Genomic DNA, 114,074 nt, shown 5'->3' on the forward strand with positions numbered 1-114,074 from the left:
TGATCGACTCGGTGCCCGGGTTCTACACGAGGGGCAAGTTCATGGTCATACCTCTGACCGTGCTGATCCGGCCCGCGGTGAACACGTTGCTGATCAAGGGCGATGCCTCGCTCGCCGAGCTGGCGCGCCTGGTGCCGTCGGCCACCACGGAGTCGCAGGAGGGGGCGTTGGCCACCATCCAGGACGATCCGCTCACCAGCGCGGTCCGCTCGACGCTGGTCGTGGTGACGGTCGCGCTGGGGCTGTACGCGCTGGTCGCCGTGATCCTTTCGCTGGTCATCGGGGCGGCGGGGCGGGCCGACGCGATCGCGTTCCTGCGCACGCTGGGGCTCTCCGACCGGCAGGCGCAGCGGCTGACCGTGCTGGAGGTCCTGCCCATGATCCTGGTCACCGCGCTGGCCGGGCTCGGGCTGGGGCTCGGCCTGCCGGCCGCGCTCGGGCCCGGCGTGGACCTGTCGTCGTACGCCGGGGACCTGCCCGTCGGCGACTACTCGCTCGACCTGCTCACGCCGAGCGCGCTGGCGGGCGGGCTCACCGTCGCCGCCGTGCTCGGCGCGTACGCGCACACCGCCATCGGCCGCCGCCGCAACCTCGGCGCGGCCCTGCGAGTGGGAGATCTGTGATGAACCCGACCCTGTCCGAGCTGGAAGCCAAGGCCGCGCGGAAGAAGGCCGCGTTCGGCGGTGACGCGCACATCGTGTGCGACAACCTCGTACGCATCTACAAGACCGAGGGCGTCGAGGTCGTCGCGTTGCAGGGGCTGGACCTGGTGATCGACAAGGGCGAGCTGGTGGCCATCGTCGGCGCGTCCGGGTCGGGCAAGTCGACGCTGCTCAACGTGCTGTCCGGGCTGGACGTGCCCACGGCGGGGGTGGCCAGGGTGGCGGGCATGGACCTGCTGTCGATGAGCCCCAAGGACCGGCTGCGGTATCGGCGGTCGGTGGTCGGGTTCATCTGGCAGCAGACGGCGCGGAACCTGCTTCCCTACCTGACCGCCCGCGAGAACGTCGAGTTGCCCATGAAGCTGGCGGGCACCGCGCGGAAGGGGCGGGCGGACGAGCTGCTGGAGCTGCTGGGGGTCGGCGCCTGCGCCCAGCTCAAGATCGCCGAAATGTCGGGCGGTGAGCAGCAGCGCGTCGCCATCGGCGTCGCGCTGGCCAACTCCCCGCAGCTGATCCTGGCCGACGAACCGACGGGCGAGCTGGACAGTGAGACGTCGGAGCTGGTGTTCGACGCTCTGCGCAAGGCCAACAGGGAGCTGGGGGTGACCGTGGTCATCGTGACGCACGATCCGATGGTGTCGGAGCAGGTGGACCGGACGGTGGGCATTCGCGACGGGCGTACCAGCAGCGAGACGCTGCGGCGCGAAGACTCCGAGGGGCAGCTCATCGCCGAGGAGTACGCCGTGCTCGACCGGGTGGGGCGGCTGCAGCTCCCCCGCGACTTCATGAACGCCCTCCATCTGGAGCGCCGGGTGCGCCTGGAGCTCGAATCCGACCACATCGGCGTGTGGCCCGCCCGCGAGGAGCCGTCGAATGACTGATTCGCCCCTGCTCGTGGTGGAAGGCCTGCGCAAGGTTTACCGGACCGGGCCCAAGGAGGTCGTCGCGCTGCGCGAGGTGTCGTTCTCGGTGTTCCCGGGAGAACTGGTCGCCGTCAGGGGACGGTCCGGGTCGGGCAAGACCACGCTGCTCAACCAGATCGGCGGCCTGGACCGGCCGGACGCGGGGCGGGTGGTCGTGTCCGGGCACGAGGTCACGGCGATGTCCGAGGAGGCTCTGCTGGAGCTGCGCAGGGACGTGGTCGGGTTCGTGTTCCAGTCGTTCGGGCTGATCCCCGTGCTGTCGGCGGCCGAGAACGTGGGGGTGCCGATGCGGCTGGTGCGGACGCCGGTGGAGGAACGCGAGGCGCGGATCCGCATGCTGCTGGCCCTGGTGGGGCTGGAGCAGCATGCCAACCAGCGGCCGTACGAGCTGTCCGGCGGGCAGCGGCAGCGGGTGGCGATCGCCAGGTCGCTGGCGAACCGGCCGCGGCTGCTCGTCGCCGACGAGCCGACCGGGCAACTGGACTCGCAGACCGGACGGCAGATCATGGAGCTGCTGCGGGCCCTCGTACGGAGTGAGGGGGTCACGGCCCTGGTCGCCACCCACGACCCGAGCCTGATCACGCTGGCGGACCGAGTGCTGGAGATCAGCGACGGCGTGGTGCGCGAGGCGGCCCTGACGTGAGGACGCCGGCCAGGTTGGCGGCCGCGACCAGCACGCCGCCGGTCACCATCAGCGCCGTCACCCCGGTCACGCCCGCCAGCGGCGCCGCCACCGCCAGGCCGAACGGCCGCGAGGCGAACGAGATGAGCTGATCGAACGACCGCACCCGGCCCAGCGCGCCCTCGGGGATCTCCTCGGCCACGATCGTCTCCCACAGGGGGCTGAGCAGCCCCAGCCCGAACATCGCCACGAAGTACGCCCCCGCCACCACCGCGGCAGGCGCCGGGATGGCCAGCGCCATCATGGGCAGCAAATAGCACGCGGCGCCGGCCTGCATCACGGCCAGCGGCCTGCGGATCGGCAGCCTGGGGGCGGCGAACACGCCCGCGAGCAGGCCCACTGTCCCGCTCTGCACGATGATCACCCAGGTCGCCTCGCCGCCCAGCTCGTTGACGGCCGTCAGCGGCCCCAGCGTGAGGAACAGCCCGGCCATGAAGTGCCAGACGCCATGGCCGAGCACGCAGGCCAGGAACCACGGCCGCGTCCTCACCTCACGCCACCCTTCACCCAGCTCCCTGCGAAAGGACCCGCTGCGTTGGGGGTGCGGCCGCTCGTGCTCGCCGCATTCGGTGTGCTGCCCTTCGCACACGCCACACTCTGTGTCCGGCCGCTCGTGCGCGGTGGGCGCGGTGGGCGCGGTGGCGAGCGCGATGCTCGGCCGCTTTGACGTGCGGATCCCTCCGAGGGTCAGTGCCGAGCAGGCGAACAACGCGGCCGTGAGCGCCGCCGCCCACCCCGGGTCGGCGGCCAGCGTGACCGTGCCGGCGAGCGCCGGGGCGATCACCGCGGACAGACTCGTCGCAACGCCGATGCGCGCGTTCATTCGCAGCCGCTCCTCACCCGGCACCACGGCCACCACCAACCTGGGCACGGCGGGGCTGCCGAACGCGATGGCCACCCCCGCAACGGCCGACAGCACCGCCAGATCGAGGACCCGGTGCAGCCCGAGCAGCAGTTCGGCGGCCATCGCGGCCTGCGACAGGCACCGGATCAGATCGGCGGACAACGCGACCCGCTCGGGCCTGAGCCGGTCGGCCAGCACACCCCCAACGGGCAAGAGCAACAGAAGCGGGACCATCTCGGCGGCCAGCACGATGCCGAGCGCCTCACCCGACCCCGTTGCGCGGAGTACGGCCAAGGTCAGGGTCGTGGGAATCAGGGCAGTGGCAAGCGCGGACAGGCAACGGCCGATCAGCAACCGGTTCTTCATGGAGCGCGACAGTATTTCGCCAGCGTATGTTTCGTCAACAAAATACTTGCTAGCGTATGATCCGTGAAATGGAGGACTCGGTCGATCGCCATCTGGCCCGCTGGCGCGGCAAGGCGCCCTTCGACGAGCGGGTGGAGGGGATCGTCACGCGCATGCAGTCCCTGGTGAAGCACCTGACGCAGGCGAAGGAGGCGGCGCTGGCGCAGGTGGGAATGCAGGACTTCGAGTTCCAGACCCTGCACCGGCTGGCGGCGCACGACGGGATGGCGACGCCGTCGGAGTTGGCGGCCGAGCTGCTGCTCTCGCCTGCCGGGATGACCGGGCGGCTGGACACGCTGGAGAAGTCGGGACTGGTGCGGCGGGTGCGCAGCACGGAGGACCGGCGGCGGGTGGACATCGAGCTCACGCCGAAAGGACGCGATCTGTGGATGGACGCGATGGACATCCTGGCGGTGCTGGAGAAATCCATGGTGAGCGCCCTCGGCCCCGAGGACCAAAAGTTCCTGGACGACATCCTGAAGCGTCTCCTGCTGCAGGTGGAATCACACCGCTGACCCGCTCCCCGGTCAAGCGGTACGGCCGCCGATCACCTGAGGTACGGCCGGCTACGCCCGGGGACACCCTTCGGTTCCCCGCCCCGCATGAGGGGGGTGGGTGCGCACCGCGATGCTGGATCGACGCGACTTTGCCTCAAGGCCTCCGGCTGACCTGAGAAAAGACGGCGATGCCGCTGAGCATCGGCTGGCCGCGAAGACCGGGGCGAGACCCAGGACGGAGCCCGCCTCCGGCCGGGGCGCATCCCCCGACAGAGCCCCCTCCAGCCAGAGCGCATCCCCGCGATCGAGCCGCCTACCGCCCGGTCCGGCTGGCCACGATGACCTGCACCGTGTGCTCCAGTGCGTATGCCGGGTCCGCTCCCCCGCCCTTGACCTGCTCGTCCGCGCCGGCCACGGCCTGGATCGCCCGCGACAGCCCTTCCGGTCCCCACCCGTTCAGCTGCCGTTTCACCCGGTCGACCTTCCACGGCGGCATGCCGAGATGGCTCGCCAGTTGCCCGCCTCGCAGGTTGCGCGGCGCGCTGCCGACCTTGGCCAGCGACCGCAATCCGCCCGCCAGCGCGCTCACCAGCAGCACGGGAGCGACCCCGGTGCCGAGCGCCCACCGCAGCTGCTCCAAGGCCTCGGCCAGCCGCCCTTCGATCGCCGAGTCGGCGACGTTGAACCCGGTGACCTCGGCTCGCCCCTTGTGGTAGCGAGCCACGGCCGCCGCGCTGATCGTCTTGTCCTCGGTGTCGAACGCCAGTTGGCTGCACGCCGCCGCCAGCTCCCGCAGATCGTTGCCGACCGCGTCGAGCAGTGCCTGGGCGGCGTCGCTGGAGATGCCGCGCCCGGCCCGCCTGAACTCCCCCTTGATGAACTCCAGCCGCTCTCCCGCCTTGGTGACCTTGTTGATCGTGAGCACCTTGGCTCCGGCCTTCTTCACCCCGTCGACCAGCGCCTTGCCCTTCACCCCGCCCGGGTGCGCCAGCACGAGCACGGTGTCGTCCAACGGCTGCTTGGCATAGGCCACGACCTCGGCGATCACATCTTTCGCCAGGTCCTGCGCCGACCGGATCACCACCACGGACCGATCGTTGAAGAGGGACGGCGACGTCAGCTGCGTCAGCTCGCCGGTCGTCACCTTGCCGCCCACGAGGTCGTGCACCTCGGCACTCGGATCCGTGGCCCGCGCCGCCGCGATGATCCCGCTCACCGCCCGCTCGGCCAGCAACTCCTCATCGCCGAAGACCAAGGTCACAGGTGCTGGATCGGTTCCCGCCATGTCTGGCAGCATGCCATGGGCCACCGACAACCTGGTACTCGACGGCAACGGCACCCATCGATCCACGGCTACGGCCCGCGCGGTACCACCGCCAATCCCCCATCGCGCTCCACAACGGCAAGATCACCCGACTGGTCGGTGCGATAGGTCGTGGCGCCGATCCGCCGCAGGAGGGCGAGCGTGGACGGAGCCGGATGGCCGTAGTCGTTGCCGGCGCCCACACTGATCAACGCGGCACGTGCGCCCAGAGACGACAGGAACGCCGGCGACTGCCTGTTCGAGCCGTGGTGCGGGACTTTGAGCACGTCAGCGCGTACACCGGCCTGGTGCGACAAAGCGTCCTGAGCCTCGGTCTCCAGATCGCCGCCGAGCAGGATCGAGCCGAGCCGCCAGCGCACGTGGAGGACCACGCTGGAATTGTTGATCACGCTGCCCTCGCCCTGCCCGGCCGTCTCCCCGCTCTCGGGGTCGGGAGCGAGCACGGTGAGCTCTGAGGGCCCGAACCGCCAGCGACTCCCCGGCGCCGCCGTCCATTCGGGCACCCGACGCCGCGCCAGGGTCGCGGAGACACCCGCGGCGGCTCGCGCGCCGGCCCGCTGCGGGCTGACGACCACCGCGCCGACACGCCGATCCCTGAGCACCCCTGCGAGGCCGTCGACGTGGTCGGCATGCGGGTGGGTGAGAACGAGCAGCGGTACGTCCTCGACGCCGAGCCTGCGCAGGCACCGGTCCATGACGATCGGATCGGGTCCCGCGTCGACGACGACGCCGCGCCCTTGCCCTGCCGCGATGACGAGCCCGTCCCCCTGCCCGACGTCGCACATCACCATCAGCCAGCCTTTGGGCGGCCAGGGTCCGGCGATGGGACGCACCACCAGCACCGCCACCAGGGCGGCGCCCGCTGCCGTCAACGCGACGGTCCGCCAGGCGCGGCGTCTCAGGACCGGGATCGCGACGGCCACCGCGAGCCCGAGCAGACCGAGCCCCAGGAGGCCACTGGGCCACGGCAGCGTGGCGAACGGCAGCTCCGCGGCCCAGCGGGCGACCATGATGATCCAGCCGACCGCGTAGCCGGCCGGGACGACGAGAAGGCTGGCGGCGTCGGGCCACAGGGGAGCCACCAGGGCGGCGCCGAATCCGAGCAAGGTCGCTGGGGCCACCGCCGGTGCCACGAGCAGGTTGGCGAGCACTGCCACGGGCGTCAGCTGTCCTGACATCAGCACCAGCACGGGCGTCACGGCCACCTGGGCCGCCGCCGGCACAGCCACCGCCTCGGCGATCCAGCGCGGGAACCGGCACGGCCCTCCAGAGCCGCCCGGCCGTGGCGTCATATCCCGTCCCTTGGCGTTCGCCGGAGGCTCGGGATCGCTCTCCGGGGGAGACAGCTTGTCGCGCCAGCGTGGGGCGAGGATGAGGATGCCTGCGGTGGCCGCGGCCGAGAGGGCGAAACCGTAGGAACGAGCCAACTCGGGCGCGAACAGCATCAGCAGCAGGACCGTCGCCGACAGCGCCGCCAGGCCGTCTCGGGCGCGTCCCGTGCCGAGGGCGATGGCGGCTACCAGGCCCATGAGGAGGGCTCTCAGGACGCTCGGAGACGGGCGGGCGACCACAGCGAACGCGAGCATCGCGAGGGCGGCGAAACCCGCCCTCGCCGGCAGGGAGAGGCCGACCAGGCGAGAGATCGCGAGAGCCGCGCCTGCGACGATGGCCAAATTGGCCCCGCTCACCGCATGCAGGTGGTTCATGCCGGCCGCCCTGAGGTCGGATGCCACCTGGGGATCCATGCGCGAGACGTCACCCACGACCAGGCCCGGGAGGAGACCTCGCTGGTCAGGGGGAAGGGTGTCGGCGGCGGCTCGCAGGCCCGATCGGAGACTGCCCGCGGCCGTCTGGAGCCAGGACGGGGGTGTCAGGACCCGCGGCCTGCCCTGGACCAGCAGAACGGCCGCGACCATGTCGCCGGGGGTTGGTTTCGCCAGGCGGCCGGTGACCTGGAGGTGCTGGCTGGGGAGGAGACCGCTCCAGTCCGATCCGCTGGCGAAGACGGTGATGGGCACATTGACCGCTTGTCTGCTTCCAGCGGTTTGGATGATCTTCAGAGTGGCTGGGATCACGTAGCTGTCTTGGGCGAAGTGTCCACCTCGGGGTGCCCTGCGTTTGGGATCGTCTGTGAGGGCGATCTGGGCGGTGATAGCAGTGCCCTTCGCCGCCAGTTCGGCCGCCGGTCCCGTGGTGATCGCCTGGACCCGGAAGGCGACCGACGCCGAAGCTGCTGCTGCGCAGATGAACGTGGCTATGGCCACGTTGCGCCATGCGGCCCCCCGGGTCGGCAAGCGCGTACGCCGTCCACGTGGTCCTTTGGTTGATCGCGTGCACCAGGCCACAGCGGAGGCGCCCAGAACCGCGGAAATGGCGACGATCATGCCCCAGGAAGCAGGGCAGCCGAGGAGGGTCAGTGCGCTGGCCCAGGCGGCCAAGGCGGGCAGCGTCAAAGGCCAAGCGTGCTTGCGTTGATCCCCAAGGGGTTCCGACTGCGCTCGCTGGCCACCGTTCGGATCAGCATGCGGACGCTGACCGCCGTTCGGATCAGCATGCGGACGCTGACCGCCGTTCGGATCAGCATGCGGACGCTGACCGCCGTTCGGATCAGCATGCGGACGCTGACCGCCGTTCGGATCAGCATGCGGACGCTGACCGCCGTTCGGATCAGCATGCGCCGGACCGGCATCCGGGTCTGCGGTTGGTATGTGCGCCACGTCAGACTCGGACCTTTGTCTTGATCTCGTCGAACTTTCGCGGGCCGATGCCGCTCACCTCTCGCAACTGGTCCACGCTGCTGAAGCCGCCGTGGCTGTCGCGGAACTCCGTGATGCGTGCGGCCAGGACTTCCCCCACACCCGGGAGTTGTTCGAGTTGCTCGGTCGTGGCGGCGTTCAGGTCGAGCACGGCGGCGGCCGGGTCCGTGACGGCAAGGCCGGGAGCTCCCGGACCCGCAGTGGCGCCCACGACGATCTGCTCGCCGTCGATCAGGCGTCTGGCGAGGTTGAGTGAGCCCGTAGAGGCGCCGCGTGCCACCCCTCCGGCCGCACTGACCGCATCGGCGACTCGGGCGCCTGCAGGGAGAAGGTAGACACCTGGTTTGCGGATCTTGCCTGCGACGTGGATGGTCACCTTGGCGGTGGCGGAGGGAGTCGGCGGCGAGATCGGGGTGGGCGGTGGCAATGGCTCCGGCGTGGGCTGGGATCGCCAGACGAAGAAGGCGGCGACGGCTATCGCCAGGGCACCCACCGCCAGGAGCACGCGAAGTCCCGGCTTACCGGGGTCGAGAGCGGGGGCTTGGGAGGCCAGGGCTGACCGAAATGCCGGGAAGGAAGGCGGTATGGGAACGGGTCCGCCGTTACGGGGACGCGGCATCGGCGCAGGCTCACCAGCGCGCGGAGGCCGCCCCGGCGCAGGCTCGCTGACGCGGGGAACCTGCGCAGGCGCCGGCGGGCTCTCGTCGTGGCGTTTCCGAGGCGTGGGAGTGGAGTCGGGCTCAGCCCCATCGTTCAGCCGACCGGGCTCTCCCCTACCGTGCTTCGGGCCGGGCTCTCCCCTGCCGTTCCTCAAGCCCTCACCGCGGTCGTTTCTCAGGCCCAGCTCATCGCGTAGGCCCGACTCATCGCGGTCGTTCCTCAGGACCAGCTCGCCGCGGTCGTTCATCGCCGTGAATCGGTTGGAGATGGCCGCTCGCCACGGGAGGTTGCGGTGAGGGCGGCCGGCAGAGCCGATGATGGACCGTAGCCGGGACTCGGCTATGGTCCGTTCCGCCGTCGGATCAGGGGTTCGCACGCCGAGAACATAGGCCCCTCGCGGCCGCCCTGAAGGCCCCGAGCGGCGTTCTGGGGACAGGACGGGCACAGATGCCAAGGCTGTGGACAGAGGGGCCGAGAGGCAACTTGAGGCGCTGGGAGCGGGCAGCCCGGCGCCGCCGACGGCATCCGCTGGGGCGGCCGCCACTCACCGACGCGGGCTGACCGTCACCGCCGCAGCCGGAAGAGCAGCAGTTGCGCTGTCAATCAAGTGACATGAGCGGCGATGGTCCGCGCGCACTCCATCGACTCGGCATGCGTCGTGTCCACCTCCAGGTCATAGAACACGCCCTGGTGGACCACATCCGCCTGCAACACGGCCATCCCCGTGACCCGATCGCCTCGTGCGACCTCGCGACCTGCGGCTACCGCGCTCTCGCACCTGACGCCCACCCACAGCACGTTCAGTCCGCCAAGAGGCTTCTGCCACCGCTGCTGGGACGCCGCTCCACCGAGGAATACGTCATCGATGATGATTCGAGCGCCCGCACGCGCCATCGCGGCGACCCCCTCCATCCACGCGGTGTCCAGCTTCCGGAACTCCGGCCCTACGATCACTTCGCCGTCGGCGGCGAACTGGATTCCGGCGTCCGAGGTCTGCATCGACGAGGGCATCAACTCGATCAGGGTGTCAACACCCACGGCCAGCCAAGGCTCCGGCAAGATCGCCTGCAGACACCGGGCGATCCCGGACTTCCCCGAACTGGACCCACCATTGAGAACGATCACCTGAGTCATCACCGCACCACGGTAGAGGCAGCTCAGCGATGATCGAAACCGATTTTCGCCGGTCGCGACACTGCTCGCGGCAACCCGGCGATCCTTGTCGGCACAGCACTAGAGGTCGCAAGGGGTGACGGTAAGGCCGAGCATGCCCGGTCCCACGTGGGCCCCGATCACCGGGCCGACCTCCACCACTCGCGACTCCACCAGCCCGGCTATCCGCTTCGGCAGTCGTTCCGCCAGCGCCTCGGCCCGGGCGCGGGCCGCCAGGTGCTGCACCGCCACCTCCACCGGCCGCTCCCCCGCCGCCCGCACCGCCAGGTCCTCCAGCCGCGCGATGGCGCGGGCCGACGTACGGACCTTTTCGAGCAGCGAGATCTGGCCGTCCACGATGTGCAGCAACGGCTTGATCATGAGGGCCGAGCCGAACAGGGAGGCCGCGGCGCCGATGCGACCGCCGCGGCGGAGGTATTCCAGGGTGTCGACGTAGAAGAACGTCCGGGTGGCCTCGGCGCAGCGCCGGGCGGCCAGGGTCACCGCCTCCAGAGAGGCTCCGCTCGCGGCGATACGCGCGGCCGCCAGCACCGGGTAGCCGATACCCATCGCGATCGAGCGACTGTCGATCACTTCCACAGGTACGGGGGCGTCGCGTGCCGCCGCGCGAGCGGATTCGATGGTGCCCGACATTTCGGCGGACAGGTGGATCGAGACCACCCCCGTGGCGCCCGCTGCGGCCAAGGAGGAGTAGCAGGAGGCGAAGCCGGCCGGGGCTGGGCGGGAGGTCGTGACAGAGGCGAGGTCACCTGCTAAAAAGCCCTCGTTGCCCGACGCCCGGCCGCCGTGTGGAACCCCGGTGCTCGATCCGCCGCCATAAGAGCCCTCGTCGTACGAGGTCCCGTCCACGATCACCTGCAACGGTACGACCGTCACACCCGGAACGGCAGGCAGGTAAGCGGTTGAATCCGTGACAACGGCGACCGAGGGTGGCATAACCCGAGATTAACTACTGAACGGGTGTCCCACCCACCCAGACGCGGCGCGGCTTGAGGCCGAAGGACCAGGCGAACGCGCCCTCGTGGTCGGCGTCCCACTGCACGATGTCGGCCAGCCGGCCGGGCGCCAGGACGCCCCGGTCGGGAGCGCCGAGGACGGTGGCACCGCCGAGCGTGGCCGCGCGCAGCGCGTCGTTGACGCTCATCCCGAACGCCGACACCGCCATGGCGATCACCAGCGACATCGAGGTGATGCCGCAGAAGCCGGGGTTGTGGTCGCTGCCGAGGGCGATCTGCACACCATGCTTGATCATCTGGCGCACCGGCGGCAGGTGGCCGCGCTGGAGCGCCGTGGCCGGGCAGACGATCGCGGGCACGCCGTAGCGGGACATGATCGCGATGTCCTCGTCCGACATGTGGTGCAGGCCGTCCGCGGAGGCGCAGCCGAGCTCGGCGGCCAGCTGGACGGCGCCGCGGCGGCTGTAGAGGCCGGCGTGGATGCGCGGCAGCAGGCCGACGTTGCGGCCCGAGGCCAGGACCCAGCGGGACTCTTCGGTGGTGAAGTGGCCCTCGTCGCAGTAGACGTCCACGCTGTCGGCGCCGGCCGCGGCCGCGTCGGCGCACCAAGCGCCCACGGCCTCGACGTATTCGCGCTGGCGGCCGAAGTATTCGGGAGGCACCACGTGCGCCGCGAGGAACGTGACGTGCACGCGCGGCATCATCGGCTCCTTCTCCAGCTCCCGCAGGAGCCGCACGTCGGCGAGCTCGCCGTCGCGCGTGAGGTGGTAGCCGGTCTTGGCCTCGACCGTGGTGGTGCCGTTGAGCAGCCAGCCGCGCAGTCGCTCGCGCACGCCGTTGCACAACGTCCACGGGTCGGTGCCGCGGGTCACGGTGACGGTCGAACCCACGCCGCCGCCCGCCGCGGTGATCGAGGCAGCGCTGGAGCCGCCGGTGCGGATGGCGAGCTCGGCGTAGCGGTTGCCGGCGTAGACCGGGTGCGTGTGGGCGTCGATGAGGCCGGGGGTGACCAGCGCGCCGCCGAGGTTTTCGACGTGGTCGACGTCGACGATGTCGTCGACGACTCCGGGCACGCTCTGCGGCAGGTCGGGCGCGCGCCCGACCCATGCGATGCGGTCGTTGTGCACGAGGATGGCGGCGTTGCTGAGGACTTCGTTGCCGGTCCAGAGGCGCCCGATGTTGGTCAGGAGTCGAACGGTCACCGCATCACCGCCTTGCGCGAGCCCCCGCGCGAGCGCAGTGCCCAGCGCACGGCCTGTGCCGCGCCCACCGACGCTCCGGGTCCGGACGACATGGGGGGTCTCCTGATCTCATCCCGCATAATGTTGTGCGGCGACCGTATCGCCGGGGTCATGATCCGGCGATTTCAGTTCAGTTACGTTATTTCACATGTCGGGCTGGTGTACAGGGTTATTCGGAAGAAAGACCACTGATCCCATCGGTCACTCAGCCCCGCTTCGTTCCCACGGCCCCCGCCGACGACATCGGCACCAGCAGTCATCATCCGAAACCTTGAACAAAACTTAAAGACCAGACCAACGTTAGGTCTGGTTAATCCTAGCAACCTCGCCGTTCAGGGGCCACTGTCGCTTTTGGGCAGCCCTGCGCGCTTTGCGGCAAGAGCTGCCCAACCGTGTCGTGACGTGCCGCCGACTGCCCGCCTGTGCCGGGAGAGGCCCACGTGCGTGGTGCCACTCCCTGTTCGAGCGTTTCGTCGGCGACGCGGCCCAACCGTACCGCAGCGCGGCAGGTGCCCCAGCAGGAATCGCCAAAAGGCCTATCACGCCACAAGCGCAATCGCCTCACAGCGAAGAGGCCCAGATCCCAGCGGCTAGGAGACGCGCTCCACCGGCTTGCCCACGCGCTCCAGCTCCTGCGACAGGCTGGGCAGCACGCGAGCGTGCAGGATCGTGCCGTCTCCGACGTGGTCCACGGAGAGCACTTCGCCCTCCTTGTGGGCCCGCGAGATCAGGTCGCTCCGATCGTACGGAACCAGCAGGTGGATCTCGTGATCCAGCCTGGGCAGCTCCTGCTCGATGAGCGCCAGCAGCTCGGGGATGCCCTTGCCGGTCCGCGCCGAGACCACGATGCTGTCGCGCTCGCGCCTGATGATGCGGTCGACCACCTCTTGGTCGGCCGCGTCGGCCTTGTTGATCACGACGATCTCGCGTACGTCGGAGGCGCCCTCGATGTCGGCGAACACCTCGCGTACCGCGGCCAGTTGCCCCTCGGGATCGGGGTGGGAGCCGTCGACCACGTGCAGGATCAGGTCGGCGTCGGCGACCTCCTCCAGCGTGGAGCGGAACGCCTCGACCAGCTGGTGCGGCAGGTGGCGGACGAAGCCGACGGTGTCGGCGATCGTGAACAGCCTGCCTTCCGGCGTGCGCGCGCGGCGCACGGTCGGGTCCAGGGTGGCGAACAGCGCGTCCTCGACCAGCACGCCCGCACCGGTGATGCGGTTGAGCAGCGAGGACTTGCCGGCGTTGGTGTAGCCGGCGATGGCCACGGCCGGGACCTCGCGCCGCTGGCGCTGGTAGCGCATGGTCTCACGCGAGGTGGACATGCCGCTGATCTGGCGGCGCAGCTTGGACATCCGCTCGCGGATGCGGCGGCGGTCCAGCTCGATCTTGGTCTCACCGGGGCCACGGCCGCCGATGCCGACGCCGCCCGCGGCGCGACCGCCGACCTGCCTGGACAGGTTGCCACCCCAGCCGCGCAGGCGGGGCAGCAGGTATTGCAGCTGAGCCAGCTCGACCTGGGCCTTGCCCTCGCGGCTCTTGGCGTGCTGGGCGAAGATGTCGAGGATCAGCGCCGTGCGGTCGATCACCTTGACCTTGACCGTCTCCTCGAGCTGGCGGAGCTGACCGGGGGTCAGCTCGCCGTCGCAGATCACGGTGTCGGCGCCGCTGGATTCGACCACGTCGCGCAGTTCGAGCGCCTTGCCCGAGCCGATGTAAGTGGCCGGGTCGGGTTTCTGGCGACGCTGGATCAGCCCGTCGAGCACCTCGGACCCGGCGGTCTCGGCCAGGAGCTTGAGCTCGAGCAGGGAGTTTTCCGCATCCTCCACGGTGCCGGAGGTCCAGACGCCGACCAGGACGACCCGCTCGAGCCGCAGCTGCCGGTATTCGACCTCGGAGACATCCTGGAGTTCGGTGGAGAGGCCCGCCACGCGGCGCAGCGCCTGGCGCTCCTCGAGGTCCATATCGCCGGTCTCGAACTCGTCGAGCGCGGTGTATTCGTGCATTCGTGTCATCTCTATGAGGGAACGTCTGGACACCTCGGTGTCTTCCCACGATGGTGGCATGACATCCCGGGCGCAATCACCTGGTTATCCAGGCTGCACGCTGACGTCGCCGGAACCCGAGGCCAGCGAGATCTTGTACGGCGAGGAGCCGTCGGTCTTGACCTTGACGTTCGCGTCGCCGGATCCCGTGTCGGTCGACACGTCATAGGCCCCGTCGGGAACCTGGAGCACGACGTCTCCCGAGCCGACCTCGATCTTCGCGCTGACGGGCGCGGTGGTGTACTTGAGCTCGATGTTCCCCGACCCGGCCTCGCCCACGACCTTCTTGCCCGCGAGGTCGGAGGCGTCCACGTCGCCGGAGCCGACGAACACGTCGATGTCGCCGGTCAGCCCCCTGAGCGTGAGGTTGCCGGAGCCGCTGTCGAGGTCGACGGCCAGCCCCTTGGGGATCTCCACCTTGTAGTCGACGCCGCAGCTGCCGAAGTTCGACGGGCAGTCGTACGTCACGAATAACACGCCGCCCTCGACCTTGTGCTCGGTCTTGGGCTTGTCGTCGCCGCGCCAGCGGAGGGTCTCCACGACGCGGATGGCGGTGCCGTCGGTCTCCGTGATCACGGCGTCGCCCGATTGGCTGTCCAGCTGCAGCTTGGTGACCTTGTCCGTCACCTGGTAGGACGTCGTGTCCTGGTTGGTGGGGGCGGCGATGCTCGCGAGCCCGCATCCCGTCAGCAGCACCGCGGAAGCCAGCAGCCCGCCCGCGATCGCGATCGTCTTCATACCCGCAATCCTCGCGTGGCACGGCACATCCGGCATCGGGGATGCCCCGGAAGGCTCCCCGGGTTAACCCCAGCCTTTGACCCGGGTACACCATGGGAGTAGCTTCGTTTCCACAATCCAGAACTTGTTTTCCATAAGACGGAAAGAGGTCCCATGGAGATCACCGGCCCGATGCTCGACCGGTTCGATGAGATCCTCACGCCGGAGGCGCTCGATTTCGTTGCGGCTCTCCAGCGGGAGTTCGGCCCCACGCGGCTGCAGCTGCTGAAGGCCCGGCAGGCGCGGCAGGCGGAGCTGTCCGCAGGCGGCACGCTCGACTTCCTGCCCGAGACCAAGGAGATCAGGGAGGGCGACTGGCGCGTCGCTCCCCCGGCGCCCGGCCTGGAGGACCGCCGTGTCGAGATCACCGGTCCGGTCGACAAGAAGATGACCATCAACGCGCTCAACTCCCGCGCCAAGGTCTGGCTGGCCGACTTCGAGGACGCCAACTCCCCGCTGTGGGAAAACTGCGTCGCCGGCCACCTCAACCTGCGCGACGCGCTCGACCGCACGATCGACTTCGAGACCGGCGGCAAGACGTACGCGCTCAAGCCCGACGCCGAGCTGGCCACGGTCGTGGTGCGGCCGCGCGGGTGGCACCTGGACGAGAAGCACGCGCAGGTCGACGGGCAGCCGGTGTCGGGGTCGCTGTTCGATTTCGGGCTCTACTTCTTCCACTGCGCCCAGCGCCAGCTCGACAAGGGCAAGGGACCTTACTTCTACCTTCCGAAGATCGAGTCTCACCTGGAGGCGCGGCTCTGGAACGACGTGTTCACCAGGGCACAGGAGCTGCTCGGCCTCCCGCACGGCACGATCCGGGCGACCGTGCTCATCGAGACCTACCCGGCGGCGTTCGAGATGGAGGAGATCCTCTACGAACTGCGCGACCACTCGGCCGGGCTCAACGCGGGCCGCTGGGACTACCTGTTCAGCGTGATCAAGAAGTTCCGCACCAGGGGCCGGGAATTCCTGCTGCCCGAGCGGAACGCGGTGACGATGACCGCCCCGTTCATGCGCGCGTACACCGAGCTGCTGGTGCGCACCTGCCACAAGCGCGGCGCGCACGCCATCGGCGGGATGGCGGCGTTCATCCCTTCGCGCCGGGACCCCGAGGTCAATGCCGTGGCGCTGGAGAAGGTGCGGGCGGACAAGACGCGCGAGTCGGGCGACGGGTTCGACGGTTCGTGGGTGGCGCACCCGGACCTGGTGCCGGTGTGCCGCGAGGTGTTCGACGGGGTGCTGGGCTCCCGGCCCAACCAGCTCGACCGGCTGCGCGAGGACGTCAGTGTGTCGGCCGCCGACCTGCTGGCCGTCTCGGAGACGCCCGGCGAGATCACCGAGGCCGGGCTGCGCAACAACGTGGACGTGGCGCTGCGTTACCTGGCCGCCTGGATGGGCGGGCTTGGTGCGGTGGCGATCCACAACCTCATGGAGGACGCCGCCACGGCCGAGATCTCGCGTTCGCAGATCTGGCAGTGGATCCACAACGACATCACGCTCGCCGACACGGGCGCGCAGGTGACGAAGGAGCTGGTGGAGCGGATCATCTCGGAGGAGCTCGCCAAGATCGCCGCGGAGCCGGGCCACGACGAGGACCTGTACGCCCAGGCAACCGCGCTGTTCAAGGAAGTGGCCCTGGACGATGATTTCGCCGAGTTCCTGACGCTTCCCGCGTACGCGAGGATGCCATAGGAGAAAGAGGAAGGTGATCGGGTGATCGACACTTTGGCGGCGGCGCTGCGCACACTGCTGCCCCACGACTCGGTGATCACCGATCCGGTACGCCTGCGCACCTACGAGTGCGACGGCCTCACCTACCACCGGGCGACCCCCGGCGTGGTCGTGCTGCCGGACACGGCCGAACAGGTCGCCCGCGTGGTGCGCCTGTGCAACGACTTCGGCGTGCCCTTCGTGGCCAGGGGGTCGGGCACGGGCCTGTCGGGCGGCGCGCTCCCCCGCGAGGACGGCGTGCTCATCGTCACCTCCCGGATGCGCGCGATCCTGGAGATCGACCTGGCCAACCGCCGGGCGGTCGTGGAGCCGGGCGTCACGAACCTGGCCATCACCGAGGCCGTGCGCGACCGGGGCTACTACTTCGCTCCCGACCCCTCCAGCCAGCAGATCTGCTCGATCGGCGGCAATGTGGCGGAGAACTCCGGCGGCGCCCACTGCCTGAAATACGGCTTCACCGTCAACCACGTCGAGGCCTGCGAGATCGTCACCCCGGACGGCGACCTGATCGTGCTCGACCGCATGGATCCGGGCTACGACCTGCTGGGGGCGTTCGTCGGCTCGGAGGGCACGCTGGGCATCGCCACCAAGATCACGGTGCGCCTGTGCCGCGCGCCCGAGTCCGTGATGACGGTGCTGGCCGCGTTCGAGAGCATCGAGCAGGGCGGGCAGGCGGTGTCGGCGATCATCGGCGCGGGCATCGTCCCGGCCGCCATCGAGATGATGGACGCGCTGGCCATCGAGGCGGCCGAGGCGGCGGTGGCCTGCTCCTACCCCGAGGGTGCCGGGGCCGTGTTGATCGTCGAGCTGGACGGGCCGGAGGCGGAGGTCGAGCGGCAGTTCGCGCAGCTCAGGGAGATCTGCTCCGGGGCGTTCGAACTGCGCGTGGCGGCCGACGCGGCCGAGCGGGCGGCGATCTGGAAGGGCCGCAAGTCGGCGTTCGCGGCCGTGGGGCGCATCAGCCCCGCGTACATCGTGCAGGACGGCGTGGTGCCGCGCACGGCCCTGCCCAGCGTGCTGGCCGCCATCGACCGGCTCTCCAGCGAACACGGGATCAGGGTGGCCAACGTCTTCCACGCCGGGGACGGCAACCTGCACCCGCTGGTGCTGTTCGACGACGCGGAGCCGGGGGCGGGCGAGCGGGCCGAGGTGGTCTCGGGGGCGATCCTGGACCTGTGCATCGAGCACGGCGGTTCGATCACGGGCGAGCACGGGGTCGGAGTGGACAAGTCGCGATATATGCCGAAGATGTTCAGCGCGGACGATCTGGACACGATGCAGCTCGTGCGGTGTGCGTTCGATCCCCAGGGCCTGTCGAACCCGGGCAAGGTGTTCCCCACGCCGCGCCTGTGCGGCGAGGTTCCGGGGGTTCGCAAAGGCGTGCATCCGCTGGTCGAGTCGGGGAAGGCGGAGCAGTTCTGATGCTCGCGGACAGCGGGGTGACGGTCCGGCAGGCGGACGCGGACGACGCCGTCAGCGGCGTGCGCCCCCGCTGGGTGGCGCTGCCGGAGACGGTGGAGGAGGTCGCGGCCGTGCTGCGGGCCTGCGCCGAGCAGGACCTGGCGGTGGTGCCCGCGGGCGGCGGCACGAAGCTGCACTGGGGCCTGCCGCCGGAGCGGTGCGACGTGCTGCTCGACATGTGCTGCCTGAACGAGATCCTGGAGCACGCCGCCGGTGACCTCGTGGTGCGCACGCAGGCCGGGGTGACCATGGACGCGCTGGCCGCCGTGCTCGCGGACAAGGGGCAGGAGCTGGCGCTCGACGTGCCGTTCGCCGAGGGCACGACGGTCGGCGGCACGCTGGCCGCCGCGCTGCCCGGGCCCCGTTCCTTCCGCTACGGCACCGCCCGTGACCTGCTCATCGGCATCACCGTCGTGCTGCCCGACGGCACGATCGCCAAGTCGGGCGGCAAAGTGGTGAAGAACGTCGCCGGCTACGACCTCGGCAAGCTCTTCACCGGCTCGTACGGCACGCTCGGCGTCATCGCGGAGGCCACGTTCCGCCTGCATCCGCTGCCCGTGGCACGCCGCTGGATCACGGCGGAGCTCGATCGCGCCGAGCTGCCGCCGATCGCCGCCGCGCTGGCCGCCTCGCAGGCGGAGCCGAGCGCGGTCGACGTGGACTGGCCGGACCGGGGCGGGCCGTTGAGCCTGGCCGTGCTGGTCGAGGGCGCGGCGGCCGAGGCGCGGGCCGAGACGCTGCGCGCGCTGATCGGCAAGGGCACCGTGAGCGACGCGCGGCCGTCGTGGTGGGGGCTGATCCTGCGTGACGAGGTGCTGATCGAGGTGCGGTTCCCGGCCACCGGCACGGAGGCCGTCCTGGACGCCGTGGCCGAGACCGGGCTGTCGCTGCGGGGCTCGCCCGTGTCCGGGCGGGTGCTGCTGGAGTCCTGGGACGCGCGCGGCGAGCCCGAGCTGGCCGCGACCGTGTCCGGGCTGCGCGAGCGGGTCGAGGCGGCCGGCGGGCGGGTGAACGTGCTCGCCGCCCCGTACGACGGCCTCGACCGGTGGGGGCAGGTGAGCGCCCTGCCGCTGATGCGGCGGGTCAAAGAACGGTTCGATCCCGGGCGCAGGATGTCTCCCGGCCGGTTCGTGGGAGGGATCTGAGGTGAACCCCGAGGCTTCGTGGGAGGGGTCAGGCATGGACCCTGAGCTGATCAACGACTGCGTGCACTGCGGATTCTGCCTGCCGACGTGCCCTACTTATCTGTTGTGGGGCGAGGAGATGGACTCGCCGCGCGGGCGGATCCACCTGATGAGCCAGCACGTCGAGGGCACCCCGATCACACCGGAAATGGCAGGACATTTCGATGCCTGTCTGGGGTGCATGGCCTGCGTGACGGCCTGCCCGTCCGGGGTCAAGTACGACCGGCTGATCGAGCTGACCAGGGTGGAGGTGGAGCGGAAGCACGTACGCGAGCCGCAGGAGCGGGCCGTGCGCGGCCTCGTGTTCAGCCTGTTCCCCTACCCGCGCAGGCTGCGGCTGCTGCGGCCGACGATGTGGCTGGCCGAGCGGATGGCGCCGTTCCTCACCCGGGTGCATCCGGGCCTCGGCGCCATGGCCGCGCTCGCGCCCCGCGTGGAGCGCCGGCAGCGGCTGCCGCGCGTGGTCAGGGCCAGAGGTGAGCGCCGGGCCGTGGTCGGCATGCTCACCGGGTGCGTGCAAGGCGAGTTCTTCCCGCAGGTCAACGCGGCGACCGCGCGGGTCCTCGCGCTGGAGGGCTGCGACGTGGTCATCCCGCCGGGGCAGGGCTGCTGCGGGGCGCTCAGCGTCCATTCCGGGCGCGACGACCAGGCCAAGAGGCTGGCCCGGCGCACCGTGCGGACGTTCGAACGGGCGGGCGTGGACACCGTCGTGGTGAACGCGGCCGGCTGCGGCTCATCCATGAAGGAGTACGGCGTGCTGCTCGGCACCGAACCGGCGTTCAGGGTGCTGGACCTGTCGGAGTTCCTGTGCGAGCTGGGGCCCGCGGCCAAGCGGCACCCGCTGCCGCTCACCATCGCCTACCACGACGCCTGCCACCTGGCCCACGCCCAGGGCGTCCGCGCGCAGCCCCGCGAACTGCTGAGCGGCATCCCGATGCTGGAACTGCGCGAGATCCCGGAGTCGGCGATCTGCTGCGGCTCGGCGGGCACGTACAACATCTTCCAGCCGCAGGCCGCCCACGACCTCGGCGACAGGAAGGCCAAGGCGGTCGGCTCGACCGGCGCCGAGTTGCTGGTCTCCGCCAACCCCGGCTGCACCATGCAGATCGCCACCGCCATGCGCAGGGCCGGTGCGCAGATCAGGGTGGCGCATACCGCCGAAGTGCTGGACGCCTCGCTGCGCGGGGTGTCCCTGTGAGTGTGCAGTCGGTCGAGCGGGCGCTCGACGTGCTGGAAGCGCTGGCCGGACACGGCGGAGAGGCCGGCCTGTCGGAGATCGCCGCCAGGACCGGGCTGCCGTACGGCACCATCCACCGGCTGCTGCAGACCCTGCTCGCCCGCGGCTACGTGCGGCAGGAATCCGACAGAAGGTACGCCCTGGGCGCAGGCCTCGTGCGGCTCGGCGGCATCGCGGAGAGCATGGTCGGCGTGTGGGCGCAGCCGTATCTGACGAAGATGGTCGAGCTGTCCGGCGAGACCGCGAACCTGGCCGTGCTCGAAGGCGACTTCGTCGTGTACGTGGCGCAGGTGCCCTCGCCGCGCAGGCTGCGGATGTTCGCCGAGGTCGGCAGGCGGGTGCTGCCGCACAGCACGGCCGTGGGCAAGGTGCTGCTGGCCGACCGGCCGGCCACCGACGCGGTGGCGGTGTTCGAGCGGACCGGCATGCCGCGCCGCACCCCCAACACCATCACCGATGTGACGGACATGCTCGCCGAGCTCGACCTGGTCAAAGCGCGCGGGTACGCCATGGACCTCGGTGAGGAGGAGCTGGGCGTGCACTGCCTGGCCGTGCCCGTGTGGGACGGCGGCCGGGTGGTGGCCGCGATGTCGGTGTCGGGGCCGGCCGAGCGGATCGAGTCACTGGACCGCGACGAGTTGGCGGAGGGCCTGCGCAAGATCGCGCTCGACTTCGGCAACGAGCTCAGCCCGCCGCGATGATAGGAGCGCGATGGTCGCGGCATGAGATGGGCCGTTAACGTGAGGGCATGTGTAGAAGCATCAAGACCCTGCGACCTCCGTACGCCGAGAGTGTGACCGAGGAGGACGTGCGGGCGGCCGCGTTGCAGTACGTCAGGAAGATCTCCGGCTTCCGCGCGCCCGCCGCGCACAACGCCGAGGCGTTCGACCGGGCCGTCGAGGCGATCACCCAGGCCTCGGAGGAGTTGCTGGCGGCGCTCCAAGTTCGCGGGAGTCGTTGACAGGCCCTCTTGGCGGGAGAAGTCTTCCCGGGTATAAACCCCAGCGATCCCAGGGAGCTCCCATGATCAGCGGGCTGTACGAGGGACAGGACGGCGACTCGCGGCTGGTGCTCCGGGTCGACGTGGACGGGACCAGGCCGACCGGGCGGGTGAGCGGCGACCTGTTCGCCGTGGCCGGCGCGACGACCTCCTACGCGGGCTCGTTCGTGGTCGACGCGCCCACCGTGCGGGCCGAGGGCGATGAGGTGCGGATCCAGGGGCGCGGGGTCTTCTCGTTCGACACTCCGGTCAAGGACGTCAGTGTCACGATCACCGACGGGTCGGGGACGGCCGTGCTGGCGGGGCGTACCTTTCAGGTCTCGTTCGCCTCGCCGTACTTCCGCCGGGTGCTGCTGGAGCAGGACTCGGTGACGGGGTCCGTGCCGTTCGTGTCGTACCACACGGGCGCGCTGCCGGGGCCGGGCGGCACGCCGGCCAGGGAGTTGAGCGTGACGGCCGCGTACGCGGAGGCGGGCATCGAGCTGACGGTGGCCGAGCCGGGGGTGATCCCGGTGGACGGGTCGGGGGCGGATCTGGCGTGGGACGACGCCGAGCTGCACCACGCGATGACGCAGCAGTTCAGCATGTTCGGCGACGCGCCGGCCTGGCGGCTGTGGCTGCTGGTGGCCAGCAAGCACGTGGGCGGCTACCGGGGCATCATGTTCGACTACAACGACGCCCACCAGCGGCAGGGGTCGGCGGTCTTCTACGACGCGATCAAGGGCGACACCCCGCAGGCGCAGCGCGCGCAGTTACGGACGTACGTGCACGAGTTAGGGCACGCCTTCAACCTGCTGCATTCCTGGCAGAAGAACCTCGCCACCCCACCTCAGCCCCTCGGCCCTGACGGCGGCTTCGGGGATCTGTCGTGGATGAACTACGTCCAGAACTTCAGGCCGGGCGGCGAACATGGCTACTGGGCGGCCTTCCCGTTCCAGTTCACCGATCCCGAGCTTGTGCACCTGCGCCACGGCTTCTTCCGTGACGTGGCCATGGGCGCGAACGCGTTCGGCACCGGGGCGGCCGAGATCGACCCGTTCGAGCAACCGGTCGAGGACCATTCCGGGCTGCGGCTGGAGCTGCGCGCCAAGGAGTCGTTCGAGCTGGGCGAGCCCGTCGTGGTCGAGCTGAAGCTGTCCTGCGCCGGCGAGCCGCACACCACGCACGGCCACCTGCATCCCGACACGGAGTTCACGCAGGTGTCGATCACGCAGCCGGGCGGCAGGACGGTCCTGTACCGGCCGATGATGCGGCACTGCGTGGACGACTCGCCGGAGATCCGGCTTGATGACGGCAATCCGGCCATGTACCGCAGCGCGTACATCGGGCACGGCCGCGACGGTCATTACTTCCAGCAGCCCGGCGAATACCACGTCCGCGCCCAGTACATCGCCGCCGACGGCTCTCGCATCGTCTCCCCCGCCTGCCTGGTCCGGGTCCGCTACCCGGTCTCCTTCGATGACCACCGGGTGGCCGAGCTGATGCTGGGTGAGGAGCAGGGCAAGCTGTTCTCGCTGCTGGGCTCCGACGCCCCGGCGCTCCGGTCCGGGAACCTGGCGCTGGACGAGATGATCGACAGGTACGGCGGCCACCCGCTGGCCGTCTACGCGCGCCTGGTCAAAGGGCTCAACGCCGAGCGCGAGTTCAAGGCGCTGACCCCGGGCAAGCGGCTCAGCGTGCGGCCGGCGGACCCCAAGCAGGGCATCGAGCACCTGACGAGGGTCGCCCGGGACGCCGCGATCGACAACATCACGCTGAACATGGTGATGCGCCGCCTGGCCAGGGCGCAGGCCCGGCAGGGAGACCTGCAGAAGGCGAACGCCGTCATGGACCAGATGGTCACCCTCTTCCAGACCAAAGGGGTGAACCCCATCGTCATGGGGCAGATCCGGCGACAGGCCGAGCTGACGAAGGCGGCTCTCAGCGCCGAAGACTGATTGCGGCGGCGACCCCGCCGGGGCGGATCGCCGTTCCGTGCGTCAACAGGGGTTTTCTTCGAAGGTGTAGGTGCCGGTGTGTCTACCCCATGTGGTCGTCGCGCCGTCGCAGTCCTCGTACTCGCCGCCGACGACGGTCAGGTTGGATACAGGACACCCGCTTATCACATAGAGTATCGTATACCCGTAAGGCACAGCTCTTCGAGCATGAAGGCGAGAACGTTATGTCCGCTCCGGAGTCTGACATCACGGCGCCCAAATCAGTAACCCTGCGTCGTCGGCTTATTGCCGAGGTGGAGGAACTCAGCGGTCCTCGCGGCTTCTCGGCAGCCACTGACGAGGCCCTGTCCTTCTGGGTCGCGCGCAAGAGGCTGCGTGGCGCGATCGACCGTTACGAGGATGACACCAGTGAGATCACCGAGGTGGAGATGGAAGCCATCGTCGCCAAAGTGGGCGGTTTGTGAGCCGCGCACGGCGGCGACAGCACATCGCCCCCTCGGCGGGCGAAAGCGCCGTCCACACTCTCGACGGTCCCGCTGTCGTGCTCGACGCTCAGGGCTTCTCACTGTTGGCGGAAGAGGATCACCATCCTCGCAAGCGTGAACTGCTGGCTCTGCTGAAGGTGTATGAGCGCGCAGGCTTCATCGCCGGAATCAGCGTGGTCACGGTGGCAGAAGAACGGCGGACCGGGGCGGCTGGACAGCGTCTGGACTGGTGGCGCTCACAGTTGGTGCGCGTGCCCGTATCCGAGTCGACATCGCTGCTGGCCCGCCAATTGCTGGAGGAGACGGGGCTGGATGGACACCGTGGCGTTGTGGACGCCCTGGTGGTGGCCACAGCCGCGAGCAGTCCAGATGTGGCTCGCGTGATCTCCAGTGATGCCGGGCACATCCCGAAGCTATGCGCCGCAGCGACGGCCTTCCGACGCATCCCTGTGGAGTTCAAGCAGGTGTAGGTCCGGAGCTTGCCTCTGTTGTGCGCACCAGCCGGCCTGCGCTTCCATTGATTCGCAGGCAGCCTCAGCAGCTCGACAGAACGGTCTCCATGGCGGCCTTCTCGGCCGCCGTCACCCAGACGTCATACTTCGCCTTCACGTCGATCTGGCGCGCGATATAGGCACATCTGTACGCCTTGCGCGGCGGCAGCCAGGTGGCGGCGTCGGAGTCGCTCTTCTGGCCGTTCAGCGGCCCGTCCACGGCCAGCAGGTTGAGCGGGTCGTTGGCGAACTCCTTGCGCTTGGTCGCCGACCACTGCCGCGCGCCCTTCTGCCAGGCGTCCGACAGCGGGATCAGGTGGTCGATCTGGACGTCCATGCTGGTGTCCTGGCCGCGCTTGAAGCTGATCGTCTTGCCGCTGTACGGGTCGTTCAGCGTGCCGCTCAGGACGATGCAGTCGTGGGTGCCCGCCTTGAACCTCTCGTCCTCGAGGTCGCGCTTGAGTATGTCGTTGCGGGTGTCGCAGCCGTTGCGGTCCACGTCGGCCCAGGCGGGGCCGAACTCGTCGCGGTCGAAGCCGGTCTTCGGGGCGCGGCCCTTGACGGCGAGCTTGGCCAGCTTCTTCTCGGCGTCCGAAATGGAGGCCGAGTCGGGCTTGGTGGTCTTGGCGTCCGTGGACTGCGTCTCCAGGCCGCCACAGCCGGTCAACACCGCCATCGTCGCCAGACCGGCTATGAACGTACGAGCCCGCACGCTAACCCCCAGACTTCGGTTTTCGCAAAGTCTAGGTCAACTTCCCTTAAATGGGCTTTTAGCACCTCCAGGGCGTCCAGCAGCAGTCATAAAGCCCTACCTGTGGTGGACCGCTGGACGCGCCCGCCCATAACCTGATTGCGGATCATGACATAACAGGAGAGGCGGCATGGCGCAGCGGCGCTTACTGGAAGGGCTTGGGGTCACCGTCGCCGAGGAGACGGCCTATCGCGCGCTGCTCAGGCACGGGCCCGCGACGCTGAGCCGGCTCGCCACCGAGACCGGCGCGTCCGCCGCCGCCATCCGCCGCATGCTGCCCCGGCTCGAGGACCTCGGGCTGATCTCCCGCGTGGCGGGCAGGCCGCTGCGGGTGGTCGCCACGCCGCCGAACGTCGCCATCGACATCCTCGTCGCGCGCCGCCAGGAGGAGCTCACACACAGCCGGGCGGCCGCCGCGCTGCTGGCCACCGAGGTCGCCGAGCGCAGCGGGCCGCACCCGGAGGAAGTGCTGGAGGTGGTGACCGGGCGCGACGCCGTGGCCCGCCGCTATCTCCAGCTCGAACGGGGCGCCACGCGAGAGATGCTGGTGCTGGTGCATCCGCCGTACGCGGTGGACATCAGCGACGACTCCGAGAACCGGCAGCGCGCGGCCCGCCAGGGAGCGCCCGTCACCCGCGGGATCTACAGCCAGCAGGCGTTCGAGCACCCCGGCATGCTGGCCCACACGCGCCGCGCCATCACCGAGGGCGAGCAGGCCAGGCTCGGCCAGGTGCCGGTCAAGCTGGCCATCGCCGACGCCCGCACCGCCATGCTGCCCCTGGTCTCGGACGAGAACAGGGCCGTGGAGAGCGCCCTGGTGGTGCACCCGTCCGCCCTGCTCGACGCCCTGGTGGGCCTGTTCGAGACGCTGTGGCGGGCCGCCGTACCGCTGCGCCTGTCCGAGGATGACCTGGAGCCGGAGGCGTGGCCGCAGCCCTCGGACGCGGAGGTGCTGGCTTTGCTGGCGGCGGGAATGAAGGACGACGCCATCGCCCGGCAGCTCGGGTTGAGCCCACGTACGGTGCAGCGCCGCGTCCAGGTGCTGTGCGAACGCCTGGGCGCCAGAACCCGCTTCCACGCCGGCTTCCTCGCCGCCCAGCACAACCTGCTGTCCAAGTGATCATTGGCGGCGGGGGCCGGCTTCTCTCGCGAAGGGCGGGGGATCAGTCGTCGTCGCGGTCGTCGTCGCGGTCGCCGTCGCGGTCGCCGTCGTCATCCTTGTCGGCCCGCTTCGTGTCGTGATCGGTGACCTTGCCGCTGGTCGCGTCGACATCCACCTCGTGCCACTCCGAGCCCTTGGCCAGCTCGATCTCCCACACGTCCGGCCGCGTACCGCGCCGGTCGTAGTCGAGCTCCCTGACCCAGGCTCCCGGCACCTGCTTGTGCGCGACCTCCATGGCCTTCTCCGCCGTGACCTTCGGCGCGGCCGCGGAGGTGGTGGCGGCGTAGGCGACGCCCCCGCCCGTGGCCAGCGTGACGATCCCGGCTCCGACAACGATGAACTTCTTGGTGATCTGCATGACTCCACGAAATCGCGATCTCCGATAACCGCGCGCTAAGCCGCGGTTAAGAGCATCTCTACGAGCGCTCCGCCCTCGGAAGGCGCGGAAACGATCAGGTGGCCGCCCGAGGACTCGGCCGTCCGCCGGGCGATGTCGAGGCCGAGCCCGGTCGAGCCGCCGGCGCTGTTGCCGCGCTCCAGCAGTGCCGGGTCGAACCCCGGCCCAGCGTCCTGGACCGCCAGTAGCGCCCCCGAGGGATGCGGCGCGAGCCGTACGGACATCGCAGCCCCTTCGGGGGTGTGCGCGAAGACGTTGCCCAGCAGGGCGTCCACGCAGGCCGCAAGCTCCTGGGCGCCCACCGCGACCGGCAAAGGGCCGGCCGGCAGGGAGATCGAGACCTCCCGGCCCTGGTCCTCGGCCAGCACCGACCAGAACCGCACCCGCTCCCGCACCACCGCCGTCGCGTCGCACGACTCGCGCCCCGCCGTACGCTGTCGCGCCTCCTTGATGACCGCGCTCACCGCTCGCTCCAAAGCGTCCACGCGGGCCTGCACGCGCGCCGCCTCCTCGGGGTCCCGCAGCGACTCGGCGTCCAGTCTGAGGCCTGTCAGCGGGGTACGCAGCCGGTGCGACAGGTCGGCCACCGACTCCCGTTCCGCCGCCAGCAGTTCGTCGATCCGCCCGGCCAGGTGGTTGAGCGCGAGCGCCACAGAGCGCACCTCGGGCGGCCCGCCTGGCTCCGCCCGCGCGGACAGGTCTCCCCCGGCCAGCCGGTGTGAGACGCGCGCCAGGCCGTCCACCGGCCTGGTCACCGCCAACGCCAGCCGGTCGGCCAGCACGATCCCCAGCACCACCAGCGCGAGGCCGAGCACGGCGAGCGCCGCCCACGCCTCGCGCACGCCCTTCATCAGCTCGGCGTCCGGCACGAACACCCTGATCACGGCCGTGCCCTCCGGCGACTGCGCCGAGACCAGCACCTCCCTGCCCCCGCCGGCGGCGGCGGTGACGCTGCGTCCCGTCGCGGCCAGGCGTACGGCGTCGGAGCGCGGGGCTGCCGCGCCCATCGTGCTCCCATCGGGCAGGAACACCGTCACCGGACGCGAGATCTGCTCCACCGCCAGCCCCAGGTCCGGGGTGCCGACGGCGACCGCCACGGACTCGGCGGCGGCGGTGGCCCGGCTCATCGCGCCGTTCTCGGCCACGGCCCGGATCAGCAGTCCCATCGGCACCAGCAGCGCGATCAGCACGAGCGACGTCGTCGCCGCCACGAGCAGCGCGAGCCACCGCCTCATGACGGCTCGACCAGCTTGACCCCGACACCCCTGACCGTGTGCAGGTAGCGGGGCGCCGAGGCCGTCTCGCCGAGCTTCCTGCGCAGCCATGACAGGTGCACGTCCACGGTCTTGTCCGCGCCTCCGTACGGGAGCTGCCACACCTCCGTCAGCAGCTCCCGCTTGGTCACCACCTCGCCGGGCCGCGCGGCCAGATAGTGCAGCACGTCGAACTCGCGCGGCGTCAGATCCAGCGCCGCGCCGTCCAGCGTGGCGGTCCGCGCCCGCGGATCCACCCGCAGCGCCCCCACCGCCAGCGGCTCAGGAGCCGAGCCGCCAGAACGCCGCAGCACGGCCCGCACCCGCGCGTCGAGCTGCGCCGCGCTGTACGGCTTCACCACGTAGTCGTCGGCCCCCGCGTCCAGCACGGGCACCATCTCGGCGTCCCCGTCGCGCGCGGTCGCCACGATGACCGGCACCCGGCTGACCGCGCGCAGCATCCGCAGCAGCTCCACCCCGTCGAGGTCGGGCAGCCCGAGGTCGAGCACGATCAGTTCAGGGCGGTCCTGTACGGCCAGGCGCAGCCCGTCCAGCGCCGTCGGCGAGGAGGAGACGGCGTGGCCGAGCTCCCGCAGCCCGCGGCTGAGCGCCGTGCGAATCGCCACGTCGTCCTCGATGAGCAGGATGTCAGCCATAGATACGAACGTAGACGGTCGATGACCATGACAAAGGCCGCCTTAGCGTTGCGTTAACCCGGCCTTAGCACGACATGGGGGAAGCTGGACGGCGATGAAGCTAAGACTCGTGCTGGCCTGGGCCGCCACGGCCGTCGCCGCCACCGGCGCCTCCCTGGCGGTGCTCGGCCTGCTGGGCACCGGGATCACCGGCACCTCCAGCCACGTGCTGAGCGAGGCCGAGGTCCGCGCGGCCCTGACCACCGCCGGTCCGCGCGCCGCCGTCACGCCGGGCACCGCGCCCGCCCAGACGTCGCAGGGCAAGCTGATCCGCAGCGCGGGCGGCACCGTGATCGCCTCCTGCGCCGGCGACCAGGTGACGTTGCGCTCGTGGAGCCCCGCCCAGGGCTATTCCACGGACGGCGTCGAGCCAGGCCCGGCACGCGAGGCCACGGTCGAGTTCGAGCCGGACGAGGGCGAGGACGTCGAGCTGACTATCACCTGCACGGGCGGTCAGCCTGGGGCACACACCCGGTAAGGCGTTTCAACCCCTCCTGTGAGGGAGATCATCGAGGCGACACCTCCCACTGCGCAGGAAGGAACACCATGATCCGCCGCGCCTTGTTAGCCACCCTCCTCGCCGCCGCCACCGTCACCACCGTCACCGCAGGCCCTGCCCAGGCCCGCGCCTGCCCGCTCGACTACCACTGCGTCACCACCTACTACGCCGACTCGACCTACACGAGCGTCGTCGGCCAGAAGGTCGCGGGCTGCGCCGGCGATGAGTACACGTGGGGCCGGCGCACCTACCACCCCGAGTACGTCGAGACCCCCTGCTGACGGCCGTCCTCATGTGATCAGGATCCCGCCGTCCACCGGCAGCGTCACCCCGGTGATGTACGAGGCCGCGTCGCCGGCCAGGAAGACGGCGGCGGCCACCAGCTCGGCCGGGTCACCGGGCCGCCCCATGACCACCCGGGTCTCCAGCATCCGCTCCAGGTAGCCGGGTTGGTACTGCTCGGTCATCTCCGATGCGAAGAAGCCTGGCTCCAGGCAGTTGACCCGGATTCCGCGCCGTCCGGTCCACTGCTGGGCCAGGTCTCGCGTGAGCCCGATCACCGCGGCCTTGGACGCGCTGTAGGCGGCCTGCGGCAGGCCGGCCGTGGTCTCGCCGAGGATGCTGCCGATGTTCACGATCGACGAGCCGGGCCGCATCACCCGCGCGCACGCCTGCGCCATCCAGTAGGTGCCGTGCAGGTTGACGTCGATGACCTGCCGGAACTCCTGGGGCGTCTCGCGTAGCGCGGGCACGGCGGTGGCGATCCCGGCGTTGTTGATCAGTACGTCGACCGCACCCATGGTTTCGACGGCGGCGGCGACGAGCGCGTCGCAGTCCTCGGGCCGGGTCACGTCCGCACGCACCGCCAGGCACCGGCGGCCGGTCTCCTCGACCAGCCGCCGCGTCTCCGCCAGCCGGTCCTCACGCCGGGCGCCGATCACGACGTCGGCGCCCGCTTCGGCCAGGCCGCGGGCGAAGGCCACGCCCAGCCCGGAGGAGGCGCCGGTGACGATGGCGACCTTGCCGTCCAGGCGGAAGCGCTCCAGCACTCTAGAGCCCGTATTCCTTGACGATGCGCTCGTGCCGCTCGACCTCGACGTCGATCTCGCGGGCCAGGTCGAGCCAGGCCAGCGGGTGCACCCAGCGCTCGGTGGCGTCGTCGAGCAGGGCGTCGACCTCGGAGGGCGACACGTCCGGCGGCACCGCGACCCAGCCGAACACGCCCGGCAGCGGCTCGCCGCTGGTCGGGTGGGTGATGGCGTAGTTCTCGTCGCTGTAGACCCACATCGGCCAGCCGCGCTCGGCCATGACCTCGGTGAACTCCGCCCAGTCCTCCTCGCTCGGCGCGGCGCCGTCGAAGAAGTAGCTGGTGTAGCCGCCGGGCCGCAGGATGCGCACCGCGGCGAAGGGCGGCACGAAGTTCTGCTGCTCCTCGGGGTCCTCAGGGACGGGCTCGAGCAGCTGCGGGTCGAACACCACCAGGTCGCCGGCGTTGTAGTCCATGCCGCGCGGCTGCGGCAGGGCCAGCCGGGCGGTGGCGGGACCGGTGCGGATCGACAGGACCTGGCGCTGGCCGCCGTCGGGCGCGGGGAGGATGACCCTGATGAGGCCCATCTCCTCCTCGATCGGGCCTTCCTTGGACTTGATCGGCATGCCGATCTTGGCCGCGCCCTTGCGTACGGTGTCCCAGTCCTCGGCCGAGGTGGCCATGACGATCATGCGCCAGACGTCCTCGTCGGAGAGCTCGTCGAGCATTTCGGCCAGCGCCTGGGCGGCCTTCTCGTTCTGGTCGAGCTGCTGGGCGGCGCCGGAGAGCAGACGGCGGGCCTCGATCCCGGCCCCGGCGGCGACGGCGTGCTCGGCGGCGTCGAGCGCCTCCGGCCACCGCTCCCGCGCGCTGTGCAGGCGGGCGAGCGCGACCTGCTGCGCGGCGTGCGGCAGCAGTGCGGCCATCTGCTCCAGCCGCTCGTCCTGGCGGGCCTCGATGAGGAGCGTGGTCAGGTAGGCCACGTCGTCGGAGTCGGCCTCGCCGATCTGCCCGGAGTCGACCAGCAGCTTCCAGTAGATGTCGGCGCCGGTGGCGGGGTAGCCGAGGAAGCCGAGCGTGGTGGTGTGGCGGCGGGTGGCCTCGATGTCCTCGCCGGACAGCGGCGCCAGCCAGCCGACCCACTTCTCCGGGTCGGCGTTGAAGCCGTCGGCGGCGTCGAACTGGCCGACCCGCTCCTCGATCGGCCCTGGGACCTCGGGCTCGGTGGTGGCGTCGGCGGCGGCGCGCAGAGCGGCGATGCGCTCGGTCAAGCCCTCGGTGTCGCGCAGCTCGGCGGCGCCGGACTCGGCCAGGTCGGCCAGCAGCCTGGCCTGCCACACACCCTGTCTGGCGACGGCCAGGTCGCCCGCGATCAGGGCGAGCTCGACGCGGGCGCGGTAGCCGCCCATCATGCCGAAGTAGTCCATCCACTGGCGCAGCACGCGGCCGAGCTGCCAGGTGTTGGTGATCTGCGAGGAGCCGGCCAGCAGGCTGACCGCCTGCGACCACTCCACGAACACGCGCGGGTGCTCGCCGACCACGTCGAGGTCGGGCAGCGCGTCGACGGCCTCGGCGATGCGGCCGAGCGTGGCCAGGATCAGCGCCCGGCGCACGCCGTCGCGGTGCTCCTTGGCCACCGGGTCGTCGGGCTTGAACCCGGAGGCCGCCTGCAGCGCGTTGAGCGCGTCCTCGGCGCGACCGGCCGCCAGCAGCGCGCGGGCGCTTTCGGCGCCGAGCTCCCAGCTCGCCTCGTGCCCGGCCACGCGCAGCCGCTCGGCGGCGGACTCGGCGTAGGTCACGGCCTCGCCCGGCTGGCCGGCGTCGATGAGCGCGGCGACGTATTGCGTCACGAGCCCCGCGAAGGCGGGCTTCTCGGGGCTCATGCCCTCGAGGTGAGCCCCCAGCGTCTCCAGCCGCTCGCTCGCGTAGCCCGGCCCGTCGGTGTTGGCCCACGCGATGACCAGTGCCTCGACCGCGGCCGGGGCGGCCGGGCAGTCACGCACGTCTTCGCGCTGGGCGAACGCCAGCACCTGCTGCGCGTCCTCGACGGCGACCGCGCCCTGGGCCCGATCGCCGACGCGGCCGATCAGATGCCAGTAGCGGGCGTAGAACTCGAGCCAGGGCAGCTCCAGGGCCTCAGCCTGCTGCGCGATGGCCGGGGCCATGACGTCGAGCTGCGGGTATCGGCCCTCGTAGGCCTGTGCGGGGAGGTCTCCCAGCGCCATGGCGAGGCCAACGTTGCCCGCCTCAGAAAGCTGCTGCTGGGTTTCGCCGACCCAGGCCCAGATGTCCACGTCCATGGGCAGTCAGTCTGCCAGGTCAACGAGCGTGCCCAAAACGCAGAAGCTCGATGAGCTCGTCCGATTCGCCGTCGTCGAGGACCGAAAACACCGCTGCCATCAGGTCGTCGGTCATCTCCTCGACCGCGGCCCTGCGCGCGACGATCTCGGGCCCCGGCGTGGCGTACGGCTCCGGCCAGGTGAAGAACTTGGCGATCATTTCACCGGCCGCGTGCCCGAACGGGGTCGCGTCGTGGGCGGCGGCGAGCGTGGCCTCCAGCGGGTGCAGCCCGGCCGCGATCACGGCGTTGGCGTGCAGGCCGCCGCGCAGCTCGCGGACGACGTGCATGAGCTGGGTGGCGCGCGCGGGCGGGTCGTCGGCCAGCGGCACGGTCCGCCATCCGGCGAACAGCGGGGCGCCGGTGGACGGAGCCCGGTCGACGACGCGCTGCAGCAGCTCGGCGATCCTGGCGCAGCCGTCGTAGCCGCCGAGCTTGCGCCTGCCCCAGGCCCGGCACGCCTCGGTGTAGAGCTCGACGGCCTGCTCGACGGTAAGTTTGCGGCCGCCGTACCAGCTCTTTTCGACGTGCTCGGGCGGGTAGAAGACGACGACCGAGGCGACCACGTCGGCGTCGCATTCGCCGAGCACGCCGCAGCGGCCCCTGAAATAGAGCTCGCGGGCGCCGAGGTCGTGCTCGTCGCAGATCGCCTTGGCCTCCCGCGAGATCATGAATCCGCCGCCGTACTGGCCGATGGGCGCTTTCACCTGGACCGCGGTGGTGCGTGGGTCTGCCATGTCCACCCCTCAGTTCGTGAAGTAGACGCAGCATCCCTCAGGAGAACATTATTCGGCAAGCATCAGATCCCCGGCGGCGACGAGGACGGCAGGACCGGAAAGGTAGCTGGTGTCCTCGTCGAGGATGACGGTCAGGGTGCCGCCGGGCACCTCGACGGTCCACGTGCCGGTGGTCTCGCCGGTCATGGCCGCGGCGGCGACCGCCGTGGCCACCGTGCCCGTGCCGCAGGAGCGGGTCTCGCCGCAGCCGCGCTCGAAGACCCGCATGACCGCGCGGCGGGTGCCGACCGGGTTGAACAGCTCGATGTTGACTCCGCCGGGGAAGACGCCGGTGTCGAAGCCGGGCTGGTGGGTCAGGTCGACCTGGGTCACCGGGTCGCCGATGGCGCAGGCCAGGTGCGGGTTGCCCATGTCGACGTGCAGGCCGGGGTATTGGTGGACGCCGACGACGGCCACGCTCTCGCCCCGCACGTGGGGCTTGCCCATGTCGACCGTGATGTCGCCGTTGGGCTCAGTCCTGATCTTGCGTAGGCCGCCCCGCGTGGCCAGCGCGAACTCCACCGGGTCCGCCAGCCCGGCGTCGATCAGGTAACGGGCGAACACGCGCACGCCGTTGCCGCACATCTCGGGCGTGCTGCCGTCGGCGTTGCGGTAGTCCATGAACCATTCGGCCGCCCCCGCCTGCTCGGACACCTCGGGGCACTGCTTGGTGCGGACCACCCGGAGCACGCCGTCGGCGCCGATGCCGGCTCTCCTGTCGCAGATCTTGGCGACGAGCGCGGCCGACACATCGATTTCACCATCCGGGTCGGGCAGGATGACGAAATCGTTCTCGGTGCCGTGACCCTTAAGAAAGCGCATTCTAGGAGTTTATGCACAGTGGTGCGCGGCGATTCGCGCGAGGGATCGTTCGAGGAGATCCGGGGCATCGTACGGGAGCCAGCAGACCCGCGGATCGCGGCGGAACCACGATTCCTGGCGGCGGGCGAAGCGCCTGGTGGCCCTGACGGTCTCGGCGATCGCCTGCTCCTCGCTCCACTCGCCCTCCAGGTAGCGGATGACCTGGGCGTATCCGAGCGCGCGGGCTGCCGTACGGCCCTCGGCCAGGCCCTGCCCGAGCAGCGTTCGCACCTCGTCGACCAGCCCCGCCTGCCACATGCGCTCGACCCTGAGCGCGATCCGCTCGTCCAGCTCCGGCCTGGGCACGTCGAGGCCGATCTGGACGCTCGGGTAGACGGCGTCGTAGGACGGCATGGTGGCCGAGAACGGCCGGCCCGAGTGCTCGATCACCTCCAGCGCCCGCACGATGCGGCGGCCGTTGCTGGGCAAGATGACCGCGGCGGCCTCGGGGTCGCGCTCGCGCAGCCGCTCGTACAGGGGGGCGGGGCCGCGCTCGGCCAGCTCGGCCTCGAGCCTGGCCCTGATCTCCGGGTCGGTGCCGGGGAACTCCAGGTCGTCGAGCGCCGCCCGCACGTACAGGCCGCTCCCGCCGACCAGTACGGGCACCTCGACGGCGTCGAAGACGGCCCTGGCGAGCTTCTGGTATTCGGCCACGCTGGCCGTGACCGTGACGTCCCAGATGTCCAGCAGGTGGTGCGGGACGCCGCGCATCTCGGCCGGGGTGAGCTTGGCCGTGCCGATGTCCATCCCGCGGTAGAGCTGCATGGAGTCGGCATTGACGCATTCGCCCCCGAGCCGGAGGGCGATCTCGACGGCGAGATCGGACTTCCCGGCCGCGGTGGGGCCGACGACGGCGATGACTGGCTGCTGGCGCACACCCACAAGTTTGCTAGAGGTCAAGGAGTGTCGGTTGCAGATACCCCTCGTGGGTGAGAAGCCGGCGCTTGGTCTCCACGCCCTCGCCCCCGCTGAAGCCCCCCAGGCCGTTGCCCGCGGCGATCACGCGGTGGCAGGGCACGACGATCGGGATCGGGTTGGAGCCCATGATCGAGCCGATCCCGCGGGCCGGCACCTTCGCGCCGCTGAGCTGGGCGAGCTCGCCGTAGGTGACGGCGGTGCCGTACGGGACCTGGTGCAGGGCCTGCAGGACCCGCAGCCGCGAGCCGGACATGAGCCGCCAGTCCACGGGCGTCCGGAAGGTACGGAGCTCGCCGGCGAAATAAGCGTTCAGCTCCGCGACCGCGAAGGCCGTACGATCCGAATCATGGACTTCAGCCAGGCCGAGCCGGTCGGCCAGCCGCGCACGGGACCCCCAGCCCGACGCGACGAGACCGACTTCGGTGACGGCCAGCACGAACGGGCCTACCGGCGTCGACACCTCGGCGAAGACGACCGTGTCTTCTTCGGGGGCCATGATGTCCTCACGTGAACTCGTGGTGCTGGGCACCTCCAGTGCGGTTCCTACCCGACACCGTAACCACAATGGCTACCTTCTGCGCTGGGACGGCCAAGGCTACCTTTTCGACCCGGGCGAGGGCACGCAGCGGCAGATGGTGCACGCCGGACTGAGCGCGCACGACGTGCACTGGATCTGCCTCACGCACTTCCACGGCGACCACTGCCTGGGCGTGCCGGGGGTCATCCAGCGCATCGCCCGCGACAAGGTCAGGCATCCGGTGCGGGCGGTGTTCCCGGCCTCCGGTGAGACGTACTGGCGCCGGCTCCGCCACGCGGCCGCGTTCGCCGACACGCCGGTCGTCTCCGAGCATCCGATCTCCGGCGACCTGGCCGGCATCGGCTCGCTGACCGCGCGCCGCCTGTCCCACCCCGTCGAGTCGTACGGCTACCGCGTCCAGGAACCGGCCGGCCGCCGGATGCTGCCGGAAAAGCTGGCCGCCCATGGCATCCGCGGCCCCGAGATCGGCGAGCTCCAGCGCACCGGCTCCGTGCGCGGCGTCACGCTGGAGGAGTGCAGCGCGCCCAAGCCGGGGCAGAGCGTGGCGTTCATCATGGACACCCGGCTCTGCGACGCGGTGTTCGAGCTGGCCTCGGGGGTGGACCTGCTGGTGATCGAGGCCACGTTCCTGTCGTCGGAGAGCGCGCTGGCCAAGGAATACGGGCACCTGACGGCGTTCGAGGCCGGGCTGGTGGCGGCGGACGCGGGAGTGCGCAGGCTGGTGCTGACGCACTTCTCGGAGCGGTACGTGTTCGACGACGAGCCCGCGTTCGTGGCCGAAGTGCGGCGGCACTTCGACGGCGAGGTGGTGCTCGCCCGCGACCTGATGAAGATCCCCGTGCCGCGCCGTCAGGTCCACATCCCGGCGAAATAGCCCACCCCGTAGGGGGCCGCCGCCATCAGCAGGCGGCCCCGGTGGTCCCTTCCGCCGCGCCGGCCAGCACCTGCGGGGCGGCGCGCCCGCATGTCCAGCCCCCAGGGGGCGCAGGGTGCCGGCCGCGTGGCCGGCGTGCGAGGTCGTGGTGTCCGCCCCGCCCACCACGATCAGGACGTCGGGGCGAGCGCGGTGTCGCAGGCGGAGCGGAGCTCGGGCAGCCCGGTCACGATCAGCGGGGTTGGCGGGCAGACGGCCGCGGCGACAAGCACGAGCGCAAGGTACGACGCGGCGTCAGTAGGGGCTGCGGCCCGCCTTGACCTTCCCGAACAGCTCCCGGGCGTAGGCGTGAACCGCCTGGTGCAGCCCGCCGCCGAAGCTGATCCTGGCCACGCCCAGCTCGGCCAGCCGGCCGGGCGACGGGGTCCCCGGCCTGAAGAGGATGTTGACCGGCCCCCCGACCTCGGCGACCAGCGCCTGGATCTCGCTCTCGTCCCCCAGCATGATGGGGTAGACGCAGTCGGCCCCCGCTTCCAGATACCGCCGTCCGCGCTCGACCGCCTCCTGACGGGAGGTCCGGCCGCGGGCGTACGTGTCGATCCTGGCGTTGATCACCAAGTCCTGGCCCGCGGCCGACCGGACCTCGGCCAGGAACTCCGCCTGCGCGCCCGCGTCGATCAGCTCGCCGGTACGCGGGTCGGTGTCCTCCAGGTTGCAGCCGACGGCGCCGGTGGCGGCGAGGCGTTCGGCCAGTTCGGTGGGCTTGAGCCCGTAGCCGCGCTCGACGTCGGCGGTGACCGGCACGTCCACGGCCCTGGCGATGCGGGCGACGGCGGCCATCATCTCGCCGACCGGCGTGTCCTCGCCGTCCTCGTATCCCAGCACCCGGGCGACGGCGGCGCTGCCGGTGGCGACCGCGGGAAACCCGGCTTCGCGTACGGCGCCCGCGGAGGCGGCGTCCCAGACGTTGGGCAGGACCAGCGGGTTTCCCGGCACGTGCAGCGCCCGCAGGGCGGCTGCCTTGGCAGTTGTCATTCCCCGAACCTACGGAGCGGAGTGGCCCTCCCTGTAGGGCCAATATGAGCCATAACCGGCAAGCCACTTCGCCGGGACGATCAGCAGCCGCCCGTGGCGCACTGGCCGCCGACCTCGCCCGCCGGGCCGTCCGCCGGGTTGTCGCCCACGGGTGACTGCGGCGGCTTGGTGGGCGACGACGTCGCGGGATTCTTGCCGGTGCCGGTCTGGGCCGTGCCGCGCGAGGAGTCGGTGCCCGTCGGGCCCGGGTCGGCGGGGCCGGCTCCGGTGTCCGTGTCGGTCTTGGCGTCGCCCATGCTGCCGTCCTCGGGGGCGTCGGTGGCGGCGTCACCCATGGTGGCGTCGTCGTCCTGGAACGTCTCGTCGCCGCCCGCGCTCTGGGAGGGCGCCGGCCGGCCGCTGCCGTCCTGCGTGGCGGGGGTGCCGGGGTTCGCCGCCAGCATGTAGCCGGCCCCGCCCGCCGCGAGCACGGCGGCGAGCACCGCAGCGGCGATGACGGCGGTCTTCTTCGTGTTTTTCGAGGACTTGTGCCCCGGGGTGGCGTTCCTCTGGGCCAGGCGGACATCGCCCGGCCCGGTCAGGATCTCCTGGCGATCCGACTCATTCGGATCTTGCATGGTGCTGCAGCTCCCTGCGGTCGTATCGGGGAAAGCTCGCCGGCTTCCGCGGGTGATGGACCACACTAGCCGCAGCAGAGGAATGCTCGCACACCAATCACAAAGGAATCACGACATGCCCCCCATAAGATCCATTTACGCTGGTAGACGCGCTCGCCTGGCGCCTGTAGCAGGCGTCACCGTGGTCCTCGTCACCGCGGTGGTGGGCATATTCCTGGCATTCACCAAGTCCCCGGAACCGATCTCACAAAGCGCTCCGACATTTGATCAGGAAACGCTCCTTTCCGTAAGATCTAATTCACCGTCCGCTACTTCTACCGGGCCGATGCCGAAAAAAACGCCTTCTCTCCGAGTGGTTGGATCGTTCCAAGAAGCGGGTGCGCAGACCGCCGACATCGTTTCCGCGCCTCTGCCGGTCCCCTGGATCCAGGCCGTTCCACCGCCGGAATCGCCCGCCCCCGCTGCCCCGTCGCTCAGCCCCGGGACTCTGCCGTCGTCCGTCGCGGAACCCCTGTCGTCTGTCACGGAACCTCTGGTATCGGGGTCAGGGACGACGTCGCCATTGGCTTCGCACGTGCCCGGGCCGCAGCGGTCGGCGGCTCCCGGCGCGCCTTCCCAGGAACGGTCCGCGCCGTCGCCGCGTGAGGTTTCTCCGGCCCCGCAGGCGCCGCCTCAGACACCTTCCCGGGAACAGTCCGCGCCGGAGCCGGTACGGCGGCCGCCGTCTTCGCGGGCCGGCATCGTGGATCCCTGCGCCACCTTCCACGACTTCCGGCGCGAGCCCTGCTACAGCTTCTTGGATCGCCTCACCCGATGACCTGAGCCGGGCGAGAACGCGCAGGCCGGCGACGCGCGCCCTCTCGCGGCGTACGCCGGAGCGCTCACCGTCAGGTCAGCGCACCCGCGGGCGCGTCAAGCGCCCGCGGGCAGGCTCAGAGCGCTGAGCAGGAGCCCGAGGACGCGGGGGACGGCGCCGGGCGGCCGATGGCCGGCATGCCCAGCAGGACACCGGAACCCGCCGACGGCGGCGCCGCCTGGCGGGACGCCCAGGCGTCGCCCGCCCGGGTCCGCCTGATCGACACGGGTCCGTCCGCCACCAGGTGGTGCGGTGCCGCGTACGTGACCTCGACCGTCACCATGTCACCCGGCCGGGGCGTCTCGGCGCCCACCGCGAAGTGCACCAGCCTGTTGTCGGCCGCCCGCCCGGACAGCCGGCGGGTGGCGTCGTCCTTGCGCCCCTCACCCTCGGCCACCAGCACCTCGAGCGTCCGTCCCACCTGCTTCTTGTTCTCCGCCCATGAGATCTCCTCCTGCAGGGCGACGAGCCGCTCGTAGCGCTCCTGCACGACCTCCTTGGGCACCTGGTCGGGCATGGTGGCCGCCGGCGTGCCGGGCCGGATGGAGTATTGGAAGGTGAAGGCGTTGGCGAAGCGGCTCTGCCGGACCACGTCGAGCGTGGCCTGGAAGTCCTCCTCCGTCTCCCCCGGGAAGCCGACGATGATGTCGGTCGAGATGGCCGCGTCCGGCATGGCGGCCCGGACGCGCTCGATGATGCCCAGGTAGCGGTCGGCGCGGTAGGAGCGGCGCATCGCCCGCAGCACCCGGTCGGACCCCGACTGCAGCGGCATGTGGAGCTGATGCATCACATTGGGCGTCTCGGCCATGGCGGCGATCACGTCATCGGTGAAAGCGGCCGGGTGCGGTGAGGTGAAGCGGACCCGCTCCAGGCCCTCGATGTCGCCGCAGGCACGCAGCAGCTTGCCGAAGGCCAGCCGGTCACCGAACTCGACGCCGTAGGTGTTGACGTTCTGGCCCAGCAGGGTGACTTCCAGGACGCCCTGGCCCACCAGCGTCTGGACCTCGGCGAGGATGCCGCCCGGCCGGCGGTCCTTCTCCTTGCCGCGCAGCGACGGCACGATGCAGAAGGTGCACGTGTTGTTGCAGCCGACCGAGATGGCCACCCAGGCGGCGTAGGCGGACTCGCGCTTGGTGGGCAGCGTCGAGGGGAAGACCTCCAGCGACTCCTTCAGCTCGACCTGCGCCTCGCCCTCGATGCGGGCCCGCTCCAGCAGCACCGGCAGCGAGCCGATGTTGTGGGTGCCGAACACCACGTCGACCCATGGCGCCTTGCGGACGATCTCACCTTGGTCCTTCTGCGCCAGGCAGCCGCCCACGGCGATCTGCATGCGCGGATTGCGCGTCTTGGCCGGCCGGAGGTGGCCGAGGTTGCCGTAGAGGCGGTTGTCGGCGTTTTCCCGCACGGCGCACGTGTTGAACACGACCACGTCGGCGGTCTCGCCGGCGAGTGCGGGCACGTAGCCGGCGTCCTCCAGCAGACCTGACAGCCGCTCGGAGTCGTGCACGTTCATCTGGCACCCGTATGTGCGCACTTCGTATGTGCGGGCGCCCTCCTGGGTCACAGTCATGGCACGTTCAAGGGTAGTCGTTGTCCGGCTTGCGGCAGCCCTTAGCCTTCCAAAAGGCCTGCTTGGTGGCCGGATGTGATCGGATCGGTACCGCTTGGTTAGTGACCAGCGTCCTGGAGCCCTCTACGGTTTAGCGCATGACGGAGAACGGTGACGACGCTCCACTCGTACGGTTGGAGAACGTCAACAAGCACTTCGGGGCCCTGCACGTCCTGAAGGACATCAACCTGACCGTCTCCCGCGGCGAGGTCCTGGTCGTGATCGGCCCATCCGGGGGCGGAAAGTCCACGCTCTGCCGGGCCGTCAACCGGCTGGAGACGATCGACAGCGGGAGGATCGTCTTCGACGGCCAGCCATTGCCGAACGAGGGCAAGGCGCTGGCAAAGCTCCGCTCCGACGTGGGCATGGTGTTCCAGTCGTTCAATCTGTTCGCGCACAAGAGCATCCGCGAGAACGTCACCCTCGGCCCGATGAAGGTGCGCGGCCAGGCGCGGGACGTCGCCGACAAGCGGGCCATGGAGCTTCTGGAGCGCGTCGGCATCGCCGCGCAGGCGGACAAATATCCCGCGCAGCTCTCCGGTGGCCAGCAGCAGCGGGTCGCGATCGCCCGGGCGCTGGCCATGAACCCCAAGATGATCCTCTTCGACGAGCCGACGTCGGCCTTGGACCCCGAAATGGTGCAGGAGGTCCTGGACGTCATGATCAGCCTGGCCCGGGAGGGGATGACCATGATGGTCGTCACCCACGAGATGGGCTTCGCCCGCAGGGCCGCGAACCGGGTCGTGTTCATGGCTGAGGGCCAGATCGTGGAGGAGAACACCCCGGACGCCTTCTTCGGCTCTCCCCAGACCGATAGGGCCAAGGATTTCCTTTCTAAGATTCTGACGCATTGAGAGAGCCGAGGTAGGACGATGCATATCCGTCGCATGGGTGTTGCCCTCATCGCCGCGGGCGCCATGGTCGCCGGCCTCGCCGCCTGCGGCGGCGGCGGTGCCACGACCGTGTTGCAGAAGGCCAAGGACGAGAAGAAGCTCGTCGTCGGCGTGAAATACGACCAGCCTGGGCTGGGACTGAAGAAGCCCGACGGCACGGTCGAGGGCTTCGATGTGGACGTCGCCAAATACATCGCCGGCAAGCTGGGCGTGCCTGAGAGCGGGATCGAGTTCAAGGAGGCCCGCTCGGCCAACCGGGAGACCTTCCTGAAGCAGGGCCAGGTCGACATCGTGATCGCGACCTACTCGATCACCGACGCCCGCAAGCCGCAGGTCACCTTCGCCGGGCCCTACTACCTGGCGCACCAGGACTCGCTGATCCGGGCCGACGACAGCTCGATCACGAGCCTGGAGACCCTGAAGGGCAAGAAGGTCTGCCAGGTCAGCGGCTCCAACTCGTGGAAGAACATCACCGAGGGCACCAACAAGATGAACATGAAGGTCGAGGCGACCTTGGTGCCCGCGGGTGGCTACGACGAGTGCATCGCCAAGCTCAAGAGCAAGGCCGTCGACGTGGTGACGACCGACGACACGATCCTGGCCGGCTTCGCCAAGCGCGAGGGCGCCGGCGTGAAGGTGGCCGGCGCGCCGTTCACCGACGAGAAGTACGGCATCGGCCTGAAGAAGGGCGACATCGAGACCTGCAACGAGATCAACAAGATCGTCGCGGGGATGTGGTCCGACGGCACGGCCGCCAAGCTGCTGGAGAAGCACTTCGCAGGCACGGGTCTGAAGGTGGAGACCGCGGCGCCCCCCGCCGAGGGCTGCGCCTGATCTCCGTCCAGACCCGGTCGCTCGCCGGTGAGCCCCGCCTGCTCGCCGGCGAGCTCTCCTGACGAGGAATGTCATGGACACTTCCGCCCTGTTTGATTTCTCCCCACTGATCCAGGAGATCGACAAGATCCTCCTCGGGTTCTGGGCGACGATCCGTCTGACGATCACGAGCGCGGTCATCGCGCTCGTCCTCGGCACGATCCTGGTGGCCATGCGGGTGGCGCCGACGCCGGTCCTGCGCTGGGCCGGCGCGGCGTACGTCAACGTCGTCCGCAACACCCCCCTGACCCTGGTGCTGATCCTGTGCGCGCTGGGGCTGAGCGACACGATGCAGCTCACCTTCTCCGAGGACCCCACCACCAACTACTTCTGGTGGGCGGTGGCCGGCCTTTCCGCGTACACCGCCACGTTCGTGTGCGAGGCGCTGCGCTCCGGCATCAACACCGTCTCCATGGGGCAGGCGGAGGCCGCCAGGGCCATCGGGCTCACGTTCATCCAGTCGTTGCGGCTGGTGGTGCTGCCGCAGGCGTTCCGGTCCGTCATCTCCCCGCTGGGCAGCATCCTGATCGCGCTCACCAAGAACACCACGATCGTCATCGTGGCGAGCTATCTCGACGCGGCGGCCCAGATGAAGCAGATGTTCGACGACTACGGCGGCACCATCCCCATCTTCCTGGGCTTCGCCTTCGGTTACATGGTCCTGACTCTGCCCACCGGCTACGTGTTCGGCTGGCTGGCCAAGCGACTGGCGGTGGCACGATGAGCACGAGTGTCCTGTTCGACGCGCCCGGACCGCGGGCGCGGCTGCGCAACAACGCGCTCACGCTGCTGTCGGTGGCCGTCCTGCTGCTCATCGCCTACCTGGTGATCTCGACGCTGGGCGACAAGGGGCAACTCGACGCCGCCAAGTGGGAGCCGTTCCTGCGTGGCGACACCTGGACCGGGTTCATCATCCCCGGCCTGATCAGCACGTTGCAGGCGGCGGTGGTCGCCGCGGTGCTCGCGCTGGTCTTCGGCGTGCTGTTCGGTCTCGGCAGGCTCTCCGACCACCGGCCGATCCGCTTGTTCTGCGGCGGGGTCGTCGAGTTCTTCCGTGCCATCCCGCTGCTCATCCTGATCTTCTTCGTGCAGGCGGGTCCGGCCACGCTGAGCGGTTACACGGTGAGCGTGCCCGCGTTCTGGGCCGTCGTCATCGGCCTGACCCTCTACAACGGCTCGGTGCTCGCGGAGATCGTCCGTGCGGGCATCCTGGCCGTGCCGAGGGGCCAGTCCGAGGCCGCCTACGCCATCGGGCTGCGCAAGTCCGAGGTGATGCGCATGGTGCTGGTGCCGCAGGCGACGACGGCGATGATGCCGGCGATCGTCAGCCAGATGGTGGTGCTCCTGAAGGACACCGCGCTCGGCTGGATCATCGCCTACGAGGACCTGCTCAACGCCGGGCTGAAGCAGTTCGCCGTCAACTACGGCAACCTCATCCCGAGCGCCATCGTGCTGGCGCTGTTCTACGTGCTGATCAACCTGGCACTCAGTTACCTCGCCCACTGGCTCGAGCGCCGTAGCCGTCGCAGCCACAAGTCGGCCGCGGGCCCGGTCGCACCGCCGGCGGCGCTGGAAGCCAGCGCGACGTAGTGACGGCGGTGGCGCGCGACGCGCGTGCCACCGCCGTAATCCCCCAAGAAGGTGTCACGGCTCGGTGATAACCGCGCACCAACCGTCTTGTACGCGGTCCCCGGCGAGCAAACTCCTCCTGACGGAAGAGACCGGGGGTGCGGATGCGTCGGGCGTACGTGGCGTGCTCGGGCGTCATGGCCATGGGCCTGGCCGCATGCGCCGGCGGGGGCTCGTACACCAACGTCGTGGACAAGATCAGAGCTTCCCGGAAGGTCGTCGTCGGCACCAAGTGGGACCAGCCGAGCCTGGGACTCAAGACGGGCGACGCGGAACCGCAGGGGTTCGACGTCGACGTCGCCCGGTACATCGTGCGGCATCTCGCGGGCGGCGCGGATGTGCGGATCACGTGGCGGGAGTCGCCGTCGTCCAACCGCGAGGCGCTGCTCCAGAACGGCACCGTTGACCTGATCGTGGCCTCGTACGCCATCACCGAGGCCCGCAGGCCCAAGGTGACGTTCGCGGGGCCGTACGTGATCGTGCCCCAGGACACGATGGTCCGGGCCGGTGACGCCGGCATCTGGAAGACCGCCGACCTGCGGGGCAAGCGGCTCTGCCTGGCGAAGGGCTCGAACTCGTACCGGCGGGTCGTCGATCCGCCGCCGGACGGCAAGCTGGACCTGCCGGCGGTGCTGGTGCCCGCGAGCAACTACTCCGACTGTGTACGCAAGCTCGCCGACGGCCGGCTCGACGCGGTGAGCACCCAGAACCTGATCCTGGCCGGGTTCGCCGAGCAGGAACCGGGCAAGTTCCGGCTGCTGAACGATCCGATCCTGGACGAGAAGTGGGCCATCGGCCTCAAGAAGGGTGACATCGCCACCTGCCAGGCCATTGACCGGGCGATCGCCGAAATGTGGCGGGACGGCACGGCGACGCGGCTGCTGCACAAGTGGTTCGGCAGGACCGGGCTGAAACTACCCTCGTCCCTGCCGCCCGCCGAACGCTGTGCTTGATCCCTCGGGCCTGATCTCCCAGGTCCGCCCGCGCGCCTGGCAATCTTCCGGCAGGATGCGGGTATGCCTTTCTGGCCCTCCCCCATTTCGACCAGAGACGTGGCAGGTTCGGGCGTGCGCCCCAGCTGGCCCATGGCCCAGGGCGGCCTGGTCTGGTGGACCGAGGACCGCCCCGACGAGGGCGGACGCACCACGATCATGTGCCGCGCCGCCGACGGCGACCACCGTGAGCTGCTGCCTGCCCCGTGGAACGCGCGCACCCTGGTCCACGAGTACGGCGGCAGACCGTACGCCGTGACCCCTGCGGGCGAGGTCGTCTTCGCCAACCTCAAGGACCAGCGTCTCTATGTCCTCGGGGATAACGGCGAGCCGAAACCCCTCACCACCGAGGGCTGCCGCTACGCCGACCTGCTGATCCACGACGGCCAAGTGTGGTGTGTACGCGAGCGCCACGACGAGGCCGGCAAGGTCACCCGCGCCATCGTGTCGATCCCGCTGGACGGCGGCGACGCACGCGAATGGGCCACCGGCTGCGACTTCTACGCTTTTCCCGCCATCTCCCCCGACGGGCGGCATCTGGCCTACGTCTGCTGGAACCACCCGCGCAGGCCGTGGGACGGCACCGAGCTACGCGTCACCGCGCTGTCGGGCGGCAGCTCGTGGACGGTGCGGGGCGGCGCCTCGGAGTCCGTGCTGGCCCCGTCGTGGAAGGACGACTCGCGCCTCTACCTGATCTCCGACCGCTCCGGCTGGTGGAACCTCTACGAGATCGGCCTGCGCGGCGACGGCACGCGGGCGGTCTGCCCGGTCGAGGAGGAGTTCGTCCTGCCGCCGTGGCAGCTCGGCGGGCGCCCGTACGCGATGCTCGAGGACGGGCGGCTCGCGGTCCTGCACGGGCGCGGCGACCTGCGGCTGGGCGTGCTCGACCCCGCTTCGGGCACGCTCGCCGACCTCGATGTGCCCTACAGCGGCTGGGACGGGACACTGGCCGCCGACGGCACGTCCGTGACCGGGATCGGCTACGCCACCACGCTTCCGAGGTCGGTCGTCAGCGTGGACACGGCGTCGGGCGAGAGCCGCCCGCTCAGGCGGGACATCCAACGGCTGCCGGACCCGGCCTGGCTGCCCGTGCCGCGGGCGGTGCGGGTGCCGGGAGAGCAGGAGGTCCACGCCTACCTCTACCCGCCGTATGGTCCCGCGACCGAGGGCGGCATCCCACCATATGTGATCTTCGTCCACGGCGGGCCGACCGCGCACTCCGGCACCGCGTTCGACCTGGAGAAGGCGTTCCTCACCTCGCGCGGCATCGGCATCCTCGACGTCAACTACGGCGGCTCGACCGGCTACGGCAGGGCGTACCGTGAGCGGCTGAAGGGGAAGTGGGGGCTGGTGGACGTGGCCGACACGGTCGCCGCCGCCGAATGGCTGGCCGCCGAAGGGCTGGCCGACCCCGGCAGGATCGCGGTGCGCGGCGGCAGCGCGGGCGGCTGGACCGTGATGGCGGCCTGCTGCCGGTCCGACGTGTTCGCGGGCGGCGTGGCGTACTACGGCGTCAGCGCGCTCGCCCCGCTCGTCGCGCACACCCACGACTTCGAGTCGCGTTACGTGGAGTGGCTGGTGGGGCCGGAGGATCCGGAGGTGTACGCCACCCGCGAACCGCTCTCCCTGGTCGACGGCATCTCCTGCCCCATGCTGCTCCTGCAAGGGCTCGACGATCCCGTGGTGCCGCCCGAGCAGTCCGCCGCCTTCGCCGACGCGCTGTCCGAGCGCGGGGTGCCGTGCACGTACCTGGCTTTCGAGGGCGAGTCGCACGGCTTTCGCCGCACCGAGACGCGTGCCGCCGCCCTGGCCGCCGAGCTGGCCTTCTACCAGCAACTCTTCCTTTAGCGGGCGAACTCGGTGGCGCGGGACTCCCTGACCACCGTGATGCGGATCTGCCCCGGGTACGTGAGCTCCTCCTCCACCTGCTTGGCCACGTCGCGGGCGATCACCTGGGCCTGGATGTCGTCGATCGCGTCCGGCTTGACCATGACCCGGATCTCGCGCCCGGCCTGCATCGCGAACACCTTCTCCACGCCCTCGTACGACTGCGCGATCTCCTCCAGCCGCTCCAGCCGCTTGACGTACGCCTCCAGGGACTCGCGGCGGGCGCCCGGCCGGCTGCCGCTGATCGCGTCGGCGGCCTGTGTGAGGACCGCTTCGACGGTGCGTACCTCGACCTCATTGTGGTGCGCCTCGATGGCGTGCACCACGTCCTCCTCCTCGCCATACCGGCGGGCGATCTCCGCTCCGATCAGCGCGTGGCTGCCCTCGACCTCGTGCGTGAGGGCCTTGCCGATGTCGTGGAGCAGGGCGCAGCGCTTCATCAGCGTCTGGTTCATCTTCAGCTCGGCGGCCATGATGCCGGCGATGTGGGCCGACTCGATGAGGTGCTTGAGCACGTTCTGTCCGTACGAGGTCCGATACCTCAGCTGCCCGAGCAGCAGCGTCAGCTCTGGGTGCATGTCAGTGATCCCCAGCTCGACCAGGGCGTCCTCGCCGGCCCGCGCACACAGATCCTGCACCTCCTGGCGGCTGCGGTCATGCGCCTCCTCGATGCGCTGGGGATGGATGCGGCCGTCCAGCACGAGCTTCTCCAGCGTGAGCCGCGCCGTCTCCCTCCTGACGGGGTCGAAACACGACAGCAGCACCGCTTCCGGCGTGTCGTCAATGATCAGATTCACCCCGGTGGTGGACTCGAACGCGCGGATGTTCCGCCCTTCGCGCCCGATGATCCGGCCCTTCATCTCGTCGCCGGGCAGATGCAGCACGCTGACGACCGACTCCGCCGTCTGCTCCGCCGCCACCCGCTGCACGGCCAGCGTAACGATCTTGGTGGCCCGCTTCTCGCCTTCCTTGCGGGCCTCTCCCTCGATCTCCCTGACGATCAGCGCGGCCTCTCGCTTGGCCTGGTTCTCGATCTCCTTGACCAGCTCGGCCTTGGCCTGCTCGCCGGTCAGCCCGGCGACCCGCTCCAGGATGACGCGGCGTTCCTCCTCGACCTGGAGCAGTTCCTCGCGCCGGTCGGCCAGCTCGATCTCGGTCTCGGCCAGCTTCCTGTCCCGCTCGGACTGCCGCCTTGCCTCCTCGTCGAGGCGCTGCTCCCGCTCGGCCAGCCTGGACTCCCTGCGCTCCAGGTCGGCACGCAGCTCCTTGAGCTCGGACTTGAGGGTCCGGCTCTCCTCCTCGACCTCTCGCCGCAGCTGCGCGGCGCTCTCGGCCGCGGCCTCTGACTTGCGCAGGATCTCTTCAGCGTCGGTCTCCGCCTTCTGGCGGATCTCCCGCGCCTCCTCACGCGCCTGCTCCAGCTCTTCGTGTACGGCCTGCGCCTGCTCGGGGCTGGGCTTGGCGGCGCGTGGCAGGCTGCCCGACGTGTGCCGTATGACGACGAGCAGCGCGACGATCATCCCGAACGCGAGGACGAGCACCGCCACCATCAGCACCACTTCAAGCGGCCCCATGTGCGCCCCGCCCTCCTCGCGTCGTCAACACCTCATAACGGGCCCAAAACGGGAGGGGTCACAAGCACGCCGCGCGCAGCCCAGTCGGCGCCAGGATCGATGTCAAGCCAAGACTGACCGGGCATCGGCTGGGACAGCCGACACCTAGCCCACCTCGTTCAATCAAGCTCGTTCGTCCGTCGTTCACCGGTATGGCAATCCGCGCTGCGCGGAGTAACTCCTCACTGCCGTCGAGGTTATGCGTCGAACTGGTCACGAGCAAGCAAACGCGTCATCAAGCGTGTCTTACAGGCTTACATCTCCGCATTGACCTAGCATCCCAATAAATGCCGGAATTGCCCTCATCGGGCCCGCCGTCCTACTGTCCCGAGCCGCCCGCGCAGGGACCCGGCCAGCATGCGGACCGCCCAACGGAACAGCGCGGTCGGGCCGCTGAAGCGGACATGTGCAGGATGGGCGCGCCGAGCCGGCAGCCAGACGTGACGACGACGCGAAGGCACGAACGGCGCGCGATGAGACGCACACGCAAGCAGAGACGAGCAGAAGCACGCAGACAGCGGAGCGCGACCACACCGGCGCAAGGCAGGCCGACCGCCGTCACGCGGGCGAACCGCCTTGAGACGAGCAGGCCACCGTCATGCGAAGGGACCGCCTTGAGACGAGCAAGCCGCCGTCATACGGGGCGAAACGCTACGGGAAGTCTTCCTCCAGGTCGATGCCTTCCTGTTCGAGCGCCTCCCGGATCACGCGGTAGGCCAGCCCGGACGAGTAGCCCTTGCGCGCGAGCATGCCCGCCAGCCGCCGCGTGCGCGTTTGCGGGTCAAGAGACCGGGTGGCGGCGAGCTTGCGATCCACCAGCCGCCGGGCCGTCTCCGCCTCCTGGTCGGGATCGAGGCGCTCCACGGCTTCCTTGACCGTCTCGGTGTCCACGCCCCGATGGCGCAACTCGGCCGCGAGGGCGCGTTTGGCCAGGCCGCGACCGTGGTGCCGGGAATCGACCCAGGCCTCCGCGAACGCCTCGTCGTTGATCAGGCCGAGCTCGGAGAACCGGCCGAGGACCGCTTCGGCGGCCTCCTCCGGCACGTCCCGCTTACGGAGGGCCTCAGCGAGCTGAGCTCGCGTCTTGGGCGCCATGGTGAGGAGACGGAGGCAAATGGCGCGGGCCACCGACTCCGGATCTGCTTCGGGTCCGGCTCCGGCTGGGCTCTCGTCATCAGGCCCCTCAGGTAGCCGGCCGCGCCCCGTCTTCCCGGCCCGTCCGCCGGATCTGCTTCCAGAGCGGCCTCTGGAACGGCTCGACCGGCTGGATTCACCGGATCGGCGCCCACCGCCCGTCCGTCTCCTACCGCCGTCTGCCTGCTCATCCGCGAACCAACTGCTGCCGGCCAGCACCTCAGAGTGCCACTCGCCATCCGCACGGCCGCTTCCATCTGCACGGCCACCACCCTGACCGCCACCGTGGTCACCACTGTGGTCACCACCACCGTGATCGCCACCACCGTGATCGCCACTGCCAGCACTCGCGCTGTTAAGACGCCCACCGTCAGAGAACCGTCCAGCAGCCCCAGCCCGACCGTCAGCAGTCGTGTGCTCGCCCGTCGGGCGTCCGGCATGTGCCCGGTCGCCCGAGACGCCGGTAGCCCGCTCGCTTCCGGCCTGCCTCCACAGATCTCCAGCGCCCGAGGTCCCTCCATGCTCCTGGGACGAGGCGCTGCCTGACGGCGAGGCGCTGCCTGACGGCAAGGCATCGGCGATGGCGGGGCGCTCGCCGTCGCCTGCTGCGACTGCGGGGCGCTCACCGTCGCCCGCCGCGCCAGCTTCGGCGGGTTGGCTGCCGTCGCCGCCCGAACCAGGCTCGGCGGATTGGCTGCCGTCGGCACCCGCGCCAGGCTCGGCAGGCGTGGCCTCCGATGCGCGGAGGCGGTTGCGGTGCTCGCGCAACTCCTCGACCGACGGCCAGCCGTCCGCCGCCGAGCGAGCCAGGTCACGCCCACGTGACCAGGCGCCGTCCGATGGGCTACCCATGCGTCGGCCCTCCGGCGGCGGCGCGGAAGGGGTATCCATCGCGAGATGAAGGGCGAGCGGGCCAGACGCCCCGGAGCTGGGGCGCCTGCGGCCGGTTCGTGTCACTCATGGGGCGAACGATCAGACGTCGCCCGGCTTCGGAGTGGACTTCGAGCCGCGGCCGGAAGGGGCGGCGGCCGGGGCCGGGGCCGGGGCGGCGGCTTCGGCGGGGGCGTCGATGCGGGGACCCACGCCGAGCTTGTCCTTGATCTTCTTCTCGATCTCGTTGGCCATGTCGGGGTGGTTCTTCAGGAAGTTGCGGGCGTTTTCCTTGCCCTGGCCGAGCTGGTCGCCCTCGTAGGTATACCAAGCGCCGGACTTGCGGACGAAGCCGTGCTCGACGCCCATGTCGATGAGGCCGCCCTCGCGGGAGATGCCCACGCCGTAGAGGATGTCGAAGTCGGCGACGCGGAAGGGCGGGGCCATCTTGTTCTTCACGACCTTGACCCTGGTGCGGTTGCCGACCGCCTCCGTGCCGTCCTTGAGCGTCTCGATGCGGCGGATGTCCAGGCGGACCGAGGCGTAGAACTTCAGCGCCTTACCGCCGGTCGTGGTCTCGGGGCTGCCGAACATGACGCCGATCTTCTCGCGGAGCTGGTTGATGAAGATGGCGGTGGTGCCGGTGCTGCTGAGGGCGCCGGCGACCTTGCGCAGGGCCTGGGACATGAGGCGGGCCTGGAGGCCGACGTGGCTGTCGCCCATCTCGCCCTCGATTTCGGCCTTGGGCACCAGCGCGGCGACCGAGTCGATGACGATGATGTCCACGGCGCCGGACCGGATCAGCATGTCGGCGATCTCGAGCGCCTGCTCGCCCGTGTCGGGCTGGGAGACCAGCAGCGCGTCGGTGTCCACCCCCAGCTTCTTGGCGTATTCGGGGTCGAGGGCGTGCTCGGCGTCGATGAACGCCGCGATGCCGCCGGCCCGCTGAGCGTTGGCCACGGCGTGCAGGGCGACCGTGGTCTTACCTGAGGACTCGGGGCCGTAGATCTCGACGATGCGGCCGCGCGGCAGGCCGCCGATGCCGAGTGCCACGTCGAGGGAGATCGAGCCGGTGGGGATCACCTCGATGGGAGCTCGGGCGTCATCGCCCAGGCGCATCACTGAGCCCTTACCGAACTGCCGCTCGATCTGGGCGAGGGCGGTCTCGAGGGCCTTCTCGCGGTCGTTGATAGCCATGGGAGCTCCCCCTGGAGGGTCGTGGTCCGATCAGTCGAGTGAAAGCTACGGCCTCCCACCGACATTTTCCGGGTGTCGGGGAAGACGGGCCCGGTGTGGTCCAATCGTAGCCGAACGGCTGTTCGATCACAGCAGGAACACGCAGGTAGCCGTCAATTGCCTGGCCGAGCACCGGAAGCAGGCCCGTCCCCCTTGACGCATGAGCCCCGAGCCGAGATCGCCAGGGCGAGAGCCGGGCCTCAGCGTGTTGCCATGCGCCATGAGCTGGGGAGACTCACTGCGAGGGGCGATGGCTGGAGGCGGCGACGTGGCGAGCGGCTACACCGGGGAACGGCGAGCGCTTTTGCAGGCGCTTGCCGCGCTGCTGCCCGATCAGGGACTGGTGAGCCGCATGGTCGGCGGCGACGATCCGGTGTTGTGGGTGTGGCACCCGCGCACGGGCCGTCAGACGATCGTCTTCGCCACCCCCTCTAACCGGGGATGGCTGTTCCTGTGGTCGTCCGGCGGGCAGGGCAGGGCGGACGACCTGGAGCGCACGGCCGGCTCTCTGCGGGAGATGCTGGAGAGCTCAGCGCAGCCTGGGTGAGACGTCCTCGACCTGGCAGACGGCCCGCCAGACGGTCTTGGCGCTCTCTCCTTCGGCCAGCGCCTGCATGACCGTGCGCCCGCCGAGCGGGGCGATCACGTAGTCGCGGGCCCACGACTCGGCGTACGTCTCACCGAAATGAGCGTTCATCCGTCTCCAGAACTCGGTCAACCGCATGCAGTCAAGTATGGAAGCGCGCGGGGGGTGGGTAGGACACCTCCATGGCGAAGACCCCGAAGTCCTCACCCCCGAAGTCAGCCAGGACCAAGGCCAATCGGGCCAAGCGCCGGCGACTGCTGCTCACGCTGCGGCTCGCCGTGCAGAACGAGAAGGCGGAGCGATCGGAAAGGCACGCGGAAATCAGGCGGGCGCCTCGTGCGGGCACGCCGCGTACGCGCAGGGCGTCGCGGCGATAGGTCACAACACGCGCGAGCCGTACATCTCACCGAGATGGTCGGCGAGCAGCTCCAGCCGGGCGCCGTCGGGGTCCTTGAAGTAGATGGAGGCGCCGCTTTCTATCTGGTGCGGCACGCCGGCCATCTCCAGCTTCCCGCGCAGCCGTTCCCAGGTGGCGGGGTCGACGGAGATCGCGATGTGGTGCAGCCCGCCCAGCACTTCCTGGTACGGGCCCAGGTCGAGCCCGGGGAAGTCGAAGAACGCGAGCAGGTTGCCGTTGCCGATGTCGAAGAAGAAGTGGTTCGACCCCTTGTAATCACGGTTCTCGATGATCTCCGTGAGCGGGAACTCCAGGAGATCCTGGTAGAACTTGATGGTGCGCTCCACGTCCGACGACAGCAGAGCTATGTGGTGCAGGCCCCGGGCGCTGCTCGATGGACGGTGCGCTAAGACGTAACGCCGCCTGAGTTCCGCACGGCGGGCTTCGGCGGCCGCGTAATCAATGGTCACGGTCGCTTCATGTCCGCCAGGACCCCGCCTCAATCCACCCCCCGCCGGGACAATGCGTTTTCTGTCGGTGGCGCGAGGCAGTATGGGCAGGTGAGCTCGCTAGCCCAGTTCAGCCAGGTGACCAGGCAATGGTTCGCCGGAGCCTTCCAAGCCCCCACGTCCGCCCAGGAGGGGGCTTGGAAGTCGATCTCGCGTGGCGACAACACGCTGGTCGTCGCGCCCACCGGGTCGGGCAAGACGCTGGCGGCGTTCCTGTGGTCCCTCGACCGGCTGGCGGCCGAGCCGCCCGAGCGCAAGGGCACGCGGGTGGTCTACGTGTCGCCGCTGAAGGCGCTGGCCGTCGACGTGGAGCGCAACCTGCGCGCCCCGCTGGCCGGGCTCAAGCAGACGGCGCGGCGGCTCGGGCTGGCGGTGCCGGAGATCTCGGTGGCGATCCGCTCCGGCGACACGCCCGCGGAGGACCGCAGGCGGTTCGCGGCCAAGCCGTCCGACATCCTGATCACCACGCCCGAGTCGCTGTTCCTGCTACTCACCAGCCAGGCGCGGGAGGCCTTGAGCGGGGTCGAGACGGTGATCGTGGACGAGGTGCACGCGGTCGCGGGCACCAAGCGCGGCGCCCATCTGGCGCTCAGCCTGGAGCGGCTCGACGCGCTGCTGGAGCGGCCCGCGCAGCGGATCGGGCTGTCGGCGACCGTGCGGCCGGTGAGTGAGGTGGCGGCGTTCCTGGGCGGGGCGCGGCCTGCCGCCGTGGTGCAGCCGCCGTCGGACAAGCGGATCGAGGTCGAGGTCGTGGTCCCGGTCGAGGACATGACCGAGATGGACGCGGGCCCGCTCCAGGGTGAGGAGCAGCCTGCCAACAGGTCGATCTGGCCGCATGTCGAGGAGCGGCTGTTCGATCTGATCGGGGCGCACAGCTCGACCATCGTGTTCGCCAACTCCAGGAGGCTGGCCGAGCGGCTGTGCACGCGGCTCAACGAGCTGGCCTACGAACGCGAGCAGGGCACGGAGACCGTCGACCTGTCGATCTGGGAGACAGGGCCGCCTGGGCGGACGCCCGCCGAGATGATGGCGCAGGCGGGGGCGAGCAAGGGTGTCGTGACGGAGATCGTACGCGCTCACCACGGCTCGGTCTCCAAAGAGGAGCGGGCGCAGATCGAGGAGGCGCTCAAGTCGGGCCGGCTGCCTGCCGTGGTCGCCACCTCCAGCCTGGAGCTGGGCATCGACATGGGCGCGGTCGACCTGGTCGCGTGCGTGGAGGCGCCGCCGAGCGTGGCCAGCGGCCTGCAGCGCATCGGCCGGGCGGGACACCAGGTCGGCGCGGTGTCCAAGGGTGTGATCTTCCCCAAATACCGGGGCGATCTGGTGCAGACGACCGTGGTGGCCGAGCGGATGAAGAGCGGCCAGATCGAGGAGCTGCGCTATCCGCGCAATCCGCTCGATGTGCTGGCCCAGCAGATCGTGGCGATGACCGCGCTGGACGAGTGGACGGTCGACGAGCTGGAGTCCGTGGTCAAGCGCGCCGCCCCCTACGCCACGCTGCCGCGCAGCGCGCTGGAGGCGACGCTCGACATGCTGGCCGGGCGCTACCCGAGCGAGGAGTTCGCCGAGCTGCGGCCGCGGATCGTGTGGGACCGCGTCACGGGCACGCTCCAGGGGCGTCCCGGCGCGCAGCGGCTGGCGGTGACCAACGGCGGCACCATCCCCGACCGCGGCCTGTTCGGCGTGTTCCTGGTGGGCGAGCGCGCCTCCAGGGTGGGCGAGCTGGACGAGGAGATGGTCTACGAGTCACGGGTGGGCGACGTCTTCGTGCTGGGGGCGACGTCGTGGCGCATCGAGGACATCACCGCCGACCGGGTGCTCGTCTCGCCCGCGCCGGGACAGCCGGGCAAGCTGCCGTTCTGGCACGGCGACACGCCGGGGCGGCCGGCCGAGCTGGGCCGGGCGATCGGCGAGTTCCTGCGCGAGCAGGCCAAAGAGGGCTCGACGGACCGGATGCGGGCGGCCGGGCTGGACGAATACGCCGCGGGCAACCTGCTGGCCTACCTCGGCGAGCAGCGCGAGGCCACCGGCTACGTCCCCGATGACCGCACCCTGCTGGTCGAGCGCTTCCACGACGAGCTCGGCGACTGGCGCGTGGTGATCCACTCCCCCTACGGCGCGCGGGTGCACGCCCCGTGGGCGCTGGCGATCAACCGGCGGCTGCGCGAGCGCTACGGCGTCGACGTTCAGGCCGTCCACTCCGACGACGGCATCGTGCTGCGCATCCCCGACACGCTCGCCGAGCCGCCCACCGACGTGGCGGCGTTCGACGCCGAGGAGATCGAGCAGATCGTGACCGAGGAGCTGGGCGGGTCGGCGATGTTCGCCGCCCGGTTCCGGGAGTGCGCGGGGCGGGCGCTGCTGCTGCCGCGCCGCGTGCCGGGCCGGCGCAGCCCGCTGTGGCAGCAGCGGCAGCGGGCCGCCCACCTGCTGGGGGTGGCTTCGCAGTACGCCTCGTTCCCGATCGTGCTGGAGACCATGCGCGAGTGCCTGCAGGACGTCTTCGACGTGCCGGGGCTGGTGCGGCTCATGCGGGACATCGCCGCGCGCCGCGTGCGACTGGTGGAGGTGGAGACCTCGCAGGCCTCGCCGTTCGCGGTGTCGCTGCTGTTCCACTATGTCGGCGCGTTCATGTACGAAGGCGACGCGCCGCTGGCCGAGCGGCGGGCCCAGGCCCTGGCGCTGGACACGACGCTGCTGGCGGAGCTGCTCGGCCAGGCCGACCTGCGCGAGCTGCTCGATCCCGACGTGATCTCCGACAGCGAGCGGGAGCTGGCCAGGCTCGATCGGCCGCTGCGCGACCTGGAGGACCTCGCCGACCTGCTGCGCTCGCACGGGCCGCTGCTGGCGCCCGACGTGAGCGTGCGCGGCGGCGACCCGGCCTGGCTGGAGGAGCTGGAGCGGACGCGGCGGGCCATCAGAGTACGCATCGCGGGCGAGGAGCAGTGGGCCGCGATCGAGGACGCGGCGCGGATGCGTGACGCGCTCGGCGCGCCGCTGCCGGTGGGGGTGCCGCACGTGTTCCTGGAGCCGGTGGCCGACCCGCTGGCCGACCTGGTGGCCCGGCACGCCCGCACCCGCGGTCCCTTCCATGCCGCTACGGCCGCCGCCCGGTTCGGGCTCGGCGTGGCCGTGGTGACGGACGCCCTGCGGCGGCTGGCCGCGTCCGGGCGGGTCGTCAGCGGGGAGTTCCGGCCCGGCGGGCGGGGCGAGGAGTGGTGCGACGCCGGGGTGCTGCGGATGCTGCGCCGCAGGTCGCTGGCCCGGCTGCGGAAAGAGGTCGAGCCGGTCGCGCCCGAGACGCTGGCCCTGTTCCTGCCTGCCTGGCACGGCATCACCGGCACCTCGGGAGCCGGCTCCACGGGGCCTGGCGAAGGGTCTCGCGGCGGTGCTGGGGCGGCCCGGGCCATGGACGCGCTGGTTCGCTCCATCGAGCAGCTCCAAGGCGCCGCCGTGCCCGCGTCCGCGCTGGAGACCCTCGTGCTGCCCTCGCGGGTGCCGGGCTACCATCCGGCGCTGCTCGACGAGCTGACCTCGTCGGGGGAGGTGATGTGGGCCGGTCAGGGGGCGTTGCCCGGCGGCGACGGCTGGGTGTCTCTCTACTTCGCCGACACGGCGCCGCTGCTGCTGCCCGAGCCCCCCGAGATCACGATGACAGCGGTCCATGAGCGCGTGCTGGAGTTGCTGGGCGGCGGTGGTGCGCTGTTCTTCCGCGGGATCTCCGATCAGCTGGGGTCGCTGGACGACCAGACGCTGGTGTCGGCGCTGTGGGACCTGGTGTGGTCGGGGCGGGTGTCCGGGGACACGCTGGCGCCTCTACGGGCCACGCTCGGCACCGGGCGTCCCGCGCATCGGCCCGCGACGACGCGGCGGCGGCGGGCGGTGCTGCCGAGCAGGAGCGGGCCGCCGACAGTGGGCGGGCGGTGGTGGTTGCTGCCCTCGCCGGCCGCCGACGCCACCCAGCGGGCGCAGGCGCAGGCCGAGGTCCTGCTGGAACGGCACGGGGTGGTGACGCGGGGGTCGGTGACGTCGGAGCGGCTTCCCGGGGGATTTACGCCCATTTATCAGGTTCTGCGGGCCTACGAGGAGAGCGGGCGTTGCCGCCGGGGCTACTTCGTCGAGGGTCTGGGGGGCGCGCAGTTCGCGCTGCCGGGTGCGGTGGACCGGATGCGCGCCATGGCGCCCAGCATCGCGCCGACGGGCGGCGACGAGGCCTCGGCCCGGGCAGGCGGCGGACCTGACGCACCACCGTTCGAGCCCTCCGGCAGGCCTGGCGCGTTCAGCGCACCTGGGGCTTTCAGTCAGGGGCGCGGGAGTGGCGCTTTCGGGCCCGAGGGCGGCGGCGGGACCTTTGGTCAGGGGCACGGGGCCGGCGGTGGGGGGTTCGGCGGGCAGCCGGGCAGGTCGGGGCGGCGGGCCGTGGTGCTGGCGGCCGCCGATCCGGCCAGCCCGTACGGCGCCGCGCTCGCCTGGCCGCAGCGCCCCGGCGACGTCGGCCACAAACCGGGCAGGAAGGCCGGGTCGCTGGTCGTGCTGGTGGACGGCCACCTGGTGCTCTACGTCGAACGGGGCGGCAAGACGCTGCTGTCGTTCACCGACGGCGAGCGGCTGCAGCCGGCCGTGGACGCGCTGGCCCTCGCCGTACGCGACGGAGCGCTCGGCAAGCTGACCGTGGAGCGCGCCGACGGCGCCTCCATCGTCGAGTCACCACTGGCGGCGGCCTTGGAGACGGCCGGCTTCCACCCGACGCCGCGCGGGCTCCGGCTACGCGCCTGACCGTCCCCCCGGCTCGCTCGCCGACGGACGGTCAGGGCGAGCGAGCCGGCCGGAAACACGAGGGAAGGGCCGCGATACGGGCTTCCACCCGTTTGAACGACCGTTTAAGATTCTGAACGTGCCGTCAGAAAGTCCGACGTTCATCGAGCAGGCACGCCGCGCACAGATCATCGAGTGCGCCATCCAGGTGCTGGCCACCCAGGGTTACGCCCACACCACCATGGCCAGGATCGCCAAGCAGGCGGGGATCAGCACCGGCGTGATCTCCTACCACTTCGGCGGCAAGGACCAGCTCATCCAGGCGGTCGTCGCGGAGGTGGCCAGGCTGGCCACCGACATGATGGTGCCGCGCATCCTGGCCCAGGCCACCGCGAGCGAGGGCCTGCGCGCCTACATCGAGAGCAACCTGGAGTTCATGCGGCTCCACCGCCAGCCGCTCCTGGCCCTGGTGGAGATCATCACGCACGCCACCAGGGAGGAGGGCGACCCCGGCCCGTACGCCGCGCAGGCCGAGGCCGCCATCACCGACCTGGAGAAGGTTCTGGACTGGGGCCGGCGGACCGGCGAGTTCCGCGACTTCGACAAGCGCAGCATGGCCGTCGCCATCCGCGGCGCGATCGACGCCGTCCCCGCACGCCTCATCACCGATCCCGACTTCGACCTCGACGTGCTCGCCCGCGAATTCGTCACCACCTTCACCCTCGCGACCAGGAGAGACCAGCCATGACCGCCGCTTTAGAGATCAAGGGTCTGAGCAAGACGTTCGGCGAGAACGTCGCCGTGGACCACGTGGATCTCACCGTCCCCCAGGGATCGTTCTACGGGCTCGTCGGCCAGAACGGCGCGGGCAAGACGACCACGCTGTCCATGGCGGTCGGCCTGCTCAGACCCGACGGCGGCACGGCGCAGATCTTCGGCGCGGACGTGTGGACGGACCCGGCGCACGCCAAGCGGCTGGTCGGCGTGCTGCCTGACGGGCTGGCCATGCCGGAGCGGCTCACCGGCCGTGAGGTGCTCACCTACCTCGGCCTGCTGCGCGGGTTGAGCAAGGACGTGGTGGCCGAGCGGGCCGAGGAGCTGCTGTCGGTGCTGGAGCTGGACGCGGCGGAGAAGACGCTGGTGATCGATTACTCCACCGGCATGCGCAAGAAGATGGGCCTGGCCACGGCGCTGCTGCACGCGCCCAAGCTGCTGGTCCTGGACGAGCCGTTCGAGGCGGTGGATCCGGTGTCGGCGGCGACGATCAAGATGATCCTGCGGGGCTTCGTGGCGGGCGGTGGCTCCATCGTGCTGTCCAGCCACGTGATGGCGCTGGTCGAGCAGCTCTGCGACCACGTGGCGGTGATCGACAAGGGTCGGGTGGCGGCGGCCGGCCCGCTCGCCGAGGTGCGCGGCGCGGCGACCCTGGAGGACAGGTTCGTGGAGCTGGTCGGCGCGGTCTCCACCGGTGCCAAGGGGCTGTCGTGGCTGTAGCGCTCACCCTGGTCAAGATGAAGATCGCCATCCTGCGCCACTCCACCAAGGGGCAGCGCGGCAGCATGATGGCGACCGGCGGCGCGCTCGGCCTCGTGCTCGCGGCGGGCACGATCTACCTGGCCTTCCTGGAGGGCGACTGGCTGGCGGCCGCGTACGCCGTGTGGATGCTCGGCTGGATCATCGGCCCGGTCTTCTCCGGCGGCGGCGACGAGACGCTGCGCCCGGAGTTCTTCTCGATGGTGGGGCTGCCCACGCATCGGCTGGCAGCGGGGCTGCTGATGTCGGCGTTCGTGGGTGTGGCGCCGGTGATCAGCCTGATCGCCCTGTCGGGGCTCGTGGCCGCCGCCCCGCCGGGGAACGCGCTCGTGGCGCTGCCGGCCATGGTGCTGCAGCTGGCCGTGTTCGTGCTGCTGTCGAAGGTGGCCGTGGCGGTGCTGGGCATCGCGCTGCGCTCACGGGCCGGGGCGATCGGCGCCGGGCTGGTCAACGGCATGGTGCTGGCATTCCTGGGCCAGGCCTGGGTGTTCGCGGTGGCGTTCGGGCAGGGCGGGCAGATCCCCGCGTTCGTGCGGTACCTGCCGTCGGGGTGGGGGCTGCTCGCCGTGCGGGGGAACTACCTGGCGCTGGCCGCATTGACGGTGCTGATCGCGTTGCTGCTGGGGGCGTGGGCGGCGCTGCTGGCGCGGCGGGCGGGCGCGAACCGGCCCTCGACGCGCGGGCGCCGGCCGATGCGCGCGGCCACGGCTCAGCAGGCGGTGGTGGCCAAGGAGCTGCGTACGTGGTCGCGCGACCTGGTACGCACCCACCAGCTCACGTTCGCGCTGGCCTACGGGGTGTTCTTCGCGGGCGCGCCGCTCGTGCTGGGCTGGACGGGCATGCTGCCGTGGGCGGCGCCGATCTTCATCGTGATGGTGGCCGCGATGACCTCGAACCTGTACGGCACCGACGGCACCGCCCTCTGGCTGTCGCTGATGGCGCCGGAGTCGTCGGACCTGCGCGGCAGGCAGCGGGCCTGGCTGGTGACCGTGGGCCCGGTCGCGCTGGCGCTGGCGGTCTGCTGCACCGCGATCACGGGCGGGCCGTGGCCGATGATCCTGGCGGCCACGTTCGCGGTGCTGGGCGGAGGGGCCGGGCTGGTGCCGCTGATCTCCGTGTACGCGCTGGTGCCCGGCACCGATCCGCAGCGGCGCGGCGGCAACCCGCTTCGGACCAGCGAGGACGACGGGGCGCTGACCGGGCTGGCGTACCTGATGATGTTCCTGGTGGTGCTCAGCGGCGCGCCGGCCGTCGCGGTGGCGGCCGTGGCCGGCTGGTGGGGCGTGGCGGCGGGGCTGGCGACCGGCGCGCTGTGCTACTGGGGCCTGGGCCTGCTGGCCGAGCGGCGGCTGGCCGCGCGGGGGCCGGAGCTGCTGCACATGATGCGCACCGGACGGCGGCCCGAGAGCGGCGCCGGCGCGTCGTTCAAGTTCCCCGACATGCCGAAGGCTCAGCGGACGATCGCGATGACGTGCCTGTCGCTGGGCGCGATCCCGCTGGTGCCGCAGGGGATCCTGGCCGGGATCTTCGTGGCGGACGGACAGCTCCGGCATTCGTGGTTCCTGGCCACCTACATGCCGCCGGGGCTGCGCTGGCCGGTCGCGATCGGCATGATGCTCATCGGCCTGGCCATGTACGGCGTGGGCCTGTGGCTCCCGTACCGGGCGAAGAGGCGCGCCGCGATCAAGGAGTGAAACGGCTTCCGCCGGTCGGCGCGGCCGACGAAGATTGAGCACATGCGGCCTCTGAAGCGCTTACGTGCCGATCTCAGCACCGGCAAAAACCTCGAGATCTATCTGACGGCGCTCATCGCGCTGGTGGTGGGCGTGCTCGGCGTTTTCAGCGTCGTGAAACCGGAGGTCGTGAGCGCCGCCACGCTGGCCACGCTGGCCCTGGTGGCCGTGAACGCGCTCGGCCCCAGGCACCAGGTGGCCGACCTGGAGTCGCGGGTCGCCGACCTCAATCGCCTGGTGGAGGCGAAACTGGCCGGCGACCCCTTCCTGACCACCGTGAGGAAGGGGCTCGACGAGCGCGTCGCACGGGCCGACGACATCCGCTTCGCCGGGGTGACGCTGAGCCGTACGGTCCGCGCCCACGTCGACGACCTGCGAAAGAGCCTGGGGCGCGGGGCGTCGGTCAAGGTGTTGCTGATCGACCCGAAGGGCACGGTGCCGGAGGAGGCCGCGAGGAGGAGCACGATCCCCGACCACTCCGACGTCTTCGAGCACCGGGTCATGTCCACGATCTACCTCCTGCGGGATCTGGAGGGGTCCATCGAGGTGCGGTTCCTGCCGTTCGTCCCGGCGTTCGGGGTGATCCTGCTGGATCCCGACGATGACGACGGCGTTGTCCACGTCGAGCTCGGCATGCACAGTGCGACGGGCCGCGACCCGGTCTTCACCCTCACGCCCCGCCGCGACCACTACTGGTACGAGCACTTCAAGACGGAGTTCGACCGCATGTGGGAGGTCAGCCGGGAGGCGACCGAGGCCGACTGGTATCCGCGTGGGAAAGTTTGAGCGCGGTGCGTGCCGCGGTTGACCGAGCCCACGTCGGGCACGGTCGAGCCGGGATCCGCCGACGCGGCCGCGATTCGACAGAAGGAGAGCTGTTGTTCACCACCAGGCCCGAGCTGAAGGGCGACTTCGGCATGGTCGCCAGCACGCATTGGCTGGCCTCGGCCACCGGCATGAGCGTGCTGGAACGCGGCGGGAACGCCTTCGACGCGGCGGTGGCCGCCGGATTCGTGCTGCAGGTCGCCGAGCCGCACCTGAACGGCCCCGGCGGCGAGGTGCCGATCCTGCTATGGAGCGAGGACGAGCAGCGGGTGTCGGTGGTGTGCGGGCAGGGCGTCACGCCGGCCGCGGCCACCATCGCGCGCTTCACGGAGCTGGGCCTGGACATCGTGCCCGGCACGGGGCTCCTGGCGGCCACCGTGCCGGGGGCGTTCGGCGGGTGGATGCTGCTGCTGGAGCGCTGGGGCACCTGGCGGCTCGCCGACGTGCTGGCGCCCGCGATCCACTACGCCGAGCAGGGGGTGCCGGTCCTGGAGCGGATCGCGGCCACGATCGAGTCGGTCGAAGGATTGTTCACCGATGAATGGCCCACGTCGGCGGCGACCTGGCTGCCCGGCGGACAGGTGCCCGCGCCCGGGTCGAAGCTGGCCAACCCGGTGCTGGCGGCCACCTACCGGCAGCTGGTCGCCGCGGCCGAGTCGGCCTCCGGCAGCCGCGAAGGACAGCTCGCCGCCGCCCGCAAGGCCTGGTACGAGGGCTTCGTCGCGGAGGCGATCGCCGAATTCAGCGCCAAGACGGCGTGGCGGGACAGCTCCGGCGAGGTGCACGGCGGGCTGCTCAGCGGCGACGACCTGGCGGGCTGGTCGGCGTCCGTCGAGGAGCCCGTGACCTTCGACTACCGCGGGCACACCGTGTGCAAGACGGGGCCGTGGGGGCAGGGGCCGGTGTTCCTGCAGCAGCTCGCGTTGCTGGACGGGTTCGACCTGGACGCGATGGGCTTTCTCAGCGCCGACTACGTCCATACGGTGACGGAGGTCGCCAAGCTGGCCTTCGCCGACCGCGAGGCCTGGTACGGCGACGCCGACGTGCCGATGTCCGACCTGCTGAGCGCGACGTACAGCGCCGAACGGCGGCGGCTGGTCGGCATCGAGGCGAGCTTCGAGCTGCGGCCCGGCGCTCCGGGCGGCCGCCTGCCCAGGCTGCCTGACCTTCCCGCGCCCAGCGCGCCGGGGGCGCGCTCCCCGCAGGGTCTCGGTGAGCCGACGGCCGGCGTGTCAGGGGCACGCTCGCCACAGGGTGCCGGCGAGCCGACGGTAAGCGCGGACGGCGTGGCGGCCGGCAGGTGGACAGCCGCCGGCGAGCAGGTGGTCTCCCCCGACGGGTCGGTCCGGGGCGACACCTGCCATGTCGACGTCGTGGACCGCTTCGGCAACATGGTGTCCGCCACCCCCAGCGGCGGCTGGCTGCAGAGCTCGCCCACCATCCCCGAGCTGGGCTTCTGCCTGGGGACGCGGGCGCAGATGTGCTGGCTGCAGGAGGGGCTGCCCGCGTCGCTGCGTCCGGGGGTGCGGCCGCGTACCACGCTGTCGCCGTCGTTCGCGCTCAGGGACGGGCGGCCGTGGCTGGCGTTCGGCACCCCGGGCGGCGACCAGCAGGACCAGTGGAGCCTGAACTTCTTCCTCGCCGTCGTCCACGGCGGGCTGAACCTGCAGGAGGCCATCGACGCCCCCATGTTCCACTCCGAGCACTTCCCCAGCTCGTTCTTCCCGCGCGGCTCCCGTCCCGGCGTCCTGTGCGTCGAGGACCGCGTGGATCCGGGGGTGCTGGCCGAACTCCGGCGGCGCGGCCACGAGGTCGCGGCCCAGGGCCCGTGGACGCTCGGCAGGCTCAGCGCGGTCGCCCGCGACGGCGGCTTCCTCAAGGCCGCCGCCAACCCGCGTGGCGCCCAGGGCTACGCCGTCGGCCGATGACGCCGGCGCCGCCCGCACCAGTTGACCCCGCTAGGCCACTGTGGCCTCGATGAGATCGTCCACCACGTCGGCCAGGTCGTTGCCCTTGGCGTGGACCCGTCGCTGGCGCATCGCCCCGGAGCCGTTGCGCAGCAGCCGGTCCAGGCCCTCCTCGACGAAGGCCAGGTCACCCGCCTCGGCCAGCGCCGGGCGTACGTGCTCGAGCAGCCGCCCGGCCAGCACCGGCGCGGGCACGAGCGCGCCGTTGCGCATGTCCAGGCTGTCGCCCAGCAGCCCGTCCCGGGCCGCACGCCAGTACGCGGCCCGTACCACCTCCGACGGGACGGGCAGCCCCTTGTCGCCCCGCCCGATCGCGGCCAGCGCGGTCACCACCAGGCCGCGGACCAGGCCGATCAGGGTGAGGCTGTCGATCACGTCGAGCGGCACGTCGGCGGCGCGTACCTCCACGGTGGGCAGGCTGGGCGACGGGCGGGTGTCCCAGTAAACCGTCTTGGGATCGAGCAACGCGCCCGACTCCGCCAGCGCCCGCAGCGCCAGCTCGTAGTCCTCGAACGACGAGAAGTACGGTGGGGCGCCAGAGACCGGCCAGCGACCCCAGCTGATCACGCGCCAGGACGCGTACCCGGTGTCGCGGCCTGCGAAGAACGGCGAGTTGGCGGCCAGCGCGATCAGCATCGGCAGCCAGGGCCGCAGGTGGTTGCCGACGTAAACGGCGTACTCCGGATCCGGCACGTCCACGTGCACGTGCAGGGCGCAGATGGTGATCTCGTCCTGCAGCGCGCGGTACCGGATTCTGCCCCGCAGGTAACGGGTCTCGTCGGTGAGCGGCGGCGATGCGACGTCCCCCAGGACGGGGATGCCGCTCGCGACGACCGCCAGCCCGCACGAGCGCGCGGCCCTGGCCACCTCCTTGCGCACGGTACGCAGCTGCGAGCCCAGCTCGCAGAGGTCGGCGGAGGGCGGCGTACGGGCCTCCACCTGGAATCTGGTGATTTCGTGCACCACGTCCAGCACATCGGTCACCGCGGCCAGGACGTCGGCCGCTCGGGGTGCCACGTGGCGGGTGCGGGGATCGACGACGAGGTATTCCTCTTCGATCCCGATCAGCGGAACCATGCCTGCACCTCGCTGGGGGAGCGATAAACCCACCGCATGAGGTTGTGCCCGCACCGCGCCCTCGGGAAAACCCGGGACGGCGCGGCCCTTCGACGGCCTCCCACGGCTTGCCCACCGTGCGCGCGCCGGCAGGCCGCCTTAGGCCGGGCCGTAGAGCGCGTGGCGCGAGCCGGTCATCAGCGCCCAATAGCGGTCGCCGTAGGACCAGTGCCACCATTCCGTGGGGTAGTTGACCAGCCCCGCCGATTCCAGGGCGGCCGCCAGGATCTTGCGGTGCCTGCGGGCATCCGCCGAGATCGCCGGCGCGGCGGTGTAGCACCGGCCGCCGCTCTGCTCAGGGGTGTCGTTGATCGCGGTGCCCATGTCGTACTCGGTCCCGTCGGGGGCGCAGAGCGTGAGGTCCACGGCCGCGCCCGCGGTGTGCGGGGCGACCTCCACGGGCGAGACGTAACGGCTGGCGGCGGCGTGCAACTCGGCGGGCGCCATGGCGGGGAAACGCGTGGCGAGCTCGGCCAGGTAGCCGTCGAAGATCTCGCGCTGGCTCGCGATGGACCGGTGGCCCTCGACGATCAGCAGGTGGAATCCGGCGGGCAGCTCCGCCTCAGCCCGTTCGAGCCGGTCGAGCAGGCCGGCGCGCAGGCGGCCGTACGCACCCGCCGGGTCGGCCATCCGGTCGTCGAGTCGCAGCCGTCCCCGCACCTCGGCCAGCGGCTCCCCATTGTCGCGGACGGGGATGGCGGTCACGCGGGGGTCGGAGATCAGCACGATGCCGTCTGGGGGATGCCACATGGGCAGAAATTCTCACACAGTGTCGGAGAAAACCTGCTCTCGGGCCTGCTCCAAAGCCGCGACCAGAGCGCCGCGCAGCACGGGATTCCCGGTGACGCCCGTGACGACCACGCTGGGCCGGGTCGGGCAGACCCGCGCCACCGCCTCCTCGACCCGGGCGGCCAGCTCCTGCCCGCCGGCCCGGCCGATGTCGCCGGCCAGCACGATCAGCTCGGGGTCCAGCACGACGGTGACGGCCGCGACGCCGACGGCCAGGCGCGCGGCGACCTCGTCGAGGAAGCCGGAGCGGCCGTCGGCCACGGCGGAGCGGACCAGGTCGGCGCCCGACCGCGCGCTCATGCCGTGGCCCCTGGCCAGCCCGTGCAGCGCGGCCTGACCCACCAGCCGCTGGTAGGAGCCCGACTGCGGCTGGGTGACGTCGGCGGGCAGCGGCGCTCCCGGCACCGGCAGCCAGCCGATCTCGCCCGCGCCTCCAGTGCTGCCGCGGTGCAGCCGGCCGTCGAGCATGACGCCCAGGCCCTGGCCGACGTCCGCCCAGACGACCACGAAGTCGTCCAGGCCCACGGCGGCGCCGTAGCGGTGCTCGGCCAGGGCGACGAGGTTGACGTCGTTCTCGATGGTCACCGAGGCGCCGAGGGCCGCGCGCAGGCTCGCCAGCACGCCGAGGTGCCAGGCCGGGAGGTCGTACGAGAAACGCACGTCACCGGTGCCCGGATCGACCATGCCCCGGGTGCCGATGACGAAGGAACGCAGCTGAGACATCGTGATCCTGGCCGACTCGCAGGCCCGCCGCACGGCGTCGTGCACGGTGGCGACCGGGTCGCCGTCGGTCGGGTTGACCACGACCTCGACCACGGTCCTGCCTGTGATGTCCGCCACGCCGACGGTGATGGCGTCGGGCAGGACGTCCAGCCCTGCGACGTGCGCGCTGGAGGGCACCACGCCGTAGAGCGCGGCGTTGGGACCGCGTCCGCCGGCCCGCTCTCCGGCGACCTCCACCAGCCCCCGCTCCTCCAGCCTGGACAGCAGCTGGCCCGCGGTCACCTTGGAGAGGCCGGTACGTTCGCCCAGCTCAGCGCGGGTGAGCGGACCTTCGTCGAGGAGGAGTTCCAGGGCCGCTCGGTCGTTCAGGCGGCGCAGCAGCCGTGGCACGCCGGGATTCCGTGTCACAGGGCCTCTCCCCTCTCGCAACGAAACGCTAACGCCGGTTTCTTTTAAGAAAGTTTCTTGTTAGTTTAGCACCATTCGACAACTGACGATCAGCCAGGTGCGGACCACAGGCTCAGCACCCGATGAGCGCAGACCCGACGTGATTAGCCGGGAAGGGAGAACCCTAGTGAGGATCGCGAAGATCACGGCCACTACGGTCACCACGGCCGCCCTGGCCCTGGGCCTGGCCGCATGCGGCTCCAACGAGCCCGCCACGCCTCAATCCGAGACCTCAGCCTCAGCCTCCGCCTCCGGTCCCAAGTTCGCGGGACAGAGCATCACCGTCTGGCGCCTCGGCGACCCCAACGAGCCGTCCCAGAAGTACATGGACGACCTCGCCGCCGAGTTCAAGACCCAGACCGGTGCCCAGGCCAACGTGCAGTGGATCCCGTGGCCGCAGGTCAACGACAAGTTCACGGCCGCCGCCGCGGGCGGCGAGGGCCCCGACGTGACGGAGATCGGCAACGACCAGGTGCCGCTCTGGCAGAGCCAGGACGCCCTCGCGCCGGTCACCTCGATCGCCGGCAGCGGCGAGCAGGCGCAGATCCCGAAGAACCTCTTCGGCCTGGAGACCATCGACGGCGAGGTCTACGCCATGCCGTGGGGCGCGGGCACCCGCGCGGTCATGTACCGCAAGGACTGGTTCGAAGATCTCAAGATCGAGGTCCCGAAGTCGTGGGACGAGCTCCTGGCCGCGGCCAAGAAGATCCAGGACGGGAAGGGCAAGGACGTCGACGGCTTCGCCTTCAACGGCGGTTCCGACGCCAACCACCTGCTCGGCGCGCTGGCCTGGTCCGAAGGCGGCGAGTACGCCGTCAAGGAGGGCGACAAGTGGATCGGCAAGCTCACCGACCCCTCCTTCAAGGCCGGCTTCGAGACCTACACCGGCATCGTGACCTCGGGCGCGTCCAGCAAGTCGCGCCTCACGCAGAACACCACCGACATCCGTACCCGCTTCTCCAACGGCAAGGTCGGCATGTACCTCACCGCGTCGTGGGACATCGCCACCATCAAGGAGGAGAGCAAGGGCAAGGTGAAGGAGGACCAGATGGCCTTCTTCCCGCTCCCGGCCAAGAGCGGCGGTGAGACCCCCGCGTTCTTCGGCGGCAACGACATCACCGTCTGGAACGACGCCAAGAACAAGGAGCTCGCGACCGAGTTCGTGAAGCTGGCCACCAGCAAGAAGTGGGCCGACCGCTACGCGACGGACGGCGGCCTGCTGCCCGTCTACCCCGACACGCTCGCGGAGCTGGCCAAGGACCCGGTGCAGGCGCCGTTCGCCGCGGCCTTCGCCAAGGCCAAGGCGTTCCCGGCCGACCCGCAGTGGACGGAGGCCAACGAGACCAAGGCGGTCATGCAGAACGCGGCCCGCTCGGTCATCGAGGGCAAGGCCACGGTCGACGAGGCGCTCGCCAAGGCGAACAAGGAACTCGAAGACATCCTGAACCAGTCCTGACCATGGCGAACACGTCAACGCTCGCCAGGGGCGGAGGCAACACCTCCGCCCCCGGGCGGCGCCAAAGTTCCGGCAAGCCCGCGCGGGGCCGCGGCCTGCCCTCGTGGGCGATCCCGTACGTCCTGCTCGTGCCGGGGATCCTGGTCATCCTGGGGCTGCTGCTCTACCCGATGATCCAGATGGTGATCATCTCCTTCCAGAACGTCAACCTCCGGGTGATCCGCGGCCGCGCGGAGCCTGAGTGGGTGGGGCTGGACAACTACACCAGGCTCTTCGGCAACGACATCTTCTGGTCCTCACTCCGCAACACGGTCGTCTTCGCGGCCGTCACCGTGGCCCTCACGCTGATCCTGGGCACCGCCGTCGGCGCGCTGCTCAACCGGCTGAGCAAGCGGATGTCCGCCTTCGTCATCATCGGCATCATGTCGGCGTGGGCGGTCCCGCCGGTGGCGCAGGGCACCATCTGGCGCTGGCTGTTCGACGCCGAGGCGGGCATCATCAACTGGGCGCTCAATCTGCTCCCGGACGGGCTCTCGACCGCGATCTTCGGCAGGGCGGACTGGACCGGCCAGCCGTGGCTCAACGACGCGTGGTCCGTCTACGTGGTGCTCATCCTGACCGTGGTCTGGGCCTCGTTCCCGTTCGTCGCGGTATCGGTGCTGGCCGGCCTGCGGGGCATCCCCGCCGAGCTGTACGAGGCGGCCAGGGTGGACGGCTCCACCCCGTGGCGCACGTTCAGGAAGATCACCTTCCCGCTGCTGAAGCCCATCTTCGCCGTACTGACGATTCTGTCGATCATCTGGGACTTCAAGGTGCTCAGCCAGCTGTACGTGCTGCTGAACGGGCCGACCAACCGCGAGGCGTTCAACCTGTCGCTCTTCTCCTTCGCCGAGGCCTTCAAGGCGCCGCCCAAGATGGGCACGGGCGCGGCGATCGCGGTGGTGCTGACGATCATCCTGCTCATCGTCACCGCCTTCTACACCCGGCAGATGGTCAAGCAGGAGGACCTCACATGACCCCCCTGGCCCGTAAGCGGCTCAACACGATCGCGCTGAACACGGCCGGGGTCCTGGTCTTCCTCTTCGCGGTCTTCCCCGTCTACTGGATGGTCTCGACCTCGTTCAAGGCCAACGACCAGATCTTCACCACCGACTTCATCCCGTTCCCCACCCACTTCACCTTCGAGCACGTCGACAAGGTGCTCACGGACGGCGTGGCGGGCAACTCGATCTGGGTCTACATGCGCAACAGCGCGATCGTGGCGCTCGGCACCGTGCTCATCGGGTCGGCGTTCGCGCTGCTCGCGGCGACCGCGGTGGCGCGTTTCCGGTTCAAGGGGCGCACGAGCTTCCTGATCATGCTGCTCATCGTGCAGATGATCCCGACCGAGGCGCTGCTGATCCCGTTGTTCCTGAACGTCCAGCGGCTGGGGCTCTACAACGAGTTGCTCGGCCTGATCGTGATCCAGGTCGGCCTCACGCTGCCGTTCGGCATCTGGATGCTGCGCACGTTCGTCGCCGCGGTGCCCAAGTCGCTGGAGGAGGCGGCGTGGATCGACGGCGCGAGCCGGTTCACCACCTTCTGGAAGGTGCTGTTCCCGCTGGTGGCGCCGGGCCTGGTGGCGACGAGCATCTTCTCGTTCATCACCGCGTGGAACGACTTGATCTTCGCGCTCATCCTGATGAAGGACACCTCGGGCTACACCATGCCGGTTGCCCTGCAGTTCTTCTTCGGGCAGCGCGGCACCGACTGGGGCGCCATCATGGCGACCTCGACGCTGATGACCCTGCCGGTCATCGCCTTCTTCCTGCTGGTGCAGCGCCGCATGGTGGCCGGCCTGGTGGCCGGGGCCGTGAAGGGCTGACCTTCCCACTTTCGCTCGGTCCGGTACGGCCCCTCGCGGGACCGTACCCCCGACCTGCCATGAACATGATGAGGAGCCATGAGTCAGAGTGATCGGGGGCTGCGCCGTCTCGCGGCCGGCACACTGCTCGTCGCCTTCGACGGTACGACCGCGCCCGACTGGGTCCTGAGAGAGCTGGAGGGCGGCCTCGGCGGCGTCACGCTGTTCGGCTTCAACGTCGCCGAGCCCGCCGAGGTAGCCGGGCTGACGGCGGCGCTGCGCGCGGCCGGCGACCCCGTCATCTCCCTGGACGAGGAGGGCGGCGACGTCACCAGGCTCGCCTACCACGTCGGCAGCCCTTATCCGGGGAACGCGGCGCTCGGCGCCGTGGACGACGTGGACCTGACACGCCGGATCTACCGGGCCATCGGCGCCGAGCTGGTGGCCGCCGGCGTCAACCTCGACATGGCGCCGGCCGCCGACGTCAACACCGCCGAGGACAACCCGGTGATCGGCACCAGGGCGTTCGGCGACGACACCGAGCTGGTCGCCCGGCACACGGTGGCCGCCGTCCAGGGGCTGCAGTCGGCCGGCGTGGCCGCCTGCGTCAAGCACTTCCCCGGCCACGGCGCCACCACGGTGGACTCCCACCTGGCCATCCCGGTCGTGGACGTCACCCTGGACGTGCTGCGTTCCAGGGAGCTGGTCCCCTTCCGTGCGGCCATCGAGGCGGGCGCGCGCTCCATCATGACCGCGCACGTCGCCGTGCCCGCGCTGACCGGCGACCAGCCGGCCACGCTGAGCCCCGCCGCGATCACCGGACTGCTGCGCGGCGAGCTCGGTTACGACGGCGTGGTGGTCACCGACGCGCTCGACATGCAGGCGATCAGCGACGGGGTCGGGCTGGCCCGTGGGGCCGTGCTGTCCCTTGCGGCCGGAGCCGACCTGCTCTGCTTGGGGCCGAAGCCGGGCTACGACGAGATACGGCAGATCATGGCCGAGATCATGGCCGCCGTCGGCGACGGGCGGCTGTCGCGGGCTCGCCTGGAGGAGGCGGCGGCCCGTACCGAGCGGCTGCGTGCCTGGGCCGGCTCGGGGACGGGCACCGCGGACGATCCCGCGAGCATCGGGCTGGCCGCCGCCAGGCGCGCGGTCAGGCTCGACGGCTCCCCGTCCCCGCTGATCGATCCGCTGGTGGTGGAGGTCGACACGCCTCCGACGATCGCGGTGGGCGAGGTCCCGTGGGGCATTGCGCCGTGGCTGCCCGGGAGCGAGGTCGTCCGCGTCGCGCCGGCCGCGGCCGACGCCGAGCAGCTCCTGAACCGCGCCAGGAACCGGTCGCTGGTGGTGGTGGTCAAGGACGCGCACCGGCACCCCGAGAGCCGGGCACTGGTCTCCGCCCTGGTTGCCACCCGGCCGGACGCGATCGTCGTCGAGATGGGGCTGCCCATCTGGCGGCCGGACAGCGCGGCCTACCTGGCCACGTACGGTGCCGCCCGGGCCAATGCGCAGGCCGCGATGGAGCTGCTGACTCAGCCGGACCGCGCGGTGGCGGTCGCCGCCCGGCCCCTTGAGCGGTCGCCGAAGCACCCGGCGTAGGGGGCCGCCGCGCGGTCAGGTGAAGCGGTCGACGTAGCCGTCAGGTGCTGAAGATCTCCTCGCGCGCCTGCTGGAGCGCGGCCAGCACCGCACCCCGCAACACCTGGTTACCCTCCACCGTGCTGGTGGTCACCTGCGGCCGCACCGGGCAGATCCTGGCGACCGCCTCCTCCACGCGAGAGGTGAGCTCCCGCCCGCCCGCGTGCCCGACCTCGCCCCCCAGCACCACCAGCCCGGGATCGAGGATCACGCAGACGGCCGCGACTCCCAGGGCCAGGCGGTGCGCGACCTCGTCCAGCAGCGCCTCGCCCGCCGCCCCCGCGCCCACCGCGACCTTGACGCACTCGCTCGCGCTCTCGGCCGCGAAGCCGTATCCACGCGCCAGCTCGACCACCGCCTCGGCGCTGACGAGCGACTGCAGGCCGCCCGCCAGCGAGGGCAGCCGCCCCGGCAGGGTGCGGATGTCCTCGGGCAGCGGCACGCCGGGCACCGGCAGGTAGCCGATCTCGCCCGCGCTGCCAGAACGCCCCCTGTGCAGCTTGCCGCCGAGCATGACGGCCATGCCCAGGCCGCGGCTCGACCACAGGAGCACGAAGTCGTCGAGCCCTTTGGCGGCCCCGTCGGCGCGCTCGGCGAGGGCGGCGAGGTTGACGTCGTTCTCGATCGTCACCTCCCGCCGCAGGTCGCCGGCCAGGGCCTCGTGGATGCCCTCGTGCCAGCCGGGCAGGTCGAAGGAGAAGCGTACGTCGCCGCTGCGCGGATCCACCACACCCGGGGTGCCGATCACGACCCCCCGCAGCTTGGACAGGCTGATCTTGGCGCTGCGGCAGGCTTTGACGATCGCGCCGTGGACCGCGGAAACCGGGTCGCCGTGGCCGTTGGGATCGACCGTGATCTCCGCGATGGTGCGGCCGTTGATGTCGGCGATCGCCGTGGAGATCAGCTCGGGCCCGACCTCGAGGCCGGCCACGTACGCGCTGGAGGGGATCACGGAGTAGAGGGCCGCGTTGGGCCCGCGTCCGCCGACCTGAGTGCCGACCACCTCGACCAGGCCGCGCTCCTCCAGCCTGGCCAGCGTCTGCGAGGCCGTGACCTTGGACAGGCCGGTCAGATCGCCGATCTGACCGCGCGTCATCGGGCCTGTGGCCAGCAGTAGCTCCAGCGCAGCCCGATCATTGATCTCCCTGAGCAGTCTGGGCACACCAGGGCGTCGCTCCACGCTGAATCCCACCGTCAATATCGAAAAGGTTGTTGGAAGTTTAGCGCTCCAGCCTTGGCGTGCGACCGCTGCCGAGCGCCTGCTGGATCCCGATCTCCTGCCTTATCTGACGACCTTGCGCGTAACCAGTGTTGACCAGGAGGGATAATCGAAAACATGCGCCTTTCCGCTCGTGTCGACTACGCCCTCCGCGCCGCAGCCGAACTCGCCGCAGCCGGTGCCGGCCCGACTACCGTGGGCGAGCTCGCCAAGGAGCAGGACATGCCCCCCAAATACCTGGAGAACATCCTCCTGCAGATGCGCCGCGCCGGTCTCGTGCGCGGGCAGCGGGGGCCCGAGGGCGGCTATGTGCTGGCCAGGCCCGCCGCCGACATCTCCCTGGCGGACGTGATCAGGGCTGTGGACGGCCCGCTGGCCAACGTACGCGGCGAGCGGCCGGAGCATGTCGGCTATCGGGGTCCTGCGGAGTCGTTGCAGCAGGTGTGGATCGCGCTGCGGGCGACCGAGCGGGCCATCCTTGAGGAGGTCACGCTCGAGCAGGTCGCCTCGGGGGCGCTCCCCGAGCGCGTCCGCCAGCTCGCCGCCGACCCCGCCGCCTGGGACTGAACCCCGCGTGTACGTCCCGCAGAGCACGCCCGCCCGACCCAGCGCGGCGTTTCGCAGCCGGCCGCCTCGCGCATCTCGACGCTGGTCAACCCGGCATACACGAGACCGCGGATCGACCTCCTCACGACCGGCGACCGCGAAGCGCGCGCAAGGGAAACTGGGCCGGCTCTGCGCCCTCGTGGAGGAGTGGGTCACTTCCGCGTGAACCAGAGCGCAACCCGATCGATCTCGGTCGACGGCCCGTCCGCCAGTTTCCGCGCCACCCGCCCGCGCCGATCCATCAAGACCACGTCGGTGTTGCCGCCGCGGCGCACGGTGGCGAGGAAGTGGCTCCCATCGAGCCAGCCGTGGAAGCCCCGCCCTTTGGGAAGGGGGATGACGCCTTTCTTGCCGCCGCTGGCCTCATCCCACAAGCAGATATTTCCACCATTATCCGGACATGTTGTAGCAAAGACCGTGCCTATCGAGGTGTGCGCCACGCTGACTTCCAGCAGTTCGCCGACGCCGGAGAACGTCCGCAACAGGCGCCCGTCGAGGCCGAGCACCCGTACCGCGCCGCCTGGCGCCCCGTGCAACACGCTCGCGCCGTCAGAGCCCCACACGTACGCGCCCGCGCCGCCGTCGTCCGCCTTGACGACCTTGAACGACCGGGTGACGGGGTCCAGCAGGGCGAAGCCCAGGAGGCGGCTGGGCTTCTGATCAGGGTCGTAGACGCTCGCCAGCAGCCGCCGCCCGTCGTCGGACCACATCGGGCGATGCAGTGTGGCGGGCTTGTCAACGGTCCTGATCTGCTCGTCGCGTCCGGTGACGCGGTCGCGCAGCTTGATGAACTCGAAGTCGGCACGGCGCAGCCTGGTGCCCGGCAGCGATATCACGTAGCCGCCGCCGGGCGAGACGAGCGGCTCCTGCAAGGTTCCGAAGAAGCCGAACTCTCCCGTCGCGGGATCGCGTACGTACGACGAGAAATCGGCGTTCTTGCGCTGGTCGTGATATGAGGAGACCCAGACGGGGTCGGCCGGGTTCTCGTACAGGGTGATCTTCGTGTCGGGGATCTTCAGCTCGGACGTCGAGGTGAGCGCCAGCGGCCCCGGCCGGGGCGCGGGCGGCGAGGCAGCGGCCGCAGGCGGCGCGGGAGGCGCGGGGGTGGGCCGGGCCAGCAGCACGGCCACCGTGACTGCCGCGGCCATGAGCAGCGCCCCGCCGCCGAGCATCCACCCGCGCCTCAGACGCGGCCACCGGCGGCCTGCGGAGGGCTCCGGGACCGCCCTTCCTGCGGGCGTTCCCAGCGGGGGCAGCGGGCGGCCGGGAGGGGCGGCCAGCTGCTGACCCTCCGCCAGCAGCCGCCGTTCAGGCACCCGGTGGCCGAGCAACGACAGCAGCGCCTCGGTGGCGGCGGGCCGGGTGGCGGGGTCCTTGGCCAGGCACCGGGCCACCAGCTCGTGCAGCTCGTCGTCGTCGAGACCGGCGAGCCGCGGCTCGTCGTGCATGATCCGGTTGATCAGGGCCGGCACGTCGCCCGTCCCGAACGGCGGGCTCCCCGTGGCGGCGGACATCATGGTGGAGGCCCACGCGAACAGGTCGGCCGGCGGCCCGGCCTGCCGCCCGGCGAACTGCTCGGGCGCCATGTACGGCGGCGTCCCGACGAGGAAATCCCCGGTGACCTCCGCCTCCTCCAGCGCTCGCGAGATGCCGAAGTCGATCACGCGGGGCCCGTCCCTGCTGAGCAGCACGTTGCCGGGCTTGAAGTCCCGATGCACCACCCCGGCCCGGTGGATCGCCGCCAGCGCGGTCAGCGTCCCGATGGCGAGCCTGCGCAGCTCCGCCCCGCGCAGCGCGCCCCGTTCCCGGATGACCTGAGCCAGGGAGGGGCCGTCGACGAACTCGCTCACCACGTACGGCGTGCCGCCGATCTCCCCGCTGTCCAGCACCTGTGCCGTGCAGAAGGCCTTGACCCGCCGCGCGAGCTCGATCTCCTGCCGGAACCGTCCCCGCGCGTCGGGGTCGTCGAGCCCCGCCCCGAGTACCTTGACCGCGACGCGCCTGCCGCCGGGCGCCTCGGCGAGGTAGACCAGCCCCTGGCCGCCCTCGCCGAGCCGCCCCAGGATGCGGTGCCCGCCGACCTGCGCGGGATCGCCCGCCAGCAGAGGTCCCATCACCGTGGCACGGGGGCGAACTGGAGCATGCCGTGGAGCGGCTTGACCTCGGCGAGCACGCGCTCGGTCTTGCCGACGAAACTGATGACCCTGATCTCGGCCATGCCCTTCTTCTTGGCCGGCTCCTGCATCAGGATGTGGCTCTCGTTGAACCAGCCGATCAGGTGGCCCTCGTCGGTCGGGCGGTGGATCGTGGCCCGCCTGGCGCCCGTCGTGGCGTCCCAGACGCAGATGTCTGCCGACTGTTTCGGGCAGACGGTGATGAACTGCCGGCCCGAGGGCGAGAACCAGTCGCGGTTGCGCGGCATCCCCACCCAGTGCATGGACTTGGTCACCTGGCCGGAGGTGTTGTAGTGGTCGATCCCGTAGATCTTGCCGTCCCAGAAGCCCCGGGCGATCGTGCCGTCGGGCGTGAAGGTGAAGATCAGGGTGGCGGTGTCGCTGTACTCCGTCTCCACGTGGGTGGCCTTCCTGCCGGGCAGGTCGATGAGCACGAAGTCCCTGGTCCGCTGCAGCTTTTCGGCCGGGTCCTCGATCACGGAGAGCAGCAGTTTGGTGCCGTCTCTGGACCAGACGGGGTTCATGGTTCGCTTCGGCTTCTTGACCGTGGCGACGGTGAAGGTCTCACCGGTGGAAGGCCTGATGAACTTGATGTGGTCCATGTCGGAGGTCTGAAACTTCGCCCAAGGGTTGAGCGCCACCCAGTCGCCCCCGGGTGAGACGACGGGCTCCTCCGCCATGCCCACGGCCTTGAAGGTGCCTGACTTGTCCCGGACGTAACTGGTGAACTTCCCTTTGACCTCCAGGTAGGCGGCCAGCCGCATGGGGTCGCCGGGATGCTCGAACAAGGTGGCGCCGATCGTGGGCAGCGGGGTCTTGTTTGTTGCTTTCGCCACCCTCTCGATCGGGGCGGCGGCGGCCGACGGGGTGATCGTGAGCGGCGTGCGGGGTGTGGACGTTGGGGTGGTGGCCGCGGCGGTCTTGGCAGGTGTACGGGCGTCGACCACGGCGTACACGCCCACGCCCGAGACCAGCACGCCGGCGAGGAACGCGGCCGCCACAGGGACCATGAGCGGCCTCCTGACCGGCGGCGGAGTCGTGTCCCCCGGTCCCACCTGCTCTGGCGGAGACGGCGTCTCCCCCGTCATGTACGGCAGCCGCCCCGTCAGGAACGCCGTCTGCCCGACCAGCCGCAGGAGCACCTCGCTCGCCGGAGGCCGCCCGGCCGGGTCCTTGGCCAGGCACGCGGCGAGCAGGTCGTGTAACTCCCCCAGGTCGGGCAGGGCCGGCTCGCCGTTGACGATGCGATCGACGGTCGCTCCCATCGAGCCGCCGGCGAACGGCGAGGTCCCGCTGACCGCGAACACCATGGTCGCCGCCCAGGAGAAGACATCCGAAGGAGGCTCCGCGGCGGCGCCGCGCAGGCGTTCGGGCGCGGTGTAGGCAGGTACGGCGACCTTGCGGGTGGCGATCGCGGCGCCCGCGATGGCCCGCTCCAGCCCCAGGTCGATCACCCGCGGTCCGTCGGGCCCGAGCAGCACGTTGCCGGGCCGGATGTCGCCGTGGACGAGCCCCGCCTGGTGGATCGCCACCAGCGCGGTGATCGTGCCCGCCGCCAGCCGGTAGAGCGCCACGCCGTCCAGCGTCCCGCCGATCTCCTCCAGCGTGGGGCCGTCGACGAATTCGGTGACGACGTACGCCTGGTCGTCCCGCTCGCCCGACGCCAGGATCTGCGCCGTGCTCACCACGGACAGTCCGCGCAGGGGCTCGATCGCGTGCAGGAACGGCTCGGGGTCCAGCTCAGCCGGCAGCAGCCTGACCACCACCGGCTCCCCCGACGGCGACCGCCCGGCGAACACACCGTCGCCCAGCCGCCCCGTCAAGCGGTAGCCCGCGATCTCGGCAGGATCGTCCCCGCGTAAACCCGTGATCTCCGGCATGCCGTGGTCAGCCCTCCGCCAGGTCTACTCCTCGATCTCATTATCATCATCGCCGCCGCCGGCACGCACGACTTCGATTCCTAGACTGGAGGAGTGCCTGAAGGAGACGCCGTCTACCGCACGGCCGCGCGGCTGCGAGAGGCGCTGGATGGGCGCGTGCTCACCGCGTCGGACTTCCGCGTCCCCCGGCACGCCACCGCGGACCTGACCGGGCGGGAGGTGCTCACCACACTCTCGCGGGGCAAGCATCTGCTCACCCGCGTCGAGGGCGACCTGACCGTGCACACCCACCTCCGGATGGACGGCAGCTGGCAGGTGGTGCCGGCGGGCCGGCGCATCCCGCCAGGCGACCGGGTCAGGCTGATCCTGGCCAACCGGCAGTGGCAGGCGATGGGCGTCAGGCTCGGGATGGTGGATCTGGTCAGGACCGGCGACGAGGCGCGCCTGGTCGGCCACCTGGGGCCGGATCTGCTGGGGCCGGACTGGGACCCGGACGAGGCCGTGCGGAGGCTGCGAGAGGCTCCCGGCAGGACCATCGGGGAGGCACTGCTCGATCAGCGCAACCTGGCGGGGATCGGCACGATCTATCGCGCCGAGACCCTGTTCCTGCGGGGGATCTGGCCGTGGCGGAGGGTCGGGGAGATCGAGGATCTCAGCGGGCTCGTGTCATTGGCCCAGCGGCTTCTGGAAGCCAACAAGGCGCACGCGGGCACGGTGACTACAGGTGATCGCCGCCCGGCGAACCAGACCTGGGTCTATGGCAGGGCGGGGAAGCCCTGTCGCCGCTGCGGCACCCGCATCAGCCGTGGGGAGATGGGGATGCAGCCACAGGAACGGCTGATCCTGTGGTGTGCCGGCTGCCAGCCGCGTTAGGCAGCCACCATGTCCTTGACTTCAGGGAACACGGATTCGGAAATCGATCCGGGAACCGTTTCGGCAAGAGGCAGGCGTTCGTGCTCGGGCACGTCGGCAAGCACAGGAGCGGCCTGGAGCTCCGCCAGCGCGAACTGGTCGGAAACCTCACGCAACACCTGTGAAAGCGGCACTCCGAGCGCACCGCAAATGGACGCGAGCAGCTCGGACGAGGCCTCTTTCTGGCCCCGCTCCACCTCGGACAAGTAACCGAGCGAAACACGGGCAAGCGTGGACACCTCACGTAGCGTGCGCCCCTGCCGGACCCGCAACCGCCTCAGCACATCGCCGAGCAGCTGACGCAGCAGAATCATCTGTCGCTCCCTCCCCGGCGCGGATGTCTTCACCACGCCCCGCGCGATCGGATCGTGCCGCACATTGGTCTTCTTCGCTTCGTACATACTCCTCGCCGTCATCATTGGGCGTCGCCGGCCCTGGACCGCCGCTCGTGGCTCGTTGCGCGACTCATCAGGCCCGCCTGCCGGGCGATCGGTGCTTGCAGTTGGCTCACGGACCTCACTCACAGCTCCACCGTACCCGTATCCACCGACACCGCGTCAGACCGCATACCGGATGTTCGCTCGGGACGTAACACGGTAATCACCCGGAATGTTCCCCTTTGTTCGCCTTCAGCACACGTGCTAGGAGATCAATAGCCTCGTCCACCGTCTCTACCCTGATACGTTCGCGCGACCCGTTTAGTCTCAATTCTCGCGCCCAAATCTGCCCACCAGGCCCGGAAACGGCCGCGTGCACGGTGCCGACCGGCTTGCCGTCCTGCGGCTCAGGCCCGGCCACGCCCGTCACGGCCAGCCCGTACGTGGCCCCGCACAGCCGCGCGACCCCCGTGGCCATCGCCGCGGCCACGTCCGGGTGTACGGCCCCCTCACGCCGCAGCAGGCCCTCCGGCACGCCCAGGAGGTCTCGCTTGACGTCGGTGGCGTAGGCGATCACCCCGCCCCTGAACGCCTTCGAGGACCCCGACACCGTCGTGAACGCGGCCCCGATGAGCCCGCCGGTCAGGGACTCGGCCACCGCCACCGTGGCGGCCTGGCGTACCAGCATGGACAGCACCTGCGCCACCTCCACCGTGATCACTCCCCGCGCGCCTGCTCGGCCACCTTGCGCAGCCTGATGGCCCGGATCACGTAGTCGACTCCGGTGCCCAGGGTGACGACCAGCGCCGCCCCCATCACCACCAATTGGACGATCTCCGGCACCCACGGCAGGAGATAGAGCACGATCGCGGCGATCTGCAGCACGGTCTTGACCTTGCCGCCGTAGCTGGCCGGGATGACCGCGTGCCGCAGCAACATGAACCTGAGCACCGTGATGCCGAGCTCCCGGCCGAGGATCAGGATCGTGATCCACCACTGCAGTTCGCCCAGGATCGACAGGCTCACCAGCGCCGCGCCGATGAGGGCCTTGTCCGCGATCGGATCGGCGATCTTGCCGAAGTCGGTGATCAGGCCGTAGCGCCTGGCCAGCTCGCCGTCGAGGTGGTCGGTGATCGAGGCCACCGCGAACACCACCAGCGCGGCCACCCGCCAGCCCGAGCCCGGCAGGAAGAGGCAGACAACGAAGAAGGGGACGAGCGCCAACCGGAGGACCGTGAGGACGTTGGCGATGTTCCACGGACTTACTACGCGGCGCTCGTCCCTTTTCATGGACCGGCCTTGATCCGCGCGATCAGATCGACCCCCTCGGCGTCGACCACGACCGCGCGCACGATCTGCCCTTTGACCAGGCCGATGCCCTGGACCGTGACCGAGCCGTCGACCTCGGGCCCCTGGTGCGCGGCCCGGCCCTCGTAGCCGCCGTCGCCGAGATCGTCGTCGATCAGCACGTCGACCTCGGTGCCGATGCGCTCCTCCGCCCGCTGGGCGGTCAGCTCCTCGGCCAGCTCGGTGAGCATCCGCACGCGCTCGTCGATGACGTCCTGGGTGAGTTTGCCCGGCATGCCGGCCGCCTCGGTGCCGTCCTCGTCGGAATAGCCGAACACGCCGATGACGTCGAGCCTGGCCTCCTCCAGGAAGCCGACCAGCTCGCCGAACTCCTCCTCGGTCTCGCCGGGGAAGCCCACGATGAAGTTGGAGCGCACACCCGCCTCGGGGGCGCGCTCGCGGACGGCCTCCAGCAGCCCCAGGAAGCGCTCGGGGTCGCCGAAGCGGCGCATCCGGCGCAGCACGCCACCGCTGGCGTGCTGGAAGGACAGGTCGAAGTAGGGGGCCACGCCCTCGGTGCCGGTGATCACGTCGATCAGGCCCGGACGCAGCTCGGCGGGCTGCAGGTAGCTGACCCGCACCCGCTCGACGCCCTCGACGGCGGCGAGCTCGGGCAGCAGCTTCTCCAAAGCCCGCAGGTCGCCCAGGTCCTTGCCATAGGAGGTGGAGTTTTCGCTGACGAGGACGATCTCGCGCACGCCCCTGTGGGCCAGCCAGTCGGCCTCGGCCAGCAGTTCGTCGGGGCGGCGCGAAACGTAGGAGCCGCGGAAGGCCGGGATGGCGCAGAACGTGCAGCGCCGGTCACAGCCCGAGGCCAGCTTGAGCGAGGCCACCGGGCTCTCGTCGAGCCGCTTGCGCAGCACGCGCGGGCCGCTGGCGGGCGCCAGCCCGTCGGGCAGGTCGCCGTGGCCGGGGATGTTGGCCTTGGGGGCGCTGGCACGATCCACTGGCGAGATGGGCAGCAGAGTGCGGCGGTCGCGTGGGGTGTGGGGCTTGAGCGGACGGCCCGCGAGCACGTCGTCGAGGCGGCCGCCGATCTCGGCGTAGTCGTCGAAGGAGACGACCGCGCTGGCCTCCGGCAGCGCCTCGGCCAGCTCGTTGCCGTAGCGCTCGGCCATGCAGCCCGCGGCCACCACCTTCGCGCCGGAGTCAGCGGCGGCCAGCAGCGTGTCGATGGAGTCCTTCTTGGCCGAGTCGATGAAGCCACACGTGTTGACGACGACGACGTCTGGGGCGTCGTCGTCCAGCTGCCAGCCGGCAGCCTCAAGTCGCGCGGCCAGCTCCTCGGAGTCGACCTCGTTGCGCGCGCAGCCCAGAGTGATCAGCGATGCGGTTCGGCGGGATGACATGGTGAACACTACGGTATCGGGAGTTGGCCACCACCTGATGCACTGCCCCCGGCAGGGAGGTGGCTCCCCGCGGGGGCAAAACGCCTCTTCCGCGTATTTTGGGGGGAATGCGGGGGGCACGCGCCCCGCAGGTCACTACCGCGAGCCCTGCCGGGGCTGCGGCGTCCGCGCCTTGAACGAGAACCGCACCGTCTGCCCCGGGTTGCCGAGACGCTCCATCTTCCTGCCGTTGACCAGCACCGACACCGCATCGGCGTCGCTGAGCATCACCTCGACCCGCCCAGGCGCCTGCCACGTGGAGGTCTCCCCCGCCTTCAACGTCCCCGAGAACAACCGGCGGCCCTTGGCGTCGCGCACGTTGACGTACGACGATCGCTTGGCCGTCATCTGGACCGTCACAAACCCTTTCGCGCCGCGTGACGGCCCGGGCGTCTCGGTGATCGGCGTGTTGGGCGGCACGCTCGGCCGGGCCCGCTGCAACTCGCCCATCCGCGCCTGGTCGTTCGCCCCGCCCAGCACCCGGATCATGCCGAACACCACGACGATCGCCAGCGCCACCCCGAGCGCCGTCGTCCAGTTGAGCCCCCGGCGCTCCGGCATCTTGATCCTGCGGTCGGCCTGGAACACCGACGCGGCCCGCACCGGCAGCGGCGCCCCGCCGTGCTGCTGGTCATACATGTGGACGACGGCCTCGGGATCGAGCCCGACGGCCCTGGCCACGGCCTTGACGTGCCCCCTGGCGTAGAAGTCACCGCCGCACTGATCGTAGTCGTCCTGCTCCAAACTCTGGATGATCGACTCGCGAATTCGGGTGGCCGCGCTGACCTCCGTGACCGACAACCCGGCCGACTGCCTGGCTGCCGCCAGCATGGCTCCGATGCTTTGCTCCTGCACGAAGAACGCCTCCCCATGGCGTCTGGACTCTCCACCACGACGTTGCGTAGTGGTTCATATTCAACCAGTTATCGCCGTGCAGGCATGCATTGGGGTCATTCGCCACGCAGGTCGGCCAGCAAACCGGGCAGATCATCCGGTTTGACCAGCACCTCCCGAGCCTTGGAACCCTCGCTCGGACCGACCACGTTGCGGCTCTCGAGCAGGTCCATCAACCGCCCCGCCTTCGCGAAGCCGACCCGGAGCTTGCGCTGCAGCATCGAGGTCGAGCCGAACTGGGTGGTGACGATCAGCTCGGCGGCCTGGATCAGCAGGTCGAGGTCGTCGCCGATGTCCTCGTCGATCTCCCGCTTGACCGGCGCCGCGGCCACGTCCTCGCGGTATTCGGCCTGCATCTGCGCCTTGCAGTACGTGACGATCTCGGCGATCTCCTTCTCCGAGACGAACGCGTTCTGGATGCGGATGGGCTTGCTCGCACCCATCGGCAGGAACAACGCGTCACCCTGGCCGACCAGCTTGTCGGCGCCCGGCTGGTCGAGGATGACCCGCGAGTCGGTGAGGCTGGAGACGGCGAACGCCAGCCGGGACGGCACGTTCGCCTTGATCAGGCCGGTGACCACGTCCACGCTGGGCCGCTGGGTGGCGATCACCAGGTGGATGCCGGCCGCGCGGGCCAGCTGCGTGATGCGCACGATCGAGTCCTCGACGTCGCGCGGAGCCACCATCATCAGGTCGGCCAGCTCGTCCACGATCACCAGCAGGTACGGGTAGGGCTGGTAGACCCGCTCGCTGCCGGGCGGCGGCACGAGCTTGCCCGCCCGCACGGCCTTGTTGAACTCGTCCACGTGCCGGAACCCCGACGCGGCCAGGTCGTCGTAGCGCCGGTCCATTTCGCCCACGACCCATTCGAGGGCCTCGGCGGCCTTCTTCGGGTTGGTGATGATCGGCGTGATGAGGTGGGGGATGCCCTCGTACACGCTGAGCTCGACCCGCTTGGGGTCCACCAGCACCATGCGGACCTCGTCCGGCGTGGCGCGCATCAGGATGCTGGTGATCAGCCCGTTGACGCAGACCGACTTGCCGGCGCCGGTGGCGCCCGCGATGAGCAGGTGGGGCATCTTGGCGAGGTTCGCGACGATCGTGCGCCCCTCGACGTCCTTGCCCAGGCCCACGATCATCGGGTGGTGGTCGGCCTGTGCCACCTGGGCCCGGAGCACGTCACCCAGTGCCACCAGATCCTTGTCGGCGTTCGGGATCTCCACCCCGATCGCCGACTTACCCGGAATAGGCGACAAAATCCTGACATCTGCGGACTTGACGGCGTACGCGATGTTCTTCGTGAGAGCCGTGACCTTCTCGACCTTCACCGCCGGGCCGAGCTCGATCTCGTAGCGGGTCACGGTCGGCCCCCGGGTGAACCCGATCACCTGCGCGTCGATGGTGAACTGCTCCAGCACGCTGGTCAGCGCGTTGACCACGGTCGTGTTGGCCTTGGTCTGCGGCTTGGGCGGGGTGCCCTGCTTGAGGAACTGCAGGTCCGGCAGGCTGTACGGCCCCGCCTGCGGCGACAGCACGAGCTGCTCGACCTTCCGCGGCGCGGGCGTCGGCTGCGGCGGCTCCGGCTTGCGCTCAAGGTCGGCGGCAGGCGTCTCCTCCTCGTCCGTCAGCCCGGGCACGATCTCCGGCGAGTGGTCGGCCCGCTTGTCGCCGGGCTTCTCCGCCAGCACGGGAGTGTCATACGGTTTGACCGTTTCGACGCCCTCGCCGCTCTCGGGCTTCTTGGTCCTGACCCGCTTCTTGCCCGGCGTGCGCGGCGTCGGCTCGGAATGCCGCTCGAACAGCATGTGCTTCAGCTCGCCGAGCCGCTCAGGGATGCGGTGCACGGGCGTCGCAGTGATCACCAGCACCCCGAACCCGGACAGCAGCAACAGCAGCGGGATCGTGATCCACGGCGGCAGGATGCTCATCGGCGGCGCCGACACGATGAAACCGATCATGCCCCCGGCCGCCGACACCTTGTCCATGCCCTGGCCCTCACCGGCCGGGTAGGGCGTGCCGTTGGCCACGTGAATGACGCCCAGCACGCCGACCATCAGCGCCGCCCAGCCGATCACCATGCGCCCGGTGTCGGCGTTCTGGTCGGCATGGCGCAGATAGCGCCAGGCCAGCAGCCCGAGCAGCAGCGGCAGCGCCCACGCCAGCGAGCCGAACACGCCGCGCACGGTCGCGTTCACCACACCGGAGACCGCGCCGTCGGCGTTGCGCCACGTCATCGCCGCGAGCACGATCGCGCCCGCGAGCACCGTCAGCCCCATCCCGTCGCGCCGGTGCGCCGGATCCAGCTCGCGGGCGTTCTTGCCCAGCGCGCGCGCCATGCTGCCGATGCCGCCCGCGAGCAGCATCCACAGCCCGACGATCAACTTGCCGATCATGGTGAAGACCCAGCTGATCGGATCCTGGTGTGTCACGGAGGGCTTGCGGCCAGAGGCGGCTCCCCTCGCCTTGGAACGCCCCGCCGACGCGCTTGTCCGCTTCGCGGGGGTCGAGCGAGACGAGGTCGACCGCTTCGCCGGCCCCTTCGGTGCGCTTTTCGGCGTACGGGTGGCCATGATGCCAAAGGTACGACGGAGACACCGCGGAGTGCGCGGAGGCTCGCCGAACGGCCCGTCATCTCCCCCCAACCGCTCCACGCGGCGCACAGCCGATCATCGATCCGCGGACCGCCCCTCACCCGTCGTGGACGAGACCGCGTCGAAGGCGGCCTGCATGGCCGCCACGCGGTCGGCCAGGTCCTTGACCACGTCGCTGACCCCCTCGTCACCCGCCGTCGCGCCCAGCGTTTCCAGCCGGGACTCGACCGCACCGAGCCGCCGCGCGAAGTCCGACAGGGCCTCGTGGTCGCGGACGAGCTGCGTGAGCAGCGCGGTCTGTTCCATCAGCACGGCGGTCTTGCGGAACAGCTCGATGAACACCGCGACCTTGGACCTGAGCACCCACGGGTCGAAAGGCTTGGTGAGATAGTCCACCGCGCCCACGGCATAGCCGCGGAACGCCGCGCCGGAGCCGGCGTCGGTGCCGGTCAGAAAGATGATGGGCACATCGCGGGTCTGGTCGAGCCGCTTGATGTGGGTGGCGGTCTCGAAACCGTCCATGCCCGGCATGAGCACGTCGAGCAGCACCACCGCGAAGTCGTGGCGCAGCATGAGCTTCATGGCCTCAGCGCCCGACCTGGCCTTGAACAGCCGCTGCTGCAGCGGCCGCAGGATGGCCTCCAGCGCGACCAGGCTCTCGTCGTTGTCGTCGACCATCAAGATCTTGACCTGGCGGTTCATCCCCCAGCCTTCCTCTCGCCCGCGAGCCACCCCCGCATCACGTCGAGCAGATGATCGAGGTCAACCGGCTTGGGCACGTAATCGGAGGCGCCACAGGAGATCGTCTTCTCCCGGTCACCCGGCATGGCCTTCGCGGTGAGCGCGATGATCGGCAGGTCGGCGAACCTCGGCATCTCCCGTACGGCGGCGAGCGTCTCGTAGCCGTCCATCTCCGGCATCATCACGTCCATGAGCACGAGCGCGATGTCCACGTCGCGTTCCAGCGCCTCGATGCCCTCCCTGCCGTTCTCGGCGTAGACGACCTCCATGCCGAGGCGGCCGAGCACGTGCGTGAGGGCGTAGACGTTGCGGATGTCGTCGTCCACGATCAGCACCCGCCGGCCCGCGAACGCCGTGCCGAGCGGGCTCTCCTTCAGCTGGGTGAACTTGGCGGCGGACTGCCACAGGTCGTCGTTGTCCACGCTCGTGCGGGCCTCGACGCGCTTGGGCTCGGGCTGCGCCGGCCGCTCCGGCTCGCCCGTGGCGCTCGTGACCGGGCACCTGGCGGGCACGTACAACGTGAACGTGCTGCCCTCCCCCGGAGTGCTGCTGGCGTGGATCTCACCGCCGAGCAGGCGGGCGATCTCGCTGCTGATCGACAGCCCGAGTCCGGTGCCGCCGTATTTACGGCTGGTGGTGCCGTCGGCCTGCTGGAAGGCGCCGAAGATGGCCGGCAGCTTGTCGGCGGCGATGCCGATGCCGGTGTCGCTGACGGCGAACGCGATCACTTCGGAGTCGCCCGGCTCGACCGAGACCTCCAGGCGCACCTCCCCGGCGGCGGTGAACTTGACCGCGTTCGACAGCAGGTTGCGCAGGATCTGCTGGAGGCGCCGCTCGTCGTTGTAGAGCTCGCGCGGCGTGCCCGGGCGCACCTCGATCTCGAACGTGAGCCCGCGGTCGACGGTGAGCGGCCGGAACGTGGCGTCCACGTAGTCGAGCAGCTTGCTCAGCGGCAGCTTCTCCGGGCGTACGTCCATCCGCCCCGCCTCTATCTTGGACAGATCCAGGATGTCGTTGATGAGCTGGAGCAGGTCGCTGCCGGCGTTGTGGATCGTGGTGGCGAACTCGACCTCCTGCGCCGACAGGTTGCCCTCGGGGTTGTCGGCGAGCAGCCTGGCCAGAATGAGCAGGCTGTTGAGCGGAGTGCGCAGCTCGTGGGACATGTTGGCCAGGAACTCCGACTTGTAGCGGGAGGACGTGGCCAGCAGGTGGGCCTTCTCCTCCAGCGCGGCGTTCGACTTGCGCAGCTCGGCCTGCTGGCGCTGCAGCTCGTCCGAGCGGCCCTGGAGCTGCTGGGCCAGCCGCTGGGACTCCGACAGCAGCGACTCCGTGCGGGCGTTGGCGATGATCGTGTTGATCGCGACGCCGATGGTGACCACGAACTGGTCGAAGAAGGCCAGGTGCACCTCACTGAACCGGCTGAACGAGGCCAGCTCGATCACGCCGAGCACCTTGTCCTCGTACACGATCGGCAGCACCACCACGCTGGCGGGAGCGGCCTCACCGAGCCCCGAGTGGACCTTGATGTAACCGGGCGGAACATCGTCCAGCAGGATGCGCTTGCGTTCCAGCGCCGCCTGCCTGATCAGCCCGGACCCGGGGCTGCCGGGGCCCGGCAGCACGTCGTGGGCGGCCCCGTAGCCGGCGATGAAGGCCGGGGCGCCGTCGGAGTCGGGGTCGGCCAGGAAGAACGCGCCGTACTGCGCGCTGACCAGCGGGGTCAGCTCGCGCAAGATGAGGTCGGCCACCTCCACCAGGTCGCGGTGGCCCTGCATGAGCCCGGCGATGCGGGCCAGGTTGCTCTCCAGCCAGTCCTTGGCGCGGGTGGTCTCGCGCAGGTTGGCGACCATGAGATTGACGTTGTTCTTCAGCTCGGCGACCTCGCCCTTGGCCTCGACGCTGATGGAGCGGCTGAGGTCGCCCTGGGCGACGGCGCTGGCCACCTCGGCGATGGCGCGTACCTGGGTGGTGAGGTTGCCGGCGAGCTCGTTGACGTTCTTGGTGAGGCGTTCCCAGGTGCCGTAGACGCCTTCGACCTCGGCCTGCCCGCCGAGCCGCCCCTCGGAGCCGACCTCGCGGGCCACCCGCGTCACCTCCGAGGAGAACGACGACAGCGTGTCGACCATGGTGTTGATCGTGGTCTTCAGCTCCAGGATCTCGCCGCGGGCGTCCACGTCGATCTTCTTGTACAGATCGCCGTTGGCCACCGCGGTGGCGACCTGCGCGATGTTCCGGACCTGGCTGGTGAGGTTGGAGGCCATGAAGTTCACGTTGTCCGTCAGGTCCTTCCAGACCCCGCTCACCCCCCGCACCTGCGCCTGACCCCCGAGCCGCCCCTCCGTGCCCACCTCGCGCGCCACCCGCGTCACCTCGTCGGCGAAGGCGGACAGCTTGTCCACGGTGGCGTTGATGGTGTCCTTGAGCTGGAGGATCTCACCTCGCGCGTCCACGGTGATCTTCTTGGACAGGTCGCCGTTGGCGATGGCGGTGGTGACCATGGCGATGCTCCGGACCTGGCTGGTGAGGTTGGAGGCCATGAAGTTCACGTTGTCCGTCAGGTCCTTCCAGACCCCGCTCACCCCCCGCACCTGCGCCTGACCCCCGAGCCGCCCCTCCGTGCCCACCTCGCGCGCCACCCGCGTCACCTCGTCGGCGAACGCCGACAACTGCCCCACCATCGTGTTGACGGTGTCCTTGAGCTGGAGGATCTCCCCCTTCACATCCACGCTGATCTTGCGGCTGAGGTCCCCCTGAGCGACGGCGGTGGCGACCTGGGCGATGTCGCGCACCTGCTCGGTGAGGTTGGAGGCCATGAAGTTGACGTTGTCGGTGAGGTCCTTCCAGACGCCGCGCACGCCGCGTACCTGTGCCTGGCCCCCGAGCCGCCCCTCCGTGCCCACCTCGCGCGCCACCCGCGTCACCTCGTCGGCGAACGCCGACAACTGCCCCACCATCGTGTTGATGGTGTCCTTGAGCTGGAGGATCTCGCCCCGCGCGTCCACGGTGATCTTCTTCGACAGGTCGCCGTTGGCCACCGCGGTCGTCACCTGGGCGATCGAGCGCACCTGCGTGGTGAGGTTGGAGGCCATGAAGTTGACGTTGTCGGTGAGGTCCTTCCAGGTGCCGAGCACGCCCTTCACCTCGGCCCGCCCGCCGAGCTGCCCCTCGGTGCCCACCTCGCGGGCCACCCGCGTCACCTCGCTGGCGAACGCCGACAGCTGATCGACCATGGTGTTGACGGTCAGCTTGAGCTCCAGCAGCTCACCGGTGGCCTCGACCGTCACCTGCCTGGTCAGGTCACCCCGCGCCACCGCCGTGGTCACCACCGCGATGTCGCGCACCTGGGCGGTCAGGCGCGCGGCCATGGCGTTGACGGCCTCGGTGACGTCGCGCCAGCTGCCCGACATGCCCTGCACCTTGGCCCGGCCGCCCAGCCTGCCCTCGGTGCCGACCTCCCGCGCGACCCTGGTGACCTCGCCGGAGAACAACGCGAGCTGGTCCACCATGCGGTTGACCGCTTTGCCCATGAGCCGCAGCCCACCGCGCAGCGGCCGGTTGTCCTCCTGCAGGTCCACCCGCTGCGACAGGTCGCCGTCGGCGACCGCGTTGAGCACCCGCGTGGCCTTGGCCGCGGGGATGACCAGCGCGTCGATCAGGGAGTTGACCGCGTTGACGTTGACCGCCCAGCTCCCGGTGCCCGGGCTGGGGTTCAGCCGCTCGTCCAGCCGGCCTCGCCTGGCCACCTCGCCGCGCACCCTGGCCAGTTCGGTGGCCAGGTGCTCGTTACGGTCCACGACCTGGTTGAACGCGGTCGCCAGCTCGGCGAGGAACGGATCGTCGGGCACGTCGAGGCGCTGCCGGAAGTTGCCGTCACGCAGTCCTTGCAGGGCCACGAGCAGCGGCCGGAGCTCAGCCGGATGGAGCGATCCAGGTGCGTAAGGAGTTTCCAACTGCGCGACCATGGCGGCCCTCTTCACCGAATCACTGTGATGGATGCCCTGGCCATTGAGCCGGGGAGGAAACGGCGTACGGTCGGCATGATTCCTCCTGAAGGTGTAGGCGTAGCCGTCGGCGCGCTCCCGGAGTGCGTCCGCTGTCTTGCGTCAAAGGCAGCCACCTGGACATACACCTCCCAAAAGTGGTGGTTCGGGCTGGTCGACACGGGCCTGAGATGCCGGCAGAGCCGCACCTGAAGCCCCCTCCGCCAGAAGGGGTTATTAACTCGATGTGCCAGTTCGGTCACTCTCAGAGTGGCAGACTGATGCTGTTGATACCTCCGAATCTCCAAGACCCTCTCGTAGGACGCACAGTGGACACGACCCGAGTGTCGAGCACGGCCTTCGACGGGACTCCCCATGCTCCGGCGCACGCCCGCAAGTTCGTCCGGCAGGTGCTCGGCGAATGGCGGCTGAGCCACCTGGCGGAGGACGCCGTGCTGCTGACCAGCGAACTCGTCACCAACGCCGTCGTGCACGCGGGCACCGGAATCGAGCTGACCTGCCGCCTGGACGTGGAGGCCACTCCGGCCAAGCTCGAGATCGAGGTCGACGACCATCACCCCACCAGGACCATCACGGCGGACGACGCCGCGCCCACCGACACGATGCGCACCTCGGGGCGGGGCCTCGCGCTCGCGGGCATGCTCGCCGACGCCTGGGGCGTCACCTACACCAAGACCGCCAAGCGCGTCTGGGTCCGCATGGAACTCGCCGACGGCTGTGACAACCAGGAGGCCGCGCCCCTGCCGGCCACCGTCACTCCGCCCGTCGAGACTCTGCACGTCGGCGTCGTGGTCTGCGACCGCGACGGGATCGTGCGGTCCTGGAACTCCGAGACTCAGCAGTTGCTCGGATGGCGGGCGGAGCAGGTCGTCGGCATGAAGCTGGAGGACCTGGTCGCCTGGCGCGGCCACGGCCCGTACGCGTTGACGCTCGCCGACACGCTCGGCCTGGGCCGCTGGCGGGGCGAGGCGCGCATGCGCCACGCCGACGGCAGGCTGGTCCCCGTCTACGTCTCTCATCTGCGCCCGAGGGGGCAGCGGTCGGCGATCTGGATGGTGGTGGCCGGCGACCACCGCTACGTGCTGACGCCGCCGCCGGTGCCGTTGCGCAGGGAGGCGGGCGGGCGCATCAAGGAGCTGCTCGACCAGGACATGCCGTTCTCCGAGTTGCTCCAGACGATCGCGCAGATCGTCCAGGTGTCCAGCGGCGGCGACGCCGCGTACGTGCTGCTCGCCGCCGAGGGCGGCAACCGGTTCGGCGTGGCGGCGGGCGCCGGGGCGACGGCGGGGCTGGTGGGCGTGCTGGCCACCGGGGTGTTCAGCGCCGACCGCAACACGCCCACGATGATCGACGACCTGCTCGCCGGCGACGTCGAGCTGGCCCAGCAGCTGCGGGCCAGGTCGCTGGCGTGCGCGCCGTTGCTGGTCACCGGTGAGGTGACCGGTTACATCGTGGTGACGGCCGCGCAGCCGGGGCGCTTCGATCAGGAGCTCACGGTCAGTCTGCAGCACATCGCCGACCAGGTGGCCGTGCCGGTGCAGCGGGAGCGGCTGGCCGAGCGGGACCGGGCGCATCGGGGGCGGCTGTCGTTCCTGGCCGAGGCGGGCGAGCTGCTGGCGGGGGTGCACGACGAGGAGCTGATCGCGGCGCTGACGGCGCAGCTCGTCGTGCCCAAGATCGCGACGTGGGCGGCGGTCTACCTGACCGACCTGGCGGGCATGACGAGGCTGGCCCATGTGTGGCACAGCGAGGAGCGGCACAACGCCGAACTGCGCAAGTCGCTGCCCGCCATCCCGCGTACCGCGCTCAACGAGGTGAGCTGGCCGGTCGGGCCGGAGACCGTGCTGTCGTTCCCGCTGCTCACCCAGGGCCGGTCGCAGGGCGCGCTGGTCATCGGCCGCGCCGAGCCCACCCTGCCGCTGGAGATGGCCGACCTGCTGGCGGACCTGTGCCGGCTGGTGGCGCTCAACCTGCACACGGCCATGCTGTACACCCGCCAGGCCACCACGTCCAGGGTGCTGCAGCGCAGCCTGCTGCCCATGCGCGTGGCTCCCATGCCGGGTCTGGAGTCGGCGGTGGTCTACGAGCCGGCCGAAGAGGGGGCGGACGTCGGGGGCGACTTCTACGACCTGTTCACGGTGGCCGACCATTGGTGTTTCGCGCTGGGCGACGTGTGCGGCAGCGGCCCCGAGGCGGCCGCGGTCACCGGGCTGGCCCGCCATGCCGTCCGCCTGCTCGCCAAGGAGAACTACACGGTGGCCGACATCCTGGACCGGCTCAACCAGGCGCTGCTGGAGGAGGGCGACGACGGCAGGTTCCTCAGCCTGCTGTGCGGCGAGCTGACCCCGCTGCCCCAGGGTGGCGCGTTGTGCACGATCGCCTCGGCCGGTCATCCGCCGCCGCTGCTGCTGCGCCCGGACGGCGTGGTGGAGGCGATGGCCACGCCCCAGCTCCTGCTGGGTATCGAGGCCGAGGCCAGGTTCTACGTGGAGACGTTCGAGCTGGCGCCGGAGGAGGTGCTGCTGTGCGTCACCGACGGCGTGACGGAGCGGCGCGACGGCGACCGCCTGCTCGACGACGGCGACGGGTTGGCGCGGCTGCTGTCCGGCTGCACGGGGCTGAGCGCGCACGCGGTGGCCGAGCGGGTGCGGCACGCGGTCGAGACGTTCGCGGCCGAGCCGGTGCAGGACGACGTGGCCTTGCTGGTGATCAAGGCCGCCGCCGCCCTGCGCCCGGTCAGGACGTGAACGCGTACGTGGTCGTGGAGGTGCGGCGCTCACCCGGCCGCAGCACGGTGGAGGGGAAGTGCGGCTGGTTGGGCGAGTCGGGGAAGTGCTGCGTCTCCAGGCACAGCCCGGCGAACGGCCCGTACGGCGTCACGACCCCGTCCAGCATGCTTCCGGAGTAGAACTGCACGCCCGGTTCGGTGGTCGTGACCTTCATGGTGAGGCCGCCGGCCGTCACCTCGATGCCGCCGTCGAGGACGAAGCAGTGGTCGTAGGCGCCGTCGTACCGCTCGCCCACGGCGTGCGGCTCGGTGAAGTCGAACGGCGTGCTCTTGACCGACGCCGACTCCCCAGTCGGGATCTTGTCGGCGTCCACCGGCAGGTAGTGCTCGGCCTCGATCCGCACGACGTGGTCGAGCACGTCGCCGCCGCCCTTGAGGTTGAAGTAGGAGTGGTTGGTCAGGTTGATCACGGTCGGGGCGTCGGTCTCGGCCACGTAGTCGATGCGGAGGGCGTCGTCCTGCAGCGTGTACGTGACGGAGACGGTCAGCGTGCCCGGGTAGCCCTGGTCGCCGTCGGGGCTGGTCAGCGTGAGGGTCACCGACTCGGCGGTGCGTGCCGCGATCGTCCACACCTTACGGTCGAAGCCCTCGGTGCCGCCGTGCAGGCTGTTGGGGCCGTTGTTGACCGGGAGCCGGTATTCGACGCCGTCGAGGGTGAAGCAGCCGTTCGCGATGCGGTTGCCGTATCTGCCGACGACCGCGCCGAAGTAGCGGCTGCGGGTCTGGTAGTCCTCCAGCGTGTCCAGTCCGAGCACGACGTTGACGCCGGACACCTCCAGCGAGCGCACGATGGCGCCGTAGGTGAGCACCTCGGCACGCAGCCGTCCCGATGACAGCTCGACCTGCTCGACCTGCTCCCCCGATGGCAGCGTTCCGAAAATCATTGTTGGGCCCTTCCCGTGGACTCGCGGACTATGAGGGCGGTGTCGAGGGTCACTGTCGCGCCCTCGCCCCCCGACTGCAGCAGCAGGTCGACGGCCATCCTGCCGGCCGCCACCGCGGGCATGGCCACGGTGGTCAGCTTGGGCCGGTTGAGCCGGCCCGGCAGGATGTCGTCGAACCCGACCACACTTATCTGGTCTGGTACCCCGATCTCCATCGCCGCCAGGCCCTCGATGAGGCCGAGCGCGACGAGATCGTTGTAGGCGAGCACTGCGGTCGCCCCGCACGCCGCCACGTCGGCGGCCACGGCGAGCCCGCCGGCCTCCGTCGGCTGGTTGGGGCCGAAGAAGACCAGGTCCAGCCCGGGCGTCTCAGCGGCCACGCCCTGCATCTCGTTACTGGTCCACGAGCCGATCGGCCCGGACACGAGCGCGATCCTGTGGTGGCCGAGGCCGGACAGGTGCTCCAGGGCGAGCTTGGCGCCCTGGGCGACGTTCATCAGCACGGCGGGCATGCCCTTGATCCGGCGGTTGACCACCACGAACGGCACATCTTCGGCCAGGCGCTCGATCATCCGGTTCGACAGGCGGGGGCTGCACAGCAGGACGCCGTCCACTTGTTTGGTGAACGTCCTGATCAGCTCTTCCTCGACCCGCGGGTCCTCATCGGTGTCGGCCACGAACACGTGGTAGTCGCGTCCCCTGGCCTGAGATTGAGCGGCCTTGATGAGCGGTGGGAAGAACGGGTTGGCGATGTCCGCCACGATCAGGCCCATGTTGAACGTGCGTCCCGTCGTGAGCGCCCTGGCCGCCCGGTTGGGGCGGTAGCCGAGGTCGTCCGCGGCGGCCAGCACGCGGCTTCGGGTGGCAGGATTGACCAGGTGCGGCGCGGAGAAGGTGCGGGACACGGTGGATACATGGACGCCGCAGGCGCGCGCCACATCCTTGATCGTCGCCGCCATCGCCGTCCTCCCTTGCAAACGGTTGCCAGACTAAACCTTGACCTTCACCGGTCCGGCCGTCAAGGTTCTTGCAACCGGTTGCCATCTGACCCGCGCCGCTGCGCTTGATCAGCGCGCGCGCCGGATCCATGGCGCCCGCCGCGTCGCCGGCCTGCGGTTCACCCTATCGAGGACGCTGCAATCGCCATCACCCGGCAACGCGGACCAACCAGCGCATACGACCCGGGGCGTTACCAGATGCCGCCCAGTTCCTTGAGGGTGAAGACGCCGCCGGCGCGGTGGTGGAGGGGGTCGGTCAAATCCGGCTCCCCCTGCTCGGCGATGAGGGCGGCGGCCTGGGGGTCGGAGGAGTCGCGGGAGTCGTACCCGATGGCCTTGGCCTCCTCCAGCGACCACCAGCGGCGCGCGTTGTCCGAGACCCCCCACACGACGTGGTATCCGGGCGCGGTCAGCGCGGCCTCGACCAGGCGGGCCAGGTCATCGGGCGAGATCCAGGTCGCCAGCCCGCGCGTGTCCTGCGAGCCCTCGTTGCAGGTGCCGAGCCGGATCACGGTCACGTTCATGTCGAAGCGATCGTGGTAGAGGCTGCCCAGCGCCTCCATGACGACCTTGCTCACGCCGTAGTAGGTGTCCGGCCGCGGGAAGGCGTAGTCCGGCAGGTCGGAGCCGTCTTCCGGCCGGGTGTGGAAGCCGGCCGCGTGGTGGCTGCCCATGAGGACGAGGTGCTCGACGCCCTCGTTGCGCGCCGCCTCCAGCAGCACTTGCATTCCGTTGATGTTGGCGTGCACGATGTCCGCCCAGGGATGCTCCCTGCTCTGACCGCCCAGATGGAGCACCGCGTCCACGCCCTTCATCGCCTCGGCCATGGCGGCCGGGTCGGCGAGGTCGGCCGTCACCCACTCCTCCCCCGGGCCGGTCTCGACCGGGTGGAGGTCGGAGAGCCGCAGCGTGCGGCCTTCGCGAGCGAGGCGTGGGCGGAGCAGGGTGCCGACTTTTCCTGCGGCGCCGGTCATGAGTATGCGCATGCATCCATGGTGTACACGATCCTGTCCCAAATTCACATACCTGAATATTGACCGTTAGCCATAAGTGTGACTACGTTCACACCCACGGGTCCAAGTCCACGACTCATGTCCACATATGTGAACGGGAGGCGGTCTGATGTCACGTCGTCTGCTTGGGGGCGCGATCATCGCGTCCCTGGCCGTAACGCTGACAGGCTGCGGCTCCGGGGGATCAGCTTCAGGCTCAGACAACACACTGGAGATCTGGATCAGGCAGGCGCCCGATTCGGACTCCGCGAAGACGGCGCAGAAACTCGCCGACGCATTCACCAAGTCCAGCGGGATCAAGACCAAGGTCGTCGCGCTCTTCGACGACTTCGAGACCAAGCTGAACCAGCAGGCGGCGCAGAAGGCGCTTCCCGACATCGTCATCAACGACACCGCCCAGCTCGGCAACATGCAGTCCCAGGGCTGGCTGCGCGAGGTCGACAAGGCGTCCCTGGCCGGTGGCGACAAGGTGGAGGAGCGGGCGTGGAAGGCCGCCACCGGTAGCGACGGCAAGTTCTACGCCGCCCCGTTCTCCGCCCAGGCGTTCGCGCTGATCGTCCGCAAGGACTGGCGCGACAAGGTCGGCATGGAGCCGCCACAGACCTGGGAGGACCTCACCAAGCTGGCCACCGCGTTCACCGAGAAGGACCCCGACGGCAACGGCCAGAAGGACACCGCCGGGTTCGTCATCCCGGCCGGCACCAAGCGCGGCTACGCCTCCTGGTACGCCTCCTCGCTGATCTACGCCAACGGCGGCGACTTCCTCAAGGCCAACGGCCCGGGCAAGTACGCGGCCACCGCCAACGACCCCAAGTTCGTCGAGGCCGTCCAGTACCTGCAGGACCAGTTCTGCAAGACCAAGACCGTCAACCCGGGCGCGGTCAGCAACGACACGACCGTCACGCATGAGGTGTTCGAGAAGGGCCAGGGCGGCATCTACCTGGTCGGCCCGTACGTGCTGGCCCGGTTCGTCAAGAGCCTCGGCACCGACAAGATCGAGGTCCTGCCCGTGCCCAAGGGCCCGGCCGGCGGCCCCGGCACCCTCGGCGAGGGCGAGAACGTCTACATGATGGTCGGCTCGGAGATGGAGGACGCCCAGAAGAAGTTCGCCGAGTACGCCCTCTCCCCCGAGGGCCAGCGGATCGGCATGAACAAGGACGCCAACGGCGCCATCGTCCGCCTGCCGGTCAACACCACCGTTGACATGAGCGCCGAGCGGCAGGACCCGCGCTGGAAGGTGTTCCAGGAGTCGTACGACTTCGCCGTCTACGCCCCGCCGGTGCCGAACTGGGCACCGATCCGGCAGACCTCGGCCGACGCCATCAACACGGTCTGGGCCGACTGCTCGGCGGACGTCAAGACGGCGATGGAGGGGCTGAACACCAAGCTCACCCAGGAACTGCAGAGCCAGAAAGCATCATGACGTCCACCCTCACCCGGGCGGGCACCCGGACCGCGTCCCCTCGCCGCCGCCCCAAAGCGGTGCGGTGGCGGGGGTCGCTGATCGCCTGGCTGTTCCTGGCGCCCGCGCTGTTGCTGTTCCTGTACTTCAAGTTCATTCCGATGGCCGTGGGCCTGTGGAAGAGCTTTCACGAGGTCAAGTACATCTCCGACACGTGGGTGGGCTTCGACAACTACAAGACGATCCTCACCGACGACGAGTTCGGCGCCGCCATCTGGCACAGCGTGGTGCTGGCGCTCGGCACCACGGTCGGCTCGCTCGTGCTGGGGCTGGGGTTCGCGCTGCTCATCGAGGGCCCCGCCCGCTATCTGTGGTTCGTCAGGACCGCGGCCTTCCTGCCGGTCGTGACCACGATGGCGGCCGTGGCCGAGGTGTGGCGGATCATGTTCCACCCGGCCGACAGCGGGATGCTCAACACGATCATCGGCTGGGTCGGCGTCGATCCGCAGCCGTGGCTCGGCAGCGAGAACTCCTCGCTGTGGTCGATCATGCTGATGAGCATCTGGCGCGGCACCCCGTACGACATGATGATCTTCCTGGCCGGACTGGTCGGCGTGGACCGCACGCTCTACGAGGCGGCGGCCGTGGACGGGGCCTCCACGTGGCACCGGCTGCGCCACATCACGCTGCCGGCGCTGCGGCCGGTGTTCTGGATCCTGTTCACGCTGGCGGCCATCCGCGGGCTGCGCGTGTTCGTCGAGGTGTACGTCCTCACCAACGGCGGCCCGAACGGCTCCTCCGAGGTGCTGATGACCTTGATCTACAAGCTCGGCTTCCAGAAGAACGAGCTGGGCGTCGCCTCGGCCGGCGGGATCGTGCTCTTCCTGGCCACGCTGGCGCTCACCGTGGTCGTGCAGACGCTGCGCAGGAGGCAGGCGAAATGAGGTTCGACAGCGCTCTGGGGCTGGAGTCGCGCAAGGGGCCGCTGGCCATCGCGGGAAAGACCATCGTCTACGGACTCATGGTGGTGGTCTTCACCGGCCCCCTGGTCGGGCTGCTCATCAGCTCGTTCAGCAAGACCCTCGACCCGACGTCGTTCTCGCTGTGGCCCGAGGAGTTCACCCTGGAGAACTTCGTCCAGGCCAAGGACAAGAACGTCTACCTCTACCTGCTCAACTCGTTCATCGTCGTGGGCTTCGGGCTGCTGCTGCAGATGCTGGTGAGCGTCTTCGCGGCGTATGCGCTGGCCCGCAAGAAGTTCCGCGGCATGACGTTCGTGATGCTGATCATGCTCGCCACGATGATGCTCCCCGAGGAGATCATCGCGATCCCGCTCTCCCTCGTCCTGGCCGACATGCCGGTGCTGCATCTCAACCTGATCGGCACGTACGCGGGCATGATCCTGCCCGTCGGCGCCTGGGGCTTCTCCATCCTGGTCATGACCGAGTTCATGAAGGAGGTGCCGGTCGAACTCGAGGAGGCGGCGCGCATCGACGGCGCGGGCGAGCTGCGGATCTTCGCTACGATCATCGTGCCGCTGTGCCGTCCCGCGCTCGGCGTGATCGGCGTCTTCGGCTTCACGATGATCTGGGACCAATACCTGCTGCCGCTGATCGTCGCCCCTGAGTCGGACATGTGGACACTGCCCATCGCGCTGCGCTCGCTGCGCTCCGACGAGGAGGTCGGGATCGGCGTACTGCTCGCCGCCTCGCTGCTGGCGCTGCTGCCGTCGATCATCGCGTTCCTGGCCTTCCAGCGGCAGTTCATGCGCGGACTGACGAGCGGCGCCGTCAAGGGTTAAGCGTCCATGTATCTGAACGGGATCCCATATTCTGGATGAGGAAAGCTGTCGACGTAGGGATGAGTATGGAGCCCCAGCTTGTCAAGTCCGCCGAACGGACAGTGCGCATCCTCGAAGCGCTGGCCGAGTCGCACGACACCCTGACGCTGTCGGAGCTCCAGCAGCGCACGGGATTCCCGCGTAGCAGCCTGCACGCCCTCATGCGGACGCTGGTCGAGCTCAACTGGGTCGAGACCGACTCGGCCAGGTCGGCGTTCGGGATCGGACCGCACGCGCTGCTGACCGGAACCGCGTACCTGGACAAGGACCCCGCGCTCCCGTACGCGCAGGAGACGCTGGAGGACCTGCGGGACGAGATCGGGCACACCGCCCACTTCGCCCGCAGGGACGGCGCGCACGTCCTCTATCTGGCCACCAGGGAGTCGCGCGAGGCCGACCACGTGATCCCCAGGGTCGGCCGGCGGCTGCCCGCCCACGTCACGGCGCTCGGCCAGGTGCTGCTCGCCCAGCTCACCGACGACGAGGTCGTGGCGCTGCTGCCCGACCGGCTCACGCCGCTGACCGAGCACACCATCACCGACCTGGCCAAGCTGACCGGTGAGCTCGACCAGGTCCGCACCAGGGGCTGGGCCTACGAACGCGAACAGGGCACGCCCGGCGTGGCCTGCGTGGCCGTGGCGGTCGACTACCGCATCCCGGCCACGGACGCCATCAGCTGCTCGATGCCGGCGAGCCTCGCGCCCGCCCAGGTCGAGCGGATCATCGAAGCGATGATCAAACACACCCGCAAGCTGGCTGCCACTCTTCGCAGGGAGGGCATCCGCTAGAAAGGACTGTTGATGCGGCTAGATGGTGTTCTCTTCTTTCCGGTGACCCCTTTCGGCCCCGATGGCGAGCTGGCGGAATCCGTGCTGGCCCGGCACGTCGCCGATGGAGTCGCGGCAGGGGCGGGAGGAGTGTTCACCGCATGCGGCACCGGTGAGTTCAACGCCCTCGATCTCGACGAATACACCAGGGCCGTGGCCACTTCCGTGGCCGCCACAGAGGGGCGCGTGCCGGTGTTCTGCGGGGCCGGCGGCGCGCTGCCCGCCGCCAAGGCGATCGCCCGCGCGGCCGCCGCGCAAGGAGCCGACGGGCTGCTGCTCATGCCTCCCTACCTGGTCACGGGCCCGCCGTCCGGTCTGGTGCGGTACGTGCGCGAGGTGGCCGAAGCCGGTGGCCTGCCGGTCATCATCTACCAGCGCGGCAATGCGCGCTTCACGCCCGGGGCCGTCGCCGAGCTGGCCACGGTGCCCCACGTGATGGGGCTCAAGGACGGGCTGGGAGACTTCGACCTGCTGCAGCGGATCATCCTGACCGTGCGGCGGTCGGCCGGTGAGGAGTTCATGTTCTTCAACGGGCTGCCCACCGCCGAGCTGACCGTGCCCGCCTATCGAGGACTCGGAGTGAGCCTGTATTCGAGCGCGGTGTTCGCGTTCGCGCCCGAGATCGCTCTGGCCTTCTACAAGGCCGTGACCGGTGGGGACGAGGTGCTGGTGCAGCGCCTGCTGACCGACTTCTACCTGCCGCTGGTGGAGCTGCGGGACCTCGTGCCCGGCTACGCCGTCTCGCTGGTCAAGGCGGGGGTGCGGCTGCGGGGGCTGGATGTGGGAGGGGTACGGGCGCCGCTGGTCGATCCGGCGCCCGAGCACCTGGCGTCGTTGGAGCGGATCATCGCGACCGGGCTGGAGATCGCCGGAGCTTGATCGTTCCTGAGAGCCTTCGCGGCAGGCCCGCTCCCCTGGGCACCAGGAGCGGGCCTGCCGCCTAACGCCTGGGGAGCACGTACTGCCCATCGACCCTACGCGGAACGGACAGTGGGTTGCCGTCCTTGAGCTCGTCCGGCAGCAACCCCTCCGGCCAGTCCTGGTACGCCCTGGGCGCCAGCCACCGGTCGATGGCCGTGGCCCCGACGGAGGTGGACGACGTGGTCGCGGCCGGCCAAGGACCGCCATGCTGCATCGCCCAGCACACCGCCACGCCGGTCGGCCAGCCGTTCCAGATGAGCCGGCCGGCCTTCCTGCCGAGCACGTCGACGATCTCGCCGGCCTCGTCGGGGTCGGTGCCGTGAACGGTGGCCGTCAGCGAGCCGTCCAGCCGTTCGAGCACCGGACGCAGATCGGAAATTTCCTGATATGTCACCACGATGGACGCGGGGCCGAAGCACTCCTCGCCGATGTGCGGCAGCTTCTCCGCGAACGTGCCGAGATCCGTGGTGAACACCTTCGGCGTGACCGCCCAGCTGCCCGCGCCCGGCTTGCCTTCCGCCAGCAGTTGCAGCTCGCCGAGCCGCTCCACGCCGCCCAGGTAGCCATCCCTGATCCGCTCGGCCAGCATGGGGCCGCCGCTGGTCCCCTCGACGGCCTCCACCAGGGCCTTGCGAAGCTCGTCACCCTCGGGCACGAACATGAGCCCGGGATTCGTGCAGAACTGCCCGACCCCCAGCGTCAGCGACCCGGCGAACCCGGCGGCCACTCCCTCCGCCGGCGCGGACGGCAGCACGACCACGGGATTGACGCTGCCCAGCTCGCCGAAGAACGGGATCGGCGTCTCGCGTTCGTCGATCAGCTTCTGGATCGCCTTTCCCCCGGCCACGGACCCGGTGAACCCGGCCGCGACCACGGTGGGGTGCTTGACCAGGTCGATCCCCGCCTGCATACCCTGCACAAGACCCAGCAGGTCAGGGTACGGAAGCGCGTCGCGTACGATCTTGGCCACCCGCTCGGAGGTGTTCGGATGCCCGGGATGCGCCTTGACGACCACCGGGCACCCTGCCGCCAGCGCCGAGGCGGTGTCGCCGCCGGCCACGGAGAACGCGAACGGGAAGTTGCTGGCCGCGAACACGGCGACCACGCCGGGCAGCGGGTGTTTCATCCGCCGCACATCGGGCCTGGGCGGAGTCAGCGACGGATCGGCGTGATCGATGATGGCCTCGGCGTACCCGCCGTCCCTGATCACCTGGGCGAAGAGCCTGAACTGCCCGGCCGTGCGCGCCACCTCGCCGCGCAGGCGTACTTCGCCGAGCGCGGTCTCCTGGTCGGCGAGCTGCCACAGCTCGTCCACGTGGGCGGCGAGGGCGTCGGAGACGGCCTCGAGCGCGAGTGCCCGCTCGGCCGCCGGCGTGGAGCGCCAGGCCGCGCCGGCGGCTGCCGCGGCAGAGACGATCAGGTCGACCCCGGCACTGTCGGTCTCTGGCAGGGCGGCGCCCAGGGTCTCGCCGGTCCTGGGGTCATATCCGTAGATCATCGAATGGCCCTTCGGAGTCTTGACACTATCTCAGCCCGATTCTTACAGTTTTGCTAACTTGTTCACAAATCTGGCAATTGTTCACATATATGGACGGCGGTAAAATGATCATCAGGGAGATCCGCGTAACACCGGTCGCATTCCGGGATCCGCCCCTGCTCAACGCCGCCGGGGTCCACGAGCCGTGGGCCCTCCGTACCATTGTCGAGGTAATCACCGACGAAGGCCTGACCGGGTTGGGCGAGACCTACGGGGATCTCGAGCACCTGGGCAAAGTGCGCGAGTGCGCCCAAGCCCTGATCGGGCTCGACGTGCACGCCGCGAACACGATGTACGCCCGGATCAGTGCGATCGTCGGCGACGTGGTGAGCGACCTGCACGGCCTGACCGGCGCCGCCACCAAGGAGAAGAGCATCGACCGGGTCTTCGCCGCCTTCGAGGTGGCCTGCCTCGACATTCGCGGCAAGGCGGCCGGCGTGCCGGTCGTGGACCTGCTCGGCGGCCGGGCCAGGGACGCGGTGCCGTACAGCGCGTATCTCTTCTACAAGTGGGCCGGGCACCCCGGTGAGGAGCCGGACCGATTCGGCGCGGCGCTGGACGAGGCGGGCATCGTCGAGCAGGCCGCCCTTCTGGTGAAGGAGTACGGCTTCCAGTCGATCAAGCTCAAGGGCGGCGTGTTCCCGCCCGACCAGGAGATCGCCGCGATCAAGGCGCTGCACCAGGCGTTCCCCGGGGTGCCGCTGCGCCTGGACCCGAACGCCGCCTGGTCCGTGGAGACCTCGATCCGCGTGGGCCGCGAACTGGAAGGCACCCTCCAATATCTGGAGGACCCGACGCCCGGCATCCCCGGCATGGCCGAGGTGGCCGCCGCCGTGCCCATGCCGCTCGCCACGAACATGTGCGTGGTCACGCCCGAGCACCTGCCGCCCGCCATCGCCTCCAGCGCGATCGGCGTGCTCCTCCTGGACCATCACTACTGGGGCGGCCTCGTGCGGTCCTCGCACATCGCCGCCCTGTGCGAGGCGTTCGGCCTGTCGCTGTCCATGCACTCCAACTCCCATCTCGGCATCAGCCTGGCCGCCATGACCCATCTGGCGGGCGCCACGCCGAACCTCACCTTCGCCTGCGACACCCACACCCCCTGGCAGGACGGCCAGGACGTGGTCGCGCCCGGCAGCCTGCGCTTCGTGGACGGCGCCGTCCCGGTCCCCGACGGGCCCGGCCTCGGCGTCGAACTGGACCGTGACGCGCTGGCCCGGATGAACGAGCAGTACCACAAGTGCGGGATCGTCGCCCGCGACGACACCACGTACATGCAGCGTTTCCAGCCTGACTTCACGGCAAGCAGGCCGCGCTGGTGAACAACGTCATGCCGCCCAACTCCTCCAGCAGAAGGCCACTCCGATGAACATCGCCTATGTCTACCCCTGGGACGTGGTCGGCGACCCGTCCGCGCCCGAGCGCGTGGCCTCGCTGGGCGTCGAAGCGGTCGCCCTGGCGGCCAGCTATCACTCGACCCGCGCCGCCACGCCGTACCACCCCGCCCACCGCGTCCTCGACGTCCCCTATCCGGCCTGCTACCTCCCCATCCGCCCGTCCTCCTGGGGCCGCCTGGTCCCGGCCGCGCCCACGTGGACGCCCGCGGACGCCTACCTCCAGGCGCGAGACGCCCTGAAGGCCGCCGGCCTCAAGGTGCACGCCTGGACCGTGCTCACCCACAACTCCCACCTCGGCGCCGCGCACCCCGATCTCGTCGTACGCAACGCCTTCGGCGATCCTTACCCTTATGCGCTCTGCCCTGCACACGAAGACGTCATCGAGTACTGCGAGCGACTCGTCCAAGAGATCCTCACCGTCGGGGAGCCGGACGCCCTGATCCTGGAGGCCTGCGGCCCCATGGGGTATGGGCACCAGAGCGTCCACGAGAAGACATCCGGCGCGGACTGGACATCGGCCGACTCCGATCTCCTGTCCCTGTGCTTCTGCACCGCCTGCGCCCCCCGCTACCCCGAAACCACCAGAGACGTGGTCCGCGCCGCCGTAGACCGCACCCCGCCGCCCCACACCCCGGGCACCGGGGCGGCCGCTGCCGCCGCACAGGCGTCCACGAACCGCGCCGCCGCCGCGAGCACCATCGAGGAGGCCCTCGGCCCGCTGGCCGACGAGGTGCGCGCCATCCGCCTCGGCCTGTCCGACTCCCTCCGGCAACGCCTGATCGCCGTCGCCAGGAGCACGGCACCCGACGTGCCGATCACCCTGCACGCCAATCCGGACCCCTGGGCCGCCGGCGCCTTCGCCGCGCTCCCCTCGGGCGAACCGGGAGCGGACGTGCTGGTGGCCAACTGCTGGGGCGAGCCGTCCACCGACGCCGCCCGTCTGGCCCGCCTGTCGGAGCTCTCGACTCCAGGCCAGCGCGTAGGCGCCTACGTCCTGGCCCTGCCGCCCCGCCCCGCCGACGCCGCCGTCCTGGCCGACCAGCTCAGGGCGTACGCGAAGGCGGGCGCAGCGGAATTCCACCTGTACCACGCGGGCCTGGCCTCCCCCGAACGCCTGGCCGCCCTCACGGAGGCCCTACGCCAATCCGCCTGAACCGCCGCAACATATCGGTAAGATCCTCCGCCCGCCGTCGATCTCCACCACACCGGGACGCATAAAACCACACCCGGAGCTCCAACCACTGATCCCCACGATCATGAACCGATTGCCATCATGCCATCACAGTAAGTGGGATTCTGCCGCCGGCGCGGCGGGATCCCTTCCGGCGACCGGCAAAGGCAGGGGTACGTGGATATTGAAGCGGAGATTCGCCACCTGAAGCTCCGTGTGGAAGCCCTCGAAACGAGCGTGCGTTCCGCCGGCGCCGGCGGCTTCCGAAGACGATGCCGGCATAAGCGCGCCCCGGCCAGAACCTGCGCGCACATCTGCATGTGCGCCCCGGCCCGAACCTGCGCGCACATGCAGACCGTCCAGGCCGACCTCAGCGCGGCGTTAGTCGCCGTCGCCGAGGTGCGGGCCGACATCGCGGACATCCAGACCGCGATGAGCCATGACTTCACCGCCCTCGGCATAGGACTCGCCGGACTCCACTGGCAGACCAACGAACAGGTCAAGTCCACTCGCTCCGAGATCATCACCAAGCTCGACTCCCTCCAGTGCGAAATGCTCGACCTGGGCCTCCGGATCGATCGGTTGCTGGAGAAGGGCGATATGTAGGACCACCGTGAGCTCTCGACAACCCCCGGGGGCTCACACGGTCAGCCGCCAGGAACACAGCGGAGATCAACCCGCAGCAGAAACCAGCCCACTCTCATACGCGGCAATGACCAGCTGAGCCCGATCACGAGCCTCCAACTTGGCCAGCAACCGCGTGATATGCGTCTTCACCGTGGCCAAACTCAGCTGAAGATGATCAGCAATTTCATTATTGGACAACCCACGCGCGATCAACGTCAGCACTTCACGCTCCCGCTCCGTCACCCCGTCCAAGCCTTTCACCCGTGGCACGACCGGCGTACGGGCGAACTGCTCGATCAACCTGCGCGTGACCGTAGGAGCCAGCAGCGCCTCCCCGCCCGCGACCACCCGGATGGCGGCCAGCAAATCGGCAGGCGGCGTGTCCTTGAGCAGGAACCCGCTGGCCCCGGCCCGAAGGGCGTCATAAACGTATGCGTCCAGGTCGAACATGGTCACCACAAGAACTCGCGATACATCCTTGATGCGGCGAGTAGCCTCGATGCCGTCCATTTCCGGCATGCGAACATCCATGAGCACGACGTCGGGCCGCTGTTCCAGGACAACGGACACGGCTTCCGCCCCGGTCGCCGCTTCACCCACCACGGCGAAGTCGGGCTCGGAGTCGACCAGCACCCGGAAACTCCCCCTGAGCAGCGCCTGATCGTCCGCCACGACCACCCGGATCATGAAACCTCCCCGTACGGCAGCCGTGCGAAGACCCGGAACCCGCGTCCGGGAAGGCCCGCCGCCTCGAACGTTCCGCCGTACATCATGACCCGCTCCCGCATCCCGATCAGCCCATGCCCGGCACCCTCCGACGGCAACGTACGTCTCCCTGGCCCGTCGTCGACCACCTCGATCCGCACCTCCTTCCCGTCCGCGACCACGGACACCCGGCAACGCGCAGGCGCGGCATGCTTGACGACATTGGTGAGCGCCTCCTGCACGATGCGATAAACCGACAACTCCACACCTTCAGGCAGCCGCTCTTCCCCGAAAGCCCGACCGCCATCCCCCGTCCGGACCTCGAACTGCACCTCGACCCCCGCCAACCGCGCTTGATGCACCAAGCCTTCAAGTCCGGCCAGTCCCGGGGCCGGCACGAGATCAGGTGCGTCCGCGGATCTCAGCACGCCGAGCAAGTGGCGCATCTCCACCAATGCGCTCCGGCTGGCCGTCTCGATCACCCGCAGAGCGTCGTGCGCCTCCTCCGGCCTGGTCGCCATCACGTGGTTGGCCACGCCCGCCTTGACCGCGATCAGCCCCACGCTGTGCGCGACCACGTCGTGCAGCTCGCGCGCGATGCGTAACCGCTCCTCCGTCACCGCCTGTGCCGCCAGCCGCTCGGCATCACGCGCCGCGTAGAACCTGCGCTCGTGCACGGCCCGCCCGATCGTCCAAGCACCTCCCAGCGCGGCGATCCCCATAAGCGGCTGGTCCAGGTGCAGCAGCCACTCCGGAGCGCCCTGTCGCGGCGCCCCCGCAAGCGCCAATCCGAAGACGGTCACGATGCTTAACGCCCCGATCGCCGACGTCGGCACCAGAACTCCGGCCCTGTCGGACAGAGCAACGACATAGAGCGCGTACGCGGGCGCGAGGTAGGCCAGATCGGCGACACCCGCCACCGTGGCGGCGATGGCGAGCACCAGTGTGAAGCAGAAGACCGGCAAGGGCGTCAGTCTCCGCACGGTCAGCGGCAACCCCAGCCCCAGCGGAAGGGCGATCCGCACCCAGGGCGGCAGGGCCGTCGCGTTGGCCACCGACGTGAAAGACACGAAGGCGAAGACCAATCCCGCCACCAGATCAAGGATGATCAGCTGGCCGCGACTCAGGCGCCTGGCGAAGAAGGGGTGGGTGTCGTCCACGCGTTGAACCGTAGCGTCAGCCGCGGCCGGCCCGCGTCAACCTACGGTCTGACCTTGAGATTCGAACCGTAGTCCGACGCGCCGACCGCCCTCCGCGCCGCATCCTTTACGACGTGATCCAACTCCAACGCCTCACCAAACGCTACGGCGACACCCTCGCCGTAGACGATCTGTCCTTCAAGGTCCAGCCCGGCCACGTGACCGGCTTCCTCGGCCCCAACGGTGCCGGCAAGTCCACCACGATGCGCCTGATTCTCGGCCTCGACGCCCCGACCTCCGGCCAGGCGCTGGTCAACGGGCGCCGCTACACCTCGCTCAGCAGGCCCATGCACGTGGTGGGCGCGCTACTCGACGCCGGCGCCGTCCACGGCGGGCGCAGCGCCTACAACCACCTGCTCTGCCTGGCCCTCACCAACGGCATCGGCCCCACGCGGGTGTCCGAGGTGCTGGAGCAGGTCGGCCTGGCAGGCGTCGCCCGCAAACGAGTCGGCGGATTCTCCCTGGGCATGAAGCAGCGGTTAGGGATCGCCGCCGCCCTGCTCGGCGACCCCGGCGTGCTGATGTTCGACGAGCCCGTCAACGGCCTGGACCCCGACGGCGTGCGCTGGATCCGCGACCTCATGCGCTCACTGGCCGCCGAAGGCAGGACGATCCTGCTCTCCAGCCACCTCATGAGCGAAATGGCCCTCACCGCCGAGCGCATCGTCATCGTCGGCCGCGGCAAGCTGATCGCCGAAGCCACCGTCGCCGAACTGACCGCGCGCTATCCATCACTTGAAGACGCCTACATGGCACTTACCGCTGGAAGCGTCCAGTACGGAGCGGGGGCACGATGAAAGCAGTCCTCTCCGCCGAGTGGCTGAAGCTGCGCTCGGTCACCTCGACCTATCACGCGATCGGCACGGCGGCCCTCACCGTGGTCCTGGGCGTGGTGTGGACTCTCTACGTGAGCGACCTCGCCGACAAACGAGGATCGCTGCGGGCAGCGGCGCCGGAGGAAGGCTTCCTTCCGCTCATCCAGATCAGTCTTGCGGTCCTCGGCGTGCTCGCGATCACTGCCGAGTACGCCACGGGCACCATCCGCCCGAGCCTCACCGCCGTCCCGCGACGCGGCACATTACTCCTCGCCAAAGCCGGCATCGTGGGCGCCGCGACGTTCGTTGCCGCCAATTTCATCCTCCTCGTCACCTACTGTGCGAGCCGCCTGATCGCCACCGGCCGCCAGTTGGGATTCAACACCACCTCCTTCGCCGACGACCTGCCGATGCTCGTCGCCTCGGGCCTGTCGGTGACCGCGCTGGCACTGGTGGGCCTCGGCCTCGGCGCCGCCATCCGCTCTGCGGCGGGGGCGATCGTGTCGGTGGTGGCCCTGCTGTTCGTGCTGCCCGGCGTCGTCAACTACCTACCGCCGCCCTGGAACACTCGCGTGGCCACGCTGCTCCTGCCGAATCTGGTCCCTCAGATAGCGGATCAGCGGCTCTCGTCCCGGCTCGGCGACGGTTTCCTTCCCCCATGGGCCGCACTCGCCGTCCTCGTCGCCTACCCCCTCATCACCCTGGCCATCGGCTACTACCAGCTCACGAGGAGAGACGCATGACTGCTCACAGTGCGGCGAGCCGCGTGCCTCTCCGCAGCCCGAAGGGACGCCGGACCGCTCTCGACTCGGCGAAACGCGTGTGCCTTCCCGGCACGGAATGGATGCGCACATGAGCGTTCTCGCGTCCGAATGGCTGAAGGTGCGCTCTGTGCGCTCGACGTACCTGATCCTCGGCCTCAGTCTCGGCGCCGTCCTCCTCGGCCTGGCGCTCGCCGTGATGGCCGCCGGCATGTACGACAGCGCTCCGCCTGACCAACGGCCAAGCGCCAGGATCGCGGAGCTGGAGGAAGTGGTGGTGATCCTGCCCCAGCTGTGCATGGGCATCCTGGGCACGCTGGTCATGGCCTCGGAATACGTGACCGGTTTGATCAGAACGACCCTGACCCTCGTCCCCCGCCGCTGGCCCGTGCTCGCCGCCAAGGCCGCGATCGTGGGCACGCTTGGTTTGATCATCGGCCCGGCAACGGTCTTCGGAACCTACCTCGTCTCACGATGGGTGCTCGGCGACCGGTTCTCGGGCGCGTACGCCACCCCGATCCTGGACAAGCTCCCGCTGCTGGCCGCCACCAGCCTCACCGTCCCGGTGTTCGCCCTGCTCGGCCTGGGCCTGGGCGCCCTTTTCCGCTCCGCCGCAGGAGCGATCGCCATCATGGCGGGGCTCGTCTACGTGATCCCGATCGTCATTGGCAACATCCCGGAGCCTTGGAGCGAACGCCTGGGCTCGATCATGATCGGCGGGCTCCCCCGCCAGATCATCGGCGAGAGCAACGCCTCGTCGGTGTACGGCTCGCTGCTGCCTCCCGCAGCGGCCGCCGCGGTCCTGGCCGCCTACGCGGCATTGCCCTTGGTGGCCGCCGCTTGGCTGGTCCGCAGGAGGGACGTCTAAGACATTCCTCCGAAAGTCCCCAAGGCCCGGTCCCCCGATGGGCATGAAGCAGCCCCCGGCCACCCTGAATGGCCGTGGTGGCAATGGGGCATGAAGCAGCCCCCGGCCCCCCGAATGGCCGTGGTGACAATAGGCATGAAGCGGCCCCGGCCACCCCGAGCGGCCATGGTGGCAAACGCGCGCCGCCGACCTGGACTTCCGCCGGTACGGCAGACGGGGGACGCCTGCCGTACCACCAGGAGACTCAGACCTCGAGCACCACAGGGATGATCATGGGTCGGCGGCGATAGGTGTCGCTCACCCACCGCCCCACCGTGCGCCGGACCACCCGGCGGATCTCCTGTACGTCGATCACGCCGTCCGCGGCCTTCTCCTCGAGGGCCCTTTGGATCTGCGGGATGAACTCCTCGAACTGCAGGGGATCGATGCCGGACCCGCGTGCGTGGATCTCCGGGCCCGCGGTGAGCTTGCCCGTGTTGGAGTCGACCACGACGACCACGGAGATGAACCCCTCGTCGCCCAGGATCCTGCGGTCCTTCAGAGAGACGTCGGTGATCTCACCCACCGACGTGCCGTCCACGTAGACGTACCCGGCGTGAACCGCGCCGACGATCTTCGCCCGGCCGTCGACCAGGTCGACCACGACGCCATCCTCGGCGATCACGATGTGATCCTCGGGGACGCCGGTGAGGGCGGCGAGCTTGGCGTGTGCGCGCAGGTGCCGCCACTCGCCGTGCACGGGCATGAAGTTCGAGGGGCGGGTGAGGTTGAGGACATAGAGCAATTCGCCCGCGGCCGCGTGGCCGGAGACGTGCACCTTGGCGTTGCCCTTGTGCACGACGCGGGCGCCCCACCTGGTCAGTCCGTTGATCACCTTGTTGACCGCGGTCTCGTTCCCCGGCACCAGCGACGAGGCCATGAGCACGGTGTCGCCCGCGGCGATGCGGATCGGGTGATCGCGGTTGGCCATCCTGGACAGCGCCGCCATCGGCTCGCCCTGGGAGCCGGTGCAGACCAGCATCACGTCCTGCGGCGGCCACTCCTCGATGTCGCGCGAGTCGACGATCAGGCCCGGCGGCACGTTGAGATAGCCGAGGTCCCGGGCCACGCCCATGTTGCGCACCATGGAGCGGCCGACCAGGGCGACCTTGCGGCCGTGCTTGGCGGCAGCGTCCATGACCTGCTGGATGCGGTGTACGTGCGAGGCGAAACTGGCCACGATGACCCGCTGTTCGGAGGTGCGGATCACCTCATCGATGACCGGCCCGATCTCCCGCTCGCTGGTGACGAATCCCGGCACCTCGGCGTTGGTGGAGTCGGACATCAGCAGATCGACGCCCTCGGTGCCGAGCCTGGCGAACCCGCCGAGGTCGGTGAGGCGGCCGTCGCTCGGCAACTGGTCCATGCGGAAGTCGCCGGTGTGCAGGACGATGCCCGCGGGTGTCCTGATCGCCACGGCCAGCGCGTCGGGGATCGAGTGGTTGACCGCGAGGAATTCGCAGTCGAATGGCCCGAAGACGTGCCGTTCGCCCTCGACGACCTGGACCTTGGTCGGCTGGATCCGGTGCTCGGTGAGCTTGGCCTCGATCAGGGCAAGCGTGAGCTTGGACCCGACGAGCGGGATGTTGCGCCGTTCGCGCAACAGGTACGGCACCGCCCCGATGTGGTCTTCGTGGGCGTGCGTCAGGACGACGGCCTCGACGTCGTCGAGCCGGTCCCTGATGTATTCGAAGTCGGGCAGGATGAGGTCGACGCCCGGCTGCTCCGGCTCGGGGAACAACACCCCGCAGTCGACGATCAGCAGACGTCCGCCATATTCGAAGACGGCCATGTTCCTGCCGATTTCCCCTAGCCCGCCGAGTGCGACGATGCGCAGGCCGCCCTCGGGCAGCATTGGCGGGGGGCCGAGCTCAGGATGTGGATGGCTCATACCTGGCCCCTGTGGTCAAATCGTGTGCTCAAAACTTCCGGTTCCTCCCCGTTCTTATGCGTCTGTCAACTTCACCCCGCCGGCTACCAGGCAAGCACGCAGCTCGGCGATTTGCTGTTCCGTGGCGTCCACGAGCGGCAGCCGTACCGGACCCGCCGGTACGCCGACCATGCTCAGTGCCGCCTTCGCCATGATCGCGCCACCGGCGCGCATCATGATCCCGTCTACTACAGGAGCCACCTGGCCGTGTATGGCTCGCGCCTGGGCGGCGTCGCCGTTCTTGTGCAGGTGGATCATGCGCGCCAGCTCGGCGCCCACCACATGACCAACAACACTGACGAACCCGGCCGCGCCGAGGGAGAGCCAGGCGAGATTGAGCAGGTCGTCGCCGGAGTAGAAGGCGAGATCCGTCGCCGCCATCACCTGGCTGCCGGCGAACAGGTCGCCCTTGGCGTCCTTCACGGCCACGATGCGCTCGTGCTGCGCCAACCGGATCAGAGTCTCGGTTTTGATCGGTACGCCACTGCGCCCCGGTATGTCATAGAGCATCACGGGCAGGCCGGTCGCGTCGGCGACGGCGGTGAAGTGCCGGTACAACCCCTCCTGCGGAGGCTTGTTGTAATACGGCGTCACTACCAGCAACCCGTGCGCTCCGGCACGCGCTGCCTGCTTCGCGAGCTCGACACTGTGACGAGTGTCATTGGTGCCCGCCCCTGCCACCACGGTCGCGCGGTCACCGACCGCGTCGAGGACGGCGCTGACGATGCGCTGCTTTTCCTCGTCCGAGGTGGTGGGCGACTCACCGGTCGTCCCGTTGACGATCAGGCCATCGTTGCGCTGCTCATCCACCAGATAGGTGGCAAGACGGCGCACAGCCACATAATCGACCTCGCCGTCGGAAGTGAACGGCGTGACCATCGCGGTCAGCATACGGCCGAAGGGTGCCTCGGTGGTTCCAGTTGGCGATGCCATAATGCGAACGCTACCTGGATTCGGAAATCCATTGGACGCCGCCACCCCGCTTTGCCTGCCTGGAGCCGCTCTTCGCCCCCGTTCGCCGGCATCTCGGCGACCACGCTTCGGACGCCGAGCGCCTTGACCAGACCGCCGGCGATGACGCCGAGGGGCCGGCTCCCGCGATGTCACCGCAGTGTCCCGCCTACTTCGGCAGTGCAGGGTCGCCGTCCGCAGGAGCCGCCGGAAGGCCCTATCGCGAAAGGTCGATGTCGTACCTGATGAAGCCCCGGTTCTCGGCGACTTTGTCGTACAACAGCCGGGCCGTGCTGTTCGACTCGTGCGTGTTCCAGTACACGCGCGAGCAGCCACGCTCCCGCGCCCACCCGGTCACGGCCTCGATCAACGCGTGCGCCACGCCCCGGCCGCGCACGTCCGCAGCGGTGAACAGGTCCTGCAGGTAGCAGACATCGGTGTCGGGCGCCGACGTGCTGCCGTGGGTGAGGAAATGCGTGATCCCGACGAGCCTCCCGTCCAACCTGGCCCCGAAGGCATGCAGCCGGGTGTCCGCCCGGAATTCGCGCCACGCCCTGTCGTACATATCGTCCGACTCGACCCGCCGGTAGAAGTCGATGTACGCGCGGAACAAGCCTTCCCAGGCGACCCGGTCCGACGGAAGCAGCTTGCCGATGCTGATCACGAGATCTCCTCAAGGTGGCACAGCCCGAAGGGGGCAGCCCCTGGCGCCGGTCGGCGACACAGGGACGCGCGCCACAACCTAGGAGAAAGTTGGCCATCTGGGACACGGCCACTCCGCGGTGATACGGGATGACCACTGACAGGCCATCAGCACTCAGGCCCGATCACGACGAACCGGACAGCACGCCCCGAACCGGGGCGGAGATTGGAAGAGGTCGCCGATATGTGCTCGGGGGTACACACATCGACGACCTCTATCGGAGAATCGGCCCGCCTTACTCCGGCGTTACAGCGTTTCGCCGATAATTTTCCGTCATCGCAAAGTTGGGGCTCCAGCAACCTTCGATGACGGTCGGTTACCTGCCGAATACGGCAACATGGGGCAACGCTTCACACGAACCCCCAGGGATGGACTAGTGGCCACCTCAGATCCGGTCTACCTGCGTGTCGTCGAAGACATCCGGCGACAGATCACCGACGGCAGCCTTCT

General features: G+C 70.0%; 101 protein-coding genes and 1 pseudogene (2 of these 102 running past the window's edge). 50 read left to right on the forward strand and 52 right to left on the reverse strand.

Annotated elements, in window-relative coordinates:
- The 3 genes in view from ACTMTI_RS07770 to ACTMTI_RS07780 are tightly spaced (each overlapping or abutting the next) and all read left to right on the forward strand, a layout consistent with a single transcriptional unit that may run on beyond the window.
- Window positions 1–623, forward strand: partial view of an FtsX-like permease family protein gene (locus ACTMTI_RS07770; protein WP_441119133.1) — the 3' end only. It extends 1,918 nt beyond the left edge of the window; only the last 623 of its 2,541 coding nucleotides appear in the window; its start codon lies off the left edge, out of view; its stop codon occupies window positions 621–623.
- Window positions 623–1,543: an ABC transporter ATP-binding protein gene (locus ACTMTI_RS07775; RefSeq protein WP_441119134.1), complete on the forward strand. Its 921-nt coding sequence runs from the start codon at window positions 623–625 to the stop codon at window positions 1,541–1,543. The genes ACTMTI_RS07770 and ACTMTI_RS07775 overlap by 1 nt, the downstream gene beginning before the upstream one ends.
- Window positions 1,536–2,228 (forward strand): ABC transporter ATP-binding protein, encoded by a 693-nt coding sequence (locus ACTMTI_RS07780; protein WP_441119135.1) that lies wholly within the window; start codon window positions 1,536–1,538, stop codon window positions 2,226–2,228. The genes ACTMTI_RS07775 and ACTMTI_RS07780 overlap by 8 nt, the downstream gene beginning before the upstream one ends.
- Here the strand turns inward: ACTMTI_RS07780 and ACTMTI_RS07785 are convergent.
- Window positions 2,191–3,477: an MFS transporter gene (locus ACTMTI_RS07785; RefSeq protein WP_441119137.1), complete on the reverse strand. Its 1,287-nt coding sequence runs from the start codon at window positions 3,475–3,477 to the stop codon at window positions 2,191–2,193. The two genes, ACTMTI_RS07780 and ACTMTI_RS07785, sit on opposite strands and share 38 nt — an antisense overlap.
- A 68-nt stretch (window positions 3,478–3,545) precedes the next feature.
- On the opposite strand from ACTMTI_RS07785, the gene ACTMTI_RS07790 reads away from it, so the two are divergent.
- A complete protein-coding gene (locus ACTMTI_RS07790) occupies window positions 3,546–4,031 on the forward strand; it encodes a MarR family winged helix-turn-helix transcriptional regulator (RefSeq protein WP_441119139.1) in 486 nt (161 codons plus the stop codon).
- A 295-nt stretch (window positions 4,032–4,326) separates the two neighbouring features.
- Here ACTMTI_RS07790 and holA read toward each other — a convergent pair whose 3' ends face one another.
- The 9 genes from holA to ACTMTI_RS07835 form a co-directional block, all read right to left on the reverse strand.
- A complete protein-coding gene (gene holA / locus ACTMTI_RS07795; RefSeq protein WP_441119140.1) occupies window positions 4,327–5,298 on the reverse strand; it encodes a DNA polymerase III subunit delta in 972 nt (323 codons plus the stop codon).
- A gap of 68 nt (window positions 5,299–5,366) precedes the next feature.
- Entirely contained in the window at window positions 5,367–7,355 is a 1,989-nt protein-coding gene (locus ACTMTI_RS07800; RefSeq protein WP_441119142.1) for a ComEC/Rec2 family competence protein, read from the reverse strand.
- A 431-nt stretch (window positions 7,356–7,786) separates the two neighbouring features.
- On the reverse strand, window positions 7,787–8,011 hold the full coding sequence (locus ACTMTI_RS07805) for a hypothetical protein (protein ID WP_441119143.1): 225 nt from the start codon (window positions 8,009–8,011) through the stop codon (window positions 7,787–7,789).
- A gap of 44 nt (window positions 8,012–8,055) precedes the next feature.
- Entirely contained in the window at window positions 8,056–8,598 is a 543-nt protein-coding gene (locus tag ACTMTI_RS07810; protein WP_441119145.1) for a helix-hairpin-helix domain-containing protein, read from the reverse strand.
- A 758-nt stretch (window positions 8,599–9,356) separates the two neighbouring features.
- The gene (gene cpt, locus ACTMTI_RS07815) at window positions 9,357–9,887 is read right to left on the reverse strand and encodes a chloramphenicol phosphotransferase CPT (RefSeq protein ID WP_441119525.1); all 531 of its coding nucleotides are present in this window, start codon (window positions 9,885–9,887) and stop codon (window positions 9,357–9,359) included.
- A gap of 99 nt (window positions 9,888–9,986) precedes the next feature.
- A complete protein-coding gene (locus tag ACTMTI_RS07820; protein WP_441119146.1) occupies window positions 9,987–10,802 on the reverse strand; it encodes a DegV family protein in 816 nt (271 codons plus the stop codon).
- A 73-nt stretch (window positions 10,803–10,875) separates the two neighbouring features.
- A complete protein-coding gene (hutI, locus tag ACTMTI_RS07825; RefSeq protein WP_441119148.1) occupies window positions 10,876–12,084 on the reverse strand; it encodes an imidazolonepropionase in 1,209 nt (402 codons plus the stop codon).
- Between the two features lie 629 nt (window positions 12,085–12,713).
- Window positions 12,714–14,126 carry a GTPase HflX gene (hflX, locus tag ACTMTI_RS07830; RefSeq protein ID WP_441119527.1) on the reverse strand — a complete coding sequence of 471 codons (1,413 nt, stop codon included), beginning with the start codon at window positions 14,124–14,126 and terminating at the stop codon, window positions 12,714–12,716.
- Between the two features lie 84 nt (window positions 14,127–14,210).
- Window positions 14,211–14,903, reverse strand: coding sequence for a DUF4097 family beta strand repeat-containing protein (locus ACTMTI_RS07835; RefSeq protein ID WP_441119149.1), 693 nt, complete (start codon window positions 14,901–14,903; stop codon window positions 14,211–14,213).
- Between the two features lie 153 nt (window positions 14,904–15,056).
- On the opposite strand from ACTMTI_RS07835, the gene aceB reads away from it, so the two are divergent.
- From aceB to ACTMTI_RS07870, 7 genes are all read left to right on the forward strand, one after another.
- Window positions 15,057–16,634, forward strand: coding sequence for a malate synthase A (gene aceB / locus ACTMTI_RS07840; protein WP_441119150.1), 1,578 nt, complete (start codon window positions 15,057–15,059; stop codon window positions 16,632–16,634).
- A gap of 24 nt (window positions 16,635–16,658) precedes the next feature.
- Entirely contained in the window at window positions 16,659–18,095 is a 1,437-nt protein-coding gene (locus ACTMTI_RS07845) for an FAD-linked oxidase C-terminal domain-containing protein (RefSeq protein ID WP_441119529.1), read from the forward strand.
- Window positions 18,095–19,279 carry an FAD-binding oxidoreductase gene (locus ACTMTI_RS07850; protein ID WP_441119152.1) on the forward strand — a complete coding sequence of 395 codons (1,185 nt, stop codon included), beginning with the start codon at window positions 18,095–18,097 and terminating at the stop codon, window positions 19,277–19,279. Before ACTMTI_RS07845 ends, ACTMTI_RS07850 begins: the two co-directional genes overlap by 1 nt.
- A 34-nt stretch (window positions 19,280–19,313) precedes the next feature.
- Window positions 19,314–20,516 carry a (Fe-S)-binding protein gene (locus tag ACTMTI_RS07855; RefSeq protein ID WP_441119154.1) on the forward strand — a complete coding sequence of 401 codons (1,203 nt, stop codon included), beginning with the start codon at window positions 19,314–19,316 and terminating at the stop codon, window positions 20,514–20,516.
- Between the two features lie 2 nt (window positions 20,517–20,518).
- A complete protein-coding gene (locus ACTMTI_RS07860; RefSeq protein WP_441119531.1) occupies window positions 20,519–21,256 on the forward strand; it encodes an IclR family transcriptional regulator in 738 nt (245 codons plus the stop codon).
- 47 nt (window positions 21,257–21,303) lie between these two features.
- Entirely contained in the window at window positions 21,304–21,516 is a 213-nt protein-coding gene (locus tag ACTMTI_RS07865; protein ID WP_441119155.1) for a DUF2277 domain-containing protein, read from the forward strand.
- 62 nt (window positions 21,517–21,578) lie between these two features.
- Window positions 21,579–23,492: a hypothetical protein gene (locus ACTMTI_RS07870; RefSeq protein ID WP_441119156.1), complete on the forward strand. Its 1,914-nt coding sequence runs from the start codon at window positions 21,579–21,581 to the stop codon at window positions 23,490–23,492.
- 42 nt (window positions 23,493–23,534) lie between these two features.
- On the opposite strand, the gene ACTMTI_RS07875 is transcribed toward ACTMTI_RS07870, so the two are convergent.
- Entirely contained in the window at window positions 23,535–23,687 is a 153-nt protein-coding gene (locus ACTMTI_RS07875; RefSeq protein WP_441119157.1) for a DUF6289 family protein, read from the reverse strand.
- Window positions 23,688–23,716: 29 nt separating this feature from the next.
- On the opposite strand from ACTMTI_RS07875, the gene ACTMTI_RS07880 reads away from it, so the two are divergent.
- Both ACTMTI_RS07880 and ACTMTI_RS07885 read left to right on the forward strand, forming a co-directional pair.
- Window positions 23,717–23,956, forward strand: a complete 240-nt coding sequence (locus ACTMTI_RS07880) for a hypothetical protein (protein WP_441119159.1) — start codon at window positions 23,717–23,719, stop codon at window positions 23,954–23,956.
- Between the two features lie 77 nt (window positions 23,957–24,033).
- Window positions 24,034–24,447, forward strand: a complete 414-nt coding sequence (locus ACTMTI_RS07885; RefSeq protein ID WP_441119160.1) for a type II toxin-antitoxin system VapC family toxin — start codon at window positions 24,034–24,036, stop codon at window positions 24,445–24,447.
- A 64-nt stretch (window positions 24,448–24,511) separates the two neighbouring features.
- Here ACTMTI_RS07885 and ACTMTI_RS07890 read toward each other — a convergent pair whose 3' ends face one another.
- The gene (locus tag ACTMTI_RS07890; RefSeq protein ID WP_441119161.1) at window positions 24,512–25,180 is read right to left on the reverse strand and encodes an HNH endonuclease family protein; all 669 of its coding nucleotides are present in this window, start codon (window positions 25,178–25,180) and stop codon (window positions 24,512–24,514) included.
- Between the two features lie 169 nt (window positions 25,181–25,349).
- Between ACTMTI_RS07890 and ACTMTI_RS07895 the strand changes: the two genes are divergently transcribed.
- On the forward strand, window positions 25,350–26,339 hold the full coding sequence (locus ACTMTI_RS07895) for a helix-turn-helix transcriptional regulator (protein WP_441119162.1): 990 nt from the start codon (window positions 25,350–25,352) through the stop codon (window positions 26,337–26,339).
- A 43-nt stretch (window positions 26,340–26,382) separates the two neighbouring features.
- Here the strand turns inward: ACTMTI_RS07895 and ACTMTI_RS07900 are convergent, their stop codons facing one another.
- The 3 genes from ACTMTI_RS07900 to ACTMTI_RS07910 are packed head-to-tail and all read right to left on the reverse strand — an operon-like array spanning window position 26,383 to window position 28,687.
- A complete protein-coding gene (locus ACTMTI_RS07900) occupies window positions 26,383–26,739 on the reverse strand; it encodes a PepSY domain-containing protein (protein WP_441119163.1) in 357 nt (118 codons plus the stop codon).
- 35 nt (window positions 26,740–26,774) lie between these two features.
- The gene (locus tag ACTMTI_RS07905) at window positions 26,775–28,013 is read right to left on the reverse strand and encodes an ATP-binding protein (protein ID WP_441119165.1); all 1,239 of its coding nucleotides are present in this window, start codon (window positions 28,011–28,013) and stop codon (window positions 26,775–26,777) included.
- Window positions 28,010–28,687, reverse strand: a complete 678-nt coding sequence (locus ACTMTI_RS07910) for a response regulator transcription factor (RefSeq protein ID WP_441119167.1) — start codon at window positions 28,685–28,687, stop codon at window positions 28,010–28,012. The genes ACTMTI_RS07905 and ACTMTI_RS07910 overlap by 4 nt, the downstream gene beginning before the upstream one ends.
- 94 nt (window positions 28,688–28,781) lie before the next feature.
- Between ACTMTI_RS07910 and ACTMTI_RS07915 the strand changes: the two genes are divergently transcribed.
- Entirely contained in the window at window positions 28,782–29,204 is a 423-nt protein-coding gene (locus ACTMTI_RS07915; protein WP_441119168.1) for a hypothetical protein, read from the forward strand.
- A 68-nt stretch (window positions 29,205–29,272) separates the two neighbouring features.
- Window positions 29,273–29,506: a DUF6289 family protein gene (locus tag ACTMTI_RS07920; RefSeq protein WP_441119169.1), complete on the forward strand. Its 234-nt coding sequence runs from the start codon at window positions 29,273–29,275 to the stop codon at window positions 29,504–29,506.
- Window positions 29,507–29,515: 9 nt separating this feature from the next.
- Here the strand turns inward: ACTMTI_RS07920 and ACTMTI_RS07925 are convergent, their stop codons facing one another.
- The 6 genes from ACTMTI_RS07925 to ACTMTI_RS07950 are packed head-to-tail and all read right to left on the reverse strand — an operon-like array spanning window position 29,516 to window position 35,641.
- On the reverse strand, window positions 29,516–30,274 hold the full coding sequence (locus tag ACTMTI_RS07925; protein ID WP_441119171.1) for an SDR family NAD(P)-dependent oxidoreductase: 759 nt from the start codon (window positions 30,272–30,274) through the stop codon (window positions 29,516–29,518).
- Window position 30,275: 1 nt separating this feature from the next.
- Entirely contained in the window at window positions 30,276–32,552 is a 2,277-nt protein-coding gene (locus ACTMTI_RS07930) for a tetratricopeptide repeat protein (RefSeq protein WP_441119173.1), read from the reverse strand.
- A gap of 19 nt (window positions 32,553–32,571) precedes the next feature.
- Entirely contained in the window at window positions 32,572–33,327 is a 756-nt protein-coding gene (locus ACTMTI_RS07935) for an SCO6745 family protein (protein ID WP_441119175.1), read from the reverse strand.
- Between the two features lie 48 nt (window positions 33,328–33,375).
- Entirely contained in the window at window positions 33,376–34,188 is an 813-nt protein-coding gene (gene dapF / locus ACTMTI_RS07940; protein ID WP_441119177.1) for a diaminopimelate epimerase, read from the reverse strand.
- Between the two features lie 9 nt (window positions 34,189–34,197).
- A complete protein-coding gene (miaA, locus tag ACTMTI_RS07945) occupies window positions 34,198–35,103 on the reverse strand; it encodes a tRNA (adenosine(37)-N6)-dimethylallyltransferase MiaA (protein ID WP_441119179.1) in 906 nt (301 codons plus the stop codon).
- A gap of 13 nt (window positions 35,104–35,116) precedes the next feature.
- Window positions 35,117–35,641 (reverse strand): methylated-DNA--[protein]-cysteine S-methyltransferase, encoded by a 525-nt coding sequence (locus tag ACTMTI_RS07950; protein WP_441119180.1) that lies wholly within the window; start codon window positions 35,639–35,641, stop codon window positions 35,117–35,119.
- A gap of 1 nt (window position 35,642) precedes the next feature.
- On the opposite strand from ACTMTI_RS07950, the gene ACTMTI_RS07955 reads away from it, so the two are divergent.
- Window positions 35,643–36,557 (forward strand): ribonuclease Z, encoded by a 915-nt coding sequence (locus ACTMTI_RS07955; protein WP_441119533.1) that lies wholly within the window; start codon window positions 35,643–35,645, stop codon window positions 36,555–36,557.
- 294 nt (window positions 36,558–36,851) lie between these two features.
- Here ACTMTI_RS07955 and ACTMTI_RS07960 read toward each other — a convergent pair whose 3' ends face one another.
- The 3 genes from ACTMTI_RS07960 to miaB form a co-directional block, all read right to left on the reverse strand.
- Complete coding sequence (locus tag ACTMTI_RS07960; RefSeq protein WP_441119182.1) at window positions 36,852–37,592, reverse strand: isocitrate lyase/PEP mutase family protein; 741 nt, start codon at window positions 37,590–37,592, stop codon at window positions 36,852–36,854.
- A gap of 80 nt (window positions 37,593–37,672) precedes the next feature.
- Window positions 37,673–38,209 (reverse strand): hypothetical protein, encoded by a 537-nt coding sequence (locus ACTMTI_RS07965; RefSeq protein ID WP_441119184.1) that lies wholly within the window; start codon window positions 38,207–38,209, stop codon window positions 37,673–37,675.
- 932 nt (window positions 38,210–39,141) lie between these two features.
- The gene (gene miaB, locus ACTMTI_RS07970) at window positions 39,142–40,635 is read right to left on the reverse strand and encodes a tRNA (N6-isopentenyl adenosine(37)-C2)-methylthiotransferase MiaB (RefSeq protein ID WP_441119185.1); all 1,494 of its coding nucleotides are present in this window, start codon (window positions 40,633–40,635) and stop codon (window positions 39,142–39,144) included.
- Window positions 40,636–40,772: 137 nt separating this feature from the next.
- On the opposite strand from miaB, the gene ACTMTI_RS07975 reads away from it, so the two are divergent.
- From ACTMTI_RS07975 to ACTMTI_RS08000, 6 genes are all read left to right on the forward strand, one after another.
- Window positions 40,773–41,528: an amino acid ABC transporter ATP-binding protein gene (locus ACTMTI_RS07975; RefSeq protein WP_441119187.1), complete on the forward strand. Its 756-nt coding sequence runs from the start codon at window positions 40,773–40,775 to the stop codon at window positions 41,526–41,528.
- 33 nt (window positions 41,529–41,561) lie between these two features.
- A complete protein-coding gene (locus tag ACTMTI_RS07980; RefSeq protein ID WP_441119188.1) occupies window positions 41,562–42,401 on the forward strand; it encodes a glutamate ABC transporter substrate-binding protein in 840 nt (279 codons plus the stop codon).
- Between the two features lie 73 nt (window positions 42,402–42,474).
- Window positions 42,475–43,164 carry an amino acid ABC transporter permease gene (locus ACTMTI_RS07985; protein WP_441119189.1) on the forward strand — a complete coding sequence of 230 codons (690 nt, stop codon included), beginning with the start codon at window positions 42,475–42,477 and terminating at the stop codon, window positions 43,162–43,164.
- Window positions 43,161–44,030, forward strand: coding sequence for an amino acid ABC transporter permease (locus ACTMTI_RS07990; protein ID WP_441119191.1), 870 nt, complete (start codon window positions 43,161–43,163; stop codon window positions 44,028–44,030). The genes ACTMTI_RS07985 and ACTMTI_RS07990 overlap by 4 nt, the downstream gene beginning before the upstream one ends.
- Before the next feature lie 143 nt (window positions 44,031–44,173).
- On the forward strand, window positions 44,174–45,022 hold the full coding sequence (locus tag ACTMTI_RS07995) for a glutamate ABC transporter substrate-binding protein (protein ID WP_441119535.1): 849 nt from the start codon (window positions 44,174–44,176) through the stop codon (window positions 45,020–45,022).
- Window positions 45,023–45,136: 114 nt separating this feature from the next.
- On the forward strand, window positions 45,137–46,909 hold the full coding sequence (locus ACTMTI_RS08000; RefSeq protein ID WP_441119193.1) for a prolyl oligopeptidase family serine peptidase: 1,773 nt from the start codon (window positions 45,137–45,139) through the stop codon (window positions 46,907–46,909).
- Here ACTMTI_RS08000 and rny read toward each other — a convergent pair.
- The 3 genes from rny to recA form a co-directional block, all read right to left on the reverse strand.
- Window positions 46,906–48,522 carry a ribonuclease Y gene (gene rny / locus ACTMTI_RS08005; RefSeq protein WP_441119195.1) on the reverse strand — a complete coding sequence of 539 codons (1,617 nt, stop codon included), beginning with the start codon at window positions 48,520–48,522 and terminating at the stop codon, window positions 46,906–46,908. The genes ACTMTI_RS08000 and rny overlap by 4 nt on opposite strands.
- 690 nt (window positions 48,523–49,212) lie before the next feature.
- Complete coding sequence (gene recX, locus ACTMTI_RS08010; RefSeq protein WP_441119197.1) at window positions 49,213–49,914, reverse strand: recombination regulator RecX; 702 nt, start codon at window positions 49,912–49,914, stop codon at window positions 49,213–49,215.
- Between the two features lie 753 nt (window positions 49,915–50,667).
- Window positions 50,668–51,762 (reverse strand): recombinase RecA, encoded by a 1,095-nt coding sequence (recA, locus tag ACTMTI_RS08015; RefSeq protein ID WP_441119198.1) that lies wholly within the window; start codon window positions 51,760–51,762, stop codon window positions 50,668–50,670.
- A 289-nt stretch (window positions 51,763–52,051) separates the two neighbouring features.
- Here recA and ACTMTI_RS08020 point away from each other — a divergent pair, with 289 nt between their 5' ends.
- A complete protein-coding gene (locus ACTMTI_RS08020) occupies window positions 52,052–52,348 on the forward strand; it encodes a hypothetical protein (protein ID WP_441119200.1) in 297 nt (98 codons plus the stop codon).
- Here ACTMTI_RS08020 and ACTMTI_RS08025 read toward each other — a convergent pair.
- Window positions 52,331–52,525 (reverse strand): DUF3046 domain-containing protein, encoded by a 195-nt coding sequence (locus ACTMTI_RS08025; RefSeq protein ID WP_441119202.1) that lies wholly within the window; start codon window positions 52,523–52,525, stop codon window positions 52,331–52,333. The genes ACTMTI_RS08020 and ACTMTI_RS08025 overlap by 18 nt on opposite strands.
- A 44-nt stretch (window positions 52,526–52,569) precedes the next feature.
- Here ACTMTI_RS08025 and ACTMTI_RS08030 point away from each other — a divergent pair, with 44 nt between their 5' ends.
- On the forward strand, window positions 52,570–52,764 hold the full coding sequence (locus ACTMTI_RS08030; protein ID WP_441119203.1) for a hypothetical protein: 195 nt from the start codon (window positions 52,570–52,572) through the stop codon (window positions 52,762–52,764).
- A gap of 1 nt (window position 52,765) precedes the next feature.
- On the opposite strand, the gene ACTMTI_RS08035 is transcribed toward ACTMTI_RS08030, so the two are convergent.
- Window positions 52,766–53,254 carry a VOC family protein gene (locus ACTMTI_RS08035; protein ID WP_441119204.1) on the reverse strand — a complete coding sequence of 163 codons (489 nt, stop codon included), beginning with the start codon at window positions 53,252–53,254 and terminating at the stop codon, window positions 52,766–52,768.
- Window positions 53,255–53,344: 90 nt separating this feature from the next.
- Here ACTMTI_RS08035 and ACTMTI_RS08040 point away from each other — a divergent pair, with 90 nt between their 5' ends.
- From ACTMTI_RS08040 to ACTMTI_RS08065, 6 genes are all read left to right on the forward strand, one after another.
- Window positions 53,345–58,069, forward strand: coding sequence for an ATP-dependent helicase (locus tag ACTMTI_RS08040; RefSeq protein ID WP_441119206.1), 4,725 nt, complete (start codon window positions 53,345–53,347; stop codon window positions 58,067–58,069).
- A gap of 118 nt (window positions 58,070–58,187) precedes the next feature.
- Window positions 58,188–58,796 (forward strand): TetR/AcrR family transcriptional regulator, encoded by a 609-nt coding sequence (locus ACTMTI_RS08045; protein WP_441119207.1) that lies wholly within the window; start codon window positions 58,188–58,190, stop codon window positions 58,794–58,796.
- Window positions 58,793–59,542, forward strand: coding sequence for an ABC transporter ATP-binding protein (locus ACTMTI_RS08050; protein ID WP_441119209.1), 750 nt, complete (start codon window positions 58,793–58,795; stop codon window positions 59,540–59,542). Before ACTMTI_RS08045 ends, ACTMTI_RS08050 begins: the two co-directional genes overlap by 4 nt.
- Window positions 59,533–61,275, forward strand: a complete 1,743-nt coding sequence (locus tag ACTMTI_RS08055; protein WP_441119211.1) for a hypothetical protein — start codon at window positions 59,533–59,535, stop codon at window positions 61,273–61,275. The genes ACTMTI_RS08050 and ACTMTI_RS08055 overlap by 10 nt, the downstream gene beginning before the upstream one ends.
- 42 nt (window positions 61,276–61,317) lie before the next feature.
- A complete protein-coding gene (locus ACTMTI_RS08060; protein ID WP_441119213.1) occupies window positions 61,318–62,100 on the forward strand; it encodes a hypothetical protein in 783 nt (260 codons plus the stop codon).
- A 131-nt stretch (window positions 62,101–62,231) separates the two neighbouring features.
- Window positions 62,232–64,067 (forward strand): gamma-glutamyltransferase family protein, encoded by a 1,836-nt coding sequence (locus ACTMTI_RS08065; RefSeq protein WP_441119537.1) that lies wholly within the window; start codon window positions 62,232–62,234, stop codon window positions 64,065–64,067.
- Window positions 64,068–64,097: 30 nt separating this feature from the next.
- Here the strand turns inward: ACTMTI_RS08065 and ACTMTI_RS08070 are convergent, their stop codons facing one another.
- The 3 genes from ACTMTI_RS08070 to ACTMTI_RS08080 form a co-directional block, all read right to left on the reverse strand.
- Entirely contained in the window at window positions 64,098–65,183 is a 1,086-nt protein-coding gene (locus tag ACTMTI_RS08070) for a carboxylate-amine ligase (RefSeq protein WP_441119215.1), read from the reverse strand.
- A 138-nt stretch (window positions 65,184–65,321) separates the two neighbouring features.
- The gene (locus ACTMTI_RS08075) at window positions 65,322–65,972 is read right to left on the reverse strand and encodes a M15 family metallopeptidase (protein ID WP_441119216.1); all 651 of its coding nucleotides are present in this window, start codon (window positions 65,970–65,972) and stop codon (window positions 65,322–65,324) included.
- 12 nt (window positions 65,973–65,984) lie between these two features.
- Entirely contained in the window at window positions 65,985–67,142 is a 1,158-nt protein-coding gene (locus tag ACTMTI_RS08080) for an ROK family transcriptional regulator (protein WP_441119217.1), read from the reverse strand.
- A gap of 166 nt (window positions 67,143–67,308) precedes the next feature.
- On the opposite strand from ACTMTI_RS08080, the gene ACTMTI_RS08085 reads away from it, so the two are divergent.
- The 4 genes from ACTMTI_RS08085 (at window position 67,309) to ACTMTI_RS08100 (ending at window position 72,079) form a co-directional block, all read left to right on the forward strand.
- Window positions 67,309–68,637 carry an extracellular solute-binding protein gene (locus ACTMTI_RS08085; RefSeq protein WP_441119218.1) on the forward strand — a complete coding sequence of 443 codons (1,329 nt, stop codon included), beginning with the start codon at window positions 67,309–67,311 and terminating at the stop codon, window positions 68,635–68,637.
- Between the two features lie 2 nt (window positions 68,638–68,639).
- Complete coding sequence (locus tag ACTMTI_RS08090) at window positions 68,640–69,653, forward strand: carbohydrate ABC transporter permease (protein WP_441119219.1); 1,014 nt, start codon at window positions 68,640–68,642, stop codon at window positions 69,651–69,653.
- A complete protein-coding gene (locus ACTMTI_RS08095; RefSeq protein ID WP_441119220.1) occupies window positions 69,650–70,501 on the forward strand; it encodes a carbohydrate ABC transporter permease in 852 nt (283 codons plus the stop codon). Before ACTMTI_RS08090 ends, ACTMTI_RS08095 begins: the two co-directional genes overlap by 4 nt.
- A gap of 78 nt (window positions 70,502–70,579) precedes the next feature.
- Entirely contained in the window at window positions 70,580–72,079 is a 1,500-nt protein-coding gene (locus ACTMTI_RS08100; protein WP_441119221.1) for a glycoside hydrolase family 3 protein, read from the forward strand.
- Between the two features lie 40 nt (window positions 72,080–72,119).
- Here ACTMTI_RS08100 and ACTMTI_RS08105 read toward each other — a convergent pair whose 3' ends face one another.
- Window positions 72,120–73,298: an ROK family transcriptional regulator gene (locus tag ACTMTI_RS08105; protein ID WP_441119223.1), complete on the reverse strand. Its 1,179-nt coding sequence runs from the start codon at window positions 73,296–73,298 to the stop codon at window positions 72,120–72,122.
- A gap of 156 nt (window positions 73,299–73,454) precedes the next feature.
- Here ACTMTI_RS08105 and ACTMTI_RS08110 point away from each other — a divergent pair, with 156 nt between their 5' ends.
- Window positions 73,455–73,904, forward strand: coding sequence for an RrF2 family transcriptional regulator (locus ACTMTI_RS08110; protein ID WP_387565158.1), 450 nt, complete (start codon window positions 73,455–73,457; stop codon window positions 73,902–73,904).
- A 191-nt stretch (window positions 73,905–74,095) separates the two neighbouring features.
- Here the strand turns inward: ACTMTI_RS08110 and ACTMTI_RS08115 are convergent, their stop codons facing one another.
- Both ACTMTI_RS08115 and ACTMTI_RS08120 read right to left on the reverse strand, forming a co-directional pair.
- Window positions 74,096–76,057: a serine/threonine-protein kinase gene (locus ACTMTI_RS08115; RefSeq protein WP_441119539.1), complete on the reverse strand. Its 1,962-nt coding sequence runs from the start codon at window positions 76,055–76,057 to the stop codon at window positions 74,096–74,098.
- Window positions 76,057–77,997 carry a protein kinase domain-containing protein gene (locus tag ACTMTI_RS08120; protein WP_441119224.1) on the reverse strand — a complete coding sequence of 647 codons (1,941 nt, stop codon included), beginning with the start codon at window positions 77,995–77,997 and terminating at the stop codon, window positions 76,057–76,059. The genes ACTMTI_RS08115 and ACTMTI_RS08120 overlap by 1 nt, the downstream gene beginning before the upstream one ends.
- 93 nt (window positions 77,998–78,090) lie before the next feature.
- Between ACTMTI_RS08120 and ACTMTI_RS08125 the strand changes: the two genes are divergently transcribed.
- Window positions 78,091–78,870, forward strand: coding sequence for a DNA-formamidopyrimidine glycosylase family protein (locus tag ACTMTI_RS08125; protein ID WP_441119226.1), 780 nt, complete (start codon window positions 78,091–78,093; stop codon window positions 78,868–78,870).
- Here ACTMTI_RS08125 and ACTMTI_RS08130 read toward each other — a convergent pair.
- The 8 genes from ACTMTI_RS08130 to ACTMTI_RS08165 form a co-directional block, all read right to left on the reverse strand.
- On the reverse strand, window positions 78,867–79,223 hold the full coding sequence (locus ACTMTI_RS08130) for a helix-turn-helix domain-containing protein (protein ID WP_441119541.1): 357 nt from the start codon (window positions 79,221–79,223) through the stop codon (window positions 78,867–78,869). The two genes, ACTMTI_RS08125 and ACTMTI_RS08130, sit on opposite strands and share 4 nt — an antisense overlap.
- A gap of 286 nt (window positions 79,224–79,509) precedes the next feature.
- Window positions 79,510–80,007, reverse strand: a complete 498-nt coding sequence (locus tag ACTMTI_RS08135) for a CinA family protein (RefSeq protein ID WP_441119227.1) — start codon at window positions 80,005–80,007, stop codon at window positions 79,510–79,512.
- Window positions 80,004–80,576 (reverse strand): CDP-diacylglycerol--glycerol-3-phosphate 3-phosphatidyltransferase, encoded by a 573-nt coding sequence (pgsA, locus tag ACTMTI_RS08140; protein ID WP_441119229.1) that lies wholly within the window; start codon window positions 80,574–80,576, stop codon window positions 80,004–80,006. The genes ACTMTI_RS08135 and pgsA overlap by 4 nt, the downstream gene beginning before the upstream one ends.
- Window positions 80,573–81,982, reverse strand: coding sequence for a 30S ribosomal protein S12 methylthiotransferase RimO (gene rimO / locus ACTMTI_RS08145; protein ID WP_441119230.1), 1,410 nt, complete (start codon window positions 81,980–81,982; stop codon window positions 80,573–80,575). Before rimO ends, pgsA begins: the two co-directional genes overlap by 4 nt.
- A 135-nt stretch (window positions 81,983–82,117) precedes the next feature.
- Window positions 82,118–82,876, reverse strand: coding sequence for a helix-turn-helix domain-containing protein (locus tag ACTMTI_RS08150; RefSeq protein WP_441119231.1), 759 nt, complete (start codon window positions 82,874–82,876; stop codon window positions 82,118–82,120).
- A gap of 95 nt (window positions 82,877–82,971) precedes the next feature.
- The gene (locus ACTMTI_RS08155; protein WP_441119232.1) at window positions 82,972–85,308 is read right to left on the reverse strand and encodes a DNA translocase FtsK; all 2,337 of its coding nucleotides are present in this window, start codon (window positions 85,306–85,308) and stop codon (window positions 82,972–82,974) included.
- 273 nt (window positions 85,309–85,581) lie between these two features.
- Window positions 85,582–86,208 (reverse strand): response regulator, encoded by a 627-nt coding sequence (locus ACTMTI_RS08160; RefSeq protein WP_441119234.1) that lies wholly within the window; start codon window positions 86,206–86,208, stop codon window positions 85,582–85,584.
- Entirely contained in the window at window positions 86,205–90,209 is a 4,005-nt protein-coding gene (locus tag ACTMTI_RS08165; protein ID WP_441119542.1) for a HAMP domain-containing protein, read from the reverse strand. The genes ACTMTI_RS08160 and ACTMTI_RS08165 overlap by 4 nt, the downstream gene beginning before the upstream one ends.
- Window positions 90,210–90,556: 347 nt before the next feature.
- On the opposite strand from ACTMTI_RS08165, the gene ACTMTI_RS08170 reads away from it, so the two are divergent.
- Complete coding sequence (locus ACTMTI_RS08170; RefSeq protein WP_441119236.1) at window positions 90,557–92,995, forward strand: SpoIIE family protein phosphatase; 2,439 nt, start codon at window positions 90,557–90,559, stop codon at window positions 92,993–92,995.
- Here the strand turns inward: ACTMTI_RS08170 and ACTMTI_RS08175 are convergent.
- From ACTMTI_RS08175 to ACTMTI_RS08185, 3 genes are all read right to left on the reverse strand, one after another.
- Entirely contained in the window at window positions 92,985–93,920 is a 936-nt protein-coding gene (locus ACTMTI_RS08175; protein WP_441119237.1) for an aldose epimerase family protein, read from the reverse strand. The genes ACTMTI_RS08170 and ACTMTI_RS08175 overlap by 11 nt on opposite strands.
- On the reverse strand, window positions 93,917–94,879 hold the full coding sequence (locus ACTMTI_RS08180; RefSeq protein ID WP_441119239.1) for a LacI family DNA-binding transcriptional regulator: 963 nt from the start codon (window positions 94,877–94,879) through the stop codon (window positions 93,917–93,919). Before ACTMTI_RS08180 ends, ACTMTI_RS08175 begins: the two co-directional genes overlap by 4 nt.
- A 230-nt stretch (window positions 94,880–95,109) precedes the next feature.
- Entirely contained in the window at window positions 95,110–95,904 is a 795-nt protein-coding gene (locus ACTMTI_RS08185; RefSeq protein ID WP_441119240.1) for an NAD-dependent epimerase/dehydratase family protein, read from the reverse strand.
- A gap of 136 nt (window positions 95,905–96,040) precedes the next feature.
- Here ACTMTI_RS08185 and ACTMTI_RS08190 point away from each other — a divergent pair, with 136 nt between their 5' ends.
- The 5 genes from ACTMTI_RS08190 (at window position 96,041) to ACTMTI_RS08210 (ending at window position 100,879) form a co-directional block, all read left to right on the forward strand.
- Window positions 96,041–97,354 carry a sugar ABC transporter substrate-binding protein gene (locus ACTMTI_RS08190; protein WP_441119241.1) on the forward strand — a complete coding sequence of 438 codons (1,314 nt, stop codon included), beginning with the start codon at window positions 96,041–96,043 and terminating at the stop codon, window positions 97,352–97,354.
- Window positions 97,351–98,277: a carbohydrate ABC transporter permease gene (locus ACTMTI_RS08195; protein ID WP_441119242.1), complete on the forward strand. Its 927-nt coding sequence runs from the start codon at window positions 97,351–97,353 to the stop codon at window positions 98,275–98,277. The genes ACTMTI_RS08190 and ACTMTI_RS08195 overlap by 4 nt, the downstream gene beginning before the upstream one ends.
- The gene (locus ACTMTI_RS08200; RefSeq protein WP_441119244.1) at window positions 98,274–99,134 is read left to right on the forward strand and encodes a carbohydrate ABC transporter permease; all 861 of its coding nucleotides are present in this window, start codon (window positions 98,274–98,276) and stop codon (window positions 99,132–99,134) included. Before ACTMTI_RS08195 ends, ACTMTI_RS08200 begins: the two co-directional genes overlap by 4 nt.
- Before the next feature lie 65 nt (window positions 99,135–99,199).
- On the forward strand, window positions 99,200–99,961 hold the full coding sequence (locus tag ACTMTI_RS08205) for an IclR family transcriptional regulator (protein WP_441119245.1): 762 nt from the start codon (window positions 99,200–99,202) through the stop codon (window positions 99,959–99,961).
- A gap of 12 nt (window positions 99,962–99,973) precedes the next feature.
- On the forward strand, window positions 99,974–100,879 hold the full coding sequence (locus ACTMTI_RS08210; RefSeq protein ID WP_441119246.1) for a 5-dehydro-4-deoxyglucarate dehydratase: 906 nt from the start codon (window positions 99,974–99,976) through the stop codon (window positions 100,877–100,879).
- A 61-nt stretch (window positions 100,880–100,940) separates the two neighbouring features.
- Here the strand turns inward: ACTMTI_RS08210 and ACTMTI_RS08215 are convergent, their stop codons facing one another.
- A complete protein-coding gene (locus ACTMTI_RS08215) occupies window positions 100,941–102,419 on the reverse strand; it encodes an aldehyde dehydrogenase (NADP(+)) (RefSeq protein WP_441119247.1) in 1,479 nt (492 codons plus the stop codon).
- A gap of 89 nt (window positions 102,420–102,508) precedes the next feature.
- On the opposite strand from ACTMTI_RS08215, the gene ACTMTI_RS08220 reads away from it, so the two are divergent.
- From ACTMTI_RS08220 to ACTMTI_RS08230, 3 genes are all read left to right on the forward strand, one after another.
- Complete coding sequence (locus tag ACTMTI_RS08220; RefSeq protein ID WP_441119249.1) at window positions 102,509–103,780, forward strand: glucarate dehydratase family protein; 1,272 nt, start codon at window positions 102,509–102,511, stop codon at window positions 103,778–103,780.
- A 43-nt stretch (window positions 103,781–103,823) separates the two neighbouring features.
- Window positions 103,824–105,008, forward strand: coding sequence for a hypothetical protein (locus ACTMTI_RS08225; protein ID WP_441119250.1), 1,185 nt, complete (start codon window positions 103,824–103,826; stop codon window positions 105,006–105,008).
- Between the two features lie 195 nt (window positions 105,009–105,203).
- Window positions 105,204–105,632 (forward strand): hypothetical protein, encoded by a 429-nt coding sequence (locus tag ACTMTI_RS08230; RefSeq protein ID WP_441119252.1) that lies wholly within the window; start codon window positions 105,204–105,206, stop codon window positions 105,630–105,632.
- A 66-nt stretch (window positions 105,633–105,698) separates the two neighbouring features.
- Here ACTMTI_RS08230 and ACTMTI_RS08235 read toward each other — a convergent pair whose 3' ends face one another.
- Both ACTMTI_RS08235 and ACTMTI_RS08240 read right to left on the reverse strand, forming a co-directional pair.
- On the reverse strand, window positions 105,699–106,340 hold the full coding sequence (locus ACTMTI_RS08235; RefSeq protein ID WP_441119254.1) for a response regulator: 642 nt from the start codon (window positions 106,338–106,340) through the stop codon (window positions 105,699–105,701).
- A complete protein-coding gene (locus ACTMTI_RS08240) occupies window positions 106,337–107,518 on the reverse strand; it encodes a sensor histidine kinase (protein WP_441119255.1) in 1,182 nt (393 codons plus the stop codon). Before ACTMTI_RS08240 ends, ACTMTI_RS08235 begins: the two co-directional genes overlap by 4 nt.
- Before the next feature lie 113 nt (window positions 107,519–107,631).
- Here ACTMTI_RS08240 and ACTMTI_RS08245 point away from each other — a divergent pair.
- From ACTMTI_RS08245 to ACTMTI_RS08255, 3 genes and pseudogenes are all read left to right on the forward strand, one after another.
- Window positions 107,632–108,285: pseudogene (locus ACTMTI_RS08245) on the forward strand (ABC transporter ATP-binding protein); the annotation flags it as partial.
- A gap of 65 nt (window positions 108,286–108,350) precedes the next feature.
- The gene (locus tag ACTMTI_RS08250) at window positions 108,351–109,115 is read left to right on the forward strand and encodes an ABC transporter permease subunit (RefSeq protein WP_441119256.1); all 765 of its coding nucleotides are present in this window, start codon (window positions 108,351–108,353) and stop codon (window positions 109,113–109,115) included.
- 109 nt (window positions 109,116–109,224) lie between these two features.
- Window positions 109,225–110,001, forward strand: coding sequence for an ABC transporter permease subunit (locus tag ACTMTI_RS08255; protein WP_441119257.1), 777 nt, complete (start codon window positions 109,225–109,227; stop codon window positions 109,999–110,001).
- Between the two features lie 244 nt (window positions 110,002–110,245).
- Here the strand turns inward: ACTMTI_RS08255 and ACTMTI_RS08260 are convergent, their stop codons facing one another.
- The 3 genes from ACTMTI_RS08260 to ACTMTI_RS08270 form a co-directional block, all read right to left on the reverse strand.
- A complete protein-coding gene (locus ACTMTI_RS08260) occupies window positions 110,246–111,931 on the reverse strand; it encodes a ribonuclease J (RefSeq protein WP_441119259.1) in 1,686 nt (561 codons plus the stop codon).
- A gap of 54 nt (window positions 111,932–111,985) precedes the next feature.
- Window positions 111,986–112,903 (reverse strand): 4-hydroxy-tetrahydrodipicolinate synthase, encoded by a 918-nt coding sequence (dapA, locus tag ACTMTI_RS08265; RefSeq protein ID WP_441119261.1) that lies wholly within the window; start codon window positions 112,901–112,903, stop codon window positions 111,986–111,988.
- A gap of 235 nt (window positions 112,904–113,138) precedes the next feature.
- The gene (locus ACTMTI_RS08270; protein ID WP_441119262.1) at window positions 113,139–113,585 is read right to left on the reverse strand and encodes a GNAT family N-acetyltransferase; all 447 of its coding nucleotides are present in this window, start codon (window positions 113,583–113,585) and stop codon (window positions 113,139–113,141) included.
- A 415-nt stretch (window positions 113,586–114,000) separates the two neighbouring features.
- On the opposite strand from ACTMTI_RS08270, the gene ACTMTI_RS08275 reads away from it, so the two are divergent.
- Window positions 114,001–114,074, forward strand: the start of a protein-coding gene (locus tag ACTMTI_RS08275) for a GntR family transcriptional regulator (RefSeq protein ID WP_441119263.1). It continues 643 nt past the right edge of the window; only the first 74 of its 717 coding nucleotides appear in the window; it begins with the start codon at window positions 114,001–114,003; its stop codon lies beyond the right edge, outside the window.

Origin of the sequence: Nonomuraea sp. H19 (assembly GCF_052068215.1) — a bacterium.
Classification (GTDB): Bacteria; Actinomycetota; Actinomycetes; order Streptosporangiales; family Streptosporangiaceae; genus Nonomuraea.

Bases quoted from the DNA above. Each gene is read 5' to 3' on its own strand.
- aceB (WP_441119150.1), top strand. From the start codon at position 15,057: ATGGAGATCACCGGCCCGATGCTCGACCGGTTCGATGAGATCCTCACG.
- ACTMTI_RS08165 (WP_441119542.1), bottom strand. From the start codon at position 90,209: ATGGTCGCGCAGTTGGAAACTCCTTACGCACCTGGATCGCTCCATCCG.
- ACTMTI_RS07950 (WP_441119180.1), bottom strand. From the start codon at position 35,641: ATGGCCCCCGAAGAAGACACGGTCGTCTTCGCCGAGGTGTCGACGCCG.
- ACTMTI_RS07870 (WP_441119156.1), top strand. From the start codon at position 21,579: ATGATCAGCGGGCTGTACGAGGGACAGGACGGCGACTCGCGGCTGGTG.
- ACTMTI_RS07975 (WP_441119187.1), top strand. From the start codon at position 40,773: ATGACGGAGAACGGTGACGACGCTCCACTCGTACGGTTGGAGAACGTC.
- dapA (WP_441119261.1), bottom strand. From the start codon at position 112,903: ATGGCATCGCCAACTGGAACCACCGAGGCACCCTTCGGCCGTATGCTG.
- ACTMTI_RS08130 (WP_441119541.1), bottom strand. From the start codon at position 79,223: ATGATTCTGCTGCGTCAGCTGCTCGGCGATGTGCTGAGGCGGTTGCGG.
- ACTMTI_RS07960 (WP_441119182.1), bottom strand. From the start codon at position 37,592: ATGACAACTGCCAAGGCAGCCGCCCTGCGGGCGCTGCACGTGCCGGGA.
- ACTMTI_RS07915 (WP_441119168.1), top strand. From the start codon at position 28,782: ATGAAGCTAAGACTCGTGCTGGCCTGGGCCGCCACGGCCGTCGCCGCC.
- ACTMTI_RS07850 (WP_441119152.1), top strand. From the start codon at position 18,095: ATGCTCGCGGACAGCGGGGTGACGGTCCGGCAGGCGGACGCGGACGAC.
- ACTMTI_RS08225 (WP_441119250.1), top strand. From the start codon at position 103,824: ATGAACATCGCCTATGTCTACCCCTGGGACGTGGTCGGCGACCCGTCC.
- ACTMTI_RS08205 (WP_441119245.1), top strand. From the start codon at position 99,200: ATGGAGCCCCAGCTTGTCAAGTCCGCCGAACGGACAGTGCGCATCCTC.
- ACTMTI_RS08050 (WP_441119209.1), top strand. From the start codon at position 58,793: ATGACCGCCGCTTTAGAGATCAAGGGTCTGAGCAAGACGTTCGGCGAG.
- ACTMTI_RS07905 (WP_441119165.1), bottom strand. From the start codon at position 28,013: ATGAGGCGGTGGCTCGCGCTGCTCGTGGCGGCGACGACGTCGCTCGTG.
- ACTMTI_RS07785 (WP_441119137.1), bottom strand. From the start codon at position 3,477: ATGAAGAACCGGTTGCTGATCGGCCGTTGCCTGTCCGCGCTTGCCACT.
- cpt (WP_441119525.1), bottom strand. From the start codon at position 9,887: ATGACTCAGGTGATCGTTCTCAATGGTGGGTCCAGTTCGGGGAAGTCC.
- ACTMTI_RS08235 (WP_441119254.1), bottom strand. From the start codon at position 106,340: ATGATCCGGGTGGTCGTGGCGGACGATCAGGCGCTGCTCAGGGGGAGT.
- ACTMTI_RS07900 (WP_441119163.1), bottom strand. From the start codon at position 26,739: ATGCAGATCACCAAGAAGTTCATCGTTGTCGGAGCCGGGATCGTCACG.
- ACTMTI_RS08115 (WP_441119539.1), bottom strand. From the start codon at position 76,057: ATGGGACCTCTGCTGGCGGGCGATCCCGCGCAGGTCGGCGGGCACCGC.
- ACTMTI_RS08180 (WP_441119239.1), bottom strand. From the start codon at position 94,879: ATGGCGGCGACGATCAAGGATGTGGCGCGCGCCTGCGGCGTCCATGTA.
- ACTMTI_RS08255 (WP_441119257.1), top strand. From the start codon at position 109,225: ATGAGCGTTCTCGCGTCCGAATGGCTGAAGGTGCGCTCTGTGCGCTCG.
- ACTMTI_RS07895 (WP_441119162.1), top strand. From the start codon at position 25,350: ATGGCGCAGCGGCGCTTACTGGAAGGGCTTGGGGTCACCGTCGCCGAG.
- ACTMTI_RS08060 (WP_441119213.1), top strand. From the start codon at position 61,318: ATGCGGCCTCTGAAGCGCTTACGTGCCGATCTCAGCACCGGCAAAAAC.
- miaB (WP_441119185.1), bottom strand. From the start codon at position 40,635: ATGACTGTGACCCAGGAGGGCGCCCGCACATACGAAGTGCGCACATAC.
- ACTMTI_RS08030 (WP_441119203.1), top strand. From the start codon at position 52,570: ATGGCGAAGACCCCGAAGTCCTCACCCCCGAAGTCAGCCAGGACCAAG.
- ACTMTI_RS08065 (WP_441119537.1), top strand. From the start codon at position 62,232: ATGGTCGCCAGCACGCATTGGCTGGCCTCGGCCACCGGCATGAGCGTG.
- ACTMTI_RS08020 (WP_441119200.1), top strand. From the start codon at position 52,052: ATGGCTGGAGGCGGCGACGTGGCGAGCGGCTACACCGGGGAACGGCGA.
- rimO (WP_441119230.1), bottom strand. From the start codon at position 81,982: ATGTCATCCCGCCGAACCGCATCGCTGATCACTCTGGGCTGCGCGCGC.
- ACTMTI_RS08185 (WP_441119240.1), bottom strand. From the start codon at position 95,904: ATGCGCATACTCATGACCGGCGCCGCAGGAAAAGTCGGCACCCTGCTC.
- ACTMTI_RS08195 (WP_441119242.1), top strand. From the start codon at position 97,351: ATGACGTCCACCCTCACCCGGGCGGGCACCCGGACCGCGTCCCCTCGC.
- ACTMTI_RS07935 (WP_441119175.1), bottom strand. From the start codon at position 33,327: ATGGCAGACCCACGCACCACCGCGGTCCAGGTGAAAGCGCCCATCGGC.
- ACTMTI_RS07980 (WP_441119188.1), top strand. From the start codon at position 41,562: ATGGGTGTTGCCCTCATCGCCGCGGGCGCCATGGTCGCCGGCCTCGCC.
- ACTMTI_RS07995 (WP_441119535.1), top strand. From the start codon at position 44,174: ATGCGTCGGGCGTACGTGGCGTGCTCGGGCGTCATGGCCATGGGCCTG.
- ACTMTI_RS07865 (WP_441119155.1), top strand. From the start codon at position 21,304: ATGTGTAGAAGCATCAAGACCCTGCGACCTCCGTACGCCGAGAGTGTG.
- ACTMTI_RS07835 (WP_441119149.1), bottom strand. From the start codon at position 14,903: ATGAAGACGATCGCGATCGCGGGCGGGCTGCTGGCTTCCGCGGTGCTG.
- rny (WP_441119195.1), bottom strand. From the start codon at position 48,522: ATGGGGCCGCTTGAAGTGGTGCTGATGGTGGCGGTGCTCGTCCTCGCG.
- ACTMTI_RS08190 (WP_441119241.1), top strand. From the start codon at position 96,041: ATGTCACGTCGTCTGCTTGGGGGCGCGATCATCGCGTCCCTGGCCGTA.
- ACTMTI_RS08025 (WP_441119202.1), bottom strand. From the start codon at position 52,525: ATGCGGTTGACCGAGTTCTGGAGACGGATGAACGCTCATTTCGGTGAG.
- pgsA (WP_441119229.1), bottom strand. From the start codon at position 80,576: ATGAAAAGGGACGAGCGCCGCGTAGTAAGTCCGTGGAACATCGCCAAC.
- ACTMTI_RS08250 (WP_441119256.1), top strand. From the start codon at position 108,351: ATGAAAGCAGTCCTCTCCGCCGAGTGGCTGAAGCTGCGCTCGGTCACC.
- ACTMTI_RS08210 (WP_441119246.1), top strand. From the start codon at position 99,974: ATGCGGCTAGATGGTGTTCTCTTCTTTCCGGTGACCCCTTTCGGCCCC.
- ACTMTI_RS08070 (WP_441119215.1), bottom strand. From the start codon at position 65,183: ATGGTTCCGCTGATCGGGATCGAAGAGGAATACCTCGTCGTCGATCCC.
- hflX (WP_441119527.1), bottom strand. From the start codon at position 14,126: ATGCACGAATACACCGCGCTCGACGAGTTCGAGACCGGCGATATGGAC.
- ACTMTI_RS07780 (WP_441119135.1), top strand. From the start codon at position 1,536: ATGACTGATTCGCCCCTGCTCGTGGTGGAAGGCCTGCGCAAGGTTTAC.
- ACTMTI_RS08090 (WP_441119219.1), top strand. From the start codon at position 68,640: ATGGCGAACACGTCAACGCTCGCCAGGGGCGGAGGCAACACCTCCGCC.
- ACTMTI_RS07775 (WP_441119134.1), top strand. From the start codon at position 623: ATGAACCCGACCCTGTCCGAGCTGGAAGCCAAGGCCGCGCGGAAGAAG.
- ACTMTI_RS07955 (WP_441119533.1), top strand. From the start codon at position 35,643: ATGTCCTCACGTGAACTCGTGGTGCTGGGCACCTCCAGTGCGGTTCCT.
- ACTMTI_RS08100 (WP_441119221.1), top strand. From the start codon at position 70,580: ATGAGTCAGAGTGATCGGGGGCTGCGCCGTCTCGCGGCCGGCACACTG.
- ACTMTI_RS08215 (WP_441119247.1), bottom strand. From the start codon at position 102,419: ATGATCTACGGATATGACCCCAGGACCGGCGAGACCCTGGGCGCCGCC.
- ACTMTI_RS07880 (WP_441119159.1), top strand. From the start codon at position 23,717: ATGTCCGCTCCGGAGTCTGACATCACGGCGCCCAAATCAGTAACCCTG.
- ACTMTI_RS08075 (WP_441119216.1), bottom strand. From the start codon at position 65,972: ATGTGGCATCCCCCAGACGGCATCGTGCTGATCTCCGACCCCCGCGTG.
- ACTMTI_RS08110 (WP_387565158.1), top strand. From the start codon at position 73,455: ATGCGCCTTTCCGCTCGTGTCGACTACGCCCTCCGCGCCGCAGCCGAA.
- dapF (WP_441119177.1), bottom strand. From the start codon at position 34,188: ATGCGCTTTCTTAAGGGTCACGGCACCGAGAACGATTTCGTCATCCTG.
- recA (WP_441119198.1), bottom strand. From the start codon at position 51,762: ATGGCTATCAACGACCGCGAGAAGGCCCTCGAGACCGCCCTCGCCCAG.
- ACTMTI_RS07805 (WP_441119143.1), bottom strand. From the start codon at position 8,011: ATGCTGATCCGAACGGCGGTCAGCGTCCGCATGCTGATCCGAACGGCG.
- ACTMTI_RS08095 (WP_441119220.1), top strand. From the start codon at position 69,650: ATGACCCCCCTGGCCCGTAAGCGGCTCAACACGATCGCGCTGAACACG.
- ACTMTI_RS08220 (WP_441119249.1), top strand. From the start codon at position 102,509: ATGGACGGCGGTAAAATGATCATCAGGGAGATCCGCGTAACACCGGTC.
- ACTMTI_RS08120 (WP_441119224.1), bottom strand. From the start codon at position 77,997: ATGCCGGAGATCACGGGTTTACGCGGGGACGATCCTGCCGAGATCGCG.
- ACTMTI_RS08160 (WP_441119234.1), bottom strand. From the start codon at position 86,208: ATGAACCGCCAGGTCAAGATCTTGATGGTCGACGACAACGACGAGAGC.
- ACTMTI_RS08155 (WP_441119232.1), bottom strand. From the start codon at position 85,308: ATGATCGGCAAGTTGATCGTCGGGCTGTGGATGCTGCTCGCGGGCGGC.
- ACTMTI_RS07790 (WP_441119139.1), top strand. From the start codon at position 3,546: ATGGAGGACTCGGTCGATCGCCATCTGGCCCGCTGGCGCGGCAAGGCG.
- ACTMTI_RS07910 (WP_441119167.1), bottom strand. From the start codon at position 28,687: ATGGCTGACATCCTGCTCATCGAGGACGACGTGGCGATTCGCACGGCG.
- ACTMTI_RS07990 (WP_441119191.1), top strand. From the start codon at position 43,161: ATGAGCACGAGTGTCCTGTTCGACGCGCCCGGACCGCGGGCGCGGCTG.
- ACTMTI_RS07985 (WP_441119189.1), top strand. From the start codon at position 42,475: ATGGACACTTCCGCCCTGTTTGATTTCTCCCCACTGATCCAGGAGATC.
- ACTMTI_RS07920 (WP_441119169.1), top strand. From the start codon at position 29,273: ATGATCCGCCGCGCCTTGTTAGCCACCCTCCTCGCCGCCGCCACCGTC.
- ACTMTI_RS07855 (WP_441119154.1), top strand. From the start codon at position 19,314: ATGGACCCTGAGCTGATCAACGACTGCGTGCACTGCGGATTCTGCCTG.
- ACTMTI_RS08260 (WP_441119259.1), bottom strand. From the start codon at position 111,931: ATGAGCCATCCACATCCTGAGCTCGGCCCCCCGCCAATGCTGCCCGAG.
- ACTMTI_RS08200 (WP_441119244.1), top strand. From the start codon at position 98,274: ATGAGGTTCGACAGCGCTCTGGGGCTGGAGTCGCGCAAGGGGCCGCTG.
- ACTMTI_RS07965 (WP_441119184.1), bottom strand. From the start codon at position 38,209: ATGCAAGATCCGAATGAGTCGGATCGCCAGGAGATCCTGACCGGGCCG.
- ACTMTI_RS07930 (WP_441119173.1), bottom strand. From the start codon at position 32,552: ATGGACGTGGACATCTGGGCCTGGGTCGGCGAAACCCAGCAGCAGCTT.
- ACTMTI_RS08175 (WP_441119237.1), bottom strand. From the start codon at position 93,920: ATGATTTTCGGAACGCTGCCATCGGGGGAGCAGGTCGAGCAGGTCGAG.
- holA (WP_441119140.1), bottom strand. From the start codon at position 5,298: ATGGCGGGAACCGATCCAGCACCTGTGACCTTGGTCTTCGGCGATGAG.